Source organism: Paraburkholderia flava (assembly GCF_004359985.1).
In the GTDB taxonomy this organism is placed as follows: domain Bacteria; phylum Pseudomonadota; class Gammaproteobacteria; order Burkholderiales; family Burkholderiaceae; genus Paraburkholderia; species Paraburkholderia flava.
Map to the genome: position 1 here is coordinate 515,710 of NZ_SMRO01000003.1, position 113,108 is coordinate 628,817.

Below are 113,108 nucleotides of genomic sequence, written 5' to 3' on the forward strand. Positions count from 1 at the left end.
ATCGTGCAGGCGATGATCGCGGCGCGCGTGCCGTTGCCCGAGCCCGTGTTGTGGGCCGCGTACGGCGCGCTCGGCGGCACCGGCATCCTCACGTATTCGGTGCTCGCGCAGCACTTCCCGCCACGGCTGATCGGCCGCGTGAACACGACGTTCACGCTCGTGATCTTTCTCGCGATCTTCGTGCTGCAGATGGCGATCGGCGCGGCGCTCGGTCATTGGCCCGCACACGACGGCCACTTCCCCGCGATCGCGCATCGCAGCGTGTGGGCGGTGCTGATCGTGCTGCAGGCCGCGACTGCGATCTGGTATTTCATGCCGGCGCGGGGCGCGCGGGCAGTGGGGCGGGTGGTGGAGTCGCAGGCTTAGGGTCCACCCGGCGATTGGTCCGGCGTTCGCGTAGCAGTGCTATCCTGCGCTCCCACGGCCCCAAGCCGCCTTGCCCTCGCGCCTCGTACGCCCGCTTCATGACCCGCTCTTCCGCCACGCCGACACCGTCCCCGTTCCTGCTGCGCGAACTGCAACGCGATGAACTGATACGCGTGTGGACCATCGACCGCAGCGAAGTCATTCACCACATGTATCGTCTGAACGGGACGCAGCTCGAACGCTATCCCGAGTTCTTCGACATGGACGGCTGGCCCGAAGGCGAGGCCGAGCACTACACGCCGATCCTGCTCGACTGCTACGACCGGGGCGGATGGTGCGCAGGTCTGTTCGACCCGGACCCGGCCACACGCGATGACAACACACACGACATGCGTCTGTTCGGCGCGGCGATCGTCGACAGCCGCCGACTTGGTCCCGCAGCGGACATGCTGCAACTCAAGTTCCTGCACGTGAGCTGCGCGTATCGCGGTCGCGGCGCCGGCATGCAGTTGTATCGCGCGGCGCAGGCGCATGCGGCGAGCACCGGTGCACGACGTCTCTACGTGTCCGCGACGGGCTCGGAACACACCGTCGATTTCTATCTCGCGCAGGGCTTCACGGTCAGCACGCAGCCGGACCCCGAGCTGTTCGCGCTCGAGCCCGAGGACATCCACATGGAAGGTCCGCTGCTCGACTCGCTCAAACCGTATTGAGCATCCCGCCGTCGACGAAATACGTCGACCCGACGCTGTAACTCGCGCGCTCCGAACACAGGAACACGATGAAGTCGGCGAGTTCGGCGGGCGTCGCGAACCGGCGGATCGGCGCGTGCTGATCGGCAACCGATTGCAGATGCCCTTCCCAGTCGCCGCCCGAATCCTGTGTGAGCTGCTTCGCGGTCTTCACCCAGTCGGGCGTGAGCACGAGACCCGGATTGATCGTATTGACGCGGATGTTGTCGCCGATCAGTTCGTTCGCGAGATTCTTCGAGAACATCATCAGCGCGGCCTTGGTGACGTTGTAGATCGGCTCGTAGCCGAGCGGCTGCACCGCGCAGATCGATGCGTTGTGCAGGATCGCGCCGCCGCCGCGCTGCTTCATCGACGGCACGAGGCCACGTGCGAGTCGCACCGCCGCCATCACGTGCAGGTCCCAGTACGCCTGCCATTTGTCGTCGGGCGCGTTCATGATCGTTTCGTTGCTGCCGGTGCCCGCGTTGTTGAACAGGATGTCGGCGCCGCCGAATGCATCGAGCGTCGCATGCACCAGCCGGTCGACGCCTGCCTGGGTCGCGACGTCGCACGCGACCGGCACCGTCCGCACGCCGTGTTGCGCGGCGATCTGTGCGGCTGCGGCGTCGAGCCGGTCGGCGGTGCGTGCGGCGAGCACGAGGTTCACGCCTTCGGCCGCGAAGCTTTCCGCGACTGCGAGCCCGATGCCGACGCTTGCGCCCGTCAGCACCGCGACCTTTCCGCGCAGATTCAGATCCATCGAATGTCTCCTCGTTGTCGAACTGTTGTCGAGCGACGGACCGCAGTGCGGTCCGTGCCGGCCATCATAGGACACGACGGCCGCCGCGCGAAGCGGCGGCGCAGGGAGGTGTTTCGCGTGGTGACGCGTGCGCGTCAGCCGGCCGTACGGCTCGCAGCGGCGGCGCGCTGCACGGCGATCAGGTCGGTGAGACGCGCGATCTGGCGACCGCCCGCGTCGAAGTTACGATCGTCGAGCCATTGCTCGAAGCCCACGCGAATAGCCGGCCATTCGCTGTCGAGGATCGAGAACCACGTGGTGTCGCGGTTGCGTCCGCGATAGACCAGCGCCTGCCGGAACAGCCCTTCGTACGTGAAGCCGTAGCGTTCGGCGGCGGCGCGCGAGGGCGCGTTCAGCGCATCGCATTTCCATTCGAAGCGCCGGTTGCCGAGTGTGTCGAACACGTACTTCATCACGAGGTACATCGCCTCGGTCGATGCGCGGCTGCGTTGCAGCAGCGGCGAGTACGTGATGTGGCCGACTTCGATCATTCCGTTCGTCGCGTCGACGCGCATCATCGCGAGCGTGCCGACTGCCTTGCCGGTCGCGAGATCGATCACCGCGAAATGGCGCGGGTCGGTGGGTATCGTCATCTTCGTGAAGTGCGCCTTCCACACGTCGAACGAATCGAACGGACCAACCGCGAGGTAGGTAAAGTTGCGGCCGTCGGTTGCGGTGGCGTGGGCGTCGAACAGGTCGCGCGCGTGACGCTCGACGTCGACCGGCTCCAGCCGCACGAAACGGCCGGCAAGCGTGACGGCCTCGGGCGCTTTCGCGCCGCGCCAGTCGGGCAGCGGTGCACCGACCGGCAGACCGTATTCGTTATGCAGCGGGCTCAAGCGGGACTCCTTATCGGTGTGGGCGCAGGATCGTGCGCGGTGTATCGACAGCATACGACGCCTGCGGCCGGGTTTTTAGAGCCAATCGGTGGGGGTGTGTTGGGGCCAGCGCATGGTTGTGCATTCCTGTTCCGCGTTTGTTCCGTCTTGTCAGAGGTATTGCGGCTCCGTACACTCGCGCCTGACCCAAAGCGGCACAACAAGCCCGCCAACAGAGGAGACCCCCATGGCCGATTCCTATTTCCCGCGCTGGCGCGCACAACCCGGCAGCGTCGAAGGCCGCGTCGTCAATACCGACGAGCGGCTTCCCGGGCCGCAGATGATCGCGATGGGTATCCAGCACGTCGTCGCGATGTTCGGCTCGACGGTGCTCGCGCCGCTGCTGATGGGCTTCGATCCGAATCTCTGCATCTTCATGTCGGGTATCGGCACGCTGCTGTTCTTCGTGATCGTCGGCGGCCGGGTGCCGAGTTACCTCGGGTCGAGCTTCGCGTTCATCGGGCTCGTGATCTCGATCACCGGCTACGCGGGCCACGGTCCGAACGCGAACATCCCGCTCGCGCTCGGCGGGATCATCGCGTGCGGGGTCGTGTACGCGATCATCGGCGCAGTGGTGTCGGCGATCGGCACGAAGTGGATCGAAACACTGATGCCGCCGGTCGTCACTGGCGCGATCGTCGCGGTGATCGGGCTCAACCTCGCGCCGATCGCGGTGCACGGCGTCAGCGGCAGCGCGTTCGAATCGTGGATGGCGCTCGTCACCGTGCTGTGCGTCGGCGCGGTTGCGGTGTTCACGCGCGGGATGGTGCAGCGTCTGCTGATTCTGGTCGGGCTGCTGATCGCGTACGCGCTCTACGCGATCGTCGCGAACGGCCTCGGGTTCGGCAAGCCGATCGATTTCTCGATCGTCGCGAACGCCGCATGGTTCGGTCTGCCGCACTTCACCGCGCCGGTCTTCGACGTGAAAGCGATGACGCTGCTCGCGCCGGTCGCCGTGATTCTCGTCGCGGAAAACCTCGGCCACATCAAGGCCGTCAGCGCGATGACCGGCCAGAATCTCGACCGCTACGTGGGCCGCGCGTTCATCGGCGACGGCCTCGCGACGATCGTCTCCGGCTTCGCAGGCGGCACCGGCGTGACAACCTACGCGGAAAACATCGGCGTGATGGCCGTCACGAAAATCTACTCGACACTGGTGTTCGTGATTGCTGCCGTGATCGCGCTGATCCTCGGCTTCTCGCCGAAGTTCGGCGCGGTGATCCAGACGATTCCGGGGCCCGTGCTCGGTGGCGTGTCGATCGTCGTGTTCGGTCTGATCGCGGTGACGGGCGCGCGCATCTGGGTCGTCAACAAGGTCGACTTCGCGGACAACCGCAACCTGATCGTCGCCGCCGTGACGCTCGTGCTCGGCGCCGGCGATTTCTCGCTGAAGCTCGGCGACTTTGCGCTCGGCGGGATCGGCACGGCAACGTTCGGCGCGATCGCGCTGTACGCGTTGCTGCGCCGCAAGCCGGCGCAGGCGCCCGTCGTCTGAACTTAAGTCTTTGCGCGGTTGCGACTCGTCAGCGCGCTCTCGGACAGATCCACTTCGCGCATCAGCTTGCCGAGCGTTTCGTCGTTGATCTGCAGCGTGTTGCGCAGACCGAGTAGCGCCTTGCGTTCGGCGCGCATCGCGGCGAGCTTCATGCGGAATTCGAGCGCCTCGGCGGCGCGCGCTTCTTCGGCGGTTTCGCGCTCGTTGGTGAGCGTGGCGAGCCGTCGACGGTACAGGTCCATCACGCGCGCGGTCACGTCGGTTGCGTAGGCGGCGGCCGCTTCGTCGAGATCGGCGGTTTCGGTTTCGTGCAGATCGTCCACGGCGCGGATCGCGGCCTGGGCCGCATGCACGCGCGCGAACTGTTCTTCGACCGCATGCGGATCGCGGCCACGACGCCAGCCGCGCAGCAGTATCGGTAAAGCGAACACCGCGACCAGCAGCGACAGCAGAATCACACCCGACGCGATGAAAATCGCGACGTCGCGGCCCGGCAACAGCGTGCCGTCTCTGAGCATGACGGGCAGCGACAACACACCCGCCATCGTCACCGCGCCACGCACGCCGGCCACGGTCGTCACGGCGACCGTGCGCAGCCCCGGCACCGCACTTTCGACGCCACGCTTCGCGGCGCCCCGGCTCGCGAACCAGCGCAGCAGCCACACCCACACGAAACGGATCGCGTACAGCGCGAGCGCGACCGCCGCGACGTAGCCGAGCAGACGCCACACCTGTGCATTGCTCGTCTGGTGCGCGTCGAGCAACGCGCGGCCGAGCACATGCGGAAACTGCAGACCGAGCAGAAGGAACACGATTCCGTTGAACACGAAGCCGACCATCACCCACGTGCTGGCCAGCCGCATCCTCGTCGCGACCGGACTCGACACGACGATGCGCGTGTAGTTCATCGTCATGCCGGCCGCGACCGCGGCGAGAATCCCCGAGCACCCGAGGTGTTCCGCGAACAGATAGGCGGCGAACGGGATCAGCAGCGTCATCACGACGCCGGGTGCCGGGTCGCCTTCGCGTGTGAGGTGCAGGAAGCGCTCCGACGCGAAGCTGAAAATCCACGCGACCGCGCCGCCGATCGCGAGTCCACCGACCGCGATCACGACGAAGCTGATCGATGCGTCGCGCAGCGAGAACACACCGGTGAGCGCGGCGGCGATCGCGAACTTCAGCGCGACGAGACCCGACGCGTCGTTCATCAGCGCCTCGCCTTCGAGGATGTGCATCAGCTGCGCCGGAATGCGGGTCTTGCCGGCGATGCCGCTCAACGCGACCGCGTCGGTCGGCGACAGCACGGCGGCCAGTGCGAACGCGACCGGCAGCGAGATCGTGGGCACCAGCGCGTGCACGAAATAGCCGACTGCAAGCACCGTCATGAACACGAGCCCGAGCGCGAGCATCAGGATCGCTCGGCGCTGCATGAAGAACTCGCGCTTCGGAATCCGCCAGCCGTCCGCGAACAGCAGCGGCGGGATGAACAGCAGCATGAAGATCTCGGGATCGAAGGTCACATGCAGGCCGAGCCTCGGCCACGCGAGCATCGCGCCGATCGCGATCTGCACGAGCGGCAGCGGGAGCGAGAACGGCAGCAGACGGACGACGATGCCGGATGCGGCGACGGCGAGCAGCAGGATCAGAACGGTAAAGACGATTTCCATCGGCGGATTCGAAAGCGGGCGACGGTGGAGCGAGGCACGGGACGCGGTGCAACGCGGCGAACGGTGATGCTGGGTGTGACGGTTGGCTACGGTGGTGAGTCGTAACGGCTAGATATACCGTGAGTTGAACGACAGAAGAGTCCGCAGTGTAGCCGACGCCGTCACGGGCCTGCGCAAGACACCGGACTTGCGACGACGAGAGACTTCACAAAACGCGACGCCCCTCCGACCCAACCCACGATCTTGCACACGCACTGCGGCGGTGCATCCCACGCCCCGACCCGGCGCACGAACCTTACGACCGGTGCAAGGATCGATGCGAATTTCATCGGAGCGCGAAGCGTCGTGTGCATGGAGCTTGCTTAGGGAGTACCGATGACGCACATTTCGGGAACGGATGTGCGATCGCGCCGACCGGCGGCCGATCGCTCCGCTCTCGTTCGAGAGGAATGCATGACGATTGCGCAACAGGAAAGGACCGCGGCTTCGCCGCATGGTTTCGAGATGTCGATGACCTCGGGCTTCGACCGCTATTCGGTGCTGCATAACGATCTCACGCTGACGAGCGCGTTCCAGCCGATCTTCAGCCTGTCGCACATGCGCGCGGTCGGCTACGAAGGGCTGCTGCGCGCCCACGATGCGCTCGACCGTCCGGTGTCGCCGCTCGACGTGTTCGGCCAGGCGTCGCGGCTCGGCGAAGTGCTGCAGGTCGATCGGCTCGCGCAGGCGCTGCATCTCGAAAACTTCAAGGTGCTCGGCGCGGAGCGCGAATGGCTGTTCCTGAACGTGCATCCGGGCGCGCTGACCGATCCGTATCATGCGGCCGCGCTGCTCGCGAACCTGCGGCGGCTCGACATCTCGCCGCGCCGTATCGTGCTCGAAGTGCTCGAACAGCGCGCGGATGACATTGAACAACTCGCCGATGCGGTGCGCCGGTTCCGCGATCTCGGCTTCCTGATCGCACTCGACGATTTCGGCGCGGGCCATTCGAACGTCGAGCGCATCTGGCAGATGAATCCCGACATCGTGAAGCTCGATCGCGTGATGCTGTCGCACGCCGCGCATCGTGCCGACATGGCGGCGATCCTGCCGGGTCTCGTGTCGCTGCTGCACGAGGCGGGCAAGCTGGTGCTGATCGAAGGCGTCGAGACCGAGCACGAAGCGCAGATGGCGCTCGCGTGCGACGCCGATTTCGTGCAGGGATTTTTCTTCGGCCGGCCGAACCCCGGCGTCGCGGACAGCGCGCATGCAGCGCAGTGCATCGGCGAGCTGACCGAGCGCTATCGCTTGCAGACCGAAACCCGCGAGCGTCAGGACGCGACCCGTCTCGCGCCGTATCTGCGCGCCTTCGAGCGGGCGGCCGAACGTCTGACGGCGGGTGAACCGCTCGACGAAGTGTGCTGGAACTTCCTCGCACTCGACGATGCCGCGCGCTGCTTCCTGCTCGACGGCAACGGCCGGCAGTCGGGTCGCAACGTCGTGCTGCGCGCGGATCGCGCGGCGCACGAAACGCGTTTCCTGCCGCTCGCCGATGCGCAGGGCGCGAACTGGCTGCGCCGGCCGTACTTCCGTGCGGCGATCGCGACGCCGGATCGCGTGCACGTGACGCGGCCGTATCTGTCGATCAACGAGGCGATGCCTTGCGTGACGCTGTCGGTCGCGACGCGGATCGGCGGGCAGACCTGCGTGCTGTGCGGCGATATCGACTGGGTGGACAGCTAGCGGTTCTGAGATGATGGCGTCTTCGACGACGCCACCCTCACGACCGCACCATGTCTCCTTCTTCCGTTCTGCTCGAAGTCATCGCCACCACCATTGCGGACGCGCGGCTTGCCGCGCAGGGCGGCGCCGACCGGCTCGAACTCGTGACCGCGATGGGCGAGGGCGGTTTGACGCCGAGCATCGGCATGGTCGAAGCGGTCGTCGATGCGGTTGCGATTCCGGTCAATGTGATCGTGCGGCCGCATAGCCGGTCGTTTGTTTTCGATGCCGACGATTACACCGCGATGGCGCGCGACGTTCGCGCGATTGCCGCAGTCGGTGCGCATGGCGTGGTGATCGGGATGTTGACGCCGTCGCGTGAGATCGATCGCGACGGTCTCGCGCGCTTGATCGATGCAGCCGGCGATCTGGCGGTGACGTTTCACCGCGCATTCGACGAAGCCCGCGATCTGCACGAAGCGCTCGATGTGCTGCTCGGCTTCGATGCGGTGACGAACGTGCTGACGTCGGGCGGAAAGCCTTCGGTCTTGCAATCAGTCGATACGATCCGCGCGCTGGTGGCACGCGCGGCCGGTTCGCGCTGCACGGTGCTGGCGGGTGCTGGTTTGACGATCGACAGTGTTGCGGGCTTCGTGTACGACACCGGCGTTCGCGCGGTGCACTTCGGGTCTGGTGTGCGGATCGATGGTAATGGGCTTGCGCCGGTCGATCCGTCGAAGGTTGCGCGTGTCAGGGCGTTGCTTGACGGTTTGACCTGACGCGCGCCTTAACCGTCACTTCGCAACCACCACCGGAATCCCACGCAACGCGCCCGCCCCCTTCGCGTGCTGCAACGTCTGCTGCACCACTGCCGATGTCGCCGCTTCAAGATTCAACTGCGCGGCAAGATCGCGTTCGCTGCGCTTCACGCCCGCAAGGTTCGCGACCTTCACGTGACCATAGCCACGCACACGCGCATGCAGATCGGCGAGCTTGCCGACGGTTTCGACCGTCTGCGGCGTCACCGCTGACAGCGCGCGTTGCAGCGTAACCTCGTAATCGTCGGCGAGCGCGCGTTCCATCCGGCGTTCGAGCGTTTTGCCGAACGGATCGAGCATCGTGCCACGCAGCCCACGCCATTTCGCGAGCACGCCGAACACCGGCCACATCCATTGCCCGAACGTGATCTTGCGCGGCACTTCGCCGTGCTTCGAGCGCGCCAGCCCGGGCGGCGCGAGATTGAAACGCACGCCGAAGTCCTTGCCCGCGACGCCTTCGAACTGCGCTTCGAGCGCCGTGCGGAACGTCGGGTCGGCATGCAGGCGCGCCACTTCGTATTCGTCCTTCACCGCGAGCAGACGATAGAACGTCGTCGCAACCGCACGCGCGATGCGCTCGCCGCCCACGCTGCTTTCCGCGTGCCGCGCCGCATCGACGAGTGCGCGATAGCGCTTCGCATACGCCGCGCCGCCGTACCTCACCAGACGCGCTTCGCGGTCGGCGATCAGTTCGTCGAGCGTATCGATGCGCAGCGTCGGCTGCGCGGTATGACGTGCTGCCCACAGCGCTTCGAGCGCGGCCGGATCGGAGGCGGCGAGACGGCCCACCGCGAACGCGAGCTGGTTCATCGGCACCGCGACGTTGTTCAACTCGATCGCGCGCATCAATGCGCCGAGCGACACCGGCACAAGCCCAAGCTGCCACGCGAAACCGAGCATCAGGATGTTCGCGCCGATCGTGTCGCCGAGAAAACGTGTCGCGAGCGACTGCGCATCGCACGACGACATACGTTCGTCGCCGGCCGCGTGACGCATCTTGTCGTACAGCGCGTCGGCATGCAGGTTCGCGTCGGGGTTCTGCACGAACGACGCGTTCGGGATCGCGTGCGTGTTGACGACGATGCGCGTACGGCCATGACGTACCGTCTGCAGCGCATCGGCGCTCGCGCCGACCACCATGTCGCACGCGAGCAGAACGTCGGCCTGCTGCGTGTCGATGCGCACCTGGTTCAGCCACTCGTCGCGTGCGGCGAAGCGCACGAACGACAGCACCGAGCCGCCCTTCTGCGCGAAGCCCATGAAGTCGAGCACCGACGCGCTCTTGCCTTCGAGATGCGCAGCCATGCTGATCAGCGCGCCGACCGTCACAACGCCCGTGCCGCCGACACCGGTGACGAGAATGTCGTACGGCGCAGCATCAAGGTGACCTTGCGGCAACGCGAGCGCATCGACGCGCGTGGCCAGCGCTTCCACGTCGAACGCGACACCCGCGGCCTTCTTCAGCTTGCCGCCTTCGATCGTCACGAAGCTCGGGCAGAAGCCGTTCACGCACGAGTAGTCCTTGTTGCACGACGACTGATCGATGCGGCGCTTTCTGCCGAGCGGCGTTTCGACCGGTTCGACCGACAGGCAGTTCGACTGCACGCCGCAATCGCCGCAGCCTTCGCACACGGCTTCGTTGATGAAGAGACGCTTGTCCGGATCGGGGAATTCGCCTTTCTTGCGGCGCCGGCGCTTTTCGGCTGCACAGGTCTGGTCGTAGATCAGCACCGTGACGCCGTCGATGTCGCGCAGCAGACGCTGCACCGCATCGAGTTCGCTGCGGTGGTGGAATGTCGTGCCTTGAGGAAAGAGGCCATGATGGCCGTCGTATTTCTCCGGCTCGTCGCTGACGACGACGAAGCGCGACACGCCCTCCGCTTCGACCTGACGCGCGATCTGCGGCACCGAGATGCTGCCGTCGACCGGCTGGCCGCCTGTCATCGCGACCGCGTCGTTGTAGAGGATCTTGTACGTGATCGTCGCTTTTGCGGCGACGGCCTGGCGGATCGCGAGAATGCCCGAGTGAAAGTACGTGCCGTCGCCGAGATTCTGGAATACGTGGCGCGTTTTCGTGAACATCGAATGCGCGGCCCAGTCGACGCCTTCGCCGCCCATCTGGATCAGCCCGGTCGTGTCGCGTTCCATCCACGACGCCATGAAGTGACAGCCGATGCCCGCCTGCGCGATCGAGCCTTCCGGCACTTTCGTCGACGTGTTGTGCGGGCAGCCGGAGCAGAAGTACGGCGTGCGCTTTACCGAGTCGGCGGCGTTCGACAGGATCTGCGGCGCGACCAGATCGACGACGCGTTCGCGCCGGTCGAGTGCGGGCTTGTGATGCGCGAGCCAGTTCGCGAACACCGGCAGGATGCGCGACGGCCGCAGCTCGCCGAGCGCCGACAGCAGCGGCGTGCCGTCGGCTGCGTGCTTGCCGGTGACGATCGGCCGCGCGCCGGTCGTGCGGTTGTACAGATAGTCCTTGATCTGCTGCTCGATGACCGGGCCTTTCTCCTCGATCACCAGCACGTCGGAGAGACCCGCGACGAACGCGTCGATGCGCGTCATTTCGAGCGGGAACGACAGCCCGACCTTGTAGATCCGCACACCGGCGGCTTCGAGATCGGCGACGGTCAGATCGAGCCGGCGCAGCGCTTCCATCAGATCCAGATGCGCCTTGCCGCACGTGACGATGCCGACGTTCGCGTGCGGGCTCGGCGCGATCCAGCGGTCGATGCTGTTGGTGCGCGCGAAGTGACGCACCGCGTCGAGCTTCGCGTGCAGACGCTGTTCGATCGTCAGGCTCGGCAGATCGGGCCAGCGGTTGTGCAGACCGCCGGCCGGCGGCGCGAAATCTTCGGGCGCGTTCCATTCGGTGCGCAGCGCGTCGAGATCGACGGTCGAGCCGGACTCGACTGTTTCGGAGATCGCCTTGAACCCGACCCACGCGCCCGAGTAGCGCGACAGCGCCCAGCCGTACAGGCCGAACTCGAGCATGTCCGACACGTTCGACGGATTCACGACCGGCATGTGCCACGCGATCATCGCGAAGTCGCTTTGATGCGGCATCGACGACGACACGCAGCCATGATCGTCGCCCGCGACGACCAGCACGCCGCCGTGCGGCGACGAGCCGTACGCGTTGCCGTGCTTCAGCGCATCGCCCGCGCGATCGACACCCGGCCCCTTGCCGTACCACATCGCGAATACGCCTTCGACGGTGCGCTCCGGGTCCGACTCCACGCGCTGCGTGCCGAGCACGGCGGTGCCGCCGAGCTCTTCGTTGATCGCGGGGAGGAAGCGCACGTCGTGCGAGTCGAGCAGTTTCTTCGCTTTCCACAACTGCTGATCGACCATGCCGAGCGGCGAGCCGCGATAGCCGCTGATAAAGCCGGCCGTGTTCAGGCCACGCGCGCGGTCGGCGTCGCGCTGCATCAGCGCGAGACGCACGAGCGCTTGAGTGCCGGTCAGGAAGATGCGGCCGCGGGTGGCGGTGAGATTGTCCGACAGGCGGTAGTCGGACAGGGCAGGCGTGCCGTCGATCGGCAGGCGGGCGGTCATGGGGAAGTCTCCGATGTCGACCGGAGTAAGGGCTTTAGCCCTTACTCCGGTCCCATGCAACGTTGTTATGCGTCCGCGCCCGTGCGAGGTAAGGAGAAGTAAGCACACGAGCGGCGAAAGAGACTCTATTTTTTCGCGCCGATCAGAGAGGATTTTTTCTAAGTTCGCGCGCGATTTCGGAGAGTGCGCGATGGGGCCGGCGTTTCATCGAGTTTTTGAGTGAGTTTCGCCGCGACGAGGGTCTGCCGCCAGATTCGATCTGGAAATTACGCACGGCAGCGGAACGACTGAAAAAGCGTATCGACTACGCTCTTCTTCGCCCACAGTATGCGTCGCGGATAGGACAAAACCCTAGGCCGCACTTTATACTTCTCGCCTAATAAATAAGCGCGCGTGCCCGGAAATATCGACTGGGCACCCAACCACACGACCAACGGGGCAACGATGGAGCAGGGTCTGGAAACAGCGGGGCGAGTGGCGGTCATTTCATCACGGGCAGTCGGCGATTCGCTGCTGCTGATGACGGTCGCGCACAATCTGCAATTGAACGGCGCAACGGTCACCGTATTCGGCCGCCATGTTCATGCGTTGCGCGAGTGGTTTCCGGGCGTCGAGGTCAGGCCTCCGCTCGATGCCGCGATGGCGCAAACCACGCTCGCCGGTTTCTCGCTGGTTCTGGCGCTTCATCCCACGCTCGATCTGACGGGTAAGCATCCGCAAGTCGTGCTGCTCGATCATCTTTGCAATAACGGATCGAAGGACCCGATGGCGCACCGGCTGTTCGATTTTTGCCGGGACGGCCTCCATCTTCCGGTCACCGAGAACTCAAACGGTCTTACCGCTCCGGCGAAACTCCAGCATCGCAAGTACACGGACCGCGTGATCATTCATCCCACCGCGAGCACCGCGGACAAATGCTGGCTCAAGTCGCGCTATGTCCGGCTGGCGAAGCGGCTGCGCCGGCATGGCTTCGATCCTCATTTCGTGGTCGCACCGGAAGAGCGCAGCGCGTGGGTCGACGTTCTCGACGAAGGACTGCAAGTGCCGGCGTTCGATACGCTCGGCGACGTCGCGGCCTGGGTCTACGAGAGCGGCTGGTTCATCGGTAATGACTCCGGCATCGGCCATCTCGCGTCGAATCTCGATATCCCGACGCTTTCACTGTTCATGCGGCGCGGCATCGCGCGGACCTGGCGTCCGGGTTGGGGCGGCGGGTTGGTGCTGATCGGTAGCTCGTTTCTCCCTGGTGGCGCGCGGTTCAAGGAGCGTTTCTGGAAGTACGCGCTGACGGTCGGCCGGGTCGAACGTGCTTTCGCGCAGTTGCGGCGATCCGCCGGTCAGGCTTCGTCGCAAAAAGGCGCGGCGGTTGCCGCCGCCGCATTCGTACGGGAAGCGGCATGAACGCTCGTCTCGAAGCCCGCATGCTCGCCCGACAGCACGCGAGTACCGAACCGCAGCTGGATAAAGGCAGCCTCGGGCGGGTCGCGTTCTCGATGTCGAATGCGATCGGCGATTCGCTGGTCTCGATGATCATCGTCCGCAACCTGATGAAGAACGGCATCGACGTGACGGTCTACGGTAACCCTGCGTACGCGCTTCGACACTGGTTCCCGGAGGTCGCCGTGCGTCGCCTGCCGACCGAAGAGGACAGCGCGAGTACGTTCGCCGAATACGACACCGTCCTGCAGATGCAGTGGAACCAGCCGCTCGTCCGGTTGCTGGATGCGCATCCGCGTGTGAGGACGCTCCACGACGTCGAGTTCGGCGAGCATCCCGGTTGCATGGCGGAACGCTTCGCGGACTTTTGCCGCAACGAACTGGCACTGGACGGCGTCGATCTCGGCAACGGTATCGCGGCGCCGGCCGGTCTGCAGCATCGACGTCACAGCAAACGGATCGTCATTCATCCCGAGGCCAGCACGGACGACAAGCGCTGGCCTGCTGAACGCTTCGTGAAGCTGGCGCGCCGGCTGCAAAAGAAAGGCTACGAGCCGCATTTCGTGATCGCGCCGCATGAGCGGGCGCGCTGGAAAGACGTACAGATGTTCGATATACCCGTTCCCGTATTCGACGATCTCGGCACGTTGGCTGCCTGGGTCTACGAGTCCGGATACTTCATCGGCAACGATTCAGGCATTGGACACCTCGCCTCCAACCTCGACATTCCGGCAGTGAGCCTGTTTCGCCGCAGAGGCGTTGCGGCACGCTGGCGGCCGGTGTGGGGCGCAGTCGAGGTTATCCTTCCGTGGCAGTGGGTTCCGACGTCGCGATTGAAAGAGCGTTTCTGGAAAGAGACGCTCACGTGTTCGCGCGTGATGGCCGCTTTTATGAGGATGACCAGTCGGTATCCTGTTCCCGCATCGCAGTCGGCGTGAGGGGCTTGATCGGCGCAACGGATTCGACCGAGCGTGTTCTCGCGATCCGGCAGGCCGATATAGCGCATCTGCGATGCTAAAGAAAGTCAGACATGCAAAAAACAATTCATATATTCAACGGATTCCAGAATCCGAACGGAGGAAGCGAGCAGGAGACGCTGAGTCTCACGCATCTGCTAGGCGAGAAGAGCGAGGTTCGTCTGTGGTCGTCGTCGTCGCGCAGTTCGCCCGAGCTGGCGCAGAAGCTCCGTATTACCTATCCTGGCGTCGCGCCGGGACATCGCCCGAACGGTGGCACCTATGTCTTTGTCGGTGCGCACTGGCATAACAAGGTATGGCCTTACCTTGCGCCGGCACCGGAACGCCTGATTTACGTGTTCAACACGTTTCACCCGAAGATCCTCGCGCTGACGTCGAAGCATCCGCCGTTGCTCCGCTGGCCGAAGACGGAATACGTGCTGCTGTCGGAGTTCCAGAAAAAGCTGCTTGGGGTGGACGGTGTCGTGCACCCGTCGCCGATCGATATCGACCTGTTCAAGCCGGTGCCGCGCGCGGCGAATGAACGGCCGGTGCTGGGACGTCTGAGTCGCGATATCCTGGACAAGCATCATGAAGACGATCTCGCGCTGTATCGCGACTGGTCGGCTCAGGCCGTCGATATCAAACTGCAGGGCGCCACCTGTCTGCGCCCGGCGCTCGGCGATCACGCGAACATCGACCTTCTTCCCGAAGGCTCGACGTCCGCTGTGGATTTTTTGCGCTCGCTCGACATCTTCTACTACCGGACCGGTACGCACGTCGAAACGTTCGGCCGGGTCGTGTTCGAGGCGATGGCCTGCGGTGTTCCGGTTGTCTGTCACCGGCGCGGCGGCTATGTCGATTCGATCCGGCATGGCGACAACGGCTTTCTCTTCGATACCGCCGACGAGGCGCGCGAACTCGTCACCGCCCTGATCGCCGATCCTGCGCTACGCGCGGCAGTCGGCCGGCGCGCCCGACAGACAGTCGAGTCGATGTACTCGAAAGAAGCGTCGGAGAGCCGCGCCGAATTTTTTCGTCAGGCACGACCCGCCCGCTGAGCACAATCCGTAGACGTAAGGTCTGCAAAGTCACAGGGAGCAGTCCCGGCTCCCGCTGTTCAAGATCGCGACGGGATAAGGAAGAAATATGCAGATGATGTTTTCACAAAAGAGCGATCGATCGGCAACGGCGTCGTACCCATTGTTCCTCGCGAGAGCGTTCGCGGTGGCGACGCTGTGCGCAGTGCCCATTTCGACGGCCGGGGTCAATCTCGGCTGCGGGCTGGTGCTGCTGTTCGCGTTGCTGTCCCCTGAAGCATGGCGAGCCTGCGGAAAGATCCGCACGTCGCCGGCCAGCGTGAGCGCGCTGATCCTGTTCGCTGCGCTCGCGCTAAGCATGCTCTACACGTCCGCGCCCCGCAGCGAGGCTTTCGACTTCCTGCTGAAGTACCGAAAGCTGCTGCTGATACCGGTGCTGTTCCTGGTCTTCCATGGCAGCGACCGGTCAAAGTGGTCGCGTGCAGCGATATGGGCATTGTTTGCGTCGCTGACGCTGACGATGGTGCTTACCTACACGAACTTTTTCGGCTGGACGGCTGTCGGGCCGCTGCACGGCAACGACCCGCTGACGCGGCCGTGGGTCTTCAAGGATCACATCTCGGCCGGCCTGATGATGGCGTTTCTCGCGTGGCTGTCGATGGCGCTGGCCGCGGCTTCGCGTCAATGGATCGGACAGTGGACGCTGCGGCTCGTCGCGCTGCTTGCGCTCATCAACGTGCTGTTCGTTTTGCAGGGGCGCACCGGACAGGTCGTCGCGATTGCGTATATGGCCGTGTATATCGGACTGCAATTGTGGAAGGTCAAGCGTCACGGCGCATGGGTCCGCTGGATTGCGGTCGTGGCCAGCGTCGCGGCGTGCGTGTGCCTGGTGGGCTACGCGTTCACGGCGAAGGATTCGCGCCTCGCCGATACGTCGCAGGAAATTACCCAGTACGAGGTGTACAACAAGGACACGTCGATGGGCGTGCGGCTCGAATTTTATCGACGGAGCGTCGAGCTGATCCTGCATCGACCGGTGGCCGGATACGGCATCGGCAGCGTTCGAACCGAGTTCGAACGGATCGCGAAGAACAACACCGGTGGCCGGGCCGCGATGGCCAGCAATCCTCACAACGAATACCTGTTGATGGGGGTGCAGCTTGGGTTGATCGGGCTGGCGTTGTTTGTGCTGTTTCTCGTCGCGATCGAGCGGGAGGGGCGGAGGCTGGATGCGCTTTCGCGCGCGGTCGTCTATGGGTATCTGCTTGCCTTCGTGCTGGGCTGTTTCGCCAACTCGCTGTTGCTTAACTTCACCGAAGGGAATCTGTTTGTTTTGCTGATGGGGATTCTGCTTGTCAGCGGACGTGGGGGTGAGGGTGTCCGTGGTGAGGCTCTGCAAACGGTTTGAGTGAGGGTTAAGGCGAGGTTGTCAGCCGGCATTCGAACGCCGTTTCACCGCCCATATCCACCCGCCCCCCATTGCAGTACCCTGACACTTCGCCCTCAGCCTGCGGAGTCCACCGATGAAACTCTATTACTGGCCGAAGACCCGCGCGTTCCGCGCGCTCTGGATGCTCGAAGAAATCGGTGCGCATTACGATCTCGTGCGTGTGAACATCCGCGCGGGCGAGCAGGGCACGGCGGACTACCGCGGCGTCAATCCGATGACCAAGCTGCCGGCACTCGACGACGACGGCGTGCGCGTCGCGGAATCCGGCGCGGTGCTGCTGTATCTCGCCGATCGCTTTCCGGCCGCGAATCTCGGCGCACCGCTCGACGATCCATTGCGTGGCCGCTTTCTGCAATGGCTGTTCTTCACGCCCGGCTGTCTCGAGCCGGCGATGGCCGAGAAGATCACCGGCTCGGCGGGCAATTCGTTCAGTTTCGGATGGGGCGATCTCGATCGCGTGAAGCAGGCGATCGACGGTGCGCTCGACGAAGGCGAATGGCTGCTCGGCGAGCGCTTCACGGCGGCGGATCTGCTGCTCGTCAGCACGCTGCAGGTCGCATTCGCGGCGAAACTGCTGGAGCCGAAGGACAAGATCGGCGATTACGTCGGCCGGGCGCTCGCGCGTGACGCACACACGCGCGCCGTCGCGGTCGAGCAGCGCGAACGGGACGCGCTGAAGTAACGCGTTGCGTCACGTACACTGCGTGCGTTACGGTTGCGGCGCGATCAACTCGTGCGCTTCGAGCGGGACGACGTCGTCGAAATGCGTGTAGTCGATGTAACTGACGCCGTGCTCATCGCGGATCAGATCGACATAGCGATGCTGCCAGCGCACGCTCGCCGATGGCCACGTGTAGCGCGCCTGCATCGTCTGCGCGGTGGTTTCGTCGGAGCCTTCGATTGTGATCAGCAGCGACGCGTCGCTGGCCGCGAGTGTTTCGGCGGTTTCGCCGAATAGCGGGCTCGTCTCGTCGATGATGTGCATCAGGTTCCAGCCGAGCAGAAACACCGGATGCTGGTCGCGCACTAGCACGAGGTCGCGGATCTTGCGCGACGTATAGCCTTCCGACGTGGTTTCGAGGCGCATCATCCGCAGCTTCGCGCGCGCTTCGGCGATCACGTTCTGCCGTCCGTTCGCGGCGCGCACGATCAGCGTCATTTGGCCTTCAAGCGGTCGCACGACCGCATAGCGCGCAAACATGATCTTCGCGCGCGGCCGCGAGAAGCGCGCGAAGATCAGCCCGGTCGCCAATGCGATGCCGGACATCCCGATGAAAATCTCGAGCGTCGCGATCAGGTGCGCGTAGTAGGTCTGCGGATGCATGTCGCCGTAGCCGACCGTCGCCAGCGTTTCGACGCTGAAGAAGAACGCGCCGGCGAAACCGTGCGGATACTGGTTGGCGATCGGCGCGGTGCCGAGCAGATACAGCGACGCGAACGCGGTGTTCAGCAGCAGGAACAGCACTGCGAGCGAAACGAAGAACGTCGGCCAGTTGACGAGCAGCGCGCGGTGATACAGATCCTGCCAGAAGCGGACCGGCGCGTTCTGCGCGAACACGACGCGGCCGAGTCCATTGAGGCGGCGCCCGCGGTGGCGCAACGGCGCCTCGTCGGTAGTTTCGGCGCTGCGTGGGTCGTTCTGCGAATCCGTGGCCATCGCGTTCCTGGCGAGATGAAAACGCGCACAGCGTAGCACGCAGCGTGGCGCGCGCCGCTTTCACCAAACCAACGCGTCCTGCCTTATCAAACCAGCACCCGCCGCTTCAAGGAAACCCTCGCGGCTTCGGGATCCCCGCGCCGTGATCGATGTCGGACACGGCCTGTCGATGTGCCGTTTCGATCGCTTCTTCGAGTTCCGCATAGCCGGCGTCGCCGCCGACGGTGATCCACGTTTGCACGGCCTTGTCGCGATGACGGATTTCGTATTCGGCGTCCCAGCGCGCGCTTTGCAGTTCGAGCGGGCGCACGTGGATCGCGTAGACGCCGTAGAGATAGAGCTGATCAGCCATGGTTACCTCCAGCTGTTCAGGGGAGTGAGAGAGAAAAGACCCGCGCGGACCTGCTGTCCGCTTAAAGTTCCAGTTCGCCGAGGATGCGATGCGCGAGCGCCTTCGCTTCTTCGAAGGCTTCTTCCGGCGTGGACGACGTCGCATCGACCTCGTAAAGCGTGCTCTCCGGCTCGTCGCCTTCGTCGCGCGCGAGCGAGACCACGCCCTGGTACTTGTCCGCGTCTACCGGTCGCACCGTGGCGGTGGCCGTGTAGATCCCTTTGGTATAGGTGATGTCGTCCATGATGCATCTCCTGCAAGGGGGAGATTCCATCCTAGCACGGCGATTCGATGTGCACCGATGGGTAAATCGGTGCGTGATCGCGTTGATGTGGAGACGAATTTCGCGTCGCGCGAATCAGGGAGGCGGTACGGCGCGTGACCGGAATCGCGCGCCGTACTGTGCAGCTATTGCGGCAGATTTAGTGGCTTCAACACAGTCACTGACCGAGCAGCGCAACGACTTCGTCGAGCGACGGCGAATGCGCGCCCGCGTGCCGGCACGCAGCCGCACCCGCCGCAAGCGCGAACGACAGATGTTCGCCCCACGCGCGCTGCGGCGCCGTCATCAGACTGAACAGCAGCCCGCCGATCGACGCATCGCCGGCACCGACCGTGTCCGCCACTTCGACGCGCGGCGGCTGCGCTTCGACGATCGTATCGCCGTCGATCAGCGTCGCCGGTTCCGGTCCGCGCGTGACCAGCACGACGGCAGCCGGATTCAGCGCGCGCAGTTGCGCGAGTGCGGCGGGTTCGTCGTCGGTCTTGAACAGCAGACGCAGATCTTCATCGGACACCTTGATCAGATCGGCGAGCGCAGCCATCCGGCGCAACGTCGGCTCGTAGCCGTGCGCCATCAGGTTGCGGTAGTTCGGGTCGAAGCTGATTTTGACGCCGTTCGCGCGCAGTTCGGCGGCGAGCGTCGCGAGCGTTTCGCCGAGCGGCTGACGCACGAGACTGATGCAGCCGAAGTGCGCCCACTTCACTTCCTTCGTCCATCCGGCCGGCAGTTGCGCGGGATCGAACGCGAGGTCGGCGCTGTTGTCGCCCATGAAGAAATAGGTGGGCGGATGCGTTTCGTGGACCACTGCGAGCAGCGGCGCGCGATCGACGCGCTGCATGAAGCGCATGTCGAGCCCGCCGTCGACGCTCGCGTTCCAGATCGCGTCGGAGAAATAGTCAGTGCCCACTGCGCCTGCGCAGGCAGTCGGCACGCCGAGACGCGCGACCGCGCGCGCGACGTTCCAGCCTGCGCCGCCGGGCACCGACAGCCAGCGCGACGTATCGGTGCGCACGAGGTCGGTGAGGATGTCGCCGGCGGAAACGAACTGCGGCAATGGAGTCGAATCGGTCATCGTGCTCATCGTGCTCATCGTGCGGAAGCGGAGAGGGCAGCCGCAGCAGCGACAGGTTCGTCCGCGGCGAGCGCATGCGCCAGCACTTCGTAGCAGGCGCCCATCGTGTGGTAATCGGTCTTGCCGGCCGGGCTCTTTTCGTCGCTGTACTTGCGGTTGTCGCACGTGAGGATGCGATACCACGCGCCGTACTGATGATCGACGAAATAAGTCCAGCTATAGCGCCACAGTTCGTCGTACCAGTCCCAGAAGCGTTCGTTGCCGGTGCGTTTGCCGAGCAGCGCGGCGGTCGCGAAGGTTTCGGCCTGCACCCAGAAATACTTGTCGTGATCGCAGACCGTGCCGTCCGGCCCGAAGCCGTAGTACAGCCCGCCGTGATCGTTGTCCCACGCACGCGACATCGCGGCGTCGAAGAGTTCGATCGCGCGCGGCAGCAGCCACGGCAGCGGCCGGTGCCGTTCGAGAATCAGCAGCAGCTTCGCCCATTCGGTCTGATGACCCGGCTGAAAACCCCACGGCCGGAAGATGTTCGAGCTGTCTTCCTCGTTGTAGTGCCAGTCGACCGACCAGTCCGCGTGAAAGTGTTCCCACACGAGTCCCTGCGACAGCTTTGCCTGGCGCAGCGTGATGTTCGACGCGACACGTTCCGCGCGGTCGAGGTAGACGAGATGACCAGTCGCCTCGTACGCGGCGAGCAGCGCCTCGGTGGTGTGCATGTTCGCGTTCTGGCCGCGATACGAACTCACACGCCAGTCAGCGGAGGCCTCGTCGGCGTAGAGGCCGGCGGCGGCGTCCCAGAAGCGGTGTTCCATCAGTTCGAAGGTCGCGGCGATCATCGGCTTCGCTTCTTCGATGCCGGCCATCGCCGCATGCGCGTACGCGAGCAGCACGAACGCGAGGCCGTAGCAATGACGCGTCGCGTCGAGCGTACGCTTCGTGCCGTCGCGCCACTCGAGTTCCCAGTCGTAGCCTTCGTGCTGCGGATCCCAGTGCACCTCGCGCATGAAGCGCACACCGTGGCGCGCGTATTCCAGATGCTTCGGATCGCCGAACTGACGGTACGCCATCGCGTAGTTGAACACGTAGCGGCAGCTGCTGACGAGGTGACGCGTGGTGCGGTCGTAGATCGAACCGTCGTCGCGGAAGAAATGGAAGAAGCCGCCGCTCGGATCGAGCACGTTCGGCGCGTAGAAGCGCAGCGTGTCTTCGATGTGCGACACCAGGAAGGCGCGCTCGCGGAAGTTCGCGACGTGCGGGACGCTGACGGGTGTATCGGCGGATGAGGTTGGACGAGTCGTGTCGGTTTGCGTCATGGCTTGTTCACCGAAGTGCTGGCACGGGTAATCAGATGGACGGGCACGCGGATCTCGAGTTCGGTCGGCGTGTCCGCTAGCAGCAGTTCGACGCCGCGACGGCCGAGCGCTTCCTTGTCGACGGCGATCGTCGACAGCGGCGGCGTCGCGTGCGCGGCGGCAGGAATATCGTCGAAGCCGACGATCGCGATGTCTTCCGGAACGCGCAATCCGCGCGCGAGACAGACACGCAGCGCAGCGAGCGCGGCGGCATCGTTGTACGCGAAGAGCGCGTCGGGTTTCGGGCCGGGTGCGTCGAGCAGGCGTTGCATCGCGCGCGCACCGCCGGTGTCGGGATCGAGCCCTGCGTCGATCGTCACTTCGAGCGACGGATCGAACAGCAGCCCTGCCTCGAAGAACGCCCGACGATAACCGAGCGCGCGCTCCGCGATGCTGAAGTGCGCGAGCGAGCCGCCGATGAACGCGATGCGCGTGCGCTTCTGCGCAAACAGATGCTGCATCGCGAGCGCGGCGCCGGTCGCGTTGTCGAGATTCACCGAGCGCAGGCCCGGCGACCACAGGTCGATCAGCACGATGGGCCGTTGCATCGCGACGAGTGTGGCGAGCGTCTCCGGCTCGACGAACCCGGCGATCGCGATCGCATCCGGCGCGTGGACGCGCATTTGCTGGATCACGTCTTCGGTCGGACCGGCGGTGAGCAGCGACGGCACGATCCCGCGTTCGCGGCACGCGTCCTCGACGCCGTGCAGCACGTGCGAGAAAAACGGCGTGGTCGTGAAGTTGTTGTGCTGACGATGCAGCAGGAACGTGAGCCGGCGAATGCGCGGACGCAGCTGCGCGGCATCGTAGCCGAGGCGCCGCGCAGTCTCGACGACACGACGACGCGTCGCATCCGACAGACCCGGCTGGTTCTTCAATGCACGTGAGACGGTGCCGATCGACACGCTCGCCTCACGGGCAACATCGCGGATGGTAGTGGCCATCGGTCGGGACGGGCGCGCGAACGCTCCGGACAGGTTTCAGGTCCGGTGGATTGTATAGTAAAACTTATCTCGCAAACCCCTCGATGATGCTTATCTACCCCAGTAGATACCCGTATTCAGGCCTTCACGGGCTTTATTGATTGTTTAGTAAAAGTCGCTAAACTCGCGCGGCGATGGGGGCTGCGGCGGTGCCGTCGACCCGAAAAATCGCCGCCGCCTCGCGCAGCGCCGACGCTTCGTCCGCGAGCGCGCCGGCCGCCGATGCCGCTTTCTGCACCATCGCCGCGTTGTGTTGCGTCGTCCGGTCCATCTGCGACACGGCGAGGTTGATCTGCTCTATGCCGGTGCTCTGCTCGTCCGATGCGCGCGAGATTTCGTCGATCAGCACCGCGACGCTCTGCACCGACGACAGCATGTCGACGATCGTGCTGCCCGCGCGACGCACGGTCTCGGTGCCGGTCTCCACTTCGGACGTGACGTCGGCGATCAGCGACGAGATTTCCTTCGCAGCCTGCGAGCTGCGATGCGCGAGCGCGCGCACTTCCTGCGCGACCACCGCGAAGCCGCGCCCGAACTGTCCGGCGCGCGCCGCTTCGACGGCTGCGTTCAGCGCGAGCAGATTGGTCTGGAACGCGATGCCTTCGATCACCGACGTGATCGTGCGGATTTTCTGCGAGCGTTCGCTGAGCGATTCCATCCGCGTCATCGCTTCGACGGCTGCGTGATTGCCGTCTTCCGCTTTCGCCGATGCGTGCAGCGCGAGCGCGTTTGCTTCGCGCGCGTGTCCCGCGTTCGCGCGCACGGTCGCGGCGAGTTGTTCCATGCTGCTGGCCGTCTGCTGGATGCCGGCCGCGTGCTCGTCGGTGCGATGCGACAGTGCGTGATTGCCATTCGCGATTTCGCCGGTCGCATCGGAGATCGCGTGCGCGGCCTGCTGGATCGTGCCGATCATCGATGCGAGCCGGTCGCGCATCGCGCTCATCGCGTGCAGCACGCTGTGCGTGGCGCCGGGTTCGACGTGCACGTCGACTGCGAGATCGCCGTGCGCGATTGCGTTGGCGATCGCGGCCGCGTACGCGGGCTCGCCGCCCAGTTGCCGATGCAGCGTGCGCGCCATCGTCCAGCACAGCACACCGACGATAATCGCGCCGAGCACGATGCACGCGGCGACGAGCGCCTGCACTGTCTGCGCGACGGTCTGCGCGCGATCGTATTCGCGCTGCGCCGATTCGACCTGCAACTGTCGAAGCTGCGACGTCTCGTGCTTCACGCGCTGCGCGGCCGGTTCGAGCGCCTGCGTCACGACCCACTGCGCTTCGGACAGATTGTTCGCCTTGAGGAACTCGACGGTCGGGCGGATGCCTTTGTCGCGCAGCGTCGTCCAGTCGTCGGCGAGGTGGTTCGCGAGCGTGCGTTCCTGCGGGTCGAGCGGATACGCGCGGTAATCGCCAAGCCACTGCTCGATGTTCGCGATGTTGCGCTGCGCGGCCTCGATCACCGCCGTCGTTTTGGTCGCGGACGGATCGAGCACCGCGTCGCTGATCGCGTAGTGAGTCTGCGCGGCGAGATCGTCGATCGACGAGATGCGCTGCAGCGCTTTCGCGCGGCCTTCGAAGACTTGCCGCAACGCGCCGTCGGTGCGCGATACGCCATACAGGCCGATGCCGCCGGCCGCAACGAGGACGAGAACGACGACGGCCATCAGCAGATGCAGCCGGTTTTTGACGGTAAGACGGTTCATGTTCATACGCAGGGTTGGAACGCGGAGCGGCGACGCGGGATAGAGCGCGTCGCCCGAATCGGAGTGAGGTTCAGCGGCTCGGAGAGCCTGGGTGAGGTGTGACGGAATGCATGGCGTGTGACTCGACGATCATTCGGCGCCCGCATGCACGACGTCGTTGCGACTGCGCAAGAGCGCCGCGCTTTCGGTGTCGGTGATCAGTTCGAAGCCGGACTCGTTCTGCTTCGCGCGTCGCTTCGCAAACGCGGCAACCGATGCGATTTCCTCGCTGCCGTAGCGCATCGCGGCGGCATTCGCCGGCACGTGCACGCAGCCGATCGCCATCGTGACGAAACGGAAGAAGGTCGGATTGCCACGCCGGTCTTCGCCATGAATGCCGCCGGCGACGCGATCGGCAGGCGCATAGAAACGCTGCGCGCCTTCGTTGAACGTGCGGATCGCCTGCTGCACGCGGCGCTGCCAGTCGTCGCTCTGAAACAGGATCAGGAAATCGTCGCCGCCGACGTGGCCGAGAAAATCGCGCGTCGGGTCGCAGATGTCCGCGAGCACGACCGCCGCGAACTTCAGCACTTCGTCGCCCTGCCAGTAGCCGTACTGGTCGTTGAACGGCTTGAAGTGATTCAGGTCGACGTAGCACGCGTGAAAGCCCGCGTCGTTGCCGATCAGCCGCGCGATGTGCGAGCTGATCGGAATGTTGCCGGGCAGGAACGTCAACGGGTTCGCGTAGCGCGCCGCTTCGATGCGCACTTCGGTGACGGCGCGCACGAGGCTCTCGCCGGTGCCGAGGCCCGCGTACTTGCCGCGCTCGGTGATCACGAAGCCGTCGGCGAGATAGCGTTGATCGTCGCTCGCGAGCAGCTTCGCCATCTGCTCGACAGTCATCGATTTCTCGATCACCACCGGCGATGCATTCGCGAACTGCAGACACGGCCGCTTGCCGAACAGCTCGCGGTGATACGGCAGCGCGTAGCGGTCCATGAAACTGCGACGGTTGATCAGCGCGACCGGCACCTCGTGTTCGACGACCGCGACCGCATGCAGTTCGGGCAGCCGGTTGAACAGATTGAGCACGTCGTTGTTGGTCGCCTTGCGCGGCAACGCGGGCGCGGACACGAGCATCTTCTCCGACGCCATGCCGCCCGACGGCGAGTTGCCCGAGTGACGCGTCGCGCCGGGAAACACAGCGATGTGGCCTGCGCGGATCGCCTGCTTCGCGTCGTCGGTGACGAAGCGCGCCGGCTGCGCATGCGGCAGGCCGAAGAAAAAGCCTTGCCCGCAGCCGATGCCCATGTCGCGCACGACGGTCAGATCCGCTTCGTTCTCGATGCCTTCAGCGACCAGCCGCGCGCCGCTCGCGTTCGCGAAATGCTGCATCGCCTTGACCGCTTCGAACTTCAGCGGATCGCTTGCGATGTCGTGAATGAAGAAGCGGTCGATCTTCACGACGTCGGGCTGCAGACGCACCCACAGATTCATGCTCGCATTTGCGGTGCCGTAGTCGTCGAGTGCGAATTGCGCGCCGATCGTGCGCAGCGTCGCGATCACCGGCAGGAAGTTGCCGGGATCGGGGAGCGCGCTCTGCTCGGTGAGTTCGATCACGATCCGGCCGGGATCGACGCCGCAGTCGCGCAGCAGCGCGAGCGTGTCCGAGTGCGCATCGGCGAGCGGACGGATCGCGCCCGCACTGAAGTTCAGGAACAGCTTGCCTTCGCAGTCGAGACGCGCGAACGCCTCGACGCAGGTGCGCGCGGCCGCGTGTTCGAGCGCGATCGAGCAGCCTTCTGCTGCCGCCTGCGTGAACAGCGCATCGGGCGTTTCGAGCGCGCTGCCGAGCGGTCCGCGAATCAGCCCTTCATAGCCGAGAATGCGGCCGTCGTTGAAATCGACAATGGGTTGGAAGACGGCGGACAACGCACGACGGGCGATCAGGTCTTCGACATTCGACGCGACTGAACGGGACGGCAGGCGCAGAGACATGGCAAGCAGCCAAAAGCGGGTGACGTCCAGCTTATCGGCGGCGATTGCAGCGAATTAAGTGAATCTTTAGTGACGCGTGGCACCGCGGTGGTGCGTGCAACGGGGAGCGTCCTATGCCATCCGGCCGACGCGACGCCGCATCGTTTTGCTGGCGAAATAACGCACGTGATGCAGATGACGCAGGGATAAAGGAAAAGCCGCACGGGGCGGCTTTTCTTTTGTCATGCACGGCGAGGAGCGCGCACATGAATCTCCGTTTTACTCCCGGCGTGGAATCAGCGCCGGGCCACCGCAGCCGTCCCGCGTTTCTGCGCGGCGGCGCGCTTTTCGCCGCTGAGGTCGCGTGCGCCCCAGCGTTGCGCGAGCGCGGCGCAGACCATCAACTGGATCTGATGGAACAGCATCAGCGGCAGCACGACCGCGCCCACCGCATGCGACGCGAAGATCACCTTCGCCATCGGCACGCCGGCCGCGAGACTTTTCTTCGAGCCGCAGAACACGATCGTGATCTGGTCCGCGCGATTGAAGCCGAGCCGCTTGCCGACGAACATCGTGAGTGCGAGTGCCAGCGCGAGCAGCACGACGTTGACCACGACGAGTCCGGCCAGCGCGCTCAGCGGAATGTGATGCCACAGGCCTTCGTTGACGGCTTCGCTGAACGCCGCGTAGACCACGAGCAGGATCGACCCCTGATCGACGAATTTCAGCACGCCGCGATTGCGCTCGATCCATCCGCCGATCAGCGGCCGCAGCAGTTGCCCGGCGACGAACGGCACCAGCAGTTGCAGCACGATGCTCCACACCGTGTGCCATGGCGAAGCGCCGCCCGCGGACTGGTTCGTCACGACGATGCCGACGAGCGCGGGCGTGATGAAGATGCCGAGCAGGCTCGACGCGGATGCGCTGCACACCGCAGCGGGCACGTTGCCCTTGGCGATCGACGTGAACGCGATGGACGACTGGACCGTCGATGGCAAGGTGCAGAGGAAGAGGACCCCCGCGTAGAGCGCCGGCGTCACGAGCGGCGAAAGGATCGGTTTCAGCGCGAGACCGAGCAGCGGAAACAGCGCGAACGTGCTGAGCAGCACGACGACATGCAGCCGCCAGTGCGTCGCGCCCGCCACGATCGCTTCGCGTGAGAGCTTCGCGCCGTGCAGGAAGAACAGCAACCCGATTGCGACGTCCGTTACGCCGTTGAATGCGACGGCAGCCTGGCCGTGTACGGGCACGAAGCTCGCAAAGATCACGGTGCCGATCAGGGACAGCGTGAAGTTGTCGGGTAGCAGTTTGGGACGGGCCATCTTCGGAATCTCGAAACGCGATACGGGTGGTGCGGGAGCGTGCGGTGCGGTTCGTCTGGGTTGCGCGCTCCTCAGATGCAGCTATTGTCCAGGCAAAGCGATTGAAAATGCAAATTCATTTGAGGCATTGATTGATGCGTTGCAGGCATGAGCATCGTATTCGGCTGCGGCGTCATCTGATGAACTTCCGCGGCGCGGTATTCGACTGCACATTTCTAGAGGTTCGATTACGCCTTTACGCGTCGCGTAACTTTGACTGGAAGCGCTTCTCTTCAAAGTTTTCTTATTGATCGGACATTATCGAAAAGCTGATTTTTTCTCACTTCCGATCGCGTTGGATATTCGCAAAAAGCGCGCAGTAACACGGTGTTACAACCCTTCGGCGGGCATAACACTTTTTGGCTCGACACGTTTTGGAGGCACCCATAAATTACTGCTCAGGGCTATATCGATGTCGCGAATCGCACATCGTGAACGCCAATCGAAGCAGGTGTTCGTCGCAGCCCGGGCAATGGGCCTGGGCGGATTATCGGGCAGGCAAACTACCGTGGACGGAGTGTCGTCGAAAGCGAAGCAGTGGATCACAGGCGCGATTTTCATCGTGCTGGCTTCGTTCGTCCAGGCAAGCCACGCAAGGCCGGAGATGCAGCACGGCGGCTTTCATGGCGGCGGTGGCGGTCACTTCGCGGGCAGCCCTTTCGGGGCGAGAGGCAATCAGCGCGGGTTCGGTTTCGGCGGTGGTCACGCACACGGTGATCGTGCGATGAATGCGATAAACGTCGCGCCGGGCCGCAATGCATTGCCCATCGGTATGCAGGGCTACCGTGGCGGTCCGCGGATGATGCAGCGTGTCGGCCAGCAGTACGCGGGCGGCATCACGCCGGTCAGCGCCGAAGGGCGACCGGCGCCTCGTCCGCCCACCAATCCGTCGATGATCCGTTCCGGTTCGATCCGCGAAGACGTCGCGCGCTACAACGAAGAGCGCGGTTTCGGTCGGCCGGTGCCGCGGCCGCCTGAAGACATGCCGCGCCCCGGCGGATCGACGTACCGCAACTGATCGCAGCCGATCTCCGTAGCCGCGTGAGCGGCACGGTTCGTTGCCCCTCCTTAGCTTTCGCACACCTCAATGCCGCTATACGTCGCCAGCAAGTGACGTATGCGCGCCACACTTTTCTGAAATCGAACTGCTCCTCGCACACGGCCGTCATCGAACGTCTGCGCGAGGGCGATCGCACGTCCTCCGCAGCTCGATAGACCCCCTGTCGTTTGCTCGAACCCTAACCGCAGTAAGCCTCGCGGGCCTGTGACCCGCGTCGTCGCGGCGTGCTTTAACCGATCCCGAGCGCAGCAATATCAAGCCGATATCGGCCAAAACTAATCGCAACGCTATACCGGCAATAAGTGAACATATTTTTGTTCATAAAAATGGTCCGCAAAGATGGTTCTGCCCCGATTGGCCAACGTTGCCCCAACAGACACAATTGGCCGCCCCTGACCGGCTCGACGATCGAACGGATTCAAAAACAACGGTTCGAGCGAGCCCGCCGCACAGCCTTACCTTTGACAAAGACAGGAGAACCAACCCATGAATACAGCGGTGAGCGATGTGCTGAGAACAACCCTGAAAACAATCGTCGTGGCCGGTGTGCTGGCGGGCGCGTCGAGCGCATTCGCGCAGTCGAGCGTGCAGCTGTACGGCCAGGTCGACGAATGGGTCGGCTCGCAGAAATTTCCGGGCAACAAGGCATCGGCGCAGGTGTCCGGCGGCGGCATGTCGACGTCGTACTGGGGCTTGAAGGGCACCGAGGATCTGGGCAACGGCTACAAGGCGATCTTCACGCTGGAAGACTTCTTCCTCGCGCAGAACGGGCAGTACGGGCGCTTCTCGGGCGACTCGTTCTTCTCGCGCAACGCGTACGTCGGGATCGAATCGCCGTACGGTACGGTCACGGCAGGTCGCCTGACGACGCATCTGTTCGTATCGACGATCCTGTTCAACCCGTTCATCGACTCGTACGTGTTCTCGCCGATGGTCGCGCACGTGTACCTCGGGCTCGGCACGTTCCCGACCTACACGACCGATCAGGGCGTGACCGGCGACTCCGGCTGGAACAACGCGGTGCAGTATTCGTCGCCGAACTTCAACGGCCTGAGCGGCAGCGTGATGTACGGGCTCGGCAACACGGCCGGCCAGAACAGCGCGAAGAAGTGGAGCGGCCAGGTGCTGTACTTCCACGGCCCGTTCGCGGCGACGGCCGTCTATCAATACGTGAACTTCAACAACGTGCCGCTCGACCTCGGCAGCTTCAGCACGTCGGGTGTGCCGGGGCTGAAGAGCCAGAGCGTCGCGCAATTCGGCGCGTCGTACGACATGAAGTTCGTCAAGTTCTACGGCCAGTACATGTACACGTTCAACGATCAGCAGATGAGCAGCTGGCACGTGAACACCGCGCAGGGCGGCGTCAGCGTGCCGCTCGGAACCGGCACGGTGATGGCGTCGTACGCGTACTCGCGCGACAGCGGCGGTCTCGACCAGACCCGCCAGACGGCTTCGATCGGCTACGACTACCCGCTGTCGAAGCGCACCGATGTCTACGCGGCGTATATGTACGACCACATCAGCAGCCAGTCGACCGGCGACACGTTCGGCGTCGGCATTCGCGCGAAGTTCTGAGTCCACGCTGCGGACCTGACCGTAGTCAAAAAGCGCCCTGCCTTCGACAGTCGAAGGCAGGGCGCTTTCGCTTGTGACCGTGCGGTGGCGCTACCCTGTCTATCGCTCTTTGATAAAGTCGCGAAAACCCGATCGATTGATTCTTTTCGCGAGCGATTTCGATGGACACCCTCGTCAGCATGAAAGTGTTCCGCCACGTGGTCGAAGTGGGGAGCTTTGTCGGCGCGGCCGAGCGGATGGACATGTCCGCCGCGATGGCGAGCAAGCATGTGATGCATCTCGAGCAGCAGCTCGGCGCGCGGCTGCTGAATCGCACCACGCGACGCGTCGCGCCGACCGAGGCCGGCCGTGAATACTACGAGCGTCTGAGTCAGGCGCTCACCGAACTCGATGAGGCGGGGCAGATTGTCGGTGCCGCGAGCGTCGTGCCGCAGGGGCGGCTGCGCGTGTCGTCGCTGTCCGCGTTCGGTTTGCGTCACGTGATGAGTGCCGTCGCCGACTACGCGGCGCAGTACCCGAAGGTAACCGTCGAGATCACGTTGTCGGATCGCGTGGTCGAGCTGATCGACGAAGGTTTCGACGTCGGGATTCGCGCGTCGCCGTCGGGGCTCAAGTCGTCGTCATTGATCGCGCGGCAGATCGCGACCGCGCACATCGTGCTGTGCGCGTCGCCGGAGTATCTGCGTAAGCACGGCACGCCGGCTACTGTCGCCGATCTCGAGCGGCACAACTTCGTTCAATACGCGGGGATGCCGACGCACGAACTGGCTGCCTGGATCGGCGCGAACGGTGCGCGCGTGAAGGTGTCGGGCAACATGATCGTGAATCACCTCGAAGCGCAGCGGGTTGTCGTGCTGCAGGGCGCGGGCATCTCGCTGCTCGGCACCGAGGTGATCGGCGAGGATCTGGCGGAGGGGCGGCTCGTGCCGGTGCTCGTCGACGAACTGCCGCCTCGCGAGCTGCCGATCCACGTCGTATATGCGAGCAGGCGGCATCTGTCGGCGAAGGTGCGCTCGTTCGTCGATTTTCTCGCGGAGCGGTTCGGTAGCGAGACGCTGTGGCCGTCGGCGGAGCAAATTCGTGCGATGGGGGCTCGTTAAGGGATTGCCGTGGTGCGGGGCGATGCGTGATTCAACAACACCCCGTCCCAACTTCAACGCCCAATCCCCAGCCGCGTCCGCGCATCGTCATATTCCTGCTTCAACCGCGCGACCAGCTCCGCAACGGCCGGCACATCATCCATCAAACCGACGCCCTGGCCTGCGCCCCAGATGTCCTTCCACGCCTTCGCCTTGTCGTTGCCGAAATTCATCTTCGTCTTGTCCGACTCGGGCAGCGCTTCCGGATCGAGCCCCGCATTGACGATGCTTTCGCGAATGTAGTTGCCGTGCACGCCGGTGAAGAGGTTCGTGTAGATGATGTCCGACGCACTCGAGCCGACGATTGCGTGCTTGTAGCTGTCCACCGCATGCGCTTCCTTCGTCGCGATGAAACGCGTACCCATGTACGCGAGGTCGGCGCCCATCGCCTGCGCGGCGAGGATCGAGCCACCGTTCGCGATCGCACCCGACAGCACGATCGGACCGTCGAAGATCCTCCGCACTTCACCGACCAGCGCGAACGGCGACGTCGTCCCTGCGTGTCCGCCCGCGCCGGCCGCGACAAGGATCAACCCATCGACGCCCGCTTCGAGCGCCTTCTGCGCGTGGCGGATGTTGATCACGTCGTGCAGCACGATGCCGCCGTAGCTGTGCACCGCATCGACGATTTCCCGGGCCGGCGCGCGCAGGCTCGTGATGAAGATCGGCACCTTGTGCTCGACGCAGACGCGCACGTCGTGTTCGAGCCGCTCGTTCGACTGATGCACGATCTGGTTCACTGCGATCGGCCCGATCACCGCATCCGGATGCGCCGCCTTGTGCTCAGCAAGCGATGCCTGGATCTGCGTGAGCCATTCGTCGAGCAGTTCCGCCGGCCGCGCGTTCAGCGCCGGAAACGAACCGACGATGCCGGCCTTGCACTGCGCGAGCACGAGTTCGGGGTAGCTGACGATGAACATCGGCGAGGCGACGACGGGCAACGCGAGGTTTTGCAGTACGGCGGGCAGAGCCATGACGCGAGTCTCCTGAAGGCATGGCCGCATCGGCGGCGGCGCGCAAGGTGAGTGTAGCGGTGCGGCAAAGGAGGCGTGGCCGGTGCCTTTGCCACAGCGTTATTTAAGAACGATCGTTCGATTATAGGCGAACATGGATGAACTACAGGTGCGCGCGTGCGACTTTGCGTTGGAGGGAGTGTTCAGGTTCTACGGTCTGACGGGTAGACAACGTTGCCGCGTCACGCAGCGCTCCTACAATGCGTTGACCGACAACAGACAAGAGACCGGATATGTCCTTCGAGGATTTCGTGCCCTTTAGCGTCGCCGTGGGCGACGTCGAGATTCACGGCGTGAAAGGCGGCGACGGGCCGCCCTTGCTGCTGCTGCACGGTCATCCGCAAACCCATCTGATCTGGGCGCGCTGCGCGGCGCAGCTGGCACAGCACTTCACGGTGATCGCCACCGATCTGCGCGGCTACGGCGCATCGTCGAAACCGCCCAGCGACGAGACCCACGCGGCCTATTCGAAGCGCGCGATGGCCGCCGATCAGGTCGCGGTGATGCGCCACTTCGGCTTCGAGCGTTTTCTCGTCTGCGCACACGATCGCGGCGCGCGCGTCGCGCACCGGATGGCGCTCGATTATCCGGATGCCGTCGAGCGTCTGATGCTGCTCGACATCGCGCCGACGCTCGCGATGTACGAAGCCACCGACCGCACGTTCGCGACGCTGTACTTCCACTGGTTCCTGCTGATCCAGCCCGAGCCGCTGCCCGAAGTGCTGATCGGCGCGAACACCGACGTGTACGTCGATCGCGTGATGGGCAGTCGTCACGCGGGGCTTGCGCCGTTCGATCCGGCGGCGCTCGCCGCGTATCGCGACGCGTTGCGCGCGCCGGGTGCGGTGCACGCGATGTGCGAGGACTACCGCGCGTCCGCGACGATCGATCTAGAAGACGATCGTGCCGATCTCGAGCGGGGCAACAAGATCGCGTGTCCGCTGCGTGTGCTGTGGGGCGAGCACGGTGTGATCGAACGATGCTTTGTGCCGATCGACGAATGGCGGCGTGTCGCACGCGACGTGAGTGGCCGCGCGCTGCCGTGCGGCCACTACATTCCCGAAGAAGCACCGGACGCGCTCGTCGCCGAGATGCTCGCGTTCTTCGAGACCGTGCCGCAGTAATTCAACCGAGCGGCGGCAACCGGCGCGGTACGGGCGTCGACTTGACGATCGCCGTGCTGGTCTCCGCGCGCTCGGTCACCTTCGAGAGAATCTCGTCGAGCTGATCGATCGTGCGCAGATACAGCCGGCAGATGAAGCAGTCGTCGCCCGTCACCTTGTCGCATTCGACGAATTCCGGAATGCGCCGCAACACCTCCTCCACCAGATGCAACTGGCCCGGCAGCGGCTTCACGCGCACGATCGCCTGCAGCGTGTAGCCGAGCGCGCGCGGGTCGAGCTGCACCGTAAAGCGTTCGATCACGCCTTGTGCGTCGAGCCGGCGCACACGCTCGGCGGTGCTCGGCGCCGACAGGCCGACGCGTTTCGCCAGCTCGCTGACCGGCTGACGTGCGTCCTCTGCGAGCGCGGCGAGCAGCGCGCGATCGGTTTGGTCGAGTGCGGTGGGTGGCGCGCTAACCGGAGCGCTGCGTGAGTCGACGCGCGAAGCAAGGCGTTTGTTCATTTCGGCCTTCTTTTATAAAGTCAATCTGTCGATGCTCCATAGTTTAGCCATGTCAATCGACGGTTGCAGTACGTAAACTGTTTCCATGAATTCACCTGCGAATTCACCCGCACAAGGATCGAAACATGGCTACCAGTGAAATCCGCCGTGGCGCCGTCGAGATGAGCGTCGCGATGCTGATGTCGGGGACGATCGGCTGGCTCGTCGTCTCGTCTCAGCAGCCCGTGTCCAATGTGGTGTTCTTCCGCTGCCTGTTCGGTGCTGCAACGATGGCGCTCGTGTGCGGCGCGCTCGGGCTGTTCCGGCGCAGGCTGTTTTCGTGGCGCATGGCCGGGCTTGCGGCGCTCGCGAGCGGGGCGATCATCGCGAACTGGGCGCTGCTGTTCGCCGCGTATTCGCGCGCGTCGATCTCGATGGCAACTGCCGTTTACAACACGCAGCCGTTCATGCTGGTCGCGCTCGGCGCAGTGGTGTTTCGCGAACGCGTGACGGCATCGACGATCGCGTGGCTCGTCGTCGCGTTCATTGGGCTCGTGTTCGTCGTCAAGGTGGAACCGGCGGTGCTCGCGGTGCCGGGTCAGTATCTGGAGGGCGTCGCGTACGCGGTCGGCGCGGCGTTCCTGTACGCGGTGTCGTCGATCATCACGAAGCATCTGAAGGGGACGCCGCCGCATCTGCTCGCGTTGATCCAGGCGTCGCTCGGCATCCTCGCGCTCGCACCGTTCGTGCACTTCGACAACCTGCCGACGACCGCCGCGCACTGGTTCGAACTCGTGACGCTCGGCGTCGTCAACACGGGCGTGATGTACGTGCTGCTGTACGGCGCGATCCAGAAGCTGCCGACCGCGATGACCGGTGCGCTGTCGTTCATCTATCCGGTGGTCGCGATCGTCGTCGATCGGGTTGCGTTCGGACAGAAGCTCGCGTGGATTCAACTGCTCGGCGCGGTGCTGATTCTGCTCGCGGCTGCGGGCGTGAATCTGGGCTGGCGTATCGTGCCGCAGCGGCGCTTTGCGTCGTGACGTTGTTACGGATTCCGAACCGGGAAGCGTCGAATGTGGCGCGCGACGCACGCGCGGACGCGTGTTTCGCTCCCGTCGTCAAGGTTCTGTAGGGAAATCACCGATGCGTCCGAAAGGTGCGCGCGAGTATCATCCGAATCGACGCTGATCACGTCGAAAAAATTACGCCGTTCGCCATTGTTGGCGAGCGGCTTTCTTTTTTTGTGGTGTGGTTTTTTTTGCGTACCTTTGTCGTCGTGTCGGGCGTCGGCACGCTGAGTCGCTGTGCCGGACATTGCTACGTCGGGCCTGGCCACGCTTGACGTTGCACGCTACGCGTCAACCGCACGCACGACGTGACCTTCCACCGTCAACGGCGCTTTCCCCACCATCTCATGCGGTCGCTCGGTCTGACGTCGCCACGCTAGGCGTTGCGCGCACGTACAACTTCACCTTCCACCGCCAATGGCCCGTCACCCCGCGCCAGTTCTCCGACCAGCTCACGCAACAACGCAGCCCACTCATCGCGCGGCCTGAGCATTGCCGCCGCAGCACGCATCGCGGCCGCATCGTCTAGCAGCGCGACGAGCGCGTCGACGGTCATCGCGCGAACGTCGAGCAGCTTGAACACGATCAACACCTTCAACGCATTCTTCGCATTGCGCGTCGGATCCGCACGCAGCCATGCGATGCGCGAGAACGCGCGCTCGAGTGCCGCATCGACGTCGCTGAACGGCGCGCCGTGACCGGGTATGACGACGCCCACATCGAGCGTTGATATCAGTTCGAGCACGGCTTGCTGTTCAGCAAACCCGCTCTCGCCTTCGAGTTCCGGAAAGATCACGCCGAAGCCGTTTTCCCACAACGCGTCCGCGCTGATCAGCACGCGCGCGCTTTCGCAGTAGAGCATCAGCGAATGCGGATCGTGACCCGGCGCACCGAGCACCGACCAGTCGAGCGCGCCGAGCGTGAGCCGCATGCCGGGCGCGAGCGTACCGGTGAACGCGAAGCGCTCGCAGGTCTGGCCGGTCGCGCGATACGTGAGACGTGTCTCGTCCCACGCACGCACGGCGTCGGCATCGGACTCGGGGATATCGGTTGCACACGACCACACCGATTGCAGCAGCGCATTGCCGCCGCAATGATCCGAATGCAGATGCGTGTTGACGATGCGGTCGAGCGTCCGCGTGCCGAGCGCCGCGCGCACGAGTGCGAGCGTCTGCGGCGCGTGTGTCGCGTAGCCGGTATCGATGAGTGCCGTCGACGCATCGTCGATGAGCAGCACGTTGTTCGACGACAGCCAGCCGCGCTCGAACACGCGTATCGATGCGGGTAGTCCGATCATGGCGTGTCCGTTTCAGATTCAGATGAGGCACCCGCTGTGCACGCGCGCGGCATCACAAGAATCGTGGCCCGTCCAAGAACCGCCAGCTCGCCGCGCTGATTCCGCACTTCTCCGCCAAGCTGCACGAGATCGCCGTTCAGGCTCGGTTTCCACCATGCATCGGTGACACGCCACGTCATCGTCAGCGTGTCGTTCGCGTGTGCGGCTTTCTTCAGCTTCATGTCGAATTCGAGGCCGAGCGGCTGCGCGTATTGCGAGAAGTGTGTTGCGAGCATTGCCATGAAATGCGCGGTCGGCTGCGTTCCCGATGCGATCAACCCGCCGAAGCGACTCTGCCCAGCGTACGCGTCGTCGTGATGTAGCGGATTCAGATCGTTGACCTCGGTCGCGAACGACTTGATTGATTCCGCCGACAGCACAAGCGTCGCACTGAACGTCTCGCCGATCGTAACGACACGCGGCGGCGCGTTCATGTGCGCTCCCGAAGTCGAGCGATTTCCTGCGCGTGCCGAAGTTCGATCGCGTCCCACACGGTGCGTTTGTGCGCGTCGTCGAACGAAGACCAGTTCGCGATTTCGTCGATCGTGCGCAGGCAGCCGTCGCACCAGCCGGTCGACGGATTCATCCGGCACACGTCGATGCACGGCGACGGCACTGGCGTGACGTCGCGCGGATCGGAACGTGGTGTATCGGTCATACGCGCCGTACCGGTCACGCGGTTTCGCGCAACGCGACGTCGACGACCGGCGCGCCGGTCAGCTCGACCAGTTGCTGCGGCGACAGGTTGAACACCGCATGCGGATGCCCGGCCGCAGCCCACAGACTATCGAGCGCGAGCAGATCGGCGTCGATCAGCGTGACCGGCGGCGTCGCATGACCGATCGGGCACACACCGCCGATCGCATAGCCGGTCATCTCGCGCACGAACTTCGCATCGGCGCGTCCGACTTCACCGACATGCGCGGCGACCTTGTGTTCGTCGACGCGATTCGCACCGCTCGCGACGATAAGCACCGGTGCGCCGTCGTGCTTTCTGCGGAACAGGATCGACTTCGCGATCTGCGCGACAGTGCAGCCGAGTCCTGCTGCGGCTTCCGCCGACGTCTTGCCGGTCTCGGCGAGCATCACGACATCGCCGGAATGACCGCGCTCGCGCAGCAGAGACGCGATACGGCGTGCGGAGTCGGGCAGCGCATCGAAAGCGGTGGGAACGGAAGAGGGAAGCGTGGTGTCGTCTGCCATGGAGTACTCGTTAAACGTTATTCGTCATCGCCGATCAAGCACACGTCTGCTGTTCGCTACGCGCCTTCGCAAGCAGCGCCTTGCCGGCACGCGACACGTTCGGCCGGCCGATCGACGTCGAGATGAAATCGCCGATCGCGACCACCTGCGCGAGATCGACGCCGGTGTCGATGCCAAGCCCGTTCATCAGATACAGCACGTCTTCGGTCGCGACGTTGCCGGTCGCGCCCTTCGCATACGGACAGCCGCCGAGCCCTGCCACCGACGCATGAAAAATCTCGATGCCTTCCTGCAGCGCCGCGTAGATGTTCGCGAGTGCCTGACCGTACGTGTCGTGGAAATGCCCCGACAGCCGTTCGCGCGGGAACACCTTCGTCACCGCGTCGAAGACTTCGCGTGTGCGCTTCGGCGTGCCGACACCGATCGTATCGGCGATATCGATCTCGTCGCAACCGAGTGCGGCGAAGCGCTGCACGACGTCGACGACGGACGCGACCGGCACGTCGCCCTGATACGGACAGCCGAGCGAGCACGACACGCTGCCGCGCACGCGCAGGCCCTGCTCTTTCGCGGCTTTCGCGACCGGCACGAAGCGCTCGATGCTCTCCGCGATGCTGCAATTGATGTTCTTCTGCGAGAACGCCTCACTCGCGGCGCCGAAGATCACGATCTCGTCGGCATGGGCGGCGAGTGCGCCGTCGAGGCCGCGCAGGTTCGGCGTCAGCACCGAATAGATCGTGCCGGGGCGACGCGCGATGCCGGCCATCACGTCGGCGCCGTCGGCCATCTGCGGCACCCATTTCGGCGACACGAACGACGCGGCTTCGACGTTCCGAAAACCCGCTGCCGACAACCGGTCGATCAATTCGATCTTCACCGCCGTCGACACGAATTCCTTCTCGTTCTGCAGACCGTCGCGCGGTCCGACTTCGACGATCTTTACTGCGCTGGGTAGGGTCACGTTAGTCATGATGTTGTCTCCTCGCCGCGTTTAACGGCTCTCCGGTATGACGAATTCTTTCTTTAGTACCCGCGCGCAACCTCGACCACACCGCCGATCGATTCGCCGCGCGACATCGCGGCGATCTTGTCCGCGATCTGCGCGACGCTTTCTTCGCGCAGCGTGAGCGCCGACGTGTGCGGCGTGATCGCGACGCGCGGATGCGCCCAGAACGGATGATCGTCGCGCAGCGGTTCTTCGCGGAACACGTCGAGCGTCGCGGCGGCGATCTGGCCGCTCGCGAGCGCATCGAGCAAGTCTGCTTCAACGAGATGCGCGCCGCGCGCGACGTTGACGAGATAAGCGCCGTGCGCGAGCTTCGCGAACACGCGCGCGTTCAGCACGTCGTGCGTGTCCGGCGTATGCGGCAGCAGGTTCACGAGCACTTTCGCGTCGGCGAGAAACGCGTCGAACTGCGCATCGCCTGGCTGCACGGCGCCTGCGTAAGTCTTCACGCCTTCGATCTGTTTCAGCGTGCGGCTAAAGCCACGCACCGGCACGCCAAGCGATGCGATCGCACGCGCGACCTGTGTGCCCAGCATGCCGAGCCCAAGCACGCCTACGGTGAACGTGCTGCGCGGATGCGGTTCGAGCGGTTCCCAGCGACGTTCGCGTTGCAGTTCCGCGTATTCGTCGAAACGACGCAGATAGCGCAGCACGGCGTGCATCGCGTACTCGGACATCTGCTGCGACATGCCGGAGTCTTCGAGACGCACCAGCAGCGCATCGCGCGGCAGCGTGCCGGGCTGTTCGCGCTCCAGCGCGAGAATCGCATCGACGCCTGCGCCGAGATTGAACACCGCGCGCAAACCCGCACGCGCCGCGAGCAGTTCGCGCGGCGGCCGCCAGACGACCGCGAAATCGGCGGGGGCATCGTCGCCCGGTTGCCACTCGCGCAATTCCGCGCCGGGCAACGCCTGGGCGAGATCGTGCAGCCACACGGCTGCGTTCTGCGGCGCATAGAAGAGGATTTTCATGGGCTGCGTTGTCATGCTGCGATCTCGCGCCCGGGGCTTACGGCGGCAGGCACGGCATGGAACGGCCGCGACGCGCGCAACCTGACCAACGGTGCGAACAGTACAGACGACGTGGACGACACGAACGACATGGGCTCCTCTCATCTCCTCGACGGGCAGCCCTCATTCTACTTTTTTTGCCGCTTGCCCCGCGCGGTCAGGCCGAACCGGGCCATAAACAAAGCACGAAAAATTGGTTCGGCTGCGCGCCCTGGCAGTCCACAATGATTCATCGACCCTGCGGATTCCGTCAGCGAGGAGAATCATGTTCTCATGCAGCAAATCGACATGGCCGCCGCGCGTCGTGACGGTGCCGGGCCTGCACGGCAGCGAGGGCGCGCACTGGCAGACGTGGATCGAGCGGCAGTTCGCGCGCTCGCTGCGCGTCGAACAGACCGACTGGGATGCACCGGATCTCGCGGTATGGGCGCAGTCCGTGCGCGATCTGCTCGCGCGCGAACGCGGGCCGTTCGTGCTGGTTGCGCATAGCTTCGGCTGCCTCGCGGTTGCGCATGCGTTGCAGCAGACGTCGTATGTCGCCGACGTGGCCGGCGTGCTGTTCGTCGCGCCCGCGAGTCCCGCGAAATTCGCGTTTGCCGGCGTATTCGACGCGCGACGTATCGGCGTGCCGTCGATCCTGATCGGCAGCGAGACCGATCCGTGGATGCCGCTCGCCGGCGCACGCGAACTCGCGCAGCGCTTCGGCAGCGCGTTCGTGAATCTCGGCGATGCGGGCCACATCAACACTGCGGCGGGCTACGGTCCATGGCCGCGCGCCAAGTACTTCGTCGATACGCTCGTGCATTGCGCGGCACCGCTGCGCTTTCGCGACGAATCGATCGAGCAGCCCGCGCACGCGTTCGTTTGAACGCGTCGGCGTGTCGTTGTTCTGACTGAATCTCCGTTCACCCCAGGCGCGACGTTGCCTTTCGGCGCCGCGCGGTCGATCCGCTAGAATCCGGCTTCGCGCCGCGTCTCTGCGGCACAGTCGACCATCGACATCGAAGAGTGGAGACAGCATGACAGGCAATTCGGGGACTTTGCGCCGGCTCGCGGCACAGGTGCTGGTATCGGCGTTGACGCTCGGCGGCAGCGTCGTCGCGCACGCGGACACGTCGCTGCTGAACGTGTCGTACGACGTGACGCGCGAGCTGTACAAGGACATCGACGCGGCGTTCATCGCTGATTACAAACAGAAGACCGGCGAGACCGTGTCGATCCGTCAGTCGCACGGCGCATCGAGCGCGCAGGCGCTGTCGGTGCTGCAGGGCCTGCAGGCCGACGTTGTCACGATGAACCAGCCGAACGACATCGATCTGCTCGCCGAGCGCGGTCAACTGGTGCCCGCGAACTGGCGCACGCGTCTGCCGGACGCCAGCGCGCCGTACACGACGACGATGGTGTTCCTCGTGCGCAAGGGCAATCCGAAGCACATCAAGGACTGGGACGATCTGGCGAAGCCGGGCGTGCAGGTCGTGATCGCGAATCCGAAGACGTCGGGCAACGGACGCTACGCGTATCTCGCGGCGTGGGGCTATCGCAAGCAGCACGGCGGCACCGATGCGCAGGCCGTCGACTTCGAGAAAGCGATCTTCCGCAACGTGCCGGTGCTCGACACCGGCGGCCGGGGCGCGACGACGACGTTCACGCAGCGCGGGATCGGCGACGTGCTCGTGACGTTCGAGAACGAAGTCGCGTTGATCGACGGTGGCGTGGGCGGTGTGGGTGCGGGCAGCTTCGAGGCGGTGTATCCGTCGGTGAGCCTGCTTGCGGAGCCGCCGGTGTCGATCGTCGACAAGGTCGTAGACAAGCGCGGCACGCGTAAGGTCGCGCAGGCGTATCTTGACTACCTGTACACGCCGGCCGCGCAGGAGATCATCGCGCAACATCATCTGCGGCCACGCGACGCCGGCGTGCTCGCGCGGCATGCGAACGAGTTCAAGCCGCTGAAAACCTTCACCGTCGAGCAGATGTTCGGCAGCTGGCAGAAAGCGCAGCAGACGCACTTCTCGGACGGCGGGACGTTCGATCAGATTGTGGTCGACAGGAAGTGAGGTAGCGAAGGCTGGCATCGCAAGCTCACAAAAAAAGCCGCCCACGGGCGGCTTTTTTCATCACGGTGCGGTTCGTTCAGTTCACGTGCCCGTCGCATCCGTGACCGCAACCCTTCGCATCGTGATGCTCATGCCCACCATGCGCATGTTGCGCCGAGTGCTGCGAGTTCTCCGCACGAATCCCGAGCCGCGCAAGCAACTGCCGATCCGCTTCCGCCTGCGGATTACCCGTCGTGAGCAACTGGTCGCCATAGAAAATCGAGTTCGCACCGGCGAAGAAGCACATCGCCTGCAGCGCTTCGTCCATCTGCTCACGACCAGCTGATAGCCGCACCATCGCGCGCGGCATCGTGATCCGCGCGATCGCGATCGTGCGCACGAATTCGAACGGATCGAGCGCTTCGGTACCGGTCAGCGGCGTGCCTTCCACCTGCACCAGGTTGTTGATCGGCACCGAATCCGGGTACGGGTCCATGTTCGCGAGCTGCGCGATCAGCCCCGCGCGTTCGCGACGCGATTCGCCAAGCCCAACGATCCCGCCGCAGCACACGTTGATGCCCGCATCACGCACGCGTTCGAGCGTGTCGAGACGGTCCTGGTACGTGCGCGTCGAGATGATCTGTCCGTAGAATTCCGGCGACGTGTCGAGGTTGTGGTTGTAGTAGTCGAGCCCGGCATCGCGCAGCCCCTGCGCCTGATGCGGTTCGAGCATGCCGAGCGTCACGCAGGTTTCGAGGCCCATCGCCTTCACGCCGCGGATCATGTCCTTGATCGGTTCGAGATGGCGGTCCTTCGGATTACGCCACGCGGCGCCCATGCAGAAGCGCGTCGCACCGTTGTCCTTCGCGACCTTCGCGGCGGCGAGCACGGCGTCGACTTCCATCAGCTTGTCGGCCTTCAGACCTGTGTCGTAGTGCGACGACTGCGGGCAGTACGCGCAGTCTTCTTCGCAGCCGCCGGTCTTGATCGACAGCAGCGTCGACAGTTGCACGGTGTTTGCGTCGAAGTGCTCGCGATGCGTTTGCTGCGCGCGGAACAGCAGATCGTTCATCGGCAGTTCGTACAGCGCGACGATGTCGGCGACGCGCCAACGTGCGATGGACTGGACGTTTTCTGGATGCGTTGCAGAAGTAGCAGAAACCACGGCATTCGTGCCGGCTTGAAGAGAAGTCATGTCGTCGATCCTCATGAGAAGGAAGGGGAGCGGGTCGGATTCGGTACGGCGTCGCGTAGCGTTTGCAACAACTGCGCGACATCGAGATGCGCGGCGGCGACGTCGGCCGACGGCGGGTTCAGATAAGGCACGGTGCCGAGCAGCGGCGCGCGGTACAGCCGCGCGAGCCGATGCTCGATCGTCGCGATGTTCTCGTCGGCGAAACGCATCTGCGGGTCCACGCGATTCGCGACCCAGCCGACGAGACGCAAACCGCGCGCGGCAATCGCTTCGGCAGTAAGCAACGCGTGACTGATACAGCCGAGCCGCATGCCGACCACCAGCACGACCGGCGCGGCCAGCTGTTGAGCGAGATCGGCGGTGTCGTACGCATCGTCGAGCGGCACGCAAAAACCGCCGACGCCTTCGACCACGACGATATCCGCTACCTGTCGCGCCTGCGCATGGCATTCGACGATGCGCGTCGCGTCGAGCGTCACGCCTTCGAGCGCGGCCACGATGTGCGGTGCTGCAGGCTCTTTCAGCAGGAACGGCGTGCGTACGGCGGGCGGCAACTGCACGTTCGCGGCGGCGTCGAGCTGATCCGCGTCTTCGTTATGCCACACGCCGTTCACTTCGAACGCGCCGGCCGCGATCGGCTTCATCGCCGCCGCGCGCAGACCCGCGTTCGCGAAGCCGCGCAGCAGCGCCGCCGAAATCAGCGTCTTGCCGATCTCGGTATCGGTGCCGGTGACGAACAGCGACAGCGCTTCGTTCATGCGGCCTCCGCGTGAACGCTGTTGCTTTTACCAAGCGAGGTCAACGCCGCATCGAGCCGATCGAGATCTTCATGCGAATGCGCAGCCGACAGCGAAATGCGCAACCGCGATGTACCCACCGGCACGGTCGGCGGACGGATCGCCGGCACCCACAGCCCGGCATGATCGAGCGCTGCGGCAGCTGCGAGCGCATCCTCGTTCGAGCCGATGATCAGCGGTTGCACGGCGGTGTGCGAATCGACCGGTTGCCACGGCGTGCGCGCGAGCATCGCACGGGTGCGCTCGATCAACTGACCGAGATGTGCACGACGCTCGTCGCCCTCCGCACCTTCGATGATGCGCAAGCTCGCCGACACCGCATACGCGGAAGCCGGCGTCGATGCAGTCGTGAAGATGTACGGACGCGCGCGCTGCACGAGCCATTCGATCACGGTCGCATGCGCAGCGACGAACGCACCTGCGACGCCGGCCGCCTTGCCGAGCGTGCCGATCGACACGAGTTGCGGCGAACGCAGCGCGGCTTGCGCGAGCGCGCCGCGTCCCTGCGGACCCAGCACGCCGAAGCCATGCGCATCGTCGACGATGAGCCACGCGCCGTGCCGCTCCGCGAGCGCCAGCAACGCGGGCAGCGGTGCGACGTCGCCGTCCATGCTGAACACGCTGTCGGTGACGATCAGCTTCGGGCCGTCGGCGGCTGCGTCGAGCATCGCGCTCAATGCGTCCGTGTCCGCGTGCGGATAGATCTGCACGTCCGCACGCGACAGCCGCGCGCCGTCGATCAGCGATGCGTGATTCAGCTCATCGGAGAAGATCGTCGTGCCGCGACCCGCGAGCGCGGTGAGCGTCGCGAGGTTCGCCATGTAGCCGGTGCTGAAGTACAGCGCGCGGGGTGCATCGACGAAGCCGCCGGCGAATGCCGCGAGATCGTCTTCGAGTTGCGCGTGTGCGCGCGAGTGGCCGCCGAGCAGATGCGAACCGCCGCTGCCCGCGCCGTAGCGCTGTGCGCCTTCGGCGATCGCCTCTACGAGCAGCGGATGCGCGGCCAGGCCGAGATAGTCGTTGCTCGCGAAGCCGACGATTTCGCGACCGTCCACCGTCATGTGCGCGGCGCACGGCGTATCGGCGATGCGGCGACGGCGGCGCAGACCGCGCGCGTCGAGATCCCGCAAGCCTTGTTCGAGTGTGTCCAGCAGATGCATCAGCGCACCTCCGTCAGAGTGGCGTCGAATGTTTCGCGCGTGCGCGCGGCGAGCAAGCCGAGTTCGTCGTCGTTGAGGATGTATGGCGGCATCAGGTAGACCGTCGTGCCGATCGGGCGCAGCAGCAGTTCGCGCTGCAACGCGTGTTCGAAGAAGCGTCGCGAGAAGGTTTTCGCGGCGGCTGCATCGTCGATGACTGCGTCGAACGCGAAGATCGTCCCGCATTGGCGCAGGTGACGCACCTGCGGATGCGCGGCGAGCGGTTCGAGCGCGGCGCGCAGCGTGGACGAGCGACGTTTGTTCGACGCGAGCACATCGTCGCTCGCAAACAGATCGAGCGTCGCGAGCGCCGCGCGGCACGCGAGCGGATTGCCGGTGTACGAATGCGAATGCAGGAAGCCGCGCGCGGTGTCGTCGTCGTAGAACGCGGCGTAGATGTCGTCGCGCGACAGCACGATCGACAGCGGCAGATAACCGCCGCTGATGCCCTTCGACAGACACAGGAAATCAGGCCACACGTTCGCCTGTTCGCTTGCGAAGAACGTGCCGGTGCGTCCGCAGCCGACGGCGATTTCGTCGGCGATCAGATGTACGCCGTAGCGGTCGCACAGCGCGCGCAATCCAGCGACGTACGACGCGTCGTGCATCGCCATGCCGGCCGCGCACTGCACGAGCGGCTCGACGATCAGCGCAGCGATCCGCGATCCGCGTGCTTCGAACAGCGTCTGCACGCTGTCGAGTGCACGACGCGCGATGTCTGCTGCGGTTTCGCCTGGCTGTGCGTTACGCGCATCCGGCGACGCGACCACGTGCGCGTGACGGATCAGCGGATCGTACGCATCCTTGAACAGCGCGACGTCGGTCACACCGAGCGCGCCGATCGTCTCGCCGTGATAGCCGTTCGCGACGCAGACGAATTCGGATTTGTCCGCGAAGCCGCGATTGCGCCACGCGTGGAAGCTCATCTTCAACGCGATTTCAACGGCCGATGCACCGTCCGATGCGAAGAACGCGTGGCCGAGCGTGTGATTCGTCAATGCGCCGAGCCGTTCCGCGAGTTCGACAGCGGGTTCGTGCGTGCAGCCGGCGAGCATCGCGTGCTCGAGGGTGTCGAGCTGCGCTTTCAGCGCGTCGTTGATGCGCGGGTTCGCGTGGCCGAACAGGTTGACCCACCACGAGCTGATCGCGTCGAGGTAGCGATGGCCGGCGCGGTCGTAGAGCCACGCACCCGAGCCGCGCGCCACCGGCACGAGCGGCAGGCGTTCGTGATGTTTCATCTGCGTGCACGGATGCCAGACGGCGCGCAGGCTGCGCGCGACCCAGTCGTCCGTGGCCGCTTCGGGGGATGCGGAAAGATTCACTCGTACTCCGGAACTTGAAAACGGGCGCGGGGCGGTATGTGCGCTATGTGCGATATGCCGCCTCGTTCGCTTGCTTGATCGCCCGTTCACCAACATTGCAGCCGGAGATTAGCGTGTTATCCCGCGCGGCGCACTATCGACAAAACGCCCGCCCAGCAAGGCTCGGACGGAGTTCGAAGCGGTTTTCGACAGGTTGGAACCGATGTCGTCAGAAGGGAAGAAATGCGCGTAGATGACGACGGCAAAGTATTGGGGGGTAAGTGAAAAAAATCAGGCGGCGGTGGGGGCCGGGGCATGCGCGCATCCCCGGCAGGCGAATCCCCGCTTCAAATCCACTGATCGTTCGCGACCGTACGTTCGCTGGTCGCACCGTCCCCCGTGTTCTGCACGCCGCGCGGTTCGATCAGCAGCAGCTTCACTTCGGTCTTTGCGCAGGGTCTGTGCTCCGTGCCCTGCGGTACGACCGCCATCTGGCCGGGACGCAGCACAATCGCACCGTCACCCGACGGGCCGCGGAATTCGATACGCAACTCGCCTTCGAGCACGATGAACGTTTCGTCGGTATCGGCGTGGCTGTGCCACACGAAGTCGCCTTCGACCTTCACGACCTTGAACTGATAGTCGTTCATCTCGGCGACGACGCGCGGTTGCCAGTGACCGTCGATCTGCGCGATCTTGCCGAGCAGGTCGATGGTTTGACACTGGCCGCGCGTGGCGGGTGGGTTCATGGATTGGGACATCGTTCTCTCCGTTGAGTGGGGCGATGTGCCAAAGATAGGCCTGCCGTTTGCGGCCGTATTGAACGATCGTGGGTGGTTTCAGTTGCCCGGGATGCTGCCCGCGATGTCGAGCCAACGCCCCGGCGTCAGCCCGAATGTTTTCGAGAAGTGACGGGTCATGTGGCTCTGATCCGCGAATCCCGCGTCCGCCGCCGCGTGAGCGAGCGAGGTGCCGCCAAGCAGCATGCGGCGCACCGCATCGAGGCGCCGCATCGTCAGATAACGGTACGGACTCGTGCCGTAGAACGTGCGGAAATCGTGCGACAGACTCCAGCGATCGCGGCCCGTCGCCGCTTCGAGTTCGTCGAGCGTGACGACGCGGGCGCTGTTCGCGTGCAGATAGTCGCGCGCACGCTGTGCCGCCTGAAAATCGCCTTTTGCGGGTCGCACGGGCGTGCCGGCGACGGCGGCCAGCGCGTGTGCCAGATCGGCGAGCGCATCGCTTTGTTCGAGCGGTTCAAGCGTATGGCCGACGTGCTGCAGCAATGTCGTGGTCGCTGCGGCAAGACGTGGATCGGTTGTCACGCCACCTTCGATAAACGGCAACGCACGGCCGCCGAGCACGTCCTGAAAGAGCGCGGGCTCGATGTAGACCATCCGGTACTGGAACCCGTCGACGGTGCCGGCCTGGCCATCGTGCGCTTCGTCGGGGTGCAGCACCAGCGTGTTGCCGGGCAGGCTGTTGCGCTCGCCGTGCCGGTAGTTGAAGCTCTGCACCCCGGCCAGCGTGCGGCCGATCGCGTAGGTGTCGTGGCGGTGCATGCCATACGCCTTGCCGTGAAACCACGCCTCGATGCGCTCGATGCCTTCGATCGGCTCGGCACGTTTGACCCAGTCGGAGCGTGTGGAGGATGGCTGTCGGTCCATGATGGATGACGTCGTTTGGCCTGTGAGGATGCGCAGAGGTGTTGAGCTCGATCGTTTGACGGGCGACCGTTCGTCCCGTACCAGTTTATACGGCCGTTACGACGCGTGCAGATAACGGATTGCCGCTACGAAGCGACTCTCCTCGCCCCGTCGATCTGGCCGGCCAGCCATTGCAACCCGGCCAGATGCTGCTGATCGTGGCTGCACAGGAAGTGCACGAGACCGCGCAGCGTCACGAGCCCATAGCCGTCGAACTCCGCGATACGGTCGAACTGATCGGGCGTGAGCTTTTCGATCAGTTCTAGCGTCTTCTGTCGCGCGACACGAAATGCCGCGAAGACGTCGGCAGGATCGGCACGGTCATATTCGCGAGTCCGAGCGAGCATGTCGCCGTCGACCCCTGGAAGCACCGGACGCGTCTCGGCAAGCGTGCGGGCAAACCGCACGTGATACCCATCGATCTCGATATCTCGCACATGACAGATCTGCTCGATCGGCGAGTAGGGCTCGCTCGGGACACCGTCCCACGACGCCGGTTTCCAGTTCTCGAAGCCGGCGGGAATGACGTTGTAATGCGCTTCGAGCAGCCGGGGGAAATCGGCGAGCGCAGTCAATGTGGTGACATTCATCCTCATGTCTCCGATGCGGCGCGATCGCGTGAATGCTACGCGCCGTGGTCCGTTCGCACTGTCTCCATAACCGGGAGACCGGTCCTCGGTTCCGCCTGCCATGTCGGAAGCGAGGCCGATTCGGGATGATCACACGTTTAGCGTGGATCTCGCTTGCGCACGAAATTGCACACAAAGCGGCGCGCGATTGTCTGCCGACGGAATCGGGATACGGCGGGTTCGTCCGTGGCTCACACCACAGCGCACCGTATGAAGAAAGGAAACGGGGAGACTGAGAAAAGCGGTGACGTTACCGACTCGCCAGCGACGGCTTACCTGCCGGCTCGGCCGCAACAGGAACGGTCGTAGCAGCAGGCGTCGTAGCCTCGGCCGTAGTGGTCGACGTGTCCTTCCACACCACCGAGTCGTTCACCGCGTACAGGCGGCACGGATCGCTGCTGTGCTTCTGGCAGTTCGCGACCGCGACCGCCATCGGATTGTCGCCGCCTTCGGCCCACGACCATGCGCCCGAATCGGACACCGCGAACGCGCGGCTCGGATACTGATGCAGGAAGTTGCGATAACCGGCGCGGCCACCTTCGTCGACGAACGGCACCGCATTGATCGAATCGAGCGATGCGAAGTCGGTGGCCTTCGGCGCGGTCGGTTCTTCGACGCGGTACTGGATGCTGGTCGGCATCCCGACCCGCGCGAGGAACGATTCGACCGACGGCCACCAGACCCGCACGCCGTCGCGATCACCGACGAGCCGGTGCGCGTCGTCCTTGTAGTTGCCGAAATCGACCATCGTCGCGCCGACATTGCGGCGCACGTCGGGTGCAAGCTCGTTGACGTAGGTCGAGTACATCTTCGCGATCAGCGGAGCCGGCCAGATCGAATCGTTGTCGCCGTACAGCCACAGCGACGGTACGTGAGTCTTCTCGCCATACGTGCCGAACGCGCGCGTGAGATTGCCCTGCCAGTCGGTGCATGCATCCTGCCGCAGCCCGCCGGAGAAGTTGATCAGCGCGCGCACGCCGGGCGCGGCCTGCGCGCCGTACGCGATCGTCGCGAGGCCGCCATGCGACGTGCCGGCGACGACGATGTGCTGCGCGTCGACGTAAGGCTGCTTCGACATGTAGTCGATCGTCGCGGCGACGTCGGCGGCCTGGCCGACGCCGTTGCGTTCGACATCGCAGCCGTCCTGTTCGTACGAGCCACCCGATTGCGCGAAGCCGCGGCGGTTCGGTGCGACGACGACGTAGCCGCGCCGCACGAACTCGCGCGCGAACGGCAGCGGATCGCTGCGCGGCTGGTTACGCGGATCGCCCGGCATCTTGCCGTGATTGAACACGACCATCGGGAACGGGCCCGCGCCGTCGGGTTTGTAGATGGTGGTTTCGAGGGTGACGTCGCCGGAGGTGTCGACGGGGATGCGGATGACCTGCTCGTTCAGACGGGCCGTGGGGAGCCACGCGTCGTCTTCGAGCGCGAGACGCGGCACGTGCGCGCTCGACAGCGGGCCGTTCGTCTGGACGAGCGGATCGGCGTGAGCGGACGCCGCGGCCAACGCCGCACACGCACACACTGCCGCACATCCCGCCTTGATCCTTCTGAACGCCATCCGCTGCACCCGCCTTGATGTCCTGATCCTGCTTTTGCCCCGATGCGCTGTACCGTCTTCCGTGCACAGCGTTGAAACGACTGCTCCGGTCATGTGACCGGGTGGCCCCGTGCCGTCCGCGTAGCGACAACAAGCCGCTCACATGCGGGGCCGTGGCACCCGCATGCCGCTCGAGATCGCAATACATGAACCGACTGCCGGCGGACGCGACCCCACGCGCCGTATTGAGCGCCCCGCTATACCGGACGACTGCTCCGGCATTCCGCGGGCCGGTGTGAACCGGACCTCGCGACGCGACGCTACACAACCTGTGTGTCGATACTGGCACGACAAATTCGGTTTGCGCAATTGAGGGGAACCCCGCAGCGCAAAAATTGCCGCCGCGTTGAGGGCGCAGGACGGCCGTGCGACGGCCCGGCAAGGGGCGTGCGCCGATGAAGGGAGTGCAACAGTAACGGAAGGAAAGGAACGCTGTGGTGTGAGGCCAACACCGGCAGACGCGGCTTCGCGTCGTGCCGTGCGCTATTGAATCATTCGCGGATGTCGCCGTCGACGTAGCGCCAGCCGTCCGCGTCGCGCGTGAAGCGGCTCGACTCGTGCAGCCGGTGCGCGCGTCCGCCGACTTTATATCGTGCGACGAATTCGACTTCCGCGTGCGTTGCGTCGAGTGCAGCGAAGCGTTTGATCTGCAGACCGAGCCAGCGCGGTGCGTCGGGGGCGTCGGGGTTCGCGTCGAGATCGGAGGGGCAGGTGTGCGGCGCCCACGTCGCGCGCAGATACGCGGTCGCGCCGAGCACGTAGGCGGTGTAGCGCGAGCGCATCAGTTCGAGCGCGGTCGGCGCGGCGGCGTCGCCGTCGATGAAGCGTCCGCAACATTGCAGATAGGCCGGCGCTTTCGCATCGGTGCGTCGATCCGGCGCGGCACCGCCGCAGGGACAGACGGCGGGTCGGGCCGCTGTGGATGAAACGTTCATCGGTGATGGGGTTCGTTTAGCCCGACTCGCGCCCGCGCTCGTGGTGTCACCATTCGAGCGGCGTGCCGTCGTATTGATAGAAGCGTCCGTTGAACGCTGCATGCGCGCCCGCAGCCTGCGCGAGCACGTTGCGCATCCCCGTGACGCTGTGCTCGGGATCGATCGCGGCCTCTGAGCCGCCCATATCGGTGCGCACCCAGCCGGGATGCAACGCGACGCACGCGGCACGGCGCGTCTGCAACGACGCGACTTTCAGCGCGTCGTTGAGTGCGGCCTTGCTCGCGCGATACAGCCAGCCTGTCGTGCCGGTCGCCTCGGCGATGCTGCCCATCTTGCTCGACAGCACCGCGAGCACGCCGTGCGCATCCTCGACGAGCGGCAGCAACACCGGCAGCAACTGCATCGGGCCGCGCACGTTGGTGATCATCACGTGATCGAAGTCCTCGGCGCTGATCGCCTCGACGCCTTCGGTGCGCGGTCCGTACACCCCGGACACGATGATCGCGACGTCGAGCGCTTCGCCGGCGATCCGCTCGCCGAACGCGGCGATCTCGTCGGGTTCGGCGATGTCGAGCGGAAAGGTCTGCGCGCCGAGATCCGCGAGTGAATCGAGTGCGGCGTCGTCGCGTGCGGTGGCGAGCACGCGCCAGCCGGCGCGATGGTACTGTCGCGCGAATTCGCGGCCGAGGCCGCGCGACGCACCGACGATCAACGCAGTCTTCATGTCATCACCTCGCGTTCCGTTTATATCGAGCCGTGAGTGAGCATCTAGAACAGCTCGATGCCCATCGCAGTCGCTTCGCCGCCGCCGATGCACAGGCTCGCGACGCCGCGTTTGCCGCCGCGCGCACGCAATGCGCCGATCAGCGTCACGAGAATGCGCGCGCCCGATGCGCCGATCGGATGACCGAGCGCACACGCACCGCCGTTCACGTTGACCTTGTCGTGCGGCAACCCGTGTTCCTTCATCGCAGCCATCGCGACGACGGCGAATGCTTCGTTGATCTCAAACAGATCGACGTCGTCCGCGCGCCAGCCGTTCTTTGCGAACAGTTTGCGCAATGCACCGACCGGTGCGGTGGTGAACTTCGCGGGTTCCTGCGCGAACGTCGAATGACCGACGACGCGCGCGAGCGGCGTCACGCCAAGGCGCTGCGCAGTCGATTCGCGCATCATCACGAGCGCGGCGGCGCCGTCGGAAATCGACGACGAGTTCGCGGCCGTCACCGTGCCGGTCTTGCTGAACGCAGGCTTGAGCGTCGGGATCTTGTCGAGGTTCGACTTGAACGGCTGCTCGTCGCGTTCGACCGTCACTTCGCCCTTGCGGCTCTCGACCTTCACCGGCGCGATTTCCCATGCGAACGAGCCGTCCTCGTTCGCGCGTTTCGCGCGTTGCAGCGATTCGATCGCGAACGCGTCCTGCGCCTGTCGCGTGAAGTCGAACGACGCCGCGCATTCCTCGGCGAACGTGCCCATCAGGCGGCCTTTTTCGTACGCGTCTTCGAGGCCGTCGAGGAACATGTGATCGAGCACCTGACCGTGCCCCATGCGCATCCCGCCGCGCGCTTTGGGCAGCAGATACGGCGCGTTGGTCATGCTCTCCATGCCGCCCGCGACGATCGTATCGACCGAGCCGGCGATCAGCATGTCGTGCGCGAACATCGCCGCGCGCATACCGGAGCCGCACATCTTGTTGATCGTCGTGCAGCCGGTGGCAAGCGGCAGCCCCGCTGCGAGTGCGGCCTGACGCGCGGGCGCCTGGCCCTGGCCGGCGGGCAGCACGCAGCCCATCAGCGCTTCGTCGATCTGCTCGGGTTTCAGGCCCGAGCGTTCGAGTGCTGCCGCGATCGCGACCGCGCCCAGCTGCGGCGCGGTGAGCTCCGCGAAGTCGCCCTGAAAACCGCCCATCGGCGTGCGGGCAACGGACACGATCACGACCGGATCGCGCGTTGCGTTATTCGTCTCACTCATGTTTCAGCTCCTTGATCACACCAGCGACGACAGCCGGCACGTCGCCGAGCTTTGCCGCATCGGCGGCGACAACGTCGTTGTCGGCCGAATGCGCGCGGCTCGCGGTTGCGGCCGCCACGCAGTGTTCATACGCGGCATCGAGATCGTCGAGGCCCGCGATGGTCATACCGAGATTGCGCACGCGTCCGTCGTGCACACCGTACACCCAGCCGTGCACAGTCAGCTCCTGGCCGCGCGCCCACGCATCGTTGACGATCGTCGTGCGGCACACGTTGACGACCTGTTCGATCGTGTTCAACTCGACGAGCCGGCGATGCCGTGCTTCGCCCATCGGCCATTCCTCGAGCAGCGCCGCGTGTTTCGCGCGCACGTCCTGCACGTGATGCAGCCAGTTGTCCGCGAGACCCACGCGTCGTCCTTGCAGCGCGGCGCCGACGCCGGAGCAGCCGTAGTGACCGACCACGATGACGTGCTTCACCTTCAGCAGATCGACGGCGAACTGGATCACCGACAGGCAGTTCAGATCCGTATGCACGACGACGTTCGCGATGTTCCGATGCACGAACACTTCGCCCGGCGGCAGGCCGATGATCTGGTTCGCCGGCACGCGCGAATCCGAGCAGCCGATCCACAGGTATTCAGGGGCCTGCTGATCGGCGAGCCGCGAGAAGAACGACGGATCTTCGGCGAGTTTGCGTTCGACCCATGCTTCGTTGTTGGCGAACAGTTGCGCGAGCGGGTGGGGCGTGGAGGAATTTGAGTTCATGACGCTTCTTCAATAAGGACCGGCAACGCCGGTCGAATGGTGTGTCGGGCTCAGCCCTGGAATCAGGTTCAGGCGGCGCGCGCCGTTTCTGTCGTCGCTGCGGCCGCTGCGACGAAACGCTCCGGATAGCGGACCCGGAAGCGGATGCCGCGATCGTACGGAAAGAAGTCGGGCAGTTCGCCTTTCATCAGATGCTCCTTGTGCCGTTGCCACAGTCCCGGCGTGAAGAAATCCGCGTGATGCTTCAGGAAATACTGACGCACGCGTGGATCGCCGAGCAGGAACGTGTCGTAGGTTTCCGGAAAAATATCGTGCGGGCCGACCGAATACCACGGCTCGCCCGACATCTCGTCTTCCTCGTTGCGCGGCGCCGGCACCGCGCGCACGTTGCAGTCGGTCAGGTATTCGATTTCGTCGTAGTCGTAGAACACCACGCGGCCATGACGCGTGACGCCGAAATTCTTGTACAGCATGTCGCCGGGGAAGATGTTCGCCTGCATCAGTTCCTTCACCGCGTCGCCGTATTCCTTGATGCCGTGCTCGACGTCCTCATCGCTGCCGTTTTGCAGGAAGAGGTTGAGCGGCACCATGCGGCGCTCGATGTACAGATGGCGGATCACGAGGTTGTCGCCCTCGTATTCGATCATCGACGGCGCTTCTTTCTGCAGTTCGCGCACGAGCGCATCGTCGAGCCGCGACAGTGGCAGCGCGACGCTCGAATATTCGAGCGTGTCGGCCATCCGTCCCAGACGATCGTGCCGCTTCACCAGTTGATACTTCTGCTGAATCTTCTCGCGCGTGGTTTCTTTCGGTGGCGGGAAGTTGTCCTTGATCAGCTTGAACACGTACGGAAACGACGGCAGCGTGAACACCAGCATCACGAGGCCCTTGATGCCGGGCGCGATGATGAACTGATCGCTCGAATGCGACAGATGACGCAGCAGGTCGCGGTAAAACAGATTCTTGCCCTGCTTCTGCAAACCCACCGACGTATAGATTTCCGCCTTCGGCTTGCCCGGCATGATCGAGCCGAGAAACTCGACGCACGCGGACGGCACTTCCATGTCGACCAGAAAATACGAATGCGAGAAGCTGAAGATGATCAGCAGTTGCTCGCGACGGAGCAGCACGGTATCGAGCGTAAGCACGCCCGGCGACACGTGATGGATCGGCACCGCGAACGGCAGCACCGCATCGCCGTTGATGATCCGCCCGATGATGTACGCCGCCTTGTTCCGGTAGAACAGCGACGACAGCACATGAATCTGGAAGTTGGCCGCTGCGTCGAATTCGCCGAACGAATCGCGGATCGACTGCATCACGCAGCCGACGTCGCGCGGCAGATCCTCGAACGCCGGTTCGAGCTGGAAGTTCGTGACGATCCGCTCGAGCGTTGCTTCGAGACCGTCCTTGCCGGGGTAGTACGCGCGATACGTCGGCTTCGCGGCGGGCTCGTCGTTCTCGATGTAGTCGGTCGAGATCGCCGGCCGCACGAAGATGAAATCGTTGTTGAAGTACGAGCGATGCAGGATCTGGCAGCACACCGAATTGAAAAACGTTTCCGCGCACTCGGGTTGACGGTGCGTGGTCAGCAGGCCGATGTAATGCAGCTTGATCTGCTGCCAGACTTCGTCGTCGATGTTCTCGGCGTCGTATTCGTCTTCGAGCAGTTCAACGCATTCCTTCACGCGCTCGTCGTACGACGTGATGCGTTCGCGCGCGAGCCGCTGCAGCGCGTGCCAGTCCGCTGCTTCGAACAGCGTCTTCGCGTGGACCGCGGCTTCGCGAAAGATCCGGTAGTGACGGTCGAATCCTTCGAGCATCGTCTGCGCGACGTCGAAACCGATCTGCGACGACAGCAGTTTAGGAAAGTGATTCATGATGGCCGTGCGTTTGATCCATTGTCGGGAGCCGCTCTGGATTGTAGCGTCCGGTTAGCGTTGCGAAGTGTTCTTCGCGTGGTTGCCTGCCGTTGCCCATCGTTACGTTAAGCGGCGTTCGACGCGGTTTCGCGCATCTTCCTGTAAAGCACGTATTCGTCGCGTGTCGTGCGCTTAACGCTCATCGCAAAAAAATCGCGCGACATCGCGTATCTGCGTGCGTGAGTCATGCGCGTTCCCGTGCGGTTCTGGTCGTCGTGCCCGGCTCCGCGTTCCGCGAAGCATCGCCGCTGCGACCGCCTTCCAGCATCCCGCGCGCCTGCGCTTCGTATTGCGCGAGATCTTCGAGCGTCGCGTTCAGGTCTTCGCGCTGGCGCTCCAGCACCTCGCGGTGTCGCGCGACCGTCGCGAGAAACGCGTGCAGTTGCGGCACGGTGTCGGTCGGCGATTCGTACAGGTCGAGCAGATCGCGAATTTCCGACAGCGTGAAGCCGAGCCGCTTGCCGCGCAGCGTCAGCTTCAATCGCGTGCGGTCGCGGCCCGAATAGACGCGGCGCAGACCACTCGATCCCTCGCGGCTCGGCGAGAGTAAACCCTGGTCTTCGTAGAAGCGGATCGCGCGCGGCGTCACGTCGAATTCGCGTGCGAGCTCGGTGATCGTGTACTGGGTATTCATCTGATGCATCGAAAGTTCTCTGCCGGACACGGATGCGGATTGGACGATAGAATCTACGTTTACGTTAGCGTCAACTTGAAGTTGATGCAACCGGGCACGCGCTGGCGCTTGTGCCCGATTGAAGAGCCCGAAGAATCCGAAGAGCGAACAGGAAGACACCCGCAATGAACGCGCTGGAACACCAACTCGACTATCCGTTCGGCGACACACTGCCCGAGCCGGGCCATGCATACGAAGTCGCGCCCGGCGTGCGATGGCTGCGGATGCCGCTGCCGTTCGCGCTCGATCACATCAATCTCTGGCTGCTGCGCGACGAGATCGACGGACAGGCGGGCTGGACTGCGGTCGATTGCGGGATCGCGTCGGACACGATCAAGGCGAACTGGGAGCAGGTGTTCGACACGGAGCTGGAAGGTCTGCCGATCCTGCGCGTGATCGTTACGCACTGCCATCCCGATCATCTGGGCCTCGCGCACTGGCTATGCGAAGGCGGCGACAAACAACGCTGGAACGTGCGGCTGTGGATCTCGCTCGGCGAGTACATGCTCGGCCGCGTGATGGCCGCAGGCGATGGCTCGAACGCAGGCGGCGAGGGCGCCGCGCGCCACTTCGCTCGGCATGGTCTCACCGATGCCGCGTCGCTCGACGCGCTGCGCAACCGCAAGAGCTATTACGCGAATCTCGTGCCGTCGGTGCCGTCGCAATATCGACGGATGCGCGAGGGCGATGCGCTCGCGATCGGCGGTCGGACGTGGCGCGTCGTGACCGGTTTCGGTCACTCGCCGGAACACTGCGCGTTGCATTGCGAGGAAGCCGGCGTGCTGATTTCCGGCGACATGGTGCTGCCGCGTATCTCGACCAACGTGTCGGTGTTCGACATCGAGCCCGAAGGTAATCCGCTCGCGCTGTATCTGGAGTCGTTGGGCCGCTATGAAGCGATGCCCGCCGACACGCTCGCGTTGCCGTCGCACGGCAAACCGTTTCGCGGCGTGCACACGCGCATTGCGCAGCTACGCGCGCATCACGACGCGCGGCTCGCCGAAGTGCGCGAAGCATGCGCCGCGAAACCGCATAGCGCGTCGGACATCGTGCCACTGATGTTCAAGCGCGAACTCGATATCCATCAGATGACGTTCGCGATGGGCGAAGCGCTCGCGCATTTGCATTTGCTGTGGCTCGCGGGGGAGTTGAAGCGGACGCAGGATGAGGATGGGGTGATCCGTTTTACGGCGTGAATGGCCGCGTAACGTAGCGTGATGGCAGCGCATGTCTGCCTCGATTAACGCATCGTTATCGGCAACCACGCCGATGGTATTCGGCCTGCAGGTCGTTACGCGGATTGACGGTTTTCTCGACCAGCGCGTTGTACGGCTGGCCGTCAGGACGATATTTTTTTACGACCTCTGGATTTCCAGGAGCCAACGAAGTGGGTCTGTCGAGCGCGGCAGACAGCTCCTTGCAGCGTGGATCGCCCGACGAGCGCGGCGGCTGAGCGATATTATTCTGCGTCGGGCTGACAAAGCGGTAGCCGGCCGCGTCGCCATGCGAAGGCGTTGCGACGTTCTCCTGATTTCGAGCGAAGACGAGATGAGGCGTCGCCACGATCAGAGAGAACACAAGTGCGACGAGTACGCGGAAATTCACGATGCTCATGATGCGGCCTTCCAGTTTCAAGGCCACAGAGTGTAATCAAGCGCAATCGCGTTCACTGTGGATTTTTGTCGGGAAAAGCAAAGGGCCGGTTGCTATGCGACCGGCCCTTTTTCATTGCGTGCATGCGCGCTTGCTCGCTCATTCGCGAGCTATGCACTACCGCATCACTGCACGCTAACCGCCCCAAAATTCTGCCGCCCAAACGGACTCACGTGATAACCGCTGACGTTCGTCCGCGTAATCGCCGCCGCCGTCGGATAACCGAGCGGAATCCACAGCGCCTGATCGTGGATGATCTTCTGCGCGGCCTCATACGCCTTCGTGCGCTTCGCCTGATCGGCAGTCTCCTTGCCGTCGGCAATCAGCTTGTCGAGTTGCGGGTCGCAGTAGCGCGCGAAGTTGATACCCGACTTCACCGCGTTGCAGCTGAACAGCGGCGACAGATAGTTATCCGGATCGCCGTTGTCGCCGGCCCAGCCCATGAACAGCGCATCGTGCTGTCCCTGCTTCGCCTGCTTGATCAGCTCGCCCCACTCGATCACCTTCACCTCCGCCTTCACACCTATCTTCGCGAAGTCGGCCTGCAGCATTTCCGCGCCGGCCTTCGGACTCGGGTTCAGCACGCTGCCGTTCGGGCGCACCCAGATCGTCGTCGAGAAGCCGTTCGGCAGACCGGCATCGGCGAGCAGTTGTTTTGCCTTCGTCGGGTCGTACGGCCACGGCTGGATTGCCTTGTCGTAGCTCCACGTGTTCGGCGGGTACGGATTGGTCGCGGGCGTCGCGGTGTTGTCGAACACGGCCTTCAAGTACGACGTGCGATCGAACGCCATGTTCAGCGCTTCACGGACCTTCGGGTTGTCGAGCGGCTTCTTCTGCGTGTTCAACGCGACGAACGCCGTCATGAACGCGGGCGTCTGTTCGATCTTCAACGACTTGTCGTTCTTCGCGTCGGCGACGTCCTGCGGCTTCGGCGACAGCGCGATCTGGCATTCGCCTGCCTTCACCTTCTGCGCGCGCACCGTGGCATCGGGCGTGATTGCGTAGATCAGGCGATCGATCTTCGGCTTCGGCCCCCAGTACGTCGGGTTCACGTCGTAACGGATGACCGCGTCCTTCGTGTAGCTCTTCAGCACGAACGGGCCGGTGCCGATCGGCTTCGAATTCAGGTCGACCTGCTTGCCGGCTTTGAGCAACTGGTCCGCGTATTCGGCCGAATAGATCGACGCGAAACCCATCGTCAGGATCGACACGAAGGTCGCGTTCGGCTCGTTCAGCTCGAACTTGACGGTGTTGTCGTCGACCTTCGTGATCGACTTGATCAGCTTCACGAGACCCATCGACTGCGCATGCGGAAAGCCGCTCGCGCCCGCGACCTTGTGCCAGGGATTGCTGTCGTCGAGCATCCGGCTGAAGGTGAACACGACGTCGTCGGCGTCCAGCGCGCGCGTGGGCTTGAAGTAGTCGGTGGTCTGGAACTTCACGTCGGGCCGCAGATGGAACGTGTACGTGAGGCCGTCGGCGCTCACGTCCCACTTGTCCGCGAGCGCGGGCACGACTTTCTTCGCGGCCTCGTCGTACGAGACGAGCGAGTTGAAGATCACGTCGGCCGATGCGTTGGTCGTCACCAGCGAGTTGAACTGGACGACGTCGAAGCCGTCCGGACTCGATTCCGTGCAGACCGTCAGCGGCTTCGCGTTGGCGAGCGCAGGGGTGACGGCGAGCATGGTGGCCAGCACGGCGGCGGGCAGAGTGAAGCGCATAAGATCTCCCAAAACAATCGTGGTGTCAGGCAGTTCGTCTTCGTTCCGGCGGCCGGGCGTTGCTGGGGTGAACCATCGAGCGCGGTGCGGATGCGGGGCTTCTCTTCTGTTGCGTCAGTGTGTGGCCGTGCCTGTCGGCGCTCCCCGCGTGGGGGAAAGCTTATCCGCGAGGCGGAACGCCGACAACCACTTAAACGGCATATGGATATGGGGGCTGGCGGGGCTGGTGTGGGTGCGTCGGTCGCAGGCGACGAACCGAACACGCGACTGTGCGCTGCCCGACGCCGGTCAGAGCGGTCAGGTCGAGGTCTCTGGCGCAGCCTCTTTCCGCCTGATCGGAACGAAGCCGACCTGCAGACCGAATAGCTTCGCAATGCTGTTGAGCGAGTCGACAGTCGGATTGCCGGTTCCGCGCTCGATGTCCTGGATGACGCGGCGGCTCACACCCCGGTGCGCGGCGAATTCATCCTGCGTGAGACCCGTCATCCTGCGCATCGCTTTCATCGCTTCGGGAATGCTCATGTTGCCCTGTTCGACGCTTTCATAGAATGCGCGGCGCAGCGTGTTCTGCTCGTCGCGGGTGAGTGGATTCCGGCGCGGCATGATGAGCCTCTAACGGTTAAAGGGCTTGCAGTTGTCGGACCTGCGCATCGATGGACCGTGTCAGGAACTCGATGATGTCGTGATCGACGCCGTGCTCTTTCATGATGTCGGGCAGGCGTTCGATCTGCGTGCCAAATTGATTCAATTCGAGAGCGAGCGTCCGTCGCTCGTTATCCGGTACAGGTAGCGCTGCGAGCACATCCCTCCAGTCCGTCAGCTCGATCCGGGTATCGGGGTGATACCACCTGAGCGTGCGGGCCACGCCTTCGGGGTCGAGGTACATCGGCGCGAAGTCGAATAGCGGCGTGAGCTGGACCTTGTGGTCGATTAACTGCACGGCCGTATTGCGCGCGTGATTGTCCGTGTTGCGCATCGCGAGATTGAGCACATCGCGTTTGATGAATTCGAGCGTTTCGGCTGCCGGATCGGTCACGACATGGCGGATGCCGGCGACCACCTCGAACAGGCTCGGACGCTGATCGAAGCCGGGCAGCCGCAGAATCGACGCCACGCTTTCCTGATGAAGGCGTACGACTTTCCCGTCGCGCGCGATCCGGTCAAAGCGCGGAATCAGCAGCACGTCTCCGTGGAGAGTCGGTAAATCGGCATGCGTGCGAATACCGAGCGCGGCGGCTACCCGCATATACGCCGCTTCATTGCGCAGAACCTTCTGGTCGGCTGCGCTCTTGCCTCGCGGCAATTTCGCGATCAGGTGCTGCGTGGCATCGGCATCGGGCAGCGCTGCATCACCATGCAGCAGGCCGGCATGATCTCGCGTCAGCAGATACTTCGGTGCGGCACCTTGAACGCCCGTGGTGCCGGTGCCTAGCATCCCATGCAAGCGCATCTGTTCCGCGAATTCCGCGCTGCGCCCGATGACGTCGTCGATTGTCAGACCGGGTCGGCCGCGCGCATCCGGATGCTGCGCGACGTATGCGGTGAAGTAGTCGACCGCCTCGGCAACCCGGATGCGGCCGATCGGATTGAACGCGCCCGCGCGGATCAGTGCGAAGTCCGCGTCAGGACCGTCCGCTAATTGCAATTCGCCCAGCAGGAATTGACGACCCGCCCCCTGCGGAACGAGATCGTAGAGAAAGGCCGGCATGGTACGCGCCGCGCGGATGTCCATATCGACCGGCTCAGCCAGTGACAGCGGGGCGTCCGTATGCTCGACCGCATACATCACCTGGAAATTCCACTGGTAAAGTCCACCGCTGCGTTCAATCTGGGCGCAGTCGACCCAGCGAGCGTCCAGAAATATCTGTAGGGTGCAATCCATGAGGTCACTCCTTGTGCCTCATAAATGTAGCACATAGCGACAAAAAACTGCCTATGCGCCTCTTATAAGAGTTTTTTAGGGGGCGAGGCATCGTGACGGCCCAGTCGCAAAATCGCGGAGCCAGTCGCGCTTGCCAAGGTGCCGTGCGACGGCTTTTGCATCCTGGGGCGTGCACCGGCGGAACCCGCCGAGCCTGAGACGAAGCCCCGCCTCAAACCCCCAGCGAACCCTCAGTCGTCAACACGCGGCTTGCGCGGTGCCCTCTCGAACGCCCGGTCATAAAGCCAGCGCGGCGCCGCATGCAGCAGCATCGCGACGACCCGCATCTGCCACGGGAACACCGCGAACGACACCTTGCGCGCGACTGCATCGGCCACTTTCGAAGCGAAGCGATCGGCGTCCATCAGGAACGGCATCCGGTACGGGTTGTGTTCGGTCATCGGCGTGCGGATGTAACCCGGCGCGATCGTCACGACGGCGACGTCGTGCGGGCGCATCTCGACGCGCAGCGATTCGAGATAGCGCAGCGCCGCCGCCTTCGACGCGCTGTACGCGCCGGAGCCAGGCAAACCACGCACGCCGGCCACGCTCGCGACGCCGACCAGCGTGCCGGTGCGCGCGGCGATCATCGCGGCGGCGAACGGCTCGAACGTCGCGATCATCCCGTAGTAGTTGATGTCCATCACCTCGCGGAACGCGCGCAGGTCGCCGCGGCCGGTGACCGCGCCGCGACTCACGCCCGCGTTCGCGATCACGATGTCGGGACAGCCGTACTGGCCGATGAACTGTTGAGCCGCATCGTCGAGCGTCTCGGCATCGCGCACGTCGGCGGGATAGATCGAGACGGTGGCGTCGGGATGGGCTTGCTGGAAAGCGGAGAGGGCGTCGGCGCGGCGGGCGACGAGGCCGAGGATCGCGCCGCGCCGCGCATATTCGGCGGCGAGCGCTAGACCGATACCGCTCGAGGCGCCGGTAATGAAGACTTTCAGCGGCGTAGTCATTCCGGCACCCGAGGGGAATTACATCTTCTTCGCGCGGACCTGCGACACCAGGTAGTCGAGCACCTGGAGCGTGCCCGGCAGGCTGTTCGTCGCGGCCGGGCCGGTTTCATACTTGCCCTGAACCGCGAGCGTCGGCACGCCGTCGATCTTGTAGTCGTCGAGCAGTTTCTTGTCGCGTGCAAGCGCCGTCTGAGTCGAGAACGAGTTGTACGCGTCCATGAACTTCTTCGGATCGACGCCCTTGGTGGCGAGGAATTTGGCCTGGGCTTCCGGCGTCAGCAGGTAGTCCTTGTTCACGTGGATCTCGTTGAAGATCGTCGGCGTGAGTTGTTGCGCGAGACCGAGTGCGTCGATTGCGTGATACAGCTTCGAATGCGGGATGAAGTCGTCGCGGAACGCGACCGGCACGCGCTTGAACACGACGTCCGGACCCTGCTTCTTGATCCACGCTTCGAGGAACGGGTCGAACTCGTTGCAATGCGGGCAGCCGTACCAGAAGAATTCGGTGACTTCGATCTTGCCGGCCGGCACTTCGGTGGGCTGCGGCGTGGCGAGCACGGTGTAGTCCTTGCCGGAAACCGGCGCGGACGGCGAAGCGTGCGCGGCACCCGCGACGATACCGAGAGAGACGAAAAGAATGCTGAACAGTTTTTTCATGTCATGTAGACCCGTGAGACGGAAGGAACGGCGGCGCGCAGTGTCGACCCGGGCGGCATAGAGCCGCGCGCGGCATCGTCAGCAGATGATGCGCCGCTGCGACGAAAGCGATATGACGGACAGCCCCTGTGTCCGCGCCGGCATGGTGCTGACGCGCGACGTTGCCGAGATCAGACCCGTGCGGCGCGCCGAAGGTTCAGCGGCCGCGCGGGTTGTCCGGCTTACTGTTTACTGAAACGGATTACTGCGGTATCGACGCCTGCGTCCGACAACCGCTGACGCGACGAATTCATGTCCTCGAACTTCGAGAACGGCCCGATGCGCACGCGATAGTACGTCACACCGCCCGCATCGCGCTGCGTCACCTTCGACTCGAAACCCTGGAACGCGAGCCGTGCACGCTGCTGTTCTGCATCGGCGGACGTCTTGTACGCACCGACCTGCAGGAAGTAGCCGGTGTTCGCATCGCCGGGGGTAGCCGATGCACCCGGCTTCGCGGCGGTCGTGGTCGACGGCGTCGAGCCTGGCTTCGCGTTGGTCGTGGCGCTACCCGTAGCGGGCGTGGACGCGCCTTGCGGCTTCTTCGGCGGCGTGGTGTTGTCTGCAGGCTTCGAGCCGACTGCGGTGCCGTTCTGGTTCGACGGCGGCACTTCGACGATCTGCGGTTCTTCGAGCATGCCCGACGACTGCGTCTGGTTGGTCGACTGGCCCGGCGCGGTATTCGGCGGCGAGGGCTGCGCGGCCTGCGGCACGGCGACGCCAGGCGTCTTGCCCTGCAACGGACGGTTCGGGTCGTATTGCGGCTGGCTCGCGCTGGCGTCGGAAGCCGACGGCGGTGCGACCTTCGCGACGAAAGGCGTCGGCGCGCGCGTGATATAGAGCGCCACCACTACCGCGATCGCCAGGCCGACGATCAGGCCCAGCACGATACCGAGAAAAGTGCCCCCGGTTTGTTTCGACTGCTTCGAAGTGCGGCGCGGTTTTGCCATCGTTTGAATCACCTGCGAAAAGAATCGTGGAACGGCCGTCGATTATAACGACGGCCGCACGCATCGCTCGTGCGAGCCTACATCTTCGCGGGCGCCGACACGCCGATCGCCGCGAGGCCGTTGGCCAGCACCTGGCGGGTTGCGGCCAGCAGCGCGATGCGCGCATTGCGGAGTGCTTCGTCGTCGACGAGCACGCGTTCGGCATTGTAGAACGAGTGGAATTCACCGGCGAGGTCGCGCAGGTAGAACGCGACCGCGTGCGGCGCGAGTTCGTCGGCTGCGTGCGCGAGGATGTCCGGGTATTCGGCGAGCTTCTGCAGCAGCGCCATCGCCCGTTCGCTGGTGAGCGGCGTCACGTCGAACGACGGCAGCGCGGCCTCGTCGGCGGTAAAGCGCGTCTTCCATTCGGCGATCACCGAGCAGATCCGCGCGTGTGCGTACTGCACGTAGTACACCGGATTTTCGTCGTTCTGCTTCAGTGCTAGGTCGATGTCGAATACGAATTCGGTGTCGGCCTTGCGCGAGATCAGGAAGAAGCGCACCGCATCGCGGCCGCGACGAATCGTCGCTTCGTCGAGCAGATCCGGCGAGGTTTCCGAGCCCGACGTCGCGCCGCCCGACCATTCGATCAGATCGCGCACCGTCACGTAGCTACCGGCCCGCTTCGAGATCTTCACTTCCTGGCCGTCGCGCATCACGGTGACCATCTTGTGCAGGATGTAGTCGGGATAGCCCTTCGGAATGCCGATGCCGAGACCCTGCAGGCCGGCGCGCACGCGCGCGATCGTGCCGTGATGGTCCGAGCCCTGCACGTTGATCACCTTCGTGAACCCACGGTCCCACTTCGCGACGTGATACGCGACGTCCGGCACGAAGTACGTGTACGTGCCGTCGGTCTTGCGCATCACGCGGTCTTTGTCGTCGCCTTCGTCGGTGGTGCGCAGCCACAGCGCGCCTTCCTGCTCGTAGGTCATGCCGGCGGCGATCAGCGCATCGACGGTTTTCTCGACGCGTCCTTCCTTGTACAGCGACGACTCCAGGTAGTACTGGTCGAAGATCACGCCGAACGCCTGCAGGTCCATGTCCTGTTCGTGGCGCAGATACGCGACCGCGAAGCGACGGATCGCATCGAGGTCCTCGATGTCGCCCTTGCCCTTCACTGGTTCACCGTCCTTCGCCGCGACGGTCTCGCCGTTCAGGTAGTCGCGTGCGATGTCGGCGATGTAGTCGCCGTTGTACGCCGACTCGGGCCAGCCCGTGTCGCCCGGCTTCAGTCCGCGTGCGCGCGCCTGGGTCGACATGGCGAGCGTGTGGATCTGCACGCCTGCGTCGTTGTAGTAGAACTCGCGATGCACCGCATAGCCCTGCGACGTGAGCACGTTCGCGAGCGCATCGCCGAGCGCGGCCTGACGGCCGTGACCGACGTGCAGCGGACCGGTCGGATTGGCCGACACGAACTCGATCAGCACGCGCTTGCCCGCGTCGCGTTGCGACTGGCCGAACGCGGCCTGTTCGGCGAACACCGCAGCGACCACGGCCTGCTTCGCGGCCACCGCGAGGCGCAGATTGATGAAGCCGGGACCGGCGACTTCCGCGCCGTCCACGAGACCCTGCGCCTGCGGATGCGCGAGCAGCGCATCGACGATCTGCTGGGCGAGCTGGCGCGGATTGGCGCGCAGCGGCTTGGCCAGCTGCATCGCGACGTTGCAGGCGACGTCGCCATGTGCGGCGACCTTCGGTCGTTCGAGTGCGATCGACGGCGCGACGAACGCGGCTTCGGCCGCGCCCTGGGTAGTCTGGACGACCTGCTTGACGGTGTCGGCGAGCAGGGTTTCGAGAGTCTGTTTTTGTGCGGGCAGCATGCTTGTTGCGAGTCCAGTGAGGCAGTGCGGTGAAGCGATCGAAGCGCCGGCGGTAGGTCGGCTCATAGCCGCGTGGCGACGACCCGGAGATGCGGGAGCCGGCAAACCGCGCCCGGCCAGCGCCAGAGGGTGCGTTTTCGGATGTAGACGGATTTTAGCAGGTGCTAATATGTCCAATGAGTGTCCAGACAGGATGCCCGGCTAAAGGGCCGTGGCGGCCGGCGTGAACCGGCAAGCCAACGAAACTCGTGCGAGTCGCCGCAACCGGCGGTTCGTGCGCGAATCCACATAACGAAAAGGGAATTGCCATGCTGGTTACTTTCAAATGCCGCTCCGCACCGGATGTCACGATGCTGGAGAATCTCGCGCAGTATCTGGTCGGGATCGTCGGCAAGCCGCTCGGCGAACGCGGCGTCATCGCGCATGACGAACTCGACAGTGCGATCACGAAGCTCGAGGCCGCCATCGTCACCGACAAGCGCGAGCGCGCCGAACACGACGGTCACTTCCACGAAGGCGAAGAAGGCCACGAGCATCACGAGATTCCGATCGGCCTCGCGCAACGCGCGTTCCCGTTCCTCGACATGCTGCGCCTCGCGCAGAAGGAAAACACCGACGTGCTGTGGGGTGTTTGATCGCTGTAGCGTGAAGTGAAAGCTCCGCGGTCGCGTGCGGGCACTTCGTGTGCCCGGGGTCGAGGCTGCAGGAGCGACGAAAGCCGCGCATGAAAAAAACGAAGCCCGCATCGAGCGGGCTTCGTCGTTTCAGCGGTGAGCGCCGGTGGTGTCGGCGTTACTGGCTTGCAGCTTCCGGCGTTGCGGCCGGCGCCGACGCGGCAGGCGCCGATGCACCCTTCTTCACCTTTTTCTTCTTCGCCTTCTTCACGTGCTTCTGCGTGGGCGGCGAGTACGAACTGACCGCGCTCGATGCGTTGGGGGCGGCAGGCTGCGCAAGCGCGAGCGACGATCCCGCCGCAAGCGACAGCGCGGTAAGTACCAGCGTCAGCTTCTTCATACGATTTTTCTCCGGATCGGTTGCAAGTCGTTGAGCCGACGCGTTTATGCACGTCGCGTCTGGCGGGTACAGCCGCTTCAGTTTACAAAACCGAAAATCGCGACGCGTGAAATCTTCGGTTTTCGTCGTGCGATATGACGGCAACCGCGGACTGCAACAACGAACTACAGCAGCGGCGCGAGCGCACGCTCCGCATCCTTCTTCGACAGCGACATCCGTTGTGCGAAGTCTTCCACCTGATCCTGCGCGATCTTGCCGACCGAGAAATACGTGCTGTCCGGATGCGCGAGATAGAAACCGGACACGCTCGCGGCCGGCAGCATCGCGAGCGATTCGGTGACGCTCATGCCGATCTCGCCCGCCTGCAGCACGTCGAACATGTCGCGCTTCACGAGGTGGTCCGGGCACGCCGGATAGCCCGGCGCCGGACGGATGCCGCGATATTTCTCGTCGATCATGTCGTCGTTCGACAGCGACTCGGCGGCCGCATAGCCCCACAGGTCGCGTCGCACGCGCGCGTGTATCGCTTCGGCGAACGCTTCGGCGAAGCGGTCGGCGAGTGCTTTCAGCATGATCGAGCTGTAGTCATCGTGATCCTTCTCGAACTGCTTTTCCTTCACGTCGACGCCGAGGCCCGCCGTCACCGCGAACATGCCGATGTAATCGGCGACGCCCGAGTCTTTCGGCGCGATAAAGTCGGCCAGCGAGCGGTTCGGCCGCATCACGCCGTCGACCACCGGACGCACGCTCTGCTGACGCAGGTTGCGCCACGTGAGCGCGACTTCGGTGCGCGATTCGTCGGTGTAGATTTCGATGTCGTCGTCGTTCACGGTGTTCGCGGGCAGCAGCGCGATCACGCCGTTCGCGGTGAGCCAGCGGCCTTGAATCAACCGGGCGAGCATCGACTTCGCATCGGAGAACACGCGCCGCGCCGATTCGCCGACGATCTCGTCGTTGAGGATCGCCGGATACGGACCCGCGAGATCCCATGTCTGGAAGAACGGCCCCCAGTCGATGTAGTTCGCGAGTTCGTTCAGATCGTAGTTCTTGAACACACGCCGGCCGATAAACTTCGGCTTCACCGGCTGATAGCTCGCCCAGTCGAGCTTCGCGCGGTTCGCACGCGCTTCGGCGAGCGTGACCATCGGTTGCGCTTTCTTGTTCGCGTGCTGGTGGCGGATGCGATCGTAGTCGGACTTCAGCTCGTCGAGATACTTCGCTGCGCCTTCGTCGGACAGCAGGCTCGATGCGACCGATACCGAACGCGACGCGTCCGCCACGTACACGACCGGCCCTTCGTAATGCGGCGCGATCTTCACGGCGGTATGCACGCGCGACGTGGTCGCACCGCCGATCAGCAGCGGAATCTTCTTGATCCGGAAGTACTCGTCGCGCTGCATTTCGGACGCGACGTAGGCCATTTCCTCAAGGCTCGGCGTAATCAGCCCCGACAGCCCGACGATGTCCGCGCCCTCGACCTTCGCCCTCGCGAGGATCTCGTTGCACGGGACCATCACGCCCATGTTGACCACTTCGAAGTTATTGCACTGGAGCACGACCGTCACGATGTTCTTGCCGATATCGTGCACGTCGCCCTTCACGGTCGCGATGACGATCTTGCCTTTCGCGCGCACGTCGCCGCCCGCTTCGGCGAGCAGGCGCTTTTCTTCTTCGATGAATGGGATCAGATGCGCGACCGCCTGCTTCATCACGCGCGCGGACTTCACGACCTGCGGCAGGAACATCTTGCCCTGGCCGAACAGGTCGCCGACGATGTTCATGCCGTCCATCAACGGCCCTTCGATCACGTTGATCGGCCGGCCGCCCGCTGCGTCGATTTTCGCGCGGACTTCTTCGGTATCCTCGACGATGAAGTTCGTGATGCCGTGTACGAGCGCATGCGCGAGGCGTTTCTCGACCGGCTGGTTGCGCCACTCGAGGTTTTCTTCCTTCTTCGCGGCGCCCGTCTTGAACTGGTCGGCGATTTCGAGCAGCCGGTCGGTTGCGTCGGGGCGGCGGTTCAGCACGACGTCCTCGACGCGCTCGCGCAGTTCCGGGTTCAGGTCCGCGTAGACGCCCAGCTGACCCGCGTTGACGATGCCCATGTCCATGCCGGCCTGGATCGCGTAGTACAGGAACACGGTGTGGATTGCCTCGCGCACCGGATCGTTGCCGCGAAACGAGAACGACACATTCGACACACCGCCGCTGATCTTCGCGTGCGGCAGGTTTTCCTTGATCCAGCGGGTCGCGTTGATGAAGTCGACTGCGTAGTTGTTGTGCTCTTCGATGCCGGTCGCAATCGCGAAAATGTTCGGATCGAAGATGATGTCTTCCGGCGGAAAGCCGACTTCGTTGACGAGGAAGTCGTACGAGCGCTTGCAGATCTGTGTCTTGCGCTCGTAGGTGTCGGCCTGGCCTTTCTCGTCGAAGGCCATCACGACGGCGGCCGCACCATAGCGGCGAATCAGCTTCGCGTGGTGACGGAACGCGTCCTCGCCTTCCTTCAGCGAGATCGAGTTGACGATCGCCTTGCCCTGCACGCACTTCAGACCGGCTTCGATCACTTCCCACTTCGACGAGTCGATCATCACCGGCACCCGCGAGATGTCCGGCTCCGATGCGATCAGATTCAGGAAGCGGACCATCGCCGCCTTCGAATCGAGCATCGCCTCGTCCATGTTGATGTCGATCACCTGCGCGCCGTTCTCGACCTGCTGCCGCGCGACCGCGAGCGCTTCGTCGAACTGGCTGTTCAGGATCATCCGTGCGAACGCTTTCGAGCCGGTGACGTTGGTCCGTTCGCCGACGTTGATGAAGAGCGTGCCGGACGTAACGTTGAACGGCTCGAGGCCGGAAAGGCGCAGGGTGTGATCGGTCATGGCGTCGTGTTTTTTATGATCGGTGCGGGGACGGCAGGGCTTACGCGGCGTCGCGGTAGTGGTTCGGCCAGCGGCGCGGCTTGATGTCGGCGAGCGCCTTCGCGATCGCGGCGATGTGCTCCGGCGTCGTACCGCAGCAGCCGCCCGCGATGTTCACGAGGCCGGCCTGCGCGAACTCTTTCAGCAGGCTAGAAGTATCTGCCGGCGTTTCGTCGAAGCCGGTGTCGCTCATCGGATTCGGCAGACCCGCATTCGGATAGCACGACACGTACGTGTCGCACAGCTTCGACAGCTCGGCGATGTACGGACGCATCAACGCTGCACCGAGCGCACAGTTCAGACCGAATGTGAGCGGCCGCGCGTGGCGCAGCGAATTCCAGAATGCTTCGACGGTCTGGCCCGAGAGGATGCGGCCCGATGCATCGGTGACGGTGCCCGAGATCATGATCGGCAGACACTCGCCGGTGTCGTCGAAGAGTTCGTCGAGTGCGAACAGCGCGGCCTTCGCGTTCAGCGTGTCGAAGATCGTTTCGACGAGAAACAGATCGACACCGCCGTCGAGCAGCGCCTTCGCCTGCTCGTAGTAGGCCGCGCGCAGTTCGTCGAACGTGACGTTGCGCGCGGCGGGATCGTTGACGTCCGGCGAGATGCTTGCGGTCTTCGGCGTCGGTCCGATCGCGCCGGCGACGAAGCGCGGCTTGTCGGGCGTCGAGTACTTGTCGCATGCAGCGCGCGCGAGCTTCGCGGATTCGAAGTTCATCTCGACCGCGAGATTTTCCATCCCGTAGTCGGCCTGCGCGACCGTGGTCGCGCCGAACGTGTTGGTTTCGAGAATGTCGGCGCCGGCCGCCAGGTACTGATCGTGAATCTCGCGGATCACCTGCGGTTGCGTGATCGACAACAGTTCATTGTTGCCCTTGATGTCGCGCCCGAAGTCCTTGAAGCGCTCGCCGCGATACGCCGCTTCGTCGAGCTTGTAGCGCTGGATCATCGTGCCCATCGCGCCGTCGAGAATCAGGATGCGCGACGCGAGCAGCGCGGGCAGCGCCGTGCCGCGCGTGTAGGCCGTGGCGGGCGCGCCCGGACGGGCGGAGACAGCTGAAGTAGCGGGCTGGTTCATGGCAATGGGGACACCGGTTAAGCGTACTCAACGTACTCAGCGGACGCGCGGGGCAAGCCTCGCGCGCCGGATCAGTCTGGAAACGTGCATTGTAGCCGCAGCGGGACAGCGGCGCTTTCACCTGGGGCTGAATGCCCGGCCCAACAAAAAGCCCTGTCCGGCACGCCGGACAGGGCTTTCAGGGAGTGCCGCCGGAGCGGTTGTCGAACGGGTGTTTAGCGGGCGTTCAGTGCAGGACTTCAGTGAAGCACGACAGGTTGATTCATCAGACTGTCGAATTGACCGAGGAATTCGTCGACCTCGTCGAGCGAAGGTTCTTCCTTGATCAGCTTCTGCACGTGCTCGCGGAAACGCGCCGCCATTGCGCCATCGATATAGATTTCGCGTTGCATGTTTTTATCGACGATCTCATAGCCACCGGACCTCATCGCGAGATGACCGTCTTCCGGCGGGAACTCGACAACACAGTAGTTAGGGCTGTTGTAGATCATTTGCATGGCGACACTCCTTCTTTCCGTTGGCTCCTGGCCTTTCCTGCGCCATACATAGGAGCGTGTGGTGTGGAATTCAAGGGGTGGGTCCGAAGCAACGCTCGTAAAAATTTCCGGACCTGAAGGTTAGACCGAGCTTTCCAGAAACGTTTCAAGCAACGCAGCAAAACGATGAGACTGCTCGATGGGCGCAAGATGAGCGGCATCGAGTAATTCGAATTGTGCGCCTTTAATTGCATTTGCGATGGCCTGAGTTGCAGCCGGCGGTGTGCCCGTATCGTGACGGCCGGCTACAGCGAGCGTCGGCACGCGCAGTTCCGCGAGACGGTCGCGCACGTCGAAGTCGCGCAGTGCCTCGCAGGCGCGTGCATAACCTTCGGGCGGCGTATGCAGCAGCACGTCGCGAATCTGTTCGACCGCTTCGGGATGCGCGGTCGAGAAATCGGGCGTCAGCCAGCGACCGATTGTCGCAGGCGCGAGCGCGGCGATCCCTTCGCGGCGCACGGTCGCGGCCCGTTGGTCCCATGTCGAACGGCCTTCGGGTGGTGTGCCGGCGGTGGTGTCGGCGAGCGTCAGCGTGTCGACGCGGTCGGGGAAGTCGAGCGCGAACTGCTGCGCGATCATGCCGCCCATCGACATCCCTAACAGATGCGTACGCGCTACGCCAAGCGCATCGAGCAGCGCACCGAGGTCGCGGGCGAGATCGGCAACACCAAAGCCATCCGATGCGACAGCCGTGCGACCGTGACCGCGCACGTCATAGCGCAGCACCGTGTAGTCATCTCGAAAATAGCCGGCGAACTGATCCCAGATCGAAAGATCGCCGCCCAGTTGATGCACGAACGTCAGCCAGGGGCCGCCGCCTTCGTTGCTGAGGACATAACGCGTGTCGATACCGTTCAGGTTCAGTTGCATGCGGACTCCGTCTGGAAAGTGAGGCGGTGAACAGAAGCCGTCGCACGAAATGGGCCTGTGTCGGGTTGGGCATTTCGTGCGGCGGGTGTGTTGGCGCGTGTCTTTGTCGTGCGAACGCTCGCGCGGGGCGAAGTTCAACGATCGACCGAAGACCTGTTCGAGATCAGGGCTTTTCGCTTTCGGGCGGGGTGTCGGCTGTGGGTGCCGGTGCGGCAGGCGTGTCCGCGTTGCCGGTGGGGTTGCTTTGCGCATTGGCCGACGATGCATTGCCCGCTGCGCCGTTCGCATCGGCTGCCGTGAGCTTGCCGCGCCACAGGAGTTCGATCTGCGTGCCGTTCGGTTCGGTTTGCACGAGCCGCGCCGGCAACCAGCCGAGCGATGGCGCGAGCCACACGTCGATGCGTCGCGTGTCGCCTGCGTGACGCGGCAGCCGCATGAAGTGCTGCGCATCGATGAAGCCTTGCGCGGTGCGCACTGTCTCGTCGCCGATCGTCTCGATCGGCCAGATCTCGCCGCTGTCGTTGTCGGCGACGTAGAACTGTCGGGTCACGCCCGGCTTGTACGCATCCGGATCGCCGCGCACGAGGCTCGCGAGCTGCATCACCATACTGAAACGGTCCTGCGCGCCGTCGGGCAGCGCGAGCGTCGTCGGCGTGCGCGTGAACGCGATCTGCTTGTCGGTGCGATTGAAGATCGTCACGTCTTCCGCGCGCCGGCCGCGTTTCTCGATGTACTGATCCGGCGCGAGACCGAACGCATCGACGCGGCCATGACTCGAGTAGCTGAACGTACCGACGAACGGCACCGGCATCGACACGATCATCTCGTAATGCTGGCCGTCGCTGGTCCAGTGGATCGTGCCCGGTTGATTGCGCACGCCGTTGTAGAACGTGTCGTATTGCATGTCGCTGGAAGGGGGCACCGAGAATTTCACGCCCGATGCGGCATGCGGTGCGCTGGCTGCGGCTGGTGCGGATGCGTTTGCCGTTGCACTCGCTGCGGCGTTTGCTACGCCGGACGCAGCCGTGCCCGCCGATGCAGATGCCGACGCTGCCTGTGGAGCCGATGCCGCTTCCGGCACAGCGGGCGTAGGCGCGGCCGGTTCGGAACGCGTCGCCGTCAGCACGTGTTCACGCGGCGCTCGGGCGGGCGCACGCGCGGGAGTCGGTGCAGGTTTCGGTGCGGCGTGCGGTTCGGCGGCAGGCTGCTGTGCGATGCGCTCCGGTTTCAGCAACGCGATTTCGACCGGCGCATGCGCGGCTTCGATCGGTTCAAACGTTTCGCGATGACGCTCGACCCACTGCGCGGCGATCCAGTGCAGACCCAGCACCGCGACGAGCACCGCGATCCAGCGCACCGCACGCGCACGCGACCGCCTCGCGTTGGGCGGCGGAGTCGGGCGACGGGAGAGCGTGGATGACGACATGCGAAGTGTCGGTTCGGATCGAAACGGTGCGGTGAGTGGATGGAGCGAGGTTCGACCGCACGCCGGCGCCCGATGTTCCTGCTGAAAGATATCGTGAGCTATCGGTGTGGAAAACCACGCCAGTCATGCTGCGGCTCAACGCGGCGTCGGACTATACCCCAGTTCATACGACAGTCTCAGCGCGCATTCGCGCAGCGCCGTATCGATCTCGCCGCCCCAGCGGATATCGAACGCTCCTTCGTGACCGAGTGCGATCAGACCGAGCGCGAGATCGCCGGTTGCATCGAAGACCGGCATGCAGAACGCGTGGATCGTCGCGAGCAGCATCCCTTCGACGCGGGCCGCTTCGTGCTCGCGCACGTCCGCGAGCGTGCGTTCGACGTCGTCGAGCGTATGAGGCGTGTCGGTGCGCGCCGACCGATGCGAGGCCGCGAGTTCGCGCTCGATGATCTCCGCGGTCTTGCTGCGCGGCAGATACGCGGCGAACAGCAGGCCGGTCGCGGAACCAAGCAGCGGCATCACGTCGCCGAGTTTCAGCGAGGCCTTCGCGGGATGGCTTGATTCCATCCAGTGAACGACGGTCGGCCCCTGGTTGCCCCACACCGCGATGCCGACCGTCATGTCGAACCGGTCATGCAGTTCCGCGAGCGCCACGCGCGCGAGCTTCACGCCGTCGACGCGCGCGAGCCGCGCCAGTCCCAGTTGCAACGCGAACCCACCGAGCTCGTAGCGTCCCGACAGTGGATCCTGTGCGACCACGCCGAGTCGCGCGAAGCTGACCAGATAGCGATGCGCTTTCGCAGGGCTCATGCCCGCGCGCTGCGCGAGGTCGCGCAGCATCATCGCGCGCGGCTCGCGCGTGAGTACGTCGAGCAGCCGGAAGCCGACTTCGATCGACTGGATGCCCAGGCGCAGTTTTTCTTCGCTGCCGTCGGCAGCGCCGTTTGCTTCGTCGTCGTCCGTGTCTGACGGCGCAGCCGGCGACGATGCGGATGCATCCGACGCAGCGGCGGCAGACGGACGACGGGCACTGCGAGGGCGGGCAGATGACGACATGAGCGGAGCGTGGCGCGCACCACAAAGGCACGCGATAAACAGCGATGAAAGAAGGCGCGTTTGGGGCGCGTCGATTCACCATCGTAGAATAGATTCCTTCTACCGTCACCCTTACTGCTCATCCCTCTATGAAACTTGCCTCGCTGAAGGACGGCACGCGCGACGGTCAGCTGATCGTCGTGTCCCGCGACCTGCATACCGCGGCGATCGCCGACGCGATCGTGCCGACGCTGCAGCGCGCCCTCGACGACTGGACCTTCTACGCGCCGCAACTGCACGATCTGTACGATGCGCTGAACCAGGGCCGCGCGCGCAACACGTTCGCGTTCGATGCAAAAGACTGCATGGCGCCGCTGCCGCGCGCGTTCCAGTGGGCCGATGGGTCGTCGTATGTGAATCACGTCGAGCTGGTGCGCCGTGCGCGCGGCGCCGACATGCCGCCCGAGTTCTGGACCGACCCGCTGATGTACCAGGGCGGCAGCGACGACTTCATCGGACCGCGCGACGACGTCCTGTGCGCATCCGAGGAATACGGCATCGACTTCGAGGCCGAGGTCGCGGTGATCACCGGCGACGTACCGATGACAGCGACGCCCGACCAGGCATTGCGGCGCATACGGCTCGTGACGCTCGTCAACGACGTGTCGCTACGCAACCTGATTCCCGCCGAACTCGCGAAGGGCTTCGGCTTTTTTCAGAGCAAGCCGGCGACGTCGTTTGCACCGGTTGCCGTCATGCCCGACGAACTCGGCGAGCACTGGCGCGAAGGTCGCGTGCATCGTCCGATGATCGTTCACTGGAACGGCAAGAAAGTCGGCCAGCCCGACGCGGGCACCGACATGGTGTTTCACTTCGGCCAGCTGATCGCGCACGCGGCGAAGACGCGCAGCCTGCGGGCCGGGTCGATCGTCGGTTCGGGCACCGTGTCGAACAAGGACGCGAAGCGCGGCTACTGCTGCATCGCCGAGAAGCGTTGCCTCGAAACGATCGAACACGGCGCGCCGCAGACCGAGTTCATGAAGTACGGCGATACCGTGAAGATCGAGATGTTCGACGAGGCGGGCAAGTCGATCTTCGGGGCGATCGAGCAGTCGATTGCGCCGCTCGATGGGGCGGGTTGAGCGTACGCCGAACGGCCACAGCCACACCTCACCGAAAGGGTTTCGCCCGATGCCGGTCCGCCGCCTGCCCGCTACACTGGCTGACGCGCGACACGGGACGCGCGCCGGACACCCAACGCGTACGACAGTCTGCGTACGCGTATAGAGGACAGCCGGCATCGATAACGGACACGCTGAGGAGACACGCATGCTGCGATCGCGCACGGTGAGGACGACGGGAACGGCGCGCTGGTCCGCGTCCTTGCGATGGACCGGCGCATGGGTCCTGGGCACGCTGCCCGCACTTGCACTCGCGCAGGTGAAGATCGGACTGGTGCTGTCGCTGACCGGTCCTGCCGCGTCGCTCGGCATTCCCGCACGCGACACGTCCACGCTGTTTCCTAAAGAGATCGCCGGCCAGAAGGTCGAGTACATCGTGCTCGACGATGCGTCCGACACGACGCTCGCCGTGCAGGACACGCGCAAGCTGATCTCCGAAAATCACGTCGATGCGATCATCGGTTCGTCGATCACGCCGAACTCGCTCGCGATGATCGACGTGGTCGCCGAGGGCGAGACGCCGACGATCTCGCTGGCGTCGTCGTCGAAGATCATCGAGCCCGTCGACGCGAAACGCCGCTGGATGTTCAAGACCCCGCAGACCGACGCGATGATGGCGTCCGCGATCACCGAGCACGCGAGCGAGCACGGCGTGAAGACGATCGCGTACATCGGCCAGGCGGATGCGCTCGGCGAGACGTTCTATACGGAGGTCGCGAAGTTCGCGGAGCTGCATCACATCCGCATGGTCGCGAACGAACGCTTCAACCGCACGGACCCGAGCGTCACCGGCCAGATCCTGAAAATTCTCGCGGCGAATCCGGATGCGGTGGTGGTGGGCGCGGCAGGCACGCCGGCCGCGCTGCCGCCGAAGACGCTGATCGCGCGCGGCTACAAGGGCAAGATCTATCATAACCATGGGGTCGGCAATAACGACTTCCTGCGCGTTTGCGGCACCGACTGCAACGGCACGTTCCTGCCTGCGAGCCCGGTACTGGTCGCCGCGCAACTGCCGGCGGATCATCCGGCAAAGCGTCTCGCGCTCGACTACATCGCGCGCTTCGAAGCGTTGCGCGGACCGGGCAGCGTGTCGGCGTTCGGTTCGTACACGTGGGATGCCGGCCTGCTGCTCGCGAACGCGATACCGGTCGCGTTGAAAAGCGGCGCACCGGGTACGCCCGCGTTTCGCCATGCGCTGCGCGACGCGCTCGAAGCGACGCACGGCCTCGCCGATACCAACGGACTCGTCAACATGAGCCCGACCGATCATCTTGGGCTCGACCAGCGCGCCCGCGTGATGGTGCAGATCCGCGACGCGAAGTGGGTCTACCAGCCGCGCTGACGTCCACGGGGTTTCATCGATTTTTGGAAAACGCCATGCCGCAAGAACCGTCTGCTTCGTCCGCCACGCCTTCAACCTCTGCAGGCAATCCCGCGCCGTATGAGCGTTACACGTCGCTGCAACTGCGGCGTCATCCGCACGGGATTCTCGAGATCGTGATGAACGGCGCGGGCGCGAATCGCAGCGGTCTTGCCACCGCCGATGCGCAGACGCATCGCGAGCTGGCCGAGATCTGGCGCGACGTCGATCGCGACGATGAAGTCCGTGTCGCGGTGATCCGTGGCGAAGGCAAAGGGTTTTCCGCTGGCGGCGATCTGCATCTCGTCGAAGAGATGGCGACGGACTTCGACGTGCGCACGCGCGTGTGGCGCGAGGCGCGCGATCTCGTCTACAACGTGATCAACTGCAGCAAGCCGATCGTGTCGGCGATGCATGGACCGGCGGTCGGCGCGGGGCTCGTTGCAGGGCTGCTCGCCGATATTTCGATTGCGGCGAAGTCGGCGCGGATCATCGATGGGCATACGCGTCTTGGCGTCGCGGCCGGCGATCACGCGGCGATCGTGTGGCCGCTGCTGTGCGGGATGGCGAAGGCCAAGTACTACCTGCTGCTGTGTGAGCCGGTGAGCGGCGAGGAAGCGGAGCGGATCGGCCTCGTATCGCTCGCCGTCGACGATGCCGACGTCGTGCCGAAAGCGTTCGAGGTCGCGGAGAAACTCGCGAACGGTTCGCAGACTGCGATCCGCTGGACCAAGTACGCGCTGAACAACTGGCTGCGTTCGGCGGGGCCGGCGTTCGATACATCCTTGGCGCTTGAGTTCATGGGCTTCGCCGGGCCCGATGTGCGCGAAGGGGTGAAGTCGCTGCGCGAGCGGCGTGCGCCGGATTTTCCAGGAGGTGAGCCGTTTTGAGGTTAGTGCGGTGTGATTTACGTCACGCGATTCGCGATGTCTCAACGCCACGCGACCTCCGTCGCCCGATAGGCGACGCGACGCATTCTGCTCGCCGCGCTTCAGCACCCACACGGTATGATCGAACGCAACGCACGAACAGCGGAACAGCGCGTACGAACGGGCACGACGCTCGAATCGATTTGTCGATATCAGGATCAGTTTTCGGTGCGAGGAGAAATGCATGACCGATAGACCCGGCGCTACGCCGCCCTTCCCCGGTTTCCCGGGGTTTCCTCCCGCCGAGATGGTCGACCGGATGTGGGACATGATGCGTCTCACGCCGTTCGGCACATCGTTTCCCGGTGGACAGCCCGGCGCGGCACAAAGCCTCGGACCGTCGCTGTCGATGATGTCGGACATGATGGCGCCGCTCACGAACGTCGAGGAACTCGACAAGCGCATCACCGACATGCGCGCTGTCGAGCAATGGCTGAAGCTGAATCTGAACATGCTGCAGTCGGCGATCCAGGCGCTCGAAGTGCAGCGCGCGACGCTCGCTACGTTGCGGGCGTTTGGGGCGTCGTTCGCGCAGCCATCGGCTGGGGCGGGTGCTTCGCCTTCTCCGTCTCCGTGGTCGTCGCCCGCGAGCGGGTCGCCGTTTGCGAAGAAGGATCCCGAGCCTGCTGGTGCTTCTGCGTCTGCATCCGCTTCGAGCGAAAGCAGCGCGTCCAGCAAAGCCGCTGAAAGCAGCGAAGGCGCCGAAGGCGGCGCGCAGTCCGGGCAGGCATTCGATACATCGGGCTGGTGGAATCTGCTGCAGTCGCAGTTCAACCAGCTTGCGCAATTCGCGATGACGCAGCCTGGTGCGCAAGGTGCTGCGGCGAGCGAGGCGCCTTCGTCGAGCGCGGCGAAGCCTGCCGCAGCGAAACGTCCTGCAGCGAAGCGTGCGGCAAGCAGCAAGCCGTCGGGCGGCGCAAAGGAAAGCAGTGAACCCCGCACGACGCGCGGCGCAAAGAAAGCGCCGCCGCAGCCCGAGTGAAACCGCGCGGCCACGGCGGGGCGTGACGCATGCGGCTCGCGCTCGTGCTGATGGGAGGCGGCGCGCGGGCGGCTTATCAGGCCGGCTCGCTTGTCGCGCTCGCGCAGATCGCGCGCGAGGTCGCACCCGCGCATCGCGCGTCGCCGTTTCGTGTGGTGTGCGGGACGTCGGCGGGAGCGATCAACGCGACGTCGATCGCCAGTCACGCCGACGATTTCCTGCACGGGGCCGAACGGCTCGTCGATGTGTGGTCGAGCATGCGCGCGAATCGCGTGTATCGCACGGACTGGCCGGGCGTCGTCGGCGCGGGTGCGCGCTGGCTCGCGGCGATGACGGTCGGTTGGGCGGCGCGTCGCTCGCCGCGCGCGCTGTTCGACAATACGCCGCTCGAGGGGCTGCTGCATGACGCGCTGAGCTTCCACCGGATCGAGCAGATGCTCGAGTCGCGCGCGCTGCACGCGCTGTCGGTTACGGCGCTCAGCTATTCGTCGGGGCGGCATCTGACGTTCTATCAGGCAAGCGAGCCGATTCACGCATGGCGACGCGCACAGCGCACAGCGCGGATGGTCGCGCTGACGCCCGCGCATCTGCTCGCATCGTCTGCGATTCCGTTTATCTTTCCGGCGGTGCGGCTCGAGGTCGATGGGCATCACGAGTATTTCGGCGACGGCTCGATTCGCCAGATCGCGCCGCTCAGTCCCGCGATCCACTTCGGCGCGGATCGCATCGTCGTGATCGGCGCGGCGGCGGTGCGTCCCGAAGTGCCGGCGACCGCGCCGGAAAACGGCTACCCGTCGCTCGCGCAGATCGGCCAGCAGGTTCTGGCGAGCGTGTTTCTCGATTCGATCGGCGCGGACATCGAGCGGATCGAGCATGTGAACCGGATGGTGCTGCAACTGCCGCACGTCGTCGAACCGGAAAGCGGCTGGCGCCACGTCGACGTGATCGCGATCGCGCCGAGCGAGCGCATCGAGCTGATCGCCGCGCGACATCTGAAGCGCCTGCCGCTGACGGTGCGTGGGCTGCTCGGCGCGGTGGGCGGGAATCGCGCGTCGGGCGCGTCGTTCGCGAGCTATCTATTGTTCGAAGGCGAATTCACGCGTGAACTGATCGACCTCGGCCGACGCGACACGCTGGCGCGTCGCGACGAACTCGCCGCATGGATCGAGCGCGCAGACAATGACCTCCATGGCAACCACGGCGGCGATGGCCGCAACGGTCACGGCGCCGGATGAAGCGAGAGCGCCGTCGGCATTCCACCGATACCCACGCGATATTCGCGCGGTATCCGAACGATATCCACGCCGCATTGGCGCGGCATCTAGCCGCCTGGGTTCGCAGGCCGGCGGCCGGTCAAAGCACAGCCCCACGCACGGCCTTTCCAGCAGGGGAAAAGCGTCATGTTCGCGTGCTATCATGCATTGAGCTTTCAGTATCGTCGGGCGCACGATAACAACCCACGAACCGCCCGTTCCGTCGGCCCAGGCAAGGGACTTCCCTCCACCCACGGCTGACCGCGTGGCGGTCGCCGCCCCGCACAAGAACTCCGGTTTTCGCAAGTGCACATCGAATGCAGACGCTTCTTTGCGACACGCCTGCATCTAGGCACCCGATTACCGCGTAAAATTGAACATTGAGCCCGTGAAGGTGCGGTTTTCGTTCGTTAGCCGCAACAGTAGCCAGCCACATCAAGACGTCGCAACGCGCAGAACAGGGGTGGGAATATGAACACCATGCTTTATCCGGAACTTTATAGATCGCTCGAGTCCGTTCGATGGGACATGGAGAAGGACATTCCATGGGACAAGTTCGACGCATCGCTGCTCACCGACGAGCAGGCCGCGACGATCAAGATGAACGCGATCACCGAGTGGTCCGCGCTGCCCGCGACGGAAATGTTCCTGCGCGACAACCATCACGACAGCGATTTCTCCGCGTTCATGAGCGTGTGGTTTTTCGAAGAGCAGAAGCATTCGCTGGTGCTGATGGAATATCTGCGCCGCTTCAAGCCGGAACTCGTGCCGACCGAAGAAGAGCTGCACGCGGTGCGCTTCGAATTCGATCCGGCGCCGCCGCTCGAAACGCTGATGCTCCACTTCTGCGGTGAAATCCGCCTGAACCACTGGTATCGCCGTGCGGCAGAATGGCACACCGAGCCGGTCATCAAACAGATCTACGAAACCATCTCGCGTGACGAAGCGCGTCACGGCGGCGCGTATCTGCGCTATATGAAGAAGGCGCTCGTCAATTGCGGCGACGTTGCACGTGCGGCGTTCGCGAAGATCGGCGTGCTGATGGCATCCGCGCGCCGCACCGAAAAGCCGCTGCACCCGACCAACCTGCACGTGAACCAGGCGCTGTTCCCGCGCGACACGATTCAGTCGCGTCTGCCGGATCCCGAGTGGCTCGAGCGCTGGCTCGACGAACAGATCCGTTTCGACGACGGCTGGGAAAAGAAGGTGATCGAGCGCATTCTGCACAACCTGTCGATCCTGTTCGAGCGCACGTTCAGCACCGCGCAGGAACTGAACCGCTATCGCAAGGAAGTGGTGCAGCGTCTGCAGGCGGAGCAGGGCACGGCGCAGCAGCCGGCCTGAGCGCCACCTCACTTCGCCGCGCTCCCGCTACGCAACCGAAAGCAAAACGGCCCGACAGGCGTATAACCTGCCGGGCCGTTTTTTTATCTCGATAATCTTCGCTGTTCAATCGATTTGCCCGATCCCATGTCCGTCCATTTCGAACGCAAGCTCACGACCCGCGACGCGCTCGCGCAACGCCGTCCGTCGCTGACGGGGCCGGTGGTGTTCACCAACGGCGTCTTCGACATCCTGCATCGCGGGCACGTCACGTACCTCGCGGATGCGAAGGCGCTCGGCGCGTGTCTGATCGTCGGCGTGAACAGCGATGCGTCGGTGCGGATGCTCGGCAAGGGCGACGACCGGCCGATCAACACCGACGCCGACCGCATGGCGCTGCTCGCGGCGCTGGAGAGTGTCGACTGGGTGGTGCGTTTCGACGAGAAGACTCCCGTCGAACTGATCGAAGCACTGCGTCCGGACGTGCTCGTGAAAGGTGGCGACTACGACATGGATGCGCTGCCGGAATCGGCGCTGGTGCGTAGCTGGGGCGGTCGCGCGCTGGCGATTCCGTTCGAGCACGATCGCTCGACGACTGCGCTTTTGAAGAAGGTTCGGGCGCAGAACTAACGCGCCGCGATCGTCCTACTGCGCCAGCGCCGACGCAGCAATCGCCGGTTCGGGCGCCGGCCCACCTACCACTGCCTGATCTGCGGCATCCGCCGCCGACAGCGGACGCACCTGCAGCGTCTCCGGACGGATCTGCCGGTTCAGATGATTCGGCTCGCGTGCGCCGGCTGACGGCAGCGGTCCGAAGACGCCGCGCATCGCGACGAACGCGAGCATGTTGGCGAGAAACAGAATGGCGATCAGCCAGCGCAGCATGGTCGAGGTCTCCGTCGAGGGGATGAGGCTGCGTTCATTGTGAATGTGCGTGGCTGTCGGCGGCGATCAACGCGAGTCCCGACAGCACGAGCGTGTCGTGTCGCGTGTACGGCACCTGCAACGCACGGGCGACTTCATCGGCCGCGCCGCCACCGACCACCAGCCGCACCGGCACCTGCCACGCCGCCTGCAGGTCGCGCCAGTTTCGTTCGATCAGTCCAGCTTGCGCGAGCATGCAACCCGCCGACAGCGAACGTGGCGTATCGACCGCAAAAGCAGTCGCAGTAGCAGTCGCAGCGGAGCCGAGCAACCCACGCGCCGCATGCGCATCGAGCGTCGGCAACTGCGCGGTGTGTTCGCCGAGCGAGCGCATCATCAGCGTCCAGCCCGGCGCAATCAGACCGCCCGTGAACGTGCCGTCTGCGCGCAGCGCTTCGAGCGTCGTCGCGGTGCCGAACGTCGCGATCAGCAGAGGCTCGCCGGGGAAGGCCGCATGCGCGCCGATCAGACCGGCCCAGCGATCGCTGCCGAGCGCGGACGGCGTCGTGTATGAATTGGTCACGCCGCATTGGCGGTCAGTCGCGCGGATCGTCGTGCGCGGCAGGCCCGGCCAGCGTGCGTCGAGCAGCGCGTCGATGTGTCGCGCGACCGTCTCGCCCGCGACGTTCGATATCCATGCGCCGATCGGTGTCGGTAGCGTCGACCAGTCGGCAGGAGAAGCGACAGAAGCAGAAGAATGCGCAAACGCGCCGCTATGCGTCTGCGTCCCATCAGCCTGCGCAAGCGCCCATTTCACCCGACTGTTGCCCGCATCGATCAGCAGGAACGGCGCGCCGCTCATGCAGCACCTGCGAGCCGCAACGACACATCGCCGGTCGCAATCGTCTCGCGACCGCTCGCCGTATCGAGCAACAACTGGCCGCTTTCGTCGACACCGGCTGCGATGCCACGCGCCACTTCCACCCCTTGTTCGATCAGCACCACATCGCGCCCTGCGTACGCGTGGCAGCCGTTCCAGCGCTGCCGGAACGGCGCGAAGCCTTCGGCGCCAAAACGCTGCAGCGCGGGTTCGAGCGCGTTCAGTTCGGCCGCGAGCGTATCGGTGAGATTGGCTGTGGGCAGCGCGCGCGACAACGCCGTTGGCGCTGCTCCGCGAGCCTGCGCGGGCACGTTGGCCTGCTGCGCGCCGATCTTTTCGGCGAGCGCATCGGCGCCCTTCACGTTGGTGCCGATACCGATCACCACGGCGCTCGCGTCGGCGGTACTCCACGCGGTTTCGATCAGGATGCCGGCCAGCTTGTCGCCTTCGAACAGCACGTCGTTCGGCCACTTCAGCGCGATCTGGCCGGGCCCGGAGCCGGTGAGCGGCAGCGAGCGCAGCCCGTCGACGAGCGCGACACCGACCGCGAGGCTCAGGCCCGCCAGCCCTTCGAGCGGTCGCGGCAGCACGCACGCGACCGAAAACAGCAGCGCATTGCCGGGCTCGGCATACCACGGACGGCCGCGTCGTCCGCGGCCCGCGGTCTGCAGGTACGCGACGCGCACGATCGGCCGTGCGAGCGCGCCGGCCTTGCGCGGCAGCGCCTTGACGCGGGCCATCAGGTCGGCGTTGGTCGAGCCGGTCTCTTCGACGATTTCGATCGGCCAGTCCTGCGCATGCGCGCCGAACAGCGCGACAGCGCGGGCCCGGTCGATGCGCCAGTCGTCGGCGGGGGCGGCGCCGGTGGAGGTGCGAGGGTCGTTCATGGGGGCTATTGTAGCGACAGGGGTAGCGGCAAGGGGCGACGACCGGCGATGCGGGTGCACGAGCACGGTTCCGACACCCATGGTTCGTTACAATGGCCGCTCACGCATAACCCGATCTCCGCGCGCCTTGAACTTCGACACTCCGCCCGGCCTCGACATCTCCGCGGGCAACCAGGGCAAGATCGTCCGGCTCTCCGGCCAGTGGACGGCGCTCGCACTCGCGCGCGACCGTCAGCAGGGCCGCGTGATGCCGCGCCTGCGCGCGCTCGTCGGTGCCAAAGAGCGGGTCACGCAATGGGATCTGTCGCGGGTCGAGCGGCTCGATCACGTCGGCGGCCAGGCGCTGTGGCGCGTGTGGGGCCATCAGCTGCCGGCCGAACTCGCCGCGCTGAACGACACGCAGCGCGACATCTTCGAGCGCATCGCGCTACTCGACGCAGGCCGCGAGCCGGCCGACGCCGTCCCGCACGTCGATCCATTCACGCGCCTCGGCCTGTCGATCTTCGCGTTCTTCGATCACCTGTACGCCGGCATCGCGATGTTCGGCCGCGTGATCCTCGATCTGCTGTCGATCGCGCGCAATCCAAAGCTCACGCCGTGGACCGAGATTTCCGCGAACGTCTACAACGCAGGCACCCAGGCACTGCCGATCACCGCGCTCGTCGCGTTCCTGATCGGCATCGTGCTGAGCTATCTGTCCGCGCAGCAGTTGCGGCTGTTCGGCGCGAACCAGTACATCGTGAACATTCTCGGGCTGTCGGTGATCCGCGAACTCGGGCCGGTGCTGTCGGCGATTCTCGTCGCGGGGCGTTCGGGCTCGGCGATCACCGCGCAGATCGGCGTGATGCGCGTCACCGAAGAACTCGACGCGATGCGCGTGATGGGCATCCCGCACGGGCTGCGGCTGATCCTGCCGCGCGTCGTCGCGCTCGGCGTCGCGATGCCGCTGCTCGTGATGTGGACCAACATCATCGCGCTCGCGGGCGGCGCGCTCGCGGCGAAGATCGTACTCGGCATCGACCTGTCGTATTTCGCGCGTGCGCTGCCGGGCGTGGTCCCGGTCGCGAATCTGTGGATCGGGCTCGGCAAGGGCGTCGCGTTCGGCATGCTGATCGCGATCGTCGGCTGCCATTTCGGTTTCCGGATCAAGGCGAATTCGCAGAGCCTCGGCGAGGGCACGACGACGTCGGTGGTGACATCGATTACCGTCGTGATTCTCGCGGACGCCGTGTTCGCGATCCTGTTCCAGAACGTGGGGCTCGGATGATCGCGCCGCTCACTACCGCCGTGCGCGGCCAGCCGCTGCCCGAGATCGCCGAACCGGTGATCGAGGTACACGACATCACGAAGCGCTACGGGCGCAACATCGTCCATCAGCACCTGAACCTCGAGGTGCGGCGCGGCGAGATCGTGTCGATCGTCGGCGGCTCGGGGTCGGGCAAGACGACGCTGGTGCGGCAGATCCTCGGGCTCGAGCGGCCGTCGTCGGGCACGATCCGCGTACTCGGCGAAGACTGGTCGACGATGGACGAGGACACCGCGCACCTGATGCGCAGCCGCTCCGGCATGCTGTTCCAGCACGGCGCGCTGTTCTCGTCGCTGTCGGTGTTCGACAACGTCGCGCAGCCGTTGCGCGAGCTCGGCAAGATCCCCGACGACCTGCTGCGCGACATCGTGATGCTCAAGCTGGAGATGGTCGGATTGCCGTGCAAGAACGCGTCGAAGATGCCGGCCGCGCTGTCGGGCGGGATGATCAAGCGGGTCGGCATCGCGCGCGCCATTGCGCTGGAACCCGAGCTGCTGTTTCTCGACGAACCGACCGCCGGGCTCGATCCGCAGGCATCGGACGAATTCGTCGAGCTGATCGGCACGCTGCATCGCGCGCTCGGTCTGACGGTGGTGATGGTGACGCACGATCTCGATACGATGGTCGCGCTGTCGACCCGCGTCGCGGTGCTCGCCGATCGCAAGGTGCTCGTCGCCGCGCCGGTCGAGGAAGCGGCGAACGTCGATCACCCTTTTATCCGCGAATATTTTCTGGGGCTGCGCGGTCGTCGCGCGCTGCAGGCGTTGCCGCCCGAGCGTCGCGCGAAGTTGCCGGCCGTCGCGCTCGAACCGGCTTCATCCGAATTGCCGCTGTAAAACAGGAGTTGTCGCTGTGAACCAGGGAACCTGACCATGGAAAATAAATCGCATGCCTTCTGGGCCGGTCTCTTTACGGTAGGCCTGCTGGTCGCGATCGCGCTGGCGGCGTTCCTGTTCAACGTCGACCGTTCGGTGCGCGTGCCGTACGACCTGATCGCGCGCACCAACGTGACGGGGCTCTACACCGATGCCGCCGTGCGTTATCGCGGGCTCGACGTCGGCAAGGTGCAGTCGATCCATTTCGATCGCTCGCACCCGGGGCAGATCGTGATCCGGATCATGGTCGACACCCACGCGCCGATCACGCGTTCGACGTTCGGTAGTCTCGGCTTCCAGGGCGTGACGGGGATCGCGTTCATCCAGCTCGACGACACGGGCCACGATCCGGAGCCGCTGCCTTCGTCGCTGAAGAGCGTCGCGCAGCTGCCGATGCATCCGGGTCTGCTCGATCAGTTGCAGGAGCGCGGCGACGTGCTGCTGCGGCAACTGGAGAAAGTGGCCGGCGACGTCGACGCGCTGCTCTCCGACGACATGAGAAAGCAACTGTTCGCGACGGCGGCGAGCCTGCAACACGCAGCCGATGGCGTGACGACGCTGTCGCAGCAGATGGGCCCGACGGTCGGCAAGCTGCCCGCGACGCTGAACCAGCTGGACAGCACGCTCGCATCGACCAACCAGTTGATCACGAGCCTGAACCGGCCCGATGGCCCGTTCGAGATGAATCTGAACAAGGTCGGCACGGCGGCGCAGCAGGCGGGCGTCGCGCTGGGCGCGATGGACTCGACGCTGCAGGAGCTGTCGGCGCGCGTGAGCTACGACACGCTGCCGCGCGTCAATGCGTTGTCCGAGGACGTGCGGTCGGCGGCGCGCTCGGTAGACAAGGCCGCCGACTCGTTCAGCAGCAACCCGCGCAGCGTGCTGTTCGGCGCGCCGCGCTCGGCGCCTGGCCCCGGCGAACCCGGGTTCGCGTGGCCCGGCGCCGCGACGAAATGATTTCATAGGATCTTTGCGATGCCACGCATCTTTTATCGTTCGTTCAAGTCAGGTGGTTTTCTCGCTGTCGTGCTGACCGCAGCGTTGCTCACGGGCTGCGGAACGCCCGCCGCGATCTCCGATTTCCGCTACGACCTCGGCCCCGGTCCGGCATTGCCGCCGGCATCGGTCGCGTCGTTGCCGACCGTCAAGGTGCTCGACGTCGGCGCACCCGAGACGCTCGATTCGGACCGCCTTGTCTATCGCCTCGGTTACGCGGACAAGCAGCGGCTCGCGTCGTATGCGAACAGCCACTGGACGATGGCACCCGCGCAACTGCTCACGCAACGCCTGCGCAGCGCGCTGTCGTCGCGCGGTACGGTGCTCACCGGTGCGGACGGCGTACGTGCGCCGGTGCTGAAGGTCGACCTCCAGGAGTTCGAGCAGGTGTTCGACGGTCAGTCGGAGAGTCACGGTGCGGTCACCGCGCGTGCGACGCTGATCCAGAGCGGCAAGGTGATCGGCCAGCATACGTTCGTCGCGCGCGCGCCGGCGAGTTCGCCGGACGCAGCGGGCGGCGCGGCGGCGCTCGCCGCCGCGAGCAACGATCTGATCGGACAGGTCGTCGCGTGGCTCGGTGTGCAGCCGCTGGTCGCGTCGCAGTGACATGCAGCGCGATGAGTGCGCTGTTGTCGTGAGCGTCTGGCGATGACGCGCGTGCCGTATCGTCCGCAGAGCGCGCGATGAGCGACAAGCCCTGGCAGCGCCGTCCGTCGGCGCTCGCTCGACAGGCGCTGTGGCTGTACGCGGCGCTGATCGTCTATGGATCGTGGTATCCGTTCTCCGGCTGGCGCTCGCTCGGCCTCGGTCCGTTCGACTACCTGAACGACCCGCTCCCGCAATACCTGACCGCCTTCGACGTCGTCACGAACGTGCTCGGCTACATGCCGTTCGGCGCGCTGTGCGTGCTGGCGGTGTATCCGCGTCGACGCGGCGCGTCGGCGATTGCGATCGCGTTCGTGCTGGGTGCGTTGCTGTCGTCGGTGATGGAGGCGGTGCAGACCTATCTGCCGACGCGTGTCGCGTCGAATCTCGATCTCTCCGCGAATGCGCTCGGCGCGTTGCTCGGCGCCGCGCTGATGTCGCCCGCGACCGGCGCGCTGCTCGATCGCGGCGCGTTGCGTCGGCTGCGCTTTCTGTGGCTCGAACGCGATGCGGCGGCGCTCGTCGGGCTCACCGCGCTGTGGCCGTTCGCGACGATGTTTCCCGCGCCGTTGCTGTTCGGTCTCGGCGACTGGCCGCGCACGCTGTGGCTGCGTTTCGATTCGACGATGCAGGACGCGCTGCTCGCCTGGGCGCCCGTGACATGGCACGTCGCGTCGTGGCCCGCCGCGCTCGGCGCCGCGTTGCCCGACGACGCGTGGGAAGCCATCGTCACCGCGCTGAACCTGTTCGCCGCGTGCGCGCTCGCGTCGCTGCCGATCCGTCCGCGCGCGCCGCGTATCCGGCTGCTGCTCGCGCTCGTCGTGCTGACGCTGTTCGTGAAGGCCGGCGCGACGTTCCTGCAGTCGCAATCCGGTCTCGCATTCGACTGGGCGACGCCTGGCGCACTCGCGGGTCTCGCGATCGGTACGGTCGTGGGGCTGTGTTCGCTCGTGCTGCCGGCCGCATGGCGCGCGACGCTCGCGGCGGCTGCGCTCGCGGTGTCGCTGGTGTGCGTAAATCTGCTGCCGGTGAATCCGTACTTCGACGTCGTGCTCGCCGACTGGCGCCAGGGTCGCTATCTGCATTTCAACGGACTCGCGCGCTGGCTCGCGTGGACGTGGCCGTATGCGATGCTGGTGTGGCTCGCGTTCTCGGCCGAGCGTGCGTGGCTCACGCGGCAGCGCGCCGCGCGTTGAACATGTTGGACATGCAGCCGCAACGCTGCGGCTGTCCGGCGCGCTCGTTATAATCGACTGGACAATCGAACGGCGCAGAGCGCAGACGATCGCAAGCCTTCCGCAAGCACGCTTCGGGAGCGACGACCGTACCGCGACACGTTGCCGCGCCATCCCCCACACTGACTCCGGCGTTCGCGCCCGCCCATCATGGATTCGTTCTTCAAGTATCACGTGTTCTTCTGCCTGAACCAGCGCGATCCCGGTGCCGAGCGGCCGAGTTGCGCGAACTGCAATTCGCAGGCGATGCAGGAGTACGCGAAAAAACGCGTGAAGCAACTCGGTCTCGCGGGGCTGGGCCAGGTGCGCATCAACAAGTCGGGGTGCCTCGACCGTTGCGAGGAAGGGCCGACGATCGTCGTGTATCCGGAGGGCACGTGGTACACGTACGTCGACGAAAGCGACATCGACGAGATCGTCGACTCGCATCTTGCGAACGGCAAGATCGTCGAACGGCTGTTGATTGATCGCTGACCGATTATTAGAGACCGCATGAACGTTCACACGCAGAAATTCCTGATCGACGGGCCGGTCGGCAAGATCGAGGTCGCACTCGATCTGCCCGACGCGGTTCGCGACAACGACAACGCCGCCGCGCCGCGCGGCATCGCGCTCGTTGCGCATCCGCATCCGCTGTTCGGCGGTTCGATGGACAACAAGGTCGCGCAGACGCTTGCACGCACGCTGGTGCAGCTCGGCTACGTCACGTACCGGTCGAATTTTCGCGGCGTCGGCGAGACGCAGGGCGAACACGACGCCGGCCACGGCGAACGTGACGATCTGCTCGCGCTGCTCGACTACATGCGCGCGCAGCCGGGCCAGGCCGAGTTGCCGCTCGTACTCGCGGGCTTTTCGTTCGGCACGTTCGTCGTGTCGCACGTCGCGAAGCAGTTGCTCGACGCGGGCAAGTCAATCGAAAGAATCGTGATGGTCGGCACGGCGGCGAGCCGTTGGGACGTCGTGCCCGTGCCGGAAAACACACTCGTGATTCACGGCGAGAACGACGATACGGTGCCCGTACAATCGGTGTTCGACTGGGCACGGCCGCAGGAACTGCCGGTCATCGTGATCCCCGGCGCCGAACACTTTCTGCATCGCAAGCTGCACATCCTCAAGCGCATCATCGTCGACGCCTGGCGCTGATTCCTGCCTGTCCGCACGACGTGTCGCGCGACTTTTACGCGACACGTACGCGCTTTTCTCGCGATCGGCGAAAAGCGGCCTGCACGCGACGCGTATAATGAGCGCTCTTTTTTGGGGCGCAGCGCCGCCCGTCCGATCGATTGCGTCGCGCCAGGTCATCGTGCGTCGTGCGTAACATCGGGCACCCGGCGCGTGCGCGAACCGATCGCGTGGCCGCAAGTCCAATGAGCGCTGTACCGCGCGCTGTACTATTTTCGCGGCGAGGCGCTCGCCGGCCGGCTCTTCCCATTCATGCACCGCGTGTACGTCCGTGTGCACGACGCACTTTTCTGCCCGAATCGATCCTATGCGTTTTTCCACTGCTGGTTTCCCGTCACTCTCCTCCTCATCCGTTAGCCGCGTAGTGACGCTCGGCGTGCTGGTTCCGGCGCTGCTCGTTACGAGCACGGCGTTCGCGGCGAAGACCACCTCGGCTGCAAAAGCTGCCGAAGCCAAGGTCGCTGCGGTTCCTGCGGCACCCGTCACGACCACAGGTGGCCAGTTGCCGCCGCCGGCGGTGAACGCGCGTTCGTGGGTGCTCGTCGATGCGACCAGCAACCAGATCCTCGCGTCGGGCAATCCCGACGAACGCGTCGAGCCCGCATCGCTGACCAAGCTGATGACGGCGTACCTCGTGTTCGAAGCACTGCAGACGAAAAAGATCACGATGGACCAGACCGTGATGCCGAGCGACGCGGTGCGCCGTGTACGCAACGACGAGTCGCGGATGTTCATCGAAGCGAACAAGCCGGTGACCGTGCACGACCTCGTGTACGGGATGATCGTGCAGTCGGGTAACGATGCAGCGATCGCGCTGGCGGAGCTCGTTGGCGGCAGCGAATCGCAGTTCGTCACGATGATGAACACGGAAGCGCAGCGTCTCGGCATGAAGGGTACGCATTTCGCGGACGTGAACGGCATGCCCGATCCGCAGCACTACACGACGGCCGGCGATCTCGCGCGGCTGTCCACGCGGCTGATCCGCGACTTCCCCGACTACTACAGCATCTTCTCGGTGAAGGAGTTCACGTATAACAAGATCAAGCAGCCGAACCGCAATCGTCTGCTGTGGCTCGATCCGACCGTCGACGGTCTGAAGACCGGCCACACGCAGGCCGCCGGCTACTGCCTGATCGCGACCGCGAAGCGTTCGCTGCCGGGTACGCCCGATGCGTCGCGCCGTCTCGTCACCGTGATGATGGGCGAGGAGAAGGAACACGACCGCGTGCAGGACAGCCTGAAGATGCTGAACTACGGCTACAGCGCGTACGACACGGTGCGTCTGTACAAGGCCGGTCAGACGATCGACACGCCGCGCGTCTACAAGGGTGCGCAAGACACGGTGAAGGTCGGCGTGAAGAGCGACCAGTTCATCACGCTGCCGAAGGGCGCGAGCGACAAGGCGAAGCCGCAGGTCACGCTGAACACGCCGCTGATCGCGCCGCTCGCGGATGGTCAGACGGTCGGTAGCGTGCAGCTCGTCGCCGATGGCAAGACGCTCGCGGAATTCCCGGTCGTCGCGTTGCAGGCGGTGCCGCAGGCGGGCGTCGTGGGCCGCGTGTGGGATTCGCTGATGCTGATGTTCAACAAGAAGAAGTAAGTCATGCTGTCCGGCGCCGCGCGTGGTGGTTTCACGCGCGGCGTCGTGCATTCAGGGAGCGAGGGATGACCCCCGAGAACGAATCACTTATCGAATACCCGTGCGACTTTCCGATCAAGGTAATGGGCAAGTCGCATCCCGATTTCACCGACACGATCGTGACGGTGATCCGTCAGTTCGACGGTGACTTCGATCCGACCGGAATCGAAACGCGGCCGTCGAGCGGCGGCAACTACACCGGCCTTACGGTGACCGTGCGCGTGCTGAACCGCGAGCATCTGGACAGCATCTATCTCGCGCTCACCGGGCACCCGATGGTGAAGATCGTTCTCTGAACGTCGAAGGTTACCGATCCTACTCGCGGGGCGCGCTCAGCGTCCCGCCTGCAGCGCGCCTTTCGAGATGCGCGTCGCGGTGATCGTCGGGCCTTCCGCGCAGGCCCGTTCGAACAGCAGCCGGAACCGCCCGACCTCGTCGAATACCCACTGACGAAACGCCTGCACCCGCTCGGTGTGCAACGTCTGCTGCGGACACAGAAAGTAGTACTGCCACGGGCTCGGCCCATCGATATCGAACAGCCGCACCAGCCGGCCCGCCGCGATCTCGTGCATCGCGAGCGAGCGCCGCGTGAGCGCGACGCCCTGGCCGTCGATCGCTGCCTGCAGCAGGTTCGACGAATCCTGATACAGCACGCCGCGCTTCGGCTCCGGCCACGCGTTCAATCCCGCCGCATCGAACCACGGACGCCATAGCTCGTCGTCCGAGCGCAGCAATGGCACGTTCGCGAGATCGGCGGGCGTTTTCGGCAGCTTGCCGCCGTTGAAGTTCGGTGAGCACGCGGGAAAGAAAATCTCCTCCAGCAGCAGCTCCGCATGCAGGCCCGGGTATTTGCCATAGCCGAAGCGGATCGCGATATCGATGTCGTCGCGCGCGAAATCGGCGAGCGCGTTGGTGGACAGCAGTTCGAGATCCCACTGCGGATTCGCCTCGATGAAGCTGCCGATGCGCGGCGTCACCCAGCGCGCGGCGAACGACGACAGCATCGATACGACGAGCCGCCGTTCGCGATCGCCGGCGCGAATGGCCTGAGTGGCTTCGGCGAGCGTTTCGAGCGCGGCGCGCACCTGGCCCGCGTAGCGACGACCGATGTCGGTGAGCCGCACGCGCTTGCCGTCGCGCGCGAACAGCGCGACGCCGAGTTCGGCTTCGAGCGCGCGGATCTGATGGCTGACCGCGCCGTGGGTGACGAAAAGTTCGTCGGCGGCACGCGAGAAGCTCTCGTGACGGGCGGCGGCCTCGAACGCCTTGATCGCGTTCAGTGCGGGGAGTTGTCGCAGATCCATCGCAATTTGGCTCACATAGACGTGAAAATTGATCGTTTGGCGTAAACCCTTGATGCGCCTACGATTGTAAGCGTCAAACAAGCATTAGCGGAGGCGGTCATGCGAGAAATTTCTTCTAGTATCACGTTCGAAATCCGGCCGGGTGAAACGGTGCCGATGAGGGTCGAGCGCAGCACGCGGCTCGCGGTGACATGCAACCCGATCTGGGTCACGCGCAGCGACGATACGCGGGACTACTGGCTCGAACCGGGTCATACGCTGCATCTGCGGCGCGGTGAGCGGCTGTGGCTGAGCGCCGAAGGCGGTCCGACGGCGCGGGTCGCGTTCGCGGTGCCCGCACGGGCGGATCAGAAGGTTCTCAACTGGCTCGGACGGATGGGCGAGCGCTTCGGTCTGCATTTCAAGGACGGCTGGCGCGCGGTTTGAGTCCGATGAAATGCGCGGTGGTCCGCATCGACCACCGCGACGGTCGGCCGGCGAGGCGCGACGGTTTTCGGTAAACTGCCGGAACTATGTGCGCTTCGCCGGTTTCTTCTTCTCCTTCGCCGTCCTCTCCGATTCCCGCCGAGGTCGTGCCCGTCACGGCCGTCGCGGCCCGTCCGCCGCACGTCGAGTTGCGCTGGCGCGGCGTCGAGTCGTATGAAACCAGCTTCGACGCAATGCGCGCGTTCACCGACGCCCGCACCGCCGATACCTCCGACGAAATCTGGCTCGTCGAACATCCCCCCGTCTTCACGCTCGGCCAGGCCGGCGATCCTGCTCATCTGCTCGCGGCCGACAGCGGCATTCCTCTGGTGAAAGTGGACCGCGGCGGACAGATCACGTATCACGGGCCGGGGCAGGTTGTCGCCTATCTGCTGCTCGATCTGCGACGTCGCAAGTTGATGGTGCGCGAACTCGTCACGCGGATCGAACAGGGTGTGATCGATACCCTCGCGGCGTATAATCTCGCCGGAGAACGCAAGGCGGGCGCCCCCGGAATCTACGTGGCGCCAGGTCCGCAAGCGGGACCGCACGCAGGTGCGAAGATCGCGGCGCTCGGGTTGAAGATCCGCAACGGCTGCAGCTATCACGGCGTCAGCCTGAACGTGAACATGGACCTGCAGCCGTTTCTGGCCATCAATCCGTGCGGTTACGCCGGACTCGAAACAATCGATATGGCGACGCTCGGCGTCGCCGCCGGCTGGAACGACGTAGCCGGTACGCTGGCTGCCCAACTCACCGCAAACATCGACGGCAAATCCGCGGCCTCCGCAGCCGTTACCCAACCGCAGGCCGGCGTCGTTGCCGCCTGACTGGATCGAACGAATGACTGACGTTACCGCGAACCCCGCCACCCCCGCTACCGACATCGCACCGGCACCCGCCGCGTACGACGCCACCGCGAAACAGAAGGCGCAGGCCAAGACCGCGCGCATTCCGATCAAGATCATCCCGATCGAGAAACTGAAGAAGCCCGAGTGGATCCGCGTGAAAGCGGCGACCGGCAGTTCGCGTTTCTCGGAGATCAAGCAGATCCTGCGCGAGCACAACCTGCACACGGTGTGCGAGGAAGCGAGCTGCCCGAACATCGGCGAATGCTTCGGCAAGGGCACCGCGACGTTCATGATCATGGGCGACAAGTGCACGCGCCGCTGCCCGTTCTGCGACGTCGGCCACGGCCGCCCCGATCCGCTCGATACCGACGAACCGGCCAATCTCGCCCGCACGATCGCGGCGCTGAAACTGAAGTACGTGGTGATCACGAGCGTCGATCGCGACGATCTGCGCGATGGTGGAGCGGGTCACTTCGTCGAATGCATTCGCCAGGTGCGCGAGCAGTCGCCCGAGACCCGCATCGAGATTCTCACGCCGGACTTCCGTGGTCGTCTGGATCGTGCGCTGGGGATTCTCAACGCCGCACCGCCCGACGTGATGAACCACAACCTCGAAACGGTGCCGCGCCTCTACAAGGAAGCGCGTCCGGGTTCGGACTACGCGCATTCGCTGAAGCTGTTGAAGGACTTCAAGGCGCTGCATCCGGATGTCGCGACGAAATCCGGCTTGATGGTCGGCCTCGGTGAAACCGAAGAGGAAATTCTTCAGGTGATGCGCGACCTGCGCGCGCACGACGTCGACATGCTGACGATCGGCCAGTACCTGCAGCCGTCGGAACACCATCTGCCGGTGCGTGCCTACGTGCACCCGGACACCTTCAAGATGTACGAGGAAGAAGCGTACAAGATGGGCTTCACGCACGCGGCCGTCGGCGCGATGGTGCGTTCGAGCTATCACGCCGATCTGCAGGCGCATGGGGCCGGCGTGGTCTAAACGAAGTAAGCAAGCCTGACGGCAGCGGATTCCTCATCCGCTGCCGGTGTTCTACACGTTGAGATCGCCGAGCGGAATGGGTTGCTCCTGCGCTTGCGTGCCTTCATTGCGGGTTCGTCTGCGCAGGTTGGTGACTGCGTTGCCCAGCGTGTTTGTCGCGTTGTCCAGCATTTCGCCCGCTGAGGTACGCAGGCTGGTCGCCTGCTCGCCCGCCGCCGTGCGCAGATTACCTGCCCGCTCACTGACTGCGGAACTGAAGCTGTTCACGCCTTCGACCGTCGCGTTACCCGCATCGACGAGCGTATCGCGCGCGGCCCTCAGTTTCGGCGCGGTGTAATTGGCGCCTGCCAGCGCGGCGTCTCCGGTTTTTTCGAGGGCCGTGTGCGTCACTGTCGACACACCCTTCTGCGCGAGATCGCCAACCGCACCCGATACCTTGCGCGCGGCGCCCACGGCCGGATCGGTGATGATGGCCGCCGTGGTCCACGCCGGGAATACCACGGCCGATGACGCCGTACGTCCCGCGTGCTCGGCGGCCACGACCCCCGCTGGGCTTGCACCATGCGATTTCGCTAGCGCCCCTGCACTGGCAGTGGCCAGGCTGGCGGCGCCAAGCCCCAGGGTGAGCGCGCCGATGTTCGTCGCGACGCCCGGCGCCGACGTGATCGTGTGCGGCGCGCTGAGCGTCGCGTCGACGAGATTGACGGTGGCTTTCGCGAGGCGCCCCGCGCCGTTGGCTGCCGCGCCTTTCCACGTTGCTTCCTTAAGCGCCGTGTATTGTTCCCTCCAGTCGTTACGTCCCAGCAGATATTCCGGGCCGACGCGGTGATCCTGCGCCGCGAAGTAGCGGTTCGCCATGTTGAAACCTGCGCCTGCAGCAGGCGAGCCGAGCGCGGCGAGCCACGAGTCGGTCTGCACTGCGCCTGCGACGTGACCCGCAGCGGTGAGCGCTGGCCCCACGATGCCGCGCACCACGTTACGCGCCGTGAACGTCTGGATGGACACCCCGTTCTGCCAGATCGCCTTGCCTTGGCTCTGCTCCGCCGCTGCCTTTGCGCCGACCATCGGTCCTTCGAGGTCTTCGGCCGAAGAAGCGAGCCACTGGTTGTTCTGCATTGTCGGTCCCAGCGCCTGCGAGCCAATGTGGTCAGCGATGCCCGACGCGAGCCCCCCGGCGGCGCCGCCCTTGAAGGAATCCGGTGCGTTCTTGAGGCCCGGCAGATGGTTCATGCCGGCCACGAGCGTATCGCCCAGCGCAGGCTTCGTATCCAGCACACGTGACATCACGCCGAACGGAATCGAGCCGACGAAGCCACGCCCGCCTTCGGCCGCGTAGTCCATCTTGTTCCCCTTCGAGAACGTCTCCTTGATCGATGTCGCCGATTCGCCCATGTCCATCAATCCCGCTACGCGATTGTCGATCATCGCGTGGAACTCGGCGTGGTTCGACTCGTCGCCCTCGGTCTTGATGTGTGGTGCGAAGTAACCGGTGACCGCCTCGCGGACACCGGTTTCGCGGGCCGCGCGCTGCTCGCCGGTTTCGACGGCGGGCGTCGGCGCGGGCGCGGTAGTTTCCTGCAGCGATACGCGGCGTCGGGTAGCTGGCGCATTCGAGGCAATCGACGGAGCGCGGTTTCGCATCGGCGGTGGCGCGCCTTCGATCGATGCTCGCAGGTTCGGCGCGGGTCTGGTGCTCGTGGAGCTTTCCCCTGGCTGTCGAGTGGACGCAAGATCTTGAAGCGAGCTGGAATTGATCGGGCTGCTGTGCGTTGGAAGTGCTGTTTTTGTCATGGCGTCAGCAAACGATATATGAAGGAATACTTAAATTATGCAGTCAGAAAACGGGGCGTTATGCAGACGCGAAGCGATCGATTGGGATGCGAATCTGTCGTGCGAACGGGAGCGCGATTGCTGTTACCGCATCGATATCGATGTTGCGACGCAGTAACGAGGCCAACGCAGAATGCATCGTTCGGACACCGATGCAATCGCGTCAATCCGATGCAGCATGAAAAGCAATGCTCGAACGCCGTCATTAGCAAACGCGGATTAATTAGAACCGCATAACGTCAAACTCCCTATAGTCGGAAGCCTTCTCGACATCAGACTCGTACAGGGCTTCCAGATGAACCGATTCCTCAGACCGCTCGCGGCCGCTTTGACATACGCCACACTGTCCATATCCATCGCACATGCCGACACGCATGAAGTCGTGATCGCGTATCAGGACATGGTCGTGCCGTGGCGCTTTGCGCAGGCAACCGGCGAAGTCGAGAAAGCGACCGGCTACAAGGTCACGTATCGCAAGCTCGGCAGCGGCGCGGATGTGATCCGCGCGCTCGCATCGGGTTCGGTGCAGCTCGGCGAAGCGGGCTCCAGTCCGATCGCGGCGGGGCTTTCGCAGGGCGTCGATATTTCATTGTTCTGGATTCTCGACAACATCAACGATGCCGAAGCGCTCGTCGCGCGTGACGGTTCGGGCGTGACGAATCTCGCCGCGCTGAAGGGCAAAAAGATCGGCGTGCCGTTCGTATCGACGTCGCATTTCCATACGCTTGTCGCGCTGCAGAACGCAGGCGTCAATCCCGCCGACGTGAAGATCGTCAACCTGCGTCCGCCCGAAGTGGCTGCGGCCTGGGCGCGCGGAGACATCGATGCGACCTACATCTGGGATCCGGTGCTCGCGAAGGTGAAGCAGAGCGGCAAGGTGCTGATTACGTCCGGCGAAGTTGCGCGGCAGACCGGCAAGGCGACCTTCGACGGCTTCGTCGTCGATCGCCGGTTCGCGCGCGACAACGCGGACTTCGTCACGCGCTTCGTGAAGGTGCTCGCATCGACCGATGCCGATTACCGTGCACATGCTGCGACGTGGAACGCAGCGTCGCCACAGGTCGTAGCAGTCGCGAAGGAGTCCGGTGCGAATCCGCAGGACGTGCCCGCCAGTCTCGCGTTGTACGCGTTTCCGACGCCGGCCGAACAGGTATCGAATGCATGGCTTGGTGGCGGCGCGCAATCGGGTGCGGCGAAATCGCTCGCCGCGACTGCCGCGTTCCTGAAGACACAAGGCACGATCCAGAACGTACTGCCGGATTATTCGGCGGGCGTCGATCCGCAGTTCGTGCAGCGGGTTGTGCGTTAAGCCGCGGCTCACCTATGAGCGATTCCACGAACGGTCTCGAGATCCGGCGTCTGTCGGTTGCGTACAAAGGCACGCGCGGCGCGGCGCCGACACTCGCGTTGCAGAACGTCGACCTGCGCATCGGTGCAGGCGAATTCGTCGTCGCGCTCGGCGCGTCGGGTTGCGGCAAGACGACGCTGCTCAACTGCATCGCAGGCTTCATTGCGCCGGACGAAGGCGACGTGTGTCTGAACGGCGCATCCGTCGACGGACCCGGCGCGGATCGCGGCGTCGTGTTCCAGAGGTACGCGCTGATGCCGTGGCTCGACGTGCTCGACAACGTCGCGCTCGGACTGCGCTTCCAGCGTGTGGCGAAAGCGGAGCGCGAGCGCATCGCGCGGCAGATGCTTGCGCTGGTCGGACTCGAGCGGCATGCACATGCGCGCGTGTACGAGCTGTCCGGCGAGATGCAGCAGCGCGTCGGCATTGCACGTGCGCTTGCGAGCGATCCGCAGGTGTTGCTGATGGACGAGCCGATGGGCGCACTCGATGCGATGACGCGCGAGTCGATGCAGGAACTGGTGCTCGACGTGTGGCATCGGACCGGCAAGACGGTGTTCTTCATTACGCACGGTGTCGAGGAAGCTTTGTTTCTCGCGACGCGGCTCGTGCTGATGACGCCTGGTCCTGGACGTATCGCGCAGACCTGGGAGCTGCCGTTCGCGCGACGCTTCATCGAGACGCGCGATGCGCGTGCGGTGAAGTCGTCGGCTGAGTTTATCGAATGGCGTGAGCGGCTTGTGCAGCATCTGCATGGGCACGCGTTGCAGGAGCGTGCGGCATGAGTGTTTCGCGAGAATCGCTTGAACGTTCTGCTGGGCTCGAGCCGTCACCGTCCCGCCGCCGCACCGTTGCGGCTCCGCGCGTGCGTACGTCGCGACGCGTCGTGCGCACATGGCGCGTACCGGGCGAGGGATCGACTGCAGCGTTGAGCGCGGTATCGGTCGCGGTACTGTCCGCACTGTGGTGGCTCGCGACGCATCTGCACTGGTTACCGCCGCTCTTCCTGCCGACACCGGAAGCCGTATGGGTCGCTTTTATCGACGCGTGCCATGGCCGCATCCAGGGTGGCCTGCCGCTGTCCGAACATTTCGCGTGGAGCGCGTTGCGCGTGTTCGGCGCGTTCGCGCTCGCCACGATAACTGCGGTGCCCGTCGGCATCCTGATGGGCGTCAGCCGTGTCGCGCGCGGCCTGCTCGATCCGCCGCTGGAGTTCTATCGTCCGCTGCCGCCGCTTGCGTATCTGCCGCTCGTCGTGATCTGGTTTGGTATCGACGAAACCGCGAAGATCGTCGTGATCTACCTCGCGTGCTTCGCGCCGATCGCGATGGCTGCGCGAGCCGGTGCGCGCAGCGCGACGGTCGAGCAGATTCACGCGGCGTATTCGCTTGGCGGCCGCTTTTCGCAGATCGTCCGGCACGTCGTGCTGCCGGCCGCGTTGCCCGAGATCCTGACGGGTCTACGCATCGCGATCGGCTTCGGCTGGACGACGCTCGTCGCCGCCGAGATGGTCGCGGCAACGGCGGGGCTCGGTCAGATGGTGCTCAACGCGTCGAGTTTTCTGCGCACCGACGTCGTCGTGATGGGCATCGTGCTGATCGGTCTGATCGCGTGGATCTTCGACCTCGCGATGCGTGCGCTCGAACGCCGGCTCGTACCGTGGAAGGGACGTAGCTGAGCGATTCGTTCAAGCCGCGTCGAACAGATCGAGCACCGGCCAGCCGCGTTGCATCGCGACTGCGCGTAGCCGGTCGTCGGGATTGGTCGCGACCGGATCGGTGACGCGTTCGAGCAGCGGCACGTCGTTGATCGAATCGCTGTAGAAATAGCTCTTCGGAAAATCGGCGAGCGTCGTGCCGAGCGATGCGAGCCACGCGTCGGTGCGCACGATCTTGCCTTCGCGAAAACTCGGCACGCCCGTCGCGCAACCGGTATAGCGCGCGGCCGGATCGTCGCCCTCGGTGCCGAGTTCGATGCCGAGCAGATGCTCGACGCCGAGCGCCTTCGCGATCGGCTCGGTGACGAAGACGTTTGTCGCGGTGACGATGCAGCACAGGTCGTCCGCATCCCGATGCCGGCGCAGCAGCGCGAGCGCGCTGGGCCGGATCGCCGGGACAATCACCTGCTCCATGAACTGCGTGTGCCATGCATCGAGCTGTTCGCGCGAATAGCGCGCGAGCGGTGCCAGCGTGTAGCGCAGGTAGTCGTTCATATCGAGCGTACCGGCCGAATATTGCCGGTAGTACCCGTCGATCTCCTCGGCGTGCTGCTGCGCGCCTTCGATCCCCAGGCCGGCCAGGAAGTGCGCCCACGCCTGATCGCTGTCGAGCGGCAGCAGCGTGTGATCCAGATCGAACAGCGCCAGATTGCGGCCCATCGGTTTTTCCTCGCGGTGGTTCGTCGACACGGCATCACGCCGTGCCCGCGTGCGTGGTTGCACGCCGGGCGATCCTATATTTAAATGCACAAAATTACAATAAGGCAGAAATGTGCAACACTACTGTCATAAACGCCGGAACGGGATGGGCCGGCATCCTGCGATCGTCGTGGTCGCAGGCATCGAAAGTAGTGCGCCATGTTGATTCTTCTTAATCTGTTGTCCGGGGTCGCGTTGCTCGTGTGGGGTTCGCACATCGTGCGCACGGGCATCCTGCGGGTGCTCGGTGCGGACCTGCGTCGCGTGTTGGGACGGAGTACCAATGGCCGTCTCAAGGCGTTCGTCTCCGGCATCGGCGTGACGAGTCTGGTTCAGAGCAGCAATGCGACGGCGGTGATCGTCACGTCGTTCGCGGCGCAAGGGCTGTTGCCGCTCGCCGCCGGCCTCGCGATCATGCTCGGCGCGGACGTCGGTACAGCGCTGATGGCGCGGGTGCTGACGCTGGATCTGTCGTGGCTGTCGCCGCTGCTCGTGCTGTTCGGCGTGCCGGTGTTCCTGTCGCGCAAGCAGACGCGACTGGGCCAGGTGGGGCGCGTCACGATCGGCCTCGGGCTGATCCTGCTCGCGCTGCATCTGATCGTCGAAGCGGTGCAGCCGATGATGCACGGCGCCGGCGTGCGCGTGATGTTCGGTGCGCTGACCGGCGACACGATGCTCGACGCGCTGGTCGGCGCGGCGTTCGCGATGATCTCGTATTCGAGCCTCGCAGCGGTGCTGCTCACGGCGACACTGGCATCGTCGGGCGTGATCTCGCTGAAGGTGGCGTTGTGTCTCGTGATCGGCGCGAACCTCGGCAGCGGGATGCTCGCGCTGATCGGTACGCTCGCGCAGAATTCGGCGGCGCGGCGGCTCGCAATCGGCAGCCTCGCGTTCAAGTTCGCCGGCGCGCTGCTGATCCTGCCGTTCGCACCGCTGCTCGCGCGCGGCCTGCCGGTGCTGATCGCGAATCCGCGCGAGGCGACGGTCGCCTTTCACGTGATCTACAACACGCTGCGCTGCTGTGCGTGCCTGCTGTTGATCGATCCGGTCGCCCGCGTGTGCGAACGCCTGGTGCCGGATCGTCCGATGCCGAACGGCGAGGTCCGGCCATTGCATCTCGACGCCGCCGCGCTCCCCACACCGTCGCTTGCGCTTGCGAACGCCGCGCGCGAGGTGCTGCGCATCGGCGACATCATCGGCACGATGCTCGGCAATGTCGCCGATCTGCTGCGTCATAACGATCTGCAGAAGGCGCGCGACACGGTCCGCATGGACGACGACGTCGATCATCTGTATGCGGCCGTGAAGACCTATCTCGCGCAGATTTCGCGCGAACAGCTCGACGATACCGACAGCCGCCGCTGGACCGACATCATCGCGCTGACGATCAACCTCGAACACGCGGGCGACATCATCGAGCGGATCGTCAGCGATATCGAAGAGAAGAAGATTTCGCACCGTCTCGCGTTTTCCGACGAAGGGCTCGGCGAACTCGAAGATCTGCATACGCGGTTGATCGGCAACCTGCAGATGGGACTGTCGGTGTTCCTGAACAACGATCTGCGCTGTGCGGAACAACTGCTCGCCGAGAAGGAACGTTTCCGCGATCTGGAGCGTGCGTATTCGTATGCGCACGTCGATCGCCTCACTGGACAGACGCTGCGCAGCATCGAAACCAGTGCGCTGCATCTCGATCTGATCAGCGACATGAAGCGGCTCAATTCGCTGTTCTGCTCGACGGCTTATCCGGTGCTCGATGCGGCGGGTGCGTTGCGTCAGACGCGGCTGCGCAAGCGCGCGCTCGACCAAATGCATGTGAAGGAGTGACGCTTGCCGCTCACACGACCTACGCGAGCACGACCTTACGCAACTTGCGTTTGAGCGGCGGGAAATCCGCGACGTCGACTGCCTTGCTGTTGGTGATGAGGACGTCGATGCGTTCGATCGGGCAATACGAAATGCGGCTGCGCTGACCGATCTTGCTGTGGTCGGCGAGGATCACGACTTTTTCGGCGCTATCCACCATCGCGCGCGCGACCTCGGTTTCCTCGTGATCGAAATTGGTCGCGCCGCTGCGCAGATCGATGCCGACCGGCGACAGCAGCGCGACGTCCGCGCGATAGCGGCGGATGTCGAGGATCGTCGTCGCACCCGTGGTCGCGAACGAGCGATCGCTGATCGAGCCGCCCAGCAGGATCACTTCGTTCGGCTCCGAAGAGCCGCGCAACTTCAACGCGACATCGATCGAATTGGTGACGATGGTCAGGTTCGCGAGCTTCGCCAGTTCCTCGGCGAGGAGCGCGGTGGTCGTACCCGCATCGATGAACAGCGTCTGGCCGCTCGCGATCAGACCGGTCGCCGCCTTCACGATCGCGGTCTTCGATTTCACGTGCGTATGCGCGCGCTCGGCGATCGGCGCTTCATCGCCGGGCCGTACTGCGCCACCGTGCACGCGCCGCAGTTCGCCGAGCGCTTCGAGATCGAGCAGGTCGCGCCGCACGGTTTCCCGCGACACGTCGAGGTCGGTCATGATGCGTTCGGTGGAGACGCGCTGCAGTGTGGATAGCAGCGCACGGATACGTTGATGACGGTCTTTCTGCCACATTGCCAATGAGTCCCGGCGCAAAGTATTGAAAGGGGTGAGTGCCGCACGAATGCCACATGAGCATCACTGCCATGCGGGTATGTCAGACACATGTCGAGCGTACTATTTTATCCTGCGCGTTGTTGTATTTTTTTGGCAGCTTGCATAGTTGTGTATTTGACCTTAGCCTTCGCACATCAATCGACGGCACGTATTTCGAAAAGCGGATGTTCGAAAAAGAATCAAAATGTCCGCTTTCGAACGGTCGATGTCGCTTTCGATAAACTCGGCGTCGTTTCGGATGGTAATGATACGGGTGTGGCGATCCGCGGCTGTTCGAAGGAACGCAGCGTCGGAGGGTGCGCCGGCCTGTCGGTTATTTGAAAAGGAAGGCTGAACGTGGAAGAGGGGACGGGGATCGGTGGAGCAGGGGCGACGGAGGGCGCATGGCGCTACCCGGCGCACGTCGCGCATCGGATCGGCGGATCGCTGGCGCCGGAGAACACGCTCGCGGGTTTCGACGCGTGCATCCGCTACGGCTACCGGATGATCGAATTCGACGCGAAGCTCTCCGCCGACAACGAGGTCTACCTGCTGCACGACGATCTGCTCGACCGCACGACCAACGGTCGCGGCGCGGCCGCACAGTACACGTGGGCGCAACTCGCCGGCCTCGATGCAGGCGCGTGGTACGGCGCCGCTTTTGCCGGCACACGTCTGCCGACCCTCGCCGACGTCGCGGCACGCTGCGCGCGCGAGGGCATCGCCGCGAACATCGAAATCAAGCCGTGTCCCGGTCGCGATGCGCTGACGGGCACGCTCGTCGCAGAAGCTGCACGCACGCTGTGGCACGGACAAACCCAACCGCTGTTGTCGTCGTTTTCCGCCGAAGCGCTCGCCGCTGCACGCGATGCCGCGCCGGAACTGCCGCGCGGCATGCTGTTCGAAGCGCTGCCCGACGACTGGCTCGCGATCGCGCGCGAACTGCGCTGCGTGTCGGTGCACGCGGACCATAAACACATGACCGCGCAACGCGTCGCCGACATCCATGCAGCCGGCCTGCGCGTGCTGACCTATACCGTGAACGATCCCGCGCGAGCGGAAGAACTCGCACGCTGGGGCGTTGACATGATTTGTACCGACCGCATCGATATCATCGCCGGCGGCGCGCGCGCCGCGCCGTAAAACGTTCGTCTCGAAGCAGGGCCACGCCCGATCATTCATCAACGTAGCAATTTTCGGCAGAGGATGGGAACACCATGAACCGCACGACGTTAAGCCGTTTACTTTCGATGTCGGCCGTCGCCGGTGTCGCGGCCGGGAGCATGAGCGCGGCGCTCGCAGCGCCGCCCGATGCGCTGGTCGCAGCGGCGAAGCAGGAAGGTCAACTGACCGTGATCGCGCTGCCGCACGACTGGTGCGGCTACGGTGCGGTGATCGCAGGATTCCAGAAGAAGTACGGCATCAAGATCAACGAGCTGAATCCGGATGCAGGCTCGGGCGACGAAGTCGAAGCAATCAAGGCGAACAAGGGCAACAAGGGCCCGCAGGCACCGGACGTGATCGACGTCGGTCTGTCGTTCGGTCCGACCGCGAAGGCGCAGAATCTGCTGCAGCCGTATAAGGTGGCGACGTGGAATTCGATTCCCGCCGAATCGAAGGATGCCGAAGGTTACTGGTACGGCGATTATTACGGCGTACTGTCGTTCGAAGTGAACGCCGACATGATCGACAAGGTGCCGGCCGACTGGTCCGATCTGCTGAAACCCGAATACAAGAATGCCGTCGCGCTCGCGGGCGATCCGCGTGCCGCAAACCAGGCAATCCAGAGCATTTACGCAGCCGGTCTGTCGCAGACGAAGAACGATGCGTCGAAGTCGGCTGAAGCGGGCCTCAAGTTCTTCGCCGACCTGAACAAGCGCGGCAACTTCGTGCCGGTGATCGGCAAGGCTGCATCGCTCGCGCAAGGGACGACGCCGATCGTCGTGCGTTGGGACTACAACGCGCTGGCCGATCGCGATACGTTGAAGGGCAATCCGAAGGTGCAGGTCGTCGTGCCGAAGACGGGCGTCGTCGCGGGCGTGTACGCGCAGGCGATCAGCGCGTATGCGCCGCATCCGAACGCCGCGAAGCTGTGGATGGAATACCTGTACTCGGACGAAGGCCAGCTCGGCTGGCTCGCGGGCTACTGCCATCCGATCCGCTACAACGAACTGGTCGCCAGCAAGAAGGTGCCGCAGGCGCTGCTCGACAAGCTGCCGCCGGCCGCCGCGTACAAGACCGCCGTGTTCCCGACGCTGTCGCAGCAGGACGCGTACAAGGACGTTATTACGAAGCAATGGGATGCAACCGTCGGCGCGAACGTGAAGTAAGCGTCAACGCGTAAGCCACGCGCGGTGCAGGTGGTGTTCGCCTGGCGCCGCGCACACCTTTTCCACCGATGCGTCGATGCATCGGTCTGTCGTGCGAAAGCGGGCTGCCGTTGCAGTCCGCCGCGCTTTTGAGGTGACTGATGAGCGCTTCATCGCAGGCTCGCGTGGAGCAGGCCGACCTGCTGGTCCCGCCGGTACTCACACCGACGCCGCAGGCGAACGGCGCGGCGCGCGGAGCGTCGCTGTGGACGTGGGTCGGCGTGCTGCCGTTCTTCGTGTTCGCGATACTGTTCCTGATTCTGCCGACCGGCTTCCTGATCGTCGGCGCGTTCCAGGATCCGCAGGGTCACTTCACGCTCGACAATCTGCGACAGCTGTTCCAGGAAGACGTGCTCGACGCGTACTGGATCAGCATGAAGGTGAGCGCCGCATCGGCGTTCGGCGGCGCGGTGATCGGTTCGCTGCTCGCGTGGGCCGCCGTGCAGGGCAAACTGCCCGGCTGGATCCGTCCGACGCTGATGACGTTTTCCGGCGTCGCGTCGAATTTCGCGGGCGTGCCGCTCGCGTTCGCGTTTCTGTGCACGCTAGGCCGCGTCGGTCTCGTCACGATGCTGCTGAAGAAGTTCTTCGACTTCAACCTGTATTCGACCGGCTTCAGCGTCCTCAGCTTCTGGGGCCTCACGCTCACTTACCTGTATTTCCAGATTCCGTTGATGGTGCTGATCGTCACGCCGGCACTCGACGGTCTCAAGCGCGAATGGCGCGAAGCATCCGACTGCCTGGGCGGCACCGCGTCGCAGTACTGGTGCTACGTCGCGTTGCCGGTGCTGTGGCCGAGCGTGCTCGGCGCGACGCTGCTGCTGTTCGCGAATTCGTTCGGCGCAGTGGCGACTGCGTATGCGCTGACCGGCAGCTCGCTGAACATCGTGACGATCCTGCTGTACGCGCAGATTCGCGGCGACGTGCTGCACAACCCGAACCTCGGCTACGCGCTCGCGCTTGGGATGATCCTCGTCACCGGTCTGTCGAATGGCGGCTATATCTGGCTGCGCGCACGTGCGGAAAGGGGGCGTCGATGAAAGGCCAATCGCGCTTGGGCGCATGGATCGCGATGATCGTCGGGTCGCTGTATTTTCTGATTCCGTTGATCGCGACCCTCGAATTCAGTCTGCGGATGCGGCGCGGCACATACAGCTTCGACGCGTACAAGGTCGTGCTGGCCGATCCGCGTTTTCAGGCGTCGTTCGGCTACTCGATGCTGATGGCGGTGCTGACCATCGTGATCGGCATTCTGCTCGTCGTGCCGACCGCGTACTGGGTGCAGCTGCGCTTGCCGAAGCTGCGTCCGCTGGTCGAGTTCATCACGCTGCTGCCGCTGGTGATTCCGGCGATCGTGATCGTGTTCGGCTATCTGCGCATCTACAACAGCAGTTCGATCCTGCCGCTCACCGGCAACGAGCGCGCGACCGATCTGCTGCTCGTGCTCGGCTACGTGACGCTGTCGCTGCCGTACATGTACCGCGCGGTCGATGCGGGGCTGCGCGCGGTCGACATCCGCTCGCTGACCGAGGCCGCCGAATGCCTCGGCGCGCACTGGACCACGATCCTCTTCAAGGTGATCTTCCCGAACATCCGCTCGGGCATCCTGTCCGGCGCGTTCCTGACGTTCGCGGTGGTGATCGGCGAATTCACGCTGGCGAGCCTGCTCGACCGGCCCGCGTTCGGACCGTACCTGCAACTGATCGGCGCGAATCGCGCATATGAACCGTCGGCGCTCGCGATCATTGCGTTCGTCGTCACGTGGGCCTCGATGGGGCTGATCCAGGTGTTCGGTTCGGCGCGCGCGCTGTCCGGACAGAAAACCTGACGAACTGGAACTGGGGCGGCGAGCCATGGCATTTCTCGAAATCGAAAATCTGCACAAGGCGTTCGGCGCGAACACCGCGCTGCATCACTTCGACATGCAGATCGAGCGCGGCGAATTCGTCACGTTTCTCGGACCGTCGGGCTGCGGCAAGACGACCGTGCTGCGGATGATCGCGGGCTTCGAAAGTCCGACGCGCGGCACGATCCGTCTCGACGGTCGCGACGTCACGCATCTGCGCACGCGACAGCGCAACGTCGGGATGGTGTTTCAGTCGTATGCGCTGTTTCCGAACATGACGGTCGCCGACAACATCGGCTTCGGGCTGCGTGTTGCGCGGCGTCCGCAGGAAGAGATTCGTGCGCGCGTCGACGAGATGCTGCAGTTGATCAAGCTGCCGTCGCTCGGCGAGCGTTATCCGTGGCAACTGTCCGGCGGTCAGCAGCAGCGCGTCGCGCTGGCACGCGCGCTCGCGAGCAAGCCGCAGGTGCTGCTGCTCGACGAGCCGCTGTCGGCGCTCGATGCGAAGATCCGCATCTCGCTGCGGCAGGACATTCGCGCGCTGCAGCGCGAACTCGGCATCACGTCGATCTTCGTCACGCACGATCAGGAAGAAGCGCTGTCGATTTCCGACCGCATCGTCGTGATGAACGAAGGGCGCGTCGAGCAGGTCGGCAATCCGTTGGAGATCTACAACTATCCGCGCACGCGTTTCGTCGCGTCGTTCGTCGGCACGTTGAACATCCTGTCGGGTCACGTGGTCGATCCGGCGAGCGGCAAGATGGCCGTCGACGGACAGGAACTGGTCACGTCGCGCGAACTGCCCGCCGACGATGCCGGCAAGAAGCGTTTGCTTGCACTGCGGCCCGAAGCGATCGTGCTCGAGTCGCCGGCACCGGGTCGCAACTCGCTGACGGCCACCGTCGAGGAAGTGAATTTTCTCGGCGCGGTGGTGCGGATCCGGACGCGCGTGAAGGATGCGGTGATTTCGCTCGATGTGTTCAACGATCCGAACCGCCGGTTGCCGGAACGTGGTCAGCCGGTTGCGCTGGGTTTTTCGCACGACAACCTGCTGGTGCTGGAAGAAGGCGCATGAGTGTTCCGTTTAACCATCGTTAAAGGACGCATCGCCGCTCGCCGTCTACGATGACTGCGTGGGTTTCGTCAGGACCGACCTCCGGGATCCACACAACAAGAAAAGTCTCCGACATCCGCTGAATGCCTTTCTCCCGCGAGAAAGGCATTTTTTTATCCGGCGCGCCTGTGTCCGGATTCCGCGACGCGAGTCGTCCGGATTTCCGGAATCCCGGACGGCGTCGCAGCATGACTCAGAAAAATCTCATAAAAATCAAAGGTCAAAGCGAGCCTGCGAGCTGGCATCACCCTTGCAAAATGCATTGCGGCCGCGAAGGCCGACAACAACAGCAAGGAGACAATCGATGTCCGAATTTCCCACCCGATATTCCTGAACGCATCGTCTTTGTCGCGGCCCGACTCCCGTGCACAGGCGTGACGCTCGTTCGTTCGCGTGATGCGCAGCGTGGCAGGCCATCTGCTCCGGCTCATCCACATCGCAGGAATTATCGTGAAAAAACCTTTTTATAAAATCCTCTACGTCCAGGTGATCGCCGCGATCATCGTCGGCATCGTGCTCGGGCATTACTCGCCCGCGTTCGCCGTCGACATGAAGCCGTTCGGCGACGCGTTCATCAAGCTGATCAAGATGGTCATCGGACCGATCATCTTCTGTACGGTCGTGACCGGCATCGCCGGGATGCAGGACATGAAGAAGGTGGGCCGGGTGGGCGGCAAGGCGCTGCTCTACTTCGAAATCGTGTCGACGTTCGCGCTGGTGCTCGGCCTGATCGCGACGCACGTGCTGAAACCGGGTGTCGGCTTCAACGTCGATCCGGCAACGCTCGACGCCAAGGCGGTCGCATCGTTCGCCGCGAAGGCGCACGGCCAGAGCACGGTCGAGTTCCTGATGCACATCATTCCGGACACGATCTCGTCGGCATTCGCGCAGGGCGAAATCCTGCAGATCCTGCTGGTCGCGATGCTGTTCGGCAGCGTGCTCGCAACGCTCGGCGATCGCGGCAAGGTGGTGACGGACTTCATCGAAGGGATCTCGCACGTGCTGTTCGGCGTCGTGCGCATCATCACGAAGCTCGCACCGATCGGCGCGTTCGGCGCGATGGCGTTCACGATCGGCAAGTACGGCATCGGCTCGCTGGTGCCGATGCTGAAACTGATCGGCACGTTCTATCTGACGTCGGTCGTGTTCGTGGTCGTCGTGCTCGGCATCATCGCGCGCGTGGTCGGCTTCAACATCCTGCGTTTCGTCGCGTACATCAAGGAAGAAATGCTGATCGTGCTCGGCACGAGTTCGTCGGAAGCGGCACTCCCGCAACTGATGCTGAAGCTCGAGAAGCTCGGCTGCTCGCGTTCGGTGGTGGGCCTCGTGGTGCCGACCGGCTACTCGTTCAACCTCGACGGCACGAACATCTACATGACGATGGCGGTGCTGTTCATCGCGCAGGCGACCAACACCGATCTCACGCTGACGCAGCAGCTCACATTGCTCGCGGTGACGATGCTGACGTCGAAGGGCGCGAGCGGCGTGACCGGTGCTGGCTTCATCACGCTGGCGGCAACGCTCGCCGTGGTGCCGACGATTCCGTTGTCGGGCATGGTGCTGATTCTCGGCATCGACCGCTTCATGAGCGAATGCCGCGCGCTGACGAACATCGTCGGCAACGGTGTCGCGACGGTCGTCGTGTCCGCATGGGAGAAGGAACTCGACCATGCGCGGTTGCGTTCGGTGCTGCGCGGCGACGTGCAGGTCAACGAAACGGCCGGCGCCTGACGCGATGAGTACCATGGGACGGCACGGGCCCACGGCGCCCGGGCCGTCCCGCCCACCTGCCCGTACGGGCGGCGCGGGCGACACGGACGGCGCAGGTGCGGTGTCGGGCTATGCCACAATGGTTGACTTCCATCGACCGGACACCGCCACCGTGACGCGCCGCCTGCTGATTTTCTTCGTGCTCGTCGCCGGGCTCGTGGCGGCGAGTGCGCTCACGTGGAATATCACGTGGCAGCGCGGTATCGACAGTCTGCGGCGCAACGCCGCCGTGCGCGCCGACCGCACCACCAACGCGCTCAAGAACACACTGGAGCGCTACGAATCGCTGCCCTACCTGCTCGCCGAACATCCGTTCGTGCAGGACGTGCTCGCCGAGCCGAACCCGCAGCGCGTCGATCGCGCGAACCGCTATCTCGAAGACCTGAATCGCCACGCGCGTGCGACGGTGGCCTACATCATCAAGGCGGACGGTATCTGCGTCGCGGCGAGCAACTGGGACGACGCGGAAAGCTTCGTCGGCGTCGAGTATCGCTTCCGTCCATATTTCGTCGATGCGGTGAAGGGCGGTGTCGGACGCTTTTTCGGCATCGGCACGATCTCGCACGATCCCGGCTACTACATCTCGCAACCGGTCTATCGCGACGGCAAGATCGTCGGCGTCGCGGTCGTGAAGCTGAATCTCGAATGGTTTCAGGGCGCCGATGCGGCCGAGCCGCTGATCGTCACCGACGATCACGGCGTCGTGTTTTTGTCGTCGGTGTCTGCATGGAAATATCACACGGTGCGGCCGCTGTCGGGGCCGGTCGCCGAGTCGATTTACCAGACGCGGCAGTACGCACAGCAGCAGATCGCGCCGCTGCCGGTGACGATCGAGCGCACGCTCGAAGGCAACGCGCAGATCGTGCGCGTCGGCGGCGGCCGTTATGCGCCGCGCTATCTTGCGTCGCGTCGTGCGCTCGGTGGACCCGACTGGCATCTGATCACGATGGCATCCGTCGATCAGGTCGACCGCGATGCGCGCAACGCGACTATCGTGACTGCTTTTGGCTATGTGTCGCTGTGCCTGTTCGCGTTCTACTGGCGGATGCGCCGGGCGCGCGTGCGCGAGATGATCCGCAGTCGCGCGCTGCTGCAGAAGGCGTACGCGGAACTGAATCAGCGTGTCGCCGAGCGCACTGCGGATCTGTCTCAGGCCAACGAGCAACTGACGAAAGAGGTCGGCGAGCGCACGCGCGCAGAGCAGGAACTGCGCGCCGCGCACGACGAACTCGTGCAGGCGAGCAAGCTCGCCGCGCTCGGTCAGATGGCGGCGGGTATCACGCACGAATTGAATCAGCCGCTCGCGGCGCTGCGCGGCTTCTCCGACAACACGCGCGTGCTGCTCGAACGCGGCGATCATGCGTCGGCGCGCGAGAACCTCGAAGCGATCGCCGCGCTCACCGAGCGGATGGGCAAGATCACGAACCAGTTGAAGCTGTTCGTCGGACGTGCGCGGCCGCGCAGTGCGCGTGCACCGGTGACGCGTGCGTTGCGTAACGTTCTGGCGCTGCTGCAGAAGCGCCTGCAGGGCGTCGCGATTCAGATCGTTGCCGTCGATGCACAGACGCGAACTCGCACACCGTTCGACAT

108 protein-coding genes (2 of these 108 only partly in view) are annotated in these 113,108 nt (G+C 64.5%); 50 read left to right on the top strand and 58 right to left on the bottom strand.

Annotated elements, in window-relative coordinates; all coding sequences use genetic code 11:
* Positions 1-366: the end of an MFS transporter gene (locus E1748_RS24745; RefSeq protein WP_133649905.1), read on the top strand. It extends 897 nt beyond the left edge of the window; the window shows 366 of its 1,263 coding nt (coding positions 898-1,263); its start codon lies off the left edge, out of view; its stop codon occupies positions 364-366.
* A gap of 98 nt (positions 367-464) precedes the next feature.
* Positions 465-1,079, top strand: a complete 615-nt coding sequence (locus tag E1748_RS24750) for a GNAT family N-acetyltransferase (protein ID WP_133649906.1) — start codon at positions 465-467, stop codon at positions 1,077-1,079.
* Here the strand turns inward: E1748_RS24750 and E1748_RS24755 are convergent.
* Positions 1,066-1,857, bottom strand: a complete 792-nt coding sequence (locus tag E1748_RS24755) for an SDR family NAD(P)-dependent oxidoreductase (protein ID WP_133649907.1) — start codon at positions 1,855-1,857, stop codon at positions 1,066-1,068. The two genes, E1748_RS24750 and E1748_RS24755, sit on opposite strands and share 14 nt — an antisense overlap.
* 134 nt (positions 1,858-1,991) lie before the next feature.
* Positions 1,992-2,735 (bottom strand): GNAT family N-acetyltransferase, encoded by a 744-nt coding sequence (locus tag E1748_RS24760; RefSeq protein ID WP_133649908.1) that lies wholly within the window; start codon positions 2,733-2,735, stop codon positions 1,992-1,994.
* Positions 2,736-2,961: 226 nt separating this feature from the next.
* Between E1748_RS24760 and E1748_RS24765 the strand changes: the two genes are divergently transcribed.
* The gene (locus E1748_RS24765; RefSeq protein ID WP_133649909.1) at positions 2,962-4,269 is read left to right on the top strand and encodes a solute carrier family 23 protein; all 1,308 of its coding nucleotides are present in this window, start codon (positions 2,962-2,964) and stop codon (positions 4,267-4,269) included.
* Between the two features lie 2 nt (positions 4,270-4,271).
* On the opposite strand, the gene E1748_RS24770 is transcribed toward E1748_RS24765, so the two are convergent.
* Entirely contained in the window at positions 4,272-5,936 is a 1,665-nt protein-coding gene (locus E1748_RS24770) for a Na+/H+ antiporter (protein WP_133649910.1), read from the bottom strand.
* A 453-nt stretch (positions 5,937-6,389) separates the two neighbouring features.
* Between E1748_RS24770 and E1748_RS24775 the strand changes: the two genes are divergently transcribed.
* Entirely contained in the window at positions 6,390-7,658 is a 1,269-nt protein-coding gene (locus E1748_RS24775) for a sensor domain-containing phosphodiesterase (RefSeq protein ID WP_133649911.1), read from the top strand.
* Positions 7,659-7,708: 50 nt separating this feature from the next.
* Positions 7,709-8,416: a copper homeostasis protein CutC gene (locus E1748_RS24780; protein WP_133649912.1), complete on the top strand. Its 708-nt coding sequence runs from the start codon at positions 7,709-7,711 to the stop codon at positions 8,414-8,416.
* Between the two features lie 15 nt (positions 8,417-8,431).
* Here the strand turns inward: E1748_RS24780 and E1748_RS24785 are convergent, their stop codons facing one another.
* On the bottom strand, positions 8,432-12,013 hold the full coding sequence (locus tag E1748_RS24785) for an indolepyruvate ferredoxin oxidoreductase family protein (protein WP_133649913.1): 3,582 nt from the start codon (positions 12,011-12,013) through the stop codon (positions 8,432-8,434).
* Positions 12,014-12,457: 444 nt separating this feature from the next.
* Here E1748_RS24785 and E1748_RS24790 point away from each other — a divergent pair, with 444 nt between their 5' ends.
* The 5 genes from E1748_RS24790 (at position 12,458) to E1748_RS24810 (ending at position 17,578) form a co-directional block, all read left to right on the top strand.
* On the top strand, positions 12,458-13,414 hold the full coding sequence (locus E1748_RS24790) for a glycosyltransferase family 9 protein (RefSeq protein ID WP_133649914.1): 957 nt from the start codon (positions 12,458-12,460) through the stop codon (positions 13,412-13,414).
* Entirely contained in the window at positions 13,411-14,388 is a 978-nt protein-coding gene (locus E1748_RS24795) for a glycosyltransferase family 9 protein (RefSeq protein ID WP_240766779.1), read from the top strand. The genes E1748_RS24790 and E1748_RS24795 overlap by 4 nt, the downstream gene beginning before the upstream one ends.
* A gap of 92 nt (positions 14,389-14,480) precedes the next feature.
* On the top strand, positions 14,481-15,467 hold the full coding sequence (locus E1748_RS24800; protein WP_133649915.1) for a glycosyltransferase family 4 protein: 987 nt from the start codon (positions 14,481-14,483) through the stop codon (positions 15,465-15,467).
* 94 nt (positions 15,468-15,561) lie between these two features.
* Positions 15,562-16,854 carry an O-antigen ligase family protein gene (locus tag E1748_RS24805; RefSeq protein WP_240766780.1) on the top strand — a complete coding sequence of 431 codons (1,293 nt, stop codon included), beginning with the start codon at positions 15,562-15,564 and terminating at the stop codon, positions 16,852-16,854.
* A 115-nt stretch (positions 16,855-16,969) separates the two neighbouring features.
* Positions 16,970-17,578 (top strand): glutathione S-transferase family protein, encoded by a 609-nt coding sequence (locus E1748_RS24810; protein ID WP_133649916.1) that lies wholly within the window; start codon positions 16,970-16,972, stop codon positions 17,576-17,578.
* 27 nt (positions 17,579-17,605) lie between these two features.
* Here E1748_RS24810 and E1748_RS24815 read toward each other — a convergent pair whose 3' ends face one another.
* The 9 genes from E1748_RS24815 to E1748_RS24855 all read right to left on the bottom strand — a co-directional run bounded on the left by E1748_RS24815 (position 17,606) and on the right by E1748_RS24855 (position 27,614).
* On the bottom strand, positions 17,606-18,553 hold the full coding sequence (locus E1748_RS24815; protein ID WP_133649917.1) for an ion channel: 948 nt from the start codon (positions 18,551-18,553) through the stop codon (positions 17,606-17,608).
* 106 nt (positions 18,554-18,659) lie between these two features.
* Positions 18,660-18,905: a hypothetical protein gene (locus E1748_RS24820; RefSeq protein WP_133649918.1), complete on the bottom strand. Its 246-nt coding sequence runs from the start codon at positions 18,903-18,905 to the stop codon at positions 18,660-18,662.
* Positions 18,906-18,966: 61 nt separating this feature from the next.
* Positions 18,967-19,188: a hypothetical protein gene (locus E1748_RS24825; RefSeq protein ID WP_133649919.1), complete on the bottom strand. Its 222-nt coding sequence runs from the start codon at positions 19,186-19,188 to the stop codon at positions 18,967-18,969.
* 196 nt (positions 19,189-19,384) lie between these two features.
* The gene (locus E1748_RS24830) at positions 19,385-20,299 is read right to left on the bottom strand and encodes a carbohydrate kinase family protein (protein WP_133650512.1); all 915 of its coding nucleotides are present in this window, start codon (positions 20,297-20,299) and stop codon (positions 19,385-19,387) included.
* Between the two features lie 14 nt (positions 20,300-20,313).
* Positions 20,314-21,612 (bottom strand): AGE family epimerase/isomerase, encoded by a 1,299-nt coding sequence (locus E1748_RS24835; RefSeq protein WP_133649920.1) that lies wholly within the window; start codon positions 21,610-21,612, stop codon positions 20,314-20,316.
* Complete coding sequence (locus tag E1748_RS24840; protein WP_133649921.1) at positions 21,609-22,595, bottom strand: LacI family DNA-binding transcriptional regulator; 987 nt, start codon at positions 22,593-22,595, stop codon at positions 21,609-21,611. The genes E1748_RS24835 and E1748_RS24840 overlap by 4 nt, the downstream gene beginning before the upstream one ends.
* A gap of 157 nt (positions 22,596-22,752) precedes the next feature.
* A complete protein-coding gene (locus E1748_RS24845; protein ID WP_133649922.1) occupies positions 22,753-24,342 on the bottom strand; it encodes a methyl-accepting chemotaxis protein in 1,590 nt (529 codons plus the stop codon).
* 123 nt (positions 24,343-24,465) lie between these two features.
* On the bottom strand, positions 24,466-26,313 hold the full coding sequence (locus tag E1748_RS24850) for an EAL domain-containing protein (RefSeq protein ID WP_133649923.1): 1,848 nt from the start codon (positions 26,311-26,313) through the stop codon (positions 24,466-24,468).
* Between the two features lie 275 nt (positions 26,314-26,588).
* The gene (locus tag E1748_RS24855) at positions 26,589-27,614 is read right to left on the bottom strand and encodes a bile acid:sodium symporter family protein (protein WP_133649924.1); all 1,026 of its coding nucleotides are present in this window, start codon (positions 27,612-27,614) and stop codon (positions 26,589-26,591) included.
* Between the two features lie 547 nt (positions 27,615-28,161).
* Here E1748_RS24855 and E1748_RS24860 point away from each other — a divergent pair.
* The 3 genes from E1748_RS24860 (at position 28,162) to E1748_RS24870 (ending at position 31,388) form a co-directional block, all read left to right on the top strand.
* Entirely contained in the window at positions 28,162-28,671 is a 510-nt protein-coding gene (locus E1748_RS24860; RefSeq protein WP_240766781.1) for a hypothetical protein, read from the top strand.
* 528 nt (positions 28,672-29,199) lie between these two features.
* Positions 29,200-30,288, top strand: coding sequence for a porin (locus tag E1748_RS24865; protein ID WP_133649925.1), 1,089 nt, complete (start codon positions 29,200-29,202; stop codon positions 30,286-30,288).
* A gap of 161 nt (positions 30,289-30,449) precedes the next feature.
* Positions 30,450-31,388, top strand: coding sequence for a LysR family transcriptional regulator (locus E1748_RS24870; protein WP_133649926.1), 939 nt, complete (start codon positions 30,450-30,452; stop codon positions 31,386-31,388).
* Between the two features lie 53 nt (positions 31,389-31,441).
* Here the strand turns inward: E1748_RS24870 and E1748_RS24875 are convergent, their stop codons facing one another.
* Positions 31,442-32,401, bottom strand: coding sequence for an NAD(P)H-dependent flavin oxidoreductase (locus tag E1748_RS24875; RefSeq protein ID WP_133649927.1), 960 nt, complete (start codon positions 32,399-32,401; stop codon positions 31,442-31,444).
* A gap of 272 nt (positions 32,402-32,673) precedes the next feature.
* Here E1748_RS24875 and E1748_RS24880 point away from each other — a divergent pair, with 272 nt between their 5' ends.
* Positions 32,674-33,564, top strand: coding sequence for an alpha/beta fold hydrolase (locus tag E1748_RS24880; protein ID WP_133649928.1), 891 nt, complete (start codon positions 32,674-32,676; stop codon positions 33,562-33,564).
* Position 33,565: 1 nt separating this feature from the next.
* Here E1748_RS24880 and E1748_RS24885 read toward each other — a convergent pair whose 3' ends face one another.
* On the bottom strand, positions 33,566-34,066 hold the full coding sequence (locus tag E1748_RS24885) for an Lrp/AsnC family transcriptional regulator (RefSeq protein WP_133649929.1): 501 nt from the start codon (positions 34,064-34,066) through the stop codon (positions 33,566-33,568).
* Positions 34,067-34,191: 125 nt separating this feature from the next.
* Here E1748_RS24885 and E1748_RS24890 point away from each other — a divergent pair, with 125 nt between their 5' ends.
* On the top strand, positions 34,192-35,088 hold the full coding sequence (locus E1748_RS24890; RefSeq protein WP_133649930.1) for a DMT family transporter: 897 nt from the start codon (positions 34,192-34,194) through the stop codon (positions 35,086-35,088).
* A gap of 5 nt (positions 35,089-35,093) precedes the next feature.
* On the opposite strand, the gene E1748_RS24895 is transcribed toward E1748_RS24890, so the two are convergent.
* From E1748_RS24895 to E1748_RS24925, 7 genes are all read right to left on the bottom strand, one after another.
* Positions 35,094-35,363: a hypothetical protein gene (locus tag E1748_RS24895; protein ID WP_133649931.1), complete on the bottom strand. Its 270-nt coding sequence runs from the start codon at positions 35,361-35,363 to the stop codon at positions 35,094-35,096.
* Positions 35,364-35,491: 128 nt separating this feature from the next.
* The gene (locus E1748_RS24900; RefSeq protein ID WP_133649932.1) at positions 35,492-36,412 is read right to left on the bottom strand and encodes an MBL fold metallo-hydrolase; all 921 of its coding nucleotides are present in this window, start codon (positions 36,410-36,412) and stop codon (positions 35,492-35,494) included.
* Positions 36,409-36,885 carry a MaoC family dehydratase gene (locus E1748_RS24905; protein WP_133649933.1) on the bottom strand — a complete coding sequence of 159 codons (477 nt, stop codon included), beginning with the start codon at positions 36,883-36,885 and terminating at the stop codon, positions 36,409-36,411. Before E1748_RS24905 ends, E1748_RS24900 begins: the two co-directional genes overlap by 4 nt.
* A complete protein-coding gene (locus E1748_RS24910) occupies positions 36,882-37,109 on the bottom strand; it encodes a DUF1289 domain-containing protein (protein WP_133649934.1) in 228 nt (75 codons plus the stop codon). Before E1748_RS24910 ends, E1748_RS24905 begins: the two co-directional genes overlap by 4 nt.
* A 14-nt stretch (positions 37,110-37,123) precedes the next feature.
* On the bottom strand, positions 37,124-37,654 hold the full coding sequence (locus E1748_RS24915; protein ID WP_133649935.1) for a YbaK/EbsC family protein: 531 nt from the start codon (positions 37,652-37,654) through the stop codon (positions 37,124-37,126).
* Positions 37,655-37,688: 34 nt separating this feature from the next.
* Positions 37,689-38,615: a hydroxymethylglutaryl-CoA lyase gene (locus E1748_RS24920; protein WP_133650514.1), complete on the bottom strand. Its 927-nt coding sequence runs from the start codon at positions 38,613-38,615 to the stop codon at positions 37,689-37,691.
* Positions 38,616-38,677: 62 nt separating this feature from the next.
* Positions 38,678-39,631, bottom strand: a complete 954-nt coding sequence (locus tag E1748_RS24925) for a 2-hydroxyacid dehydrogenase (RefSeq protein WP_133650515.1) — start codon at positions 39,629-39,631, stop codon at positions 38,678-38,680.
* 304 nt (positions 39,632-39,935) lie between these two features.
* Between E1748_RS24925 and E1748_RS24930 the strand changes: the two genes are divergently transcribed.
* Positions 39,936-40,538 carry an RBBP9/YdeN family alpha/beta hydrolase gene (locus E1748_RS24930; protein WP_133649936.1) on the top strand — a complete coding sequence of 201 codons (603 nt, stop codon included), beginning with the start codon at positions 39,936-39,938 and terminating at the stop codon, positions 40,536-40,538.
* Positions 40,539-40,689: 151 nt separating this feature from the next.
* Positions 40,690-41,724, top strand: coding sequence for a sulfate ABC transporter substrate-binding protein (locus E1748_RS24935; protein WP_133649937.1), 1,035 nt, complete (start codon positions 40,690-40,692; stop codon positions 41,722-41,724).
* 76 nt (positions 41,725-41,800) lie between these two features.
* Here the strand turns inward: E1748_RS24935 and bioB are convergent, their stop codons facing one another.
* The 14 genes from bioB to E1748_RS25005 form a co-directional block, all read right to left on the bottom strand.
* Positions 41,801-42,898: a biotin synthase BioB gene (gene bioB, locus E1748_RS24940; RefSeq protein ID WP_240766782.1), complete on the bottom strand. Its 1,098-nt coding sequence runs from the start codon at positions 42,896-42,898 to the stop codon at positions 41,801-41,803.
* Between the two features lie 11 nt (positions 42,899-42,909).
* Positions 42,910-43,656: a dethiobiotin synthase gene (bioD, locus tag E1748_RS24945; RefSeq protein ID WP_133649938.1), complete on the bottom strand. Its 747-nt coding sequence runs from the start codon at positions 43,654-43,656 to the stop codon at positions 42,910-42,912.
* On the bottom strand, positions 43,653-44,855 hold the full coding sequence (bioF, locus tag E1748_RS24950) for an 8-amino-7-oxononanoate synthase (RefSeq protein WP_133649939.1): 1,203 nt from the start codon (positions 44,853-44,855) through the stop codon (positions 43,653-43,655). Before bioF ends, bioD begins: the two co-directional genes overlap by 4 nt.
* Complete coding sequence (bioA, locus tag E1748_RS24955; protein ID WP_240766783.1) at positions 44,855-46,216, bottom strand: adenosylmethionine--8-amino-7-oxononanoate transaminase; 1,362 nt, start codon at positions 46,214-46,216, stop codon at positions 44,855-44,857. Before bioA ends, bioF begins: the two co-directional genes overlap by 1 nt.
* A 326-nt stretch (positions 46,217-46,542) precedes the next feature.
* The gene (locus E1748_RS24960) at positions 46,543-46,956 is read right to left on the bottom strand and encodes a cupin domain-containing protein (RefSeq protein WP_133649941.1); all 414 of its coding nucleotides are present in this window, start codon (positions 46,954-46,956) and stop codon (positions 46,543-46,545) included.
* A gap of 78 nt (positions 46,957-47,034) precedes the next feature.
* On the bottom strand, positions 47,035-47,862 hold the full coding sequence (locus E1748_RS24965; protein ID WP_133649942.1) for an AraC family transcriptional regulator: 828 nt from the start codon (positions 47,860-47,862) through the stop codon (positions 47,035-47,037).
* Between the two features lie 125 nt (positions 47,863-47,987).
* Positions 47,988-48,491 (bottom strand): DinB family protein, encoded by a 504-nt coding sequence (locus E1748_RS24970; protein WP_133649943.1) that lies wholly within the window; start codon positions 48,489-48,491, stop codon positions 47,988-47,990.
* 289 nt (positions 48,492-48,780) lie between these two features.
* Positions 48,781-50,094: a dienelactone hydrolase family protein gene (locus E1748_RS24975; protein ID WP_133649944.1), complete on the bottom strand. Its 1,314-nt coding sequence runs from the start codon at positions 50,092-50,094 to the stop codon at positions 48,781-48,783.
* A 530-nt stretch (positions 50,095-50,624) separates the two neighbouring features.
* On the bottom strand, positions 50,625-51,068 hold the full coding sequence (locus tag E1748_RS24980; RefSeq protein ID WP_133649945.1) for a YchJ family protein: 444 nt from the start codon (positions 51,066-51,068) through the stop codon (positions 50,625-50,627).
* Positions 51,069-51,114: 46 nt separating this feature from the next.
* On the bottom strand, positions 51,115-51,792 hold the full coding sequence (locus E1748_RS24985) for an SDR family oxidoreductase (RefSeq protein ID WP_133649946.1): 678 nt from the start codon (positions 51,790-51,792) through the stop codon (positions 51,115-51,117).
* A gap of 44 nt (positions 51,793-51,836) precedes the next feature.
* The gene (locus E1748_RS24990) at positions 51,837-53,039 is read right to left on the bottom strand and encodes an acetyl-CoA C-acetyltransferase (protein WP_133649947.1); all 1,203 of its coding nucleotides are present in this window, start codon (positions 53,037-53,039) and stop codon (positions 51,837-51,839) included.
* Positions 53,032-53,805, bottom strand: a complete 774-nt coding sequence (gene can / locus E1748_RS24995; RefSeq protein WP_133649948.1) for a carbonate dehydratase — start codon at positions 53,803-53,805, stop codon at positions 53,032-53,034. Before can ends, E1748_RS24990 begins: the two co-directional genes overlap by 8 nt.
* A gap of 68 nt (positions 53,806-53,873) precedes the next feature.
* A complete protein-coding gene (gene aceK, locus E1748_RS25000; protein WP_133649949.1) occupies positions 53,874-55,685 on the bottom strand; it encodes a bifunctional isocitrate dehydrogenase kinase/phosphatase in 1,812 nt (603 codons plus the stop codon).
* A 226-nt stretch (positions 55,686-55,911) separates the two neighbouring features.
* The gene (locus tag E1748_RS25005) at positions 55,912-56,361 is read right to left on the bottom strand and encodes a MerR family transcriptional regulator (protein WP_240766784.1); all 450 of its coding nucleotides are present in this window, start codon (positions 56,359-56,361) and stop codon (positions 55,912-55,914) included.
* A 164-nt stretch (positions 56,362-56,525) separates the two neighbouring features.
* Here E1748_RS25005 and E1748_RS25010 point away from each other — a divergent pair, with 164 nt between their 5' ends.
* Positions 56,526-57,596, top strand: a complete 1,071-nt coding sequence (locus E1748_RS25010; protein ID WP_133649950.1) for an MBL fold metallo-hydrolase — start codon at positions 56,526-56,528, stop codon at positions 57,594-57,596.
* 55 nt (positions 57,597-57,651) lie between these two features.
* Here the strand turns inward: E1748_RS25010 and E1748_RS25015 are convergent, their stop codons facing one another.
* The 8 genes from E1748_RS25015 to argS all read right to left on the bottom strand — a co-directional run bounded on the left by E1748_RS25015 (position 57,652) and on the right by argS (position 66,165).
* Positions 57,652-58,014, bottom strand: coding sequence for a hypothetical protein (locus E1748_RS25015; RefSeq protein ID WP_133649951.1), 363 nt, complete (start codon positions 58,012-58,014; stop codon positions 57,652-57,654).
* Between the two features lie 164 nt (positions 58,015-58,178).
* Positions 58,179-59,774, bottom strand: coding sequence for an ABC transporter substrate-binding protein (locus E1748_RS25020; RefSeq protein ID WP_133649952.1), 1,596 nt, complete (start codon positions 59,772-59,774; stop codon positions 58,179-58,181).
* 297 nt (positions 59,775-60,071) lie between these two features.
* Entirely contained in the window at positions 60,072-60,377 is a 306-nt protein-coding gene (locus tag E1748_RS25025) for a helix-turn-helix domain-containing protein (RefSeq protein WP_133649953.1), read from the bottom strand.
* 16 nt (positions 60,378-60,393) lie between these two features.
* Positions 60,394-61,656, bottom strand: coding sequence for a type II toxin-antitoxin system HipA family toxin (locus tag E1748_RS25030; RefSeq protein ID WP_240766785.1), 1,263 nt, complete (start codon positions 61,654-61,656; stop codon positions 60,394-60,396).
* Positions 61,657-61,886: 230 nt separating this feature from the next.
* A complete protein-coding gene (locus tag E1748_RS25035) occupies positions 61,887-62,657 on the bottom strand; it encodes an SDR family oxidoreductase (RefSeq protein ID WP_133649954.1) in 771 nt (256 codons plus the stop codon).
* An 18-nt stretch (positions 62,658-62,675) separates the two neighbouring features.
* Complete coding sequence (locus E1748_RS25040) at positions 62,676-63,314, bottom strand: thiol:disulfide interchange protein DsbA/DsbL (protein WP_133649955.1); 639 nt, start codon at positions 63,312-63,314, stop codon at positions 62,676-62,678.
* Positions 63,315-63,535: 221 nt separating this feature from the next.
* Complete coding sequence (locus E1748_RS25045) at positions 63,536-64,303, bottom strand: SPOR domain-containing protein (RefSeq protein WP_133649956.1); 768 nt, start codon at positions 64,301-64,303, stop codon at positions 63,536-63,538.
* 77 nt (positions 64,304-64,380) lie between these two features.
* On the bottom strand, positions 64,381-66,165 hold the full coding sequence (gene argS, locus E1748_RS25050; RefSeq protein WP_133649957.1) for an arginine--tRNA ligase: 1,785 nt from the start codon (positions 66,163-66,165) through the stop codon (positions 64,381-64,383).
* A gap of 308 nt (positions 66,166-66,473) precedes the next feature.
* Between argS and E1748_RS25055 the strand changes: the two genes are divergently transcribed.
* On the top strand, positions 66,474-66,800 hold the full coding sequence (locus E1748_RS25055) for a DUF1840 domain-containing protein (protein ID WP_133649958.1): 327 nt from the start codon (positions 66,474-66,476) through the stop codon (positions 66,798-66,800).
* A gap of 157 nt (positions 66,801-66,957) precedes the next feature.
* Here E1748_RS25055 and E1748_RS25060 read toward each other — a convergent pair whose 3' ends face one another.
* From E1748_RS25060 to E1748_RS25090, 7 genes are all read right to left on the bottom strand, one after another.
* The gene (locus E1748_RS25060) at positions 66,958-67,179 is read right to left on the bottom strand and encodes an acid-shock protein (RefSeq protein WP_133649959.1); all 222 of its coding nucleotides are present in this window, start codon (positions 67,177-67,179) and stop codon (positions 66,958-66,960) included.
* Positions 67,180-67,343: 164 nt separating this feature from the next.
* Complete coding sequence (metH, locus tag E1748_RS25065; RefSeq protein ID WP_166653626.1) at positions 67,344-70,061, bottom strand: methionine synthase; 2,718 nt, start codon at positions 70,059-70,061, stop codon at positions 67,344-67,346.
* Between the two features lie 40 nt (positions 70,062-70,101).
* Entirely contained in the window at positions 70,102-71,181 is a 1,080-nt protein-coding gene (locus E1748_RS25070; RefSeq protein ID WP_133649960.1) for a homocysteine S-methyltransferase family protein, read from the bottom strand.
* Positions 71,182-71,420: 239 nt separating this feature from the next.
* A complete protein-coding gene (locus tag E1748_RS25075; protein WP_133649961.1) occupies positions 71,421-71,678 on the bottom strand; it encodes a BTH_I0359 family protein in 258 nt (85 codons plus the stop codon).
* Positions 71,679-71,798: 120 nt separating this feature from the next.
* Entirely contained in the window at positions 71,799-72,587 is a 789-nt protein-coding gene (gene pcaD / locus E1748_RS25080; protein WP_133649962.1) for a 3-oxoadipate enol-lactonase, read from the bottom strand.
* Positions 72,588-72,750: 163 nt separating this feature from the next.
* Complete coding sequence (locus E1748_RS25085) at positions 72,751-74,013, bottom strand: DUF3108 domain-containing protein (protein WP_133649963.1); 1,263 nt, start codon at positions 74,011-74,013, stop codon at positions 72,751-72,753.
* Between the two features lie 135 nt (positions 74,014-74,148).
* Positions 74,149-75,069 carry an IclR family transcriptional regulator gene (locus E1748_RS25090; protein WP_133649964.1) on the bottom strand — a complete coding sequence of 307 codons (921 nt, stop codon included), beginning with the start codon at positions 75,067-75,069 and terminating at the stop codon, positions 74,149-74,151.
* A gap of 128 nt (positions 75,070-75,197) precedes the next feature.
* Here E1748_RS25090 and E1748_RS25095 point away from each other — a divergent pair, with 128 nt between their 5' ends.
* The 7 genes from E1748_RS25095 to rfaE2 all read left to right on the top strand — a co-directional run bounded on the left by E1748_RS25095 (position 75,198) and on the right by rfaE2 (position 82,706).
* Positions 75,198-76,190 (top strand): fumarylacetoacetate hydrolase family protein, encoded by a 993-nt coding sequence (locus tag E1748_RS25095; RefSeq protein ID WP_133649965.1) that lies wholly within the window; start codon positions 75,198-75,200, stop codon positions 76,188-76,190.
* Positions 76,191-76,377: 187 nt separating this feature from the next.
* Positions 76,378-77,571 (top strand): ABC transporter substrate-binding protein, encoded by a 1,194-nt coding sequence (locus E1748_RS25100; RefSeq protein WP_133649966.1) that lies wholly within the window; start codon positions 76,378-76,380, stop codon positions 77,569-77,571.
* Positions 77,572-77,606: 35 nt separating this feature from the next.
* Positions 77,607-78,479 (top strand): enoyl-CoA hydratase/isomerase family protein, encoded by an 873-nt coding sequence (locus E1748_RS25105; protein WP_133649967.1) that lies wholly within the window; start codon positions 77,607-77,609, stop codon positions 78,477-78,479.
* 223 nt (positions 78,480-78,702) lie between these two features.
* Positions 78,703-79,500 carry a PhaM family polyhydroxyalkanoate granule multifunctional regulatory protein gene (locus tag E1748_RS25110; RefSeq protein ID WP_133649968.1) on the top strand — a complete coding sequence of 266 codons (798 nt, stop codon included), beginning with the start codon at positions 78,703-78,705 and terminating at the stop codon, positions 79,498-79,500.
* Positions 79,501-79,529: 29 nt separating this feature from the next.
* The gene (locus E1748_RS25115) at positions 79,530-80,735 is read left to right on the top strand and encodes a patatin-like phospholipase family protein (RefSeq protein ID WP_133649969.1); all 1,206 of its coding nucleotides are present in this window, start codon (positions 79,530-79,532) and stop codon (positions 80,733-80,735) included.
* Between the two features lie 489 nt (positions 80,736-81,224).
* Positions 81,225-82,097, top strand: a complete 873-nt coding sequence (locus tag E1748_RS25120) for a ferritin family protein (RefSeq protein ID WP_133649970.1) — start codon at positions 81,225-81,227, stop codon at positions 82,095-82,097.
* Positions 82,098-82,223: 126 nt separating this feature from the next.
* Positions 82,224-82,706: a D-glycero-beta-D-manno-heptose 1-phosphate adenylyltransferase gene (rfaE2, locus tag E1748_RS25125; RefSeq protein ID WP_133649971.1), complete on the top strand. Its 483-nt coding sequence runs from the start codon at positions 82,224-82,226 to the stop codon at positions 82,704-82,706.
* Between the two features lie 15 nt (positions 82,707-82,721).
* Here rfaE2 and E1748_RS25130 read toward each other — a convergent pair whose 3' ends face one another.
* Genes E1748_RS25130 through E1748_RS25140 form a run of 3 tightly spaced genes read right to left on the bottom strand, consistent with a single transcriptional unit; the run spans position 82,722 to position 84,707 of the window.
* On the bottom strand, positions 82,722-82,961 hold the full coding sequence (locus E1748_RS25130) for a hypothetical protein (protein WP_133649972.1): 240 nt from the start codon (positions 82,959-82,961) through the stop codon (positions 82,722-82,724).
* A 34-nt stretch (positions 82,962-82,995) separates the two neighbouring features.
* Positions 82,996-83,802, bottom strand: coding sequence for a type III pantothenate kinase (locus E1748_RS25135; protein WP_133649973.1), 807 nt, complete (start codon positions 83,800-83,802; stop codon positions 82,996-82,998).
* Complete coding sequence (locus E1748_RS25140) at positions 83,799-84,707, bottom strand: biotin--[acetyl-CoA-carboxylase] ligase (protein WP_133649974.1); 909 nt, start codon at positions 84,705-84,707, stop codon at positions 83,799-83,801. Before E1748_RS25140 ends, E1748_RS25135 begins: the two co-directional genes overlap by 4 nt.
* Positions 84,708-84,834: 127 nt before the next feature.
* Between E1748_RS25140 and E1748_RS25145 the strand changes: the two genes are divergently transcribed.
* The 9 genes from E1748_RS25145 (at position 84,835) to E1748_RS25185 (ending at position 92,881) form a co-directional block, all read left to right on the top strand.
* Complete coding sequence (locus tag E1748_RS25145) at positions 84,835-85,974, top strand: MlaE family ABC transporter permease (RefSeq protein ID WP_133649975.1); 1,140 nt, start codon at positions 84,835-84,837, stop codon at positions 85,972-85,974.
* The gene (locus tag E1748_RS25150) at positions 85,971-86,849 is read left to right on the top strand and encodes an ABC transporter ATP-binding protein (protein ID WP_133649976.1); all 879 of its coding nucleotides are present in this window, start codon (positions 85,971-85,973) and stop codon (positions 86,847-86,849) included. The genes E1748_RS25145 and E1748_RS25150 overlap by 4 nt, the downstream gene beginning before the upstream one ends.
* A gap of 36 nt (positions 86,850-86,885) precedes the next feature.
* The gene (locus E1748_RS25155) at positions 86,886-87,845 is read left to right on the top strand and encodes an MlaD family protein (RefSeq protein ID WP_133649977.1); all 960 of its coding nucleotides are present in this window, start codon (positions 86,886-86,888) and stop codon (positions 87,843-87,845) included.
* A gap of 18 nt (positions 87,846-87,863) precedes the next feature.
* Positions 87,864-88,490, top strand: coding sequence for an ABC-type transport auxiliary lipoprotein family protein (locus tag E1748_RS25160; protein WP_133649978.1), 627 nt, complete (start codon positions 87,864-87,866; stop codon positions 88,488-88,490).
* Between the two features lie 77 nt (positions 88,491-88,567).
* Positions 88,568-89,725 (top strand): VanZ family protein, encoded by a 1,158-nt coding sequence (locus tag E1748_RS25165; protein WP_133649979.1) that lies wholly within the window; start codon positions 88,568-88,570, stop codon positions 89,723-89,725.
* A 189-nt stretch (positions 89,726-89,914) separates the two neighbouring features.
* Complete coding sequence (locus E1748_RS25170; RefSeq protein WP_133649980.1) at positions 89,915-90,238, top strand: (2Fe-2S) ferredoxin domain-containing protein; 324 nt, start codon at positions 89,915-89,917, stop codon at positions 90,236-90,238.
* An 18-nt stretch (positions 90,239-90,256) separates the two neighbouring features.
* Positions 90,257-90,907 carry an alpha/beta hydrolase gene (locus tag E1748_RS25175; RefSeq protein ID WP_133649981.1) on the top strand — a complete coding sequence of 217 codons (651 nt, stop codon included), beginning with the start codon at positions 90,257-90,259 and terminating at the stop codon, positions 90,905-90,907.
* A 346-nt stretch (positions 90,908-91,253) separates the two neighbouring features.
* Entirely contained in the window at positions 91,254-92,546 is a 1,293-nt protein-coding gene (locus tag E1748_RS25180; RefSeq protein ID WP_166653627.1) for a D-alanyl-D-alanine carboxypeptidase family protein, read from the top strand.
* A gap of 65 nt (positions 92,547-92,611) precedes the next feature.
* The gene (locus E1748_RS25185) at positions 92,612-92,881 is read left to right on the top strand and encodes an HP0495 family protein (protein ID WP_133649982.1); all 270 of its coding nucleotides are present in this window, start codon (positions 92,612-92,614) and stop codon (positions 92,879-92,881) included.
* A gap of 36 nt (positions 92,882-92,917) precedes the next feature.
* On the opposite strand, the gene E1748_RS25190 is transcribed toward E1748_RS25185, so the two are convergent.
* Positions 92,918-93,889 carry a transcriptional regulator GcvA gene (locus E1748_RS25190; protein ID WP_133649983.1) on the bottom strand — a complete coding sequence of 324 codons (972 nt, stop codon included), beginning with the start codon at positions 93,887-93,889 and terminating at the stop codon, positions 92,918-92,920.
* 99 nt (positions 93,890-93,988) lie between these two features.
* Between E1748_RS25190 and E1748_RS25195 the strand changes: the two genes are divergently transcribed.
* The 3 genes from E1748_RS25195 to lipA all read left to right on the top strand — a co-directional run bounded on the left by E1748_RS25195 (position 93,989) and on the right by lipA (position 96,199).
* Positions 93,989-94,315, top strand: a complete 327-nt coding sequence (locus E1748_RS25195) for a DUF2917 domain-containing protein (protein WP_133649984.1) — start codon at positions 93,989-93,991, stop codon at positions 94,313-94,315.
* Between the two features lie 86 nt (positions 94,316-94,401).
* Positions 94,402-95,184 (top strand): lipoyl(octanoyl) transferase LipB, encoded by a 783-nt coding sequence (lipB, locus tag E1748_RS25200; RefSeq protein ID WP_133649985.1) that lies wholly within the window; start codon positions 94,402-94,404, stop codon positions 95,182-95,184.
* Positions 95,185-95,197: 13 nt separating this feature from the next.
* Positions 95,198-96,199, top strand: coding sequence for a lipoyl synthase (lipA, locus tag E1748_RS25205; RefSeq protein WP_133649986.1), 1,002 nt, complete (start codon positions 95,198-95,200; stop codon positions 96,197-96,199).
* Between the two features lie 51 nt (positions 96,200-96,250).
* Here lipA and E1748_RS25210 read toward each other — a convergent pair whose 3' ends face one another.
* Positions 96,251-97,840 carry a hypothetical protein gene (locus tag E1748_RS25210; protein WP_133649987.1) on the bottom strand — a complete coding sequence of 530 codons (1,590 nt, stop codon included), beginning with the start codon at positions 97,838-97,840 and terminating at the stop codon, positions 96,251-96,253.
* Positions 97,841-98,324: 484 nt separating this feature from the next.
* Between E1748_RS25210 and tauA the strand changes: the two genes are divergently transcribed.
* The 3 genes from tauA to E1748_RS25225 are packed head-to-tail and all read left to right on the top strand — an operon-like array spanning position 98,325 to position 101,055.
* Positions 98,325-99,338, top strand: a complete 1,014-nt coding sequence (gene tauA / locus E1748_RS25215; protein ID WP_133649988.1) for a taurine ABC transporter substrate-binding protein — start codon at positions 98,325-98,327, stop codon at positions 99,336-99,338.
* 14 nt (positions 99,339-99,352) lie between these two features.
* Positions 99,353-100,162 carry a taurine ABC transporter ATP-binding protein gene (locus E1748_RS25220; RefSeq protein ID WP_133649989.1) on the top strand — a complete coding sequence of 270 codons (810 nt, stop codon included), beginning with the start codon at positions 99,353-99,355 and terminating at the stop codon, positions 100,160-100,162.
* Complete coding sequence (locus tag E1748_RS25225) at positions 100,159-101,055, top strand: ABC transporter permease subunit (protein WP_133649990.1); 897 nt, start codon at positions 100,159-100,161, stop codon at positions 101,053-101,055. Before E1748_RS25220 ends, E1748_RS25225 begins: the two co-directional genes overlap by 4 nt.
* A gap of 9 nt (positions 101,056-101,064) precedes the next feature.
* Here E1748_RS25225 and E1748_RS25230 read toward each other — a convergent pair whose 3' ends face one another.
* A complete protein-coding gene (locus E1748_RS25230) occupies positions 101,065-101,754 on the bottom strand; it encodes a histidinol-phosphatase (RefSeq protein WP_133650519.1) in 690 nt (229 codons plus the stop codon).
* A 198-nt stretch (positions 101,755-101,952) separates the two neighbouring features.
* On the opposite strand from E1748_RS25230, the gene E1748_RS25235 reads away from it, so the two are divergent.
* Positions 101,953-103,620: a Na/Pi cotransporter family protein gene (locus E1748_RS25235; protein ID WP_133649991.1), complete on the top strand. Its 1,668-nt coding sequence runs from the start codon at positions 101,953-101,955 to the stop codon at positions 103,618-103,620.
* Between the two features lie 19 nt (positions 103,621-103,639).
* Here E1748_RS25235 and E1748_RS25240 read toward each other — a convergent pair whose 3' ends face one another.
* A complete protein-coding gene (locus tag E1748_RS25240; RefSeq protein ID WP_133649992.1) occupies positions 103,640-104,398 on the bottom strand; it encodes a DeoR/GlpR family DNA-binding transcription regulator in 759 nt (252 codons plus the stop codon).
* A gap of 378 nt (positions 104,399-104,776) precedes the next feature.
* On the opposite strand from E1748_RS25240, the gene ugpQ reads away from it, so the two are divergent.
* From ugpQ to E1748_RS25280, 8 genes are all read left to right on the top strand, one after another.
* Complete coding sequence (gene ugpQ / locus E1748_RS25245; protein WP_420819351.1) at positions 104,777-105,562, top strand: glycerophosphodiester phosphodiesterase; 786 nt, start codon at positions 104,777-104,779, stop codon at positions 105,560-105,562.
* Positions 105,563-105,636: 74 nt separating this feature from the next.
* Positions 105,637-106,749, top strand: a complete 1,113-nt coding sequence (locus E1748_RS25250) for an ABC transporter substrate-binding protein (protein WP_133649993.1) — start codon at positions 105,637-105,639, stop codon at positions 106,747-106,749.
* A gap of 140 nt (positions 106,750-106,889) precedes the next feature.
* Positions 106,890-107,828: an ABC transporter permease gene (locus E1748_RS25255; RefSeq protein ID WP_133649994.1), complete on the top strand. Its 939-nt coding sequence runs from the start codon at positions 106,890-106,892 to the stop codon at positions 107,826-107,828.
* The gene (locus tag E1748_RS25260; protein ID WP_133649995.1) at positions 107,825-108,616 is read left to right on the top strand and encodes an ABC transporter permease; all 792 of its coding nucleotides are present in this window, start codon (positions 107,825-107,827) and stop codon (positions 108,614-108,616) included. The genes E1748_RS25255 and E1748_RS25260 overlap by 4 nt, the downstream gene beginning before the upstream one ends.
* A gap of 25 nt (positions 108,617-108,641) precedes the next feature.
* The gene (locus E1748_RS25265; protein WP_133649996.1) at positions 108,642-109,709 is read left to right on the top strand and encodes an ABC transporter ATP-binding protein; all 1,068 of its coding nucleotides are present in this window, start codon (positions 108,642-108,644) and stop codon (positions 109,707-109,709) included.
* Between the two features lie 227 nt (positions 109,710-109,936).
* Positions 109,937-110,218 carry a hypothetical protein gene (locus E1748_RS25270; RefSeq protein ID WP_133649997.1) on the top strand — a complete coding sequence of 94 codons (282 nt, stop codon included), beginning with the start codon at positions 109,937-109,939 and terminating at the stop codon, positions 110,216-110,218.
* Complete coding sequence (locus tag E1748_RS25275) at positions 110,199-111,479, top strand: dicarboxylate/amino acid:cation symporter (RefSeq protein ID WP_133649998.1); 1,281 nt, start codon at positions 110,199-110,201, stop codon at positions 111,477-111,479. The genes E1748_RS25270 and E1748_RS25275 overlap by 20 nt, the downstream gene beginning before the upstream one ends.
* Before the next feature lie 13 nt (positions 111,480-111,492).
* Positions 111,493-113,108, top strand: the 5' portion of a protein-coding gene (locus tag E1748_RS25280; protein WP_205965312.1) for a sensor histidine kinase. The gene runs 403 nt beyond the window's last position; only the first 1,616 of its 2,019 coding nucleotides appear in the window; it begins with the start codon at positions 111,493-111,495; its stop codon lies off the right edge, out of view.

Bases quoted from the DNA above. Each gene is read 5' to 3' on its own strand.
- E1748_RS24750 (WP_133649906.1), top strand. From the start codon at position 465: ATGACCCGCTCTTCCGCCACGCCGACACCGTCCCCGTTCCTGCTGCGC.
- E1748_RS24755 (WP_133649907.1), bottom strand. From the start codon at position 1,857: ATGGATCTGAATCTGCGCGGAAAGGTCGCGGTGCTGACGGGCGCAAGC.
- E1748_RS24765 (WP_133649909.1), top strand. From the start codon at position 2,962: ATGGCCGATTCCTATTTCCCGCGCTGGCGCGCACAACCCGGCAGCGTC.
- E1748_RS24770 (WP_133649910.1), bottom strand. From the start codon at position 5,936: ATGGAAATCGTCTTTACCGTTCTGATCCTGCTGCTCGCCGTCGCCGCA.
- E1748_RS24775 (WP_133649911.1), top strand. From the start codon at position 6,390: ATGACGATTGCGCAACAGGAAAGGACCGCGGCTTCGCCGCATGGTTTC.
- E1748_RS24780 (WP_133649912.1), top strand. From the start codon at position 7,709: ATGTCTCCTTCTTCCGTTCTGCTCGAAGTCATCGCCACCACCATTGCG.
- E1748_RS24785 (WP_133649913.1), bottom strand. From the start codon at position 12,013: ATGACCGCCCGCCTGCCGATCGACGGCACGCCTGCCCTGTCCGACTAC.
- E1748_RS24790 (WP_133649914.1), top strand. From the start codon at position 12,458: ATGGAGCAGGGTCTGGAAACAGCGGGGCGAGTGGCGGTCATTTCATCA.
- E1748_RS24795 (WP_240766779.1), top strand. From the start codon at position 13,411: ATGAACGCTCGTCTCGAAGCCCGCATGCTCGCCCGACAGCACGCGAGT.
- E1748_RS24800 (WP_133649915.1), top strand. From the start codon at position 14,481: ATGCAAAAAACAATTCATATATTCAACGGATTCCAGAATCCGAACGGA.
- E1748_RS24805 (WP_240766780.1), top strand. From the start codon at position 15,562: ATGATGTTTTCACAAAAGAGCGATCGATCGGCAACGGCGTCGTACCCA.
- E1748_RS24810 (WP_133649916.1), top strand. From the start codon at position 16,970: ATGAAACTCTATTACTGGCCGAAGACCCGCGCGTTCCGCGCGCTCTGG.
- E1748_RS24815 (WP_133649917.1), bottom strand. From the start codon at position 18,553: ATGGCCACGGATTCGCAGAACGACCCACGCAGCGCCGAAACTACCGAC.
- E1748_RS24820 (WP_133649918.1), bottom strand. From the start codon at position 18,905: ATGGCTGATCAGCTCTATCTCTACGGCGTCTACGCGATCCACGTGCGC.
- E1748_RS24825 (WP_133649919.1), bottom strand. From the start codon at position 19,188: ATGGACGACATCACCTATACCAAAGGGATCTACACGGCCACCGCCACG.
- E1748_RS24830 (WP_133650512.1), bottom strand. From the start codon at position 20,299: ATGACCGATTCGACTCCATTGCCGCAGTTCGTTTCCGCCGGCGACATC.
- E1748_RS24835 (WP_133649920.1), bottom strand. From the start codon at position 21,612: ATGACGCAAACCGACACGACTCGTCCAACCTCATCCGCCGATACACCC.
- E1748_RS24840 (WP_133649921.1), bottom strand. From the start codon at position 22,595: ATGGCCACTACCATCCGCGATGTTGCCCGTGAGGCGAGCGTGTCGATC.
- E1748_RS24845 (WP_133649922.1), bottom strand. From the start codon at position 24,342: ATGAACATGAACCGTCTTACCGTCAAAAACCGGCTGCATCTGCTGATG.
- E1748_RS24850 (WP_133649923.1), bottom strand. From the start codon at position 26,313: ATGTCTCTGCGCCTGCCGTCCCGTTCAGTCGCGTCGAATGTCGAAGAC.
- E1748_RS24855 (WP_133649924.1), bottom strand. From the start codon at position 27,614: ATGGCCCGTCCCAAACTGCTACCCGACAACTTCACGCTGTCCCTGATC.
- E1748_RS24865 (WP_133649925.1), top strand. From the start codon at position 29,200: ATGAATACAGCGGTGAGCGATGTGCTGAGAACAACCCTGAAAACAATC.
- E1748_RS24870 (WP_133649926.1), top strand. From the start codon at position 30,450: ATGGACACCCTCGTCAGCATGAAAGTGTTCCGCCACGTGGTCGAAGTG.
- E1748_RS24875 (WP_133649927.1), bottom strand. From the start codon at position 32,401: ATGGCTCTGCCCGCCGTACTGCAAAACCTCGCGTTGCCCGTCGTCGCC.
- E1748_RS24880 (WP_133649928.1), top strand. From the start codon at position 32,674: ATGTCCTTCGAGGATTTCGTGCCCTTTAGCGTCGCCGTGGGCGACGTC.
- E1748_RS24885 (WP_133649929.1), bottom strand. From the start codon at position 34,066: ATGAACAAACGCCTTGCTTCGCGCGTCGACTCACGCAGCGCTCCGGTT.
- E1748_RS24890 (WP_133649930.1), top strand. From the start codon at position 34,192: ATGGCTACCAGTGAAATCCGCCGTGGCGCCGTCGAGATGAGCGTCGCG.
- E1748_RS24895 (WP_133649931.1), bottom strand. From the start codon at position 35,363: ATGTCCGGCACAGCGACTCAGCGTGCCGACGCCCGACACGACGACAAA.
- E1748_RS24900 (WP_133649932.1), bottom strand. From the start codon at position 36,412: ATGATCGGACTACCCGCATCGATACGCGTGTTCGAGCGCGGCTGGCTG.
- E1748_RS24905 (WP_133649933.1), bottom strand. From the start codon at position 36,885: ATGAACGCGCCGCCGCGTGTCGTTACGATCGGCGAGACGTTCAGTGCG.
- E1748_RS24910 (WP_133649934.1), bottom strand. From the start codon at position 37,109: ATGACCGATACACCACGTTCCGATCCGCGCGACGTCACGCCAGTGCCG.
- E1748_RS24915 (WP_133649935.1), bottom strand. From the start codon at position 37,654: ATGGCAGACGACACCACGCTTCCCTCTTCCGTTCCCACCGCTTTCGAT.
- E1748_RS24925 (WP_133650515.1), bottom strand. From the start codon at position 39,631: ATGAAAATCCTCTTCTATGCGCCGCAGAACGCAGCCGTGTGGCTGCAC.
- E1748_RS24930 (WP_133649936.1), top strand. From the start codon at position 39,936: ATGTTCTCATGCAGCAAATCGACATGGCCGCCGCGCGTCGTGACGGTG.
- E1748_RS24935 (WP_133649937.1), top strand. From the start codon at position 40,690: ATGACAGGCAATTCGGGGACTTTGCGCCGGCTCGCGGCACAGGTGCTG.
- bioB (WP_240766782.1), bottom strand. From the start codon at position 42,898: ATGACTTCTCTTCAAGCCGGCACGAATGCCGTGGTTTCTGCTACTTCT.
- bioD (WP_133649938.1), bottom strand. From the start codon at position 43,656: ATGAACGAAGCGCTGTCGCTGTTCGTCACCGGCACCGATACCGAGATC.
- bioF (WP_133649939.1), bottom strand. From the start codon at position 44,855: ATGCATCTGCTGGACACACTCGAACAAGGCTTGCGGGATCTCGACGCG.
- E1748_RS24960 (WP_133649941.1), bottom strand. From the start codon at position 46,956: ATGTCCCAATCCATGAACCCACCCGCCACGCGCGGCCAGTGTCAAACC.
- E1748_RS24965 (WP_133649942.1), bottom strand. From the start codon at position 47,862: ATGGACCGACAGCCATCCTCCACACGCTCCGACTGGGTCAAACGTGCC.
- E1748_RS24970 (WP_133649943.1), bottom strand. From the start codon at position 48,491: ATGAATGTCACCACATTGACTGCGCTCGCCGATTTCCCCCGGCTGCTC.
- E1748_RS24975 (WP_133649944.1), bottom strand. From the start codon at position 50,094: ATGGCGTTCAGAAGGATCAAGGCGGGATGTGCGGCAGTGTGTGCGTGT.
- E1748_RS24980 (WP_133649945.1), bottom strand. From the start codon at position 51,068: ATGAACGTTTCATCCACAGCGGCCCGACCCGCCGTCTGTCCCTGCGGC.
- E1748_RS24985 (WP_133649946.1), bottom strand. From the start codon at position 51,792: ATGAAGACTGCGTTGATCGTCGGTGCGTCGCGCGGCCTCGGCCGCGAA.
- E1748_RS24990 (WP_133649947.1), bottom strand. From the start codon at position 53,039: ATGAGTGAGACGAATAACGCAACGCGCGATCCGGTCGTGATCGTGTCC.
- can (WP_133649948.1), bottom strand. From the start codon at position 53,805: ATGAACTCAAATTCCTCCACGCCCCACCCGCTCGCGCAACTGTTCGCC.
- aceK (WP_133649949.1), bottom strand. From the start codon at position 55,685: ATGAATCACTTTCCTAAACTGCTGTCGTCGCAGATCGGTTTCGACGTC.
- E1748_RS25005 (WP_240766784.1), bottom strand. From the start codon at position 56,361: ATGAATACCCAGTACACGATCACCGAGCTCGCACGCGAATTCGACGTG.
- E1748_RS25010 (WP_133649950.1), top strand. From the start codon at position 56,526: ATGAACGCGCTGGAACACCAACTCGACTATCCGTTCGGCGACACACTG.
- E1748_RS25015 (WP_133649951.1), bottom strand. From the start codon at position 58,014: ATGAGCATCGTGAATTTCCGCGTACTCGTCGCACTTGTGTTCTCTCTG.
- E1748_RS25020 (WP_133649952.1), bottom strand. From the start codon at position 59,774: ATGCGCTTCACTCTGCCCGCCGCCGTGCTGGCCACCATGCTCGCCGTC.
- E1748_RS25025 (WP_133649953.1), bottom strand. From the start codon at position 60,377: ATGCCGCGCCGGAATCCACTCACCCGCGACGAGCAGAACACGCTGCGC.
- E1748_RS25030 (WP_240766785.1), bottom strand. From the start codon at position 61,656: ATGGATTGCACCCTACAGATATTTCTGGACGCTCGCTGGGTCGACTGC.
- E1748_RS25035 (WP_133649954.1), bottom strand. From the start codon at position 62,657: ATGACTACGCCGCTGAAAGTCTTCATTACCGGCGCCTCGAGCGGTATC.
- E1748_RS25040 (WP_133649955.1), bottom strand. From the start codon at position 63,314: ATGAAAAAACTGTTCAGCATTCTTTTCGTCTCTCTCGGTATCGTCGCG.
- E1748_RS25045 (WP_133649956.1), bottom strand. From the start codon at position 64,303: ATGGCAAAACCGCGCCGCACTTCGAAGCAGTCGAAACAAACCGGGGGC.
- argS (WP_133649957.1), bottom strand. From the start codon at position 66,165: ATGCTGCCCGCACAAAAACAGACTCTCGAAACCCTGCTCGCCGACACC.
- E1748_RS25055 (WP_133649958.1), top strand. From the start codon at position 66,474: ATGCTGGTTACTTTCAAATGCCGCTCCGCACCGGATGTCACGATGCTG.
- E1748_RS25060 (WP_133649959.1), bottom strand. From the start codon at position 67,179: ATGAAGAAGCTGACGCTGGTACTTACCGCGCTGTCGCTTGCGGCGGGA.
- metH (WP_166653626.1), bottom strand. From the start codon at position 70,061: ATGACCGATCACACCCTGCGCCTTTCCGGCCTCGAGCCGTTCAACGTT.
- E1748_RS25070 (WP_133649960.1), bottom strand. From the start codon at position 71,181: ATGAACCAGCCCGCTACTTCAGCTGTCTCCGCCCGTCCGGGCGCGCCC.
- E1748_RS25075 (WP_133649961.1), bottom strand. From the start codon at position 71,678: ATGCAAATGATCTACAACAGCCCTAACTACTGTGTTGTCGAGTTCCCG.
- pcaD (WP_133649962.1), bottom strand. From the start codon at position 72,587: ATGCAACTGAACCTGAACGGTATCGACACGCGTTATGTCCTCAGCAAC.
- E1748_RS25085 (WP_133649963.1), bottom strand. From the start codon at position 74,013: ATGTCGTCATCCACGCTCTCCCGTCGCCCGACTCCGCCGCCCAACGCG.
- E1748_RS25090 (WP_133649964.1), bottom strand. From the start codon at position 75,069: ATGTCGTCATCTGCCCGCCCTCGCAGTGCCCGTCGTCCGTCTGCCGCC.
- E1748_RS25095 (WP_133649965.1), top strand. From the start codon at position 75,198: ATGAAACTTGCCTCGCTGAAGGACGGCACGCGCGACGGTCAGCTGATC.
- E1748_RS25100 (WP_133649966.1), top strand. From the start codon at position 76,378: ATGCTGCGATCGCGCACGGTGAGGACGACGGGAACGGCGCGCTGGTCC.
- E1748_RS25105 (WP_133649967.1), top strand. From the start codon at position 77,607: ATGCCGCAAGAACCGTCTGCTTCGTCCGCCACGCCTTCAACCTCTGCA.
- E1748_RS25110 (WP_133649968.1), top strand. From the start codon at position 78,703: ATGACCGATAGACCCGGCGCTACGCCGCCCTTCCCCGGTTTCCCGGGG.
- E1748_RS25115 (WP_133649969.1), top strand. From the start codon at position 79,530: ATGCGGCTCGCGCTCGTGCTGATGGGAGGCGGCGCGCGGGCGGCTTAT.
- E1748_RS25120 (WP_133649970.1), top strand. From the start codon at position 81,225: ATGAACACCATGCTTTATCCGGAACTTTATAGATCGCTCGAGTCCGTT.
- rfaE2 (WP_133649971.1), top strand. From the start codon at position 82,224: ATGTCCGTCCATTTCGAACGCAAGCTCACGACCCGCGACGCGCTCGCG.
- E1748_RS25130 (WP_133649972.1), bottom strand. From the start codon at position 82,961: ATGCTGCGCTGGCTGATCGCCATTCTGTTTCTCGCCAACATGCTCGCG.
- E1748_RS25135 (WP_133649973.1), bottom strand. From the start codon at position 83,802: ATGAGCGGCGCGCCGTTCCTGCTGATCGATGCGGGCAACAGTCGGGTG.
- E1748_RS25140 (WP_133649974.1), bottom strand. From the start codon at position 84,707: ATGAACGACCCTCGCACCTCCACCGGCGCCGCCCCCGCCGACGACTGG.
- E1748_RS25150 (WP_133649976.1), top strand. From the start codon at position 85,971: ATGATCGCGCCGCTCACTACCGCCGTGCGCGGCCAGCCGCTGCCCGAG.
- E1748_RS25155 (WP_133649977.1), top strand. From the start codon at position 86,886: ATGGAAAATAAATCGCATGCCTTCTGGGCCGGTCTCTTTACGGTAGGC.
- E1748_RS25160 (WP_133649978.1), top strand. From the start codon at position 87,864: ATGCCACGCATCTTTTATCGTTCGTTCAAGTCAGGTGGTTTTCTCGCT.
- E1748_RS25165 (WP_133649979.1), top strand. From the start codon at position 88,568: ATGAGCGACAAGCCCTGGCAGCGCCGTCCGTCGGCGCTCGCTCGACAG.
- E1748_RS25170 (WP_133649980.1), top strand. From the start codon at position 89,915: ATGGATTCGTTCTTCAAGTATCACGTGTTCTTCTGCCTGAACCAGCGC.
- E1748_RS25175 (WP_133649981.1), top strand. From the start codon at position 90,257: ATGAACGTTCACACGCAGAAATTCCTGATCGACGGGCCGGTCGGCAAG.
- E1748_RS25180 (WP_166653627.1), top strand. From the start codon at position 91,254: ATGCGTTTTTCCACTGCTGGTTTCCCGTCACTCTCCTCCTCATCCGTT.
- E1748_RS25185 (WP_133649982.1), top strand. From the start codon at position 92,612: ATGACCCCCGAGAACGAATCACTTATCGAATACCCGTGCGACTTTCCG.
- E1748_RS25190 (WP_133649983.1), bottom strand. From the start codon at position 93,889: ATGGATCTGCGACAACTCCCCGCACTGAACGCGATCAAGGCGTTCGAG.
- E1748_RS25195 (WP_133649984.1), top strand. From the start codon at position 93,989: ATGCGAGAAATTTCTTCTAGTATCACGTTCGAAATCCGGCCGGGTGAA.
- lipB (WP_133649985.1), top strand. From the start codon at position 94,402: ATGTGCGCTTCGCCGGTTTCTTCTTCTCCTTCGCCGTCCTCTCCGATT.
- lipA (WP_133649986.1), top strand. From the start codon at position 95,198: ATGACTGACGTTACCGCGAACCCCGCCACCCCCGCTACCGACATCGCA.
- E1748_RS25210 (WP_133649987.1), bottom strand. From the start codon at position 97,840: ATGCGAAACCGCGCTCCGTCGATTGCCTCGAATGCGCCAGCTACCCGA.
- tauA (WP_133649988.1), top strand. From the start codon at position 98,325: ATGAACCGATTCCTCAGACCGCTCGCGGCCGCTTTGACATACGCCACA.
- E1748_RS25220 (WP_133649989.1), top strand. From the start codon at position 99,353: ATGAGCGATTCCACGAACGGTCTCGAGATCCGGCGTCTGTCGGTTGCG.
- E1748_RS25225 (WP_133649990.1), top strand. From the start codon at position 100,159: ATGAGTGTTTCGCGAGAATCGCTTGAACGTTCTGCTGGGCTCGAGCCG.
- E1748_RS25230 (WP_133650519.1), bottom strand. From the start codon at position 101,754: ATGGGCCGCAATCTGGCGCTGTTCGATCTGGATCACACGCTGCTGCCG.
- E1748_RS25235 (WP_133649991.1), top strand. From the start codon at position 101,953: ATGTTGATTCTTCTTAATCTGTTGTCCGGGGTCGCGTTGCTCGTGTGG.
- E1748_RS25240 (WP_133649992.1), bottom strand. From the start codon at position 104,398: ATGTGGCAGAAAGACCGTCATCAACGTATCCGTGCGCTGCTATCCACA.
- E1748_RS25250 (WP_133649993.1), top strand. From the start codon at position 105,637: ATGAACCGCACGACGTTAAGCCGTTTACTTTCGATGTCGGCCGTCGCC.
- E1748_RS25255 (WP_133649994.1), top strand. From the start codon at position 106,890: ATGAGCGCTTCATCGCAGGCTCGCGTGGAGCAGGCCGACCTGCTGGTC.
- E1748_RS25260 (WP_133649995.1), top strand. From the start codon at position 107,825: ATGAAAGGCCAATCGCGCTTGGGCGCATGGATCGCGATGATCGTCGGG.
- E1748_RS25265 (WP_133649996.1), top strand. From the start codon at position 108,642: ATGGCATTTCTCGAAATCGAAAATCTGCACAAGGCGTTCGGCGCGAAC.
- E1748_RS25270 (WP_133649997.1), top strand. From the start codon at position 109,937: ATGACTCAGAAAAATCTCATAAAAATCAAAGGTCAAAGCGAGCCTGCG.